101 protein-coding genes (2 of these 101 running past the window's edge) are annotated in these 113,025 nt (G+C 64.4%); 40 read left to right on the top strand and 61 right to left on the bottom strand.

Features of this window, described 5'->3' with window-relative positions; all coding sequences use genetic code 11:
• Positions 1–601, bottom strand: the 5' portion of a protein-coding gene (locus AC1D13_RS16205) for an MFS transporter (RefSeq protein ID WP_477689908.1). 647 nt of this gene lie to the left of the window's left edge; 601 of the gene's 1,248 nt are visible here — the first part of the coding sequence; its start codon is at positions 599–601; its stop codon lies off the left edge, out of view.
• Between the two features lie 78 nt (positions 602–679).
• Between AC1D13_RS16205 and AC1D13_RS16200 the strand changes: the two genes are divergently transcribed.
• Entirely contained in the window at positions 680–1,681 is a 1,002-nt protein-coding gene (locus AC1D13_RS16200) for an AraC family transcriptional regulator (RefSeq protein ID WP_477667403.1), read from the top strand.
• Between the two features lie 138 nt (positions 1,682–1,819).
• Here the strand turns inward: AC1D13_RS16200 and AC1D13_RS16195 are convergent, their stop codons facing one another.
• Complete coding sequence (locus tag AC1D13_RS16195) at positions 1,820–2,239, bottom strand: cupin domain-containing protein (RefSeq protein ID WP_477689945.1); 420 nt, start codon at positions 2,237–2,239, stop codon at positions 1,820–1,822.
• Between the two features lie 44 nt (positions 2,240–2,283).
• Entirely contained in the window at positions 2,284–2,682 is a 399-nt protein-coding gene (locus AC1D13_RS16190; RefSeq protein WP_477667405.1) for a tautomerase family protein, read from the bottom strand.
• 107 nt (positions 2,683–2,789) lie between these two features.
• On the opposite strand from AC1D13_RS16190, the gene AC1D13_RS16185 reads away from it, so the two are divergent.
• Positions 2,790–3,710, top strand: coding sequence for a LysR family transcriptional regulator (locus AC1D13_RS16185; protein ID WP_477689907.1), 921 nt, complete (start codon positions 2,790–2,792; stop codon positions 3,708–3,710).
• Positions 3,711–3,926: 216 nt separating this feature from the next.
• On the opposite strand, the gene AC1D13_RS16180 is transcribed toward AC1D13_RS16185, so the two are convergent.
• The gene (locus tag AC1D13_RS16180; protein ID WP_477689906.1) at positions 3,927–9,971 is read right to left on the bottom strand and encodes a YDG domain-containing protein; all 6,045 of its coding nucleotides are present in this window, start codon (positions 9,969–9,971) and stop codon (positions 3,927–3,929) included.
• Positions 9,972–10,076: 105 nt separating this feature from the next.
• A complete protein-coding gene (locus tag AC1D13_RS16175) occupies positions 10,077–11,822 on the bottom strand; it encodes a ShlB/FhaC/HecB family hemolysin secretion/activation protein (RefSeq protein ID WP_477689905.1) in 1,746 nt (581 codons plus the stop codon).
• A 145-nt stretch (positions 11,823–11,967) separates the two neighbouring features.
• On the opposite strand from AC1D13_RS16175, the gene AC1D13_RS16170 reads away from it, so the two are divergent.
• The gene (locus AC1D13_RS16170; protein ID WP_477669996.1) at positions 11,968–12,612 is read left to right on the top strand and encodes a response regulator; all 645 of its coding nucleotides are present in this window, start codon (positions 11,968–11,970) and stop codon (positions 12,610–12,612) included.
• Positions 12,613–14,478: a sensor histidine kinase gene (locus AC1D13_RS16165; protein ID WP_477689904.1), complete on the top strand. Its 1,866-nt coding sequence runs from the start codon at positions 12,613–12,615 to the stop codon at positions 14,476–14,478.
• 59 nt (positions 14,479–14,537) lie between these two features.
• Here AC1D13_RS16165 and AC1D13_RS16160 read toward each other — a convergent pair whose 3' ends face one another.
• Genes AC1D13_RS16160 through AC1D13_RS16140 form a run of 5 tightly spaced genes read right to left on the bottom strand, consistent with a single transcriptional unit; the run spans position 14,538 to position 19,848 of the window.
• On the bottom strand, positions 14,538–15,914 hold the full coding sequence (locus AC1D13_RS16160) for a class-II fumarase/aspartase family protein (RefSeq protein ID WP_477689903.1): 1,377 nt from the start codon (positions 15,912–15,914) through the stop codon (positions 14,538–14,540).
• 34 nt (positions 15,915–15,948) lie between these two features.
• Entirely contained in the window at positions 15,949–16,782 is an 834-nt protein-coding gene (locus tag AC1D13_RS16155) for an HpcH/HpaI aldolase/citrate lyase family protein (RefSeq protein WP_457282518.1), read from the bottom strand.
• Entirely contained in the window at positions 16,779–17,960 is a 1,182-nt protein-coding gene (locus AC1D13_RS16150; protein ID WP_477689902.1) for a CaiB/BaiF CoA transferase family protein, read from the bottom strand. The genes AC1D13_RS16155 and AC1D13_RS16150 overlap by 4 nt, the downstream gene beginning before the upstream one ends.
• A gap of 9 nt (positions 17,961–17,969) precedes the next feature.
• A complete protein-coding gene (locus AC1D13_RS16145; RefSeq protein ID WP_457282516.1) occupies positions 17,970–18,818 on the bottom strand; it encodes an HTD2 family dehydratase in 849 nt (282 codons plus the stop codon).
• 34 nt (positions 18,819–18,852) lie between these two features.
• Positions 18,853–19,848 (bottom strand): Bug family tripartite tricarboxylate transporter substrate binding protein, encoded by a 996-nt coding sequence (locus tag AC1D13_RS16140; protein ID WP_457282515.1) that lies wholly within the window; start codon positions 19,846–19,848, stop codon positions 18,853–18,855.
• An 86-nt stretch (positions 19,849–19,934) separates the two neighbouring features.
• Between AC1D13_RS16140 and AC1D13_RS16135 the strand changes: the two genes are divergently transcribed.
• Both AC1D13_RS16135 and AC1D13_RS16130 read left to right on the top strand, forming a co-directional pair.
• Positions 19,935–20,837 (top strand): LysR substrate-binding domain-containing protein, encoded by a 903-nt coding sequence (locus AC1D13_RS16135; protein ID WP_477689901.1) that lies wholly within the window; start codon positions 19,935–19,937, stop codon positions 20,835–20,837.
• 271 nt (positions 20,838–21,108) lie between these two features.
• Positions 21,109–22,815, top strand: coding sequence for an acyl-CoA dehydrogenase family protein (locus tag AC1D13_RS16130; protein ID WP_477689900.1), 1,707 nt, complete (start codon positions 21,109–21,111; stop codon positions 22,813–22,815).
• Between the two features lie 67 nt (positions 22,816–22,882).
• Here AC1D13_RS16130 and AC1D13_RS16125 read toward each other — a convergent pair whose 3' ends face one another.
• The 6 genes from AC1D13_RS16125 to AC1D13_RS16100 all read right to left on the bottom strand — a co-directional run bounded on the left by AC1D13_RS16125 (position 22,883) and on the right by AC1D13_RS16100 (position 30,777).
• Positions 22,883–23,593 carry an enoyl-CoA hydratase/isomerase family protein gene (locus AC1D13_RS16125; RefSeq protein WP_477689899.1) on the bottom strand — a complete coding sequence of 237 codons (711 nt, stop codon included), beginning with the start codon at positions 23,591–23,593 and terminating at the stop codon, positions 22,883–22,885.
• Positions 23,594–23,799: 206 nt separating this feature from the next.
• Complete coding sequence (locus tag AC1D13_RS16120; RefSeq protein ID WP_477689898.1) at positions 23,800–25,251, bottom strand: NAD-dependent succinate-semialdehyde dehydrogenase; 1,452 nt, start codon at positions 25,249–25,251, stop codon at positions 23,800–23,802.
• Positions 25,252–25,355: 104 nt separating this feature from the next.
• Complete coding sequence (locus AC1D13_RS16115; RefSeq protein WP_477689897.1) at positions 25,356–27,194, bottom strand: ABC transporter ATP-binding protein; 1,839 nt, start codon at positions 27,192–27,194, stop codon at positions 25,356–25,358.
• The gene (locus AC1D13_RS16110; RefSeq protein WP_477689896.1) at positions 27,194–28,063 is read right to left on the bottom strand and encodes an ABC transporter permease; all 870 of its coding nucleotides are present in this window, start codon (positions 28,061–28,063) and stop codon (positions 27,194–27,196) included. The genes AC1D13_RS16115 and AC1D13_RS16110 overlap by 1 nt, the downstream gene beginning before the upstream one ends.
• 31 nt (positions 28,064–28,094) lie before the next feature.
• Positions 28,095–29,051 carry an ABC transporter permease gene (locus AC1D13_RS16105; protein ID WP_457282508.1) on the bottom strand — a complete coding sequence of 319 codons (957 nt, stop codon included), beginning with the start codon at positions 29,049–29,051 and terminating at the stop codon, positions 28,095–28,097.
• Positions 29,052–29,151: 100 nt separating this feature from the next.
• Complete coding sequence (locus tag AC1D13_RS16100) at positions 29,152–30,777, bottom strand: ABC transporter substrate-binding protein (protein WP_457282507.1); 1,626 nt, start codon at positions 30,775–30,777, stop codon at positions 29,152–29,154.
• A gap of 565 nt (positions 30,778–31,342) precedes the next feature.
• Between AC1D13_RS16100 and AC1D13_RS16095 the strand changes: the two genes are divergently transcribed.
• From AC1D13_RS16095 to AC1D13_RS16070, 6 genes are all read left to right on the top strand, one after another.
• Complete coding sequence (locus AC1D13_RS16095; protein ID WP_477689895.1) at positions 31,343–32,815, top strand: aldehyde dehydrogenase family protein; 1,473 nt, start codon at positions 31,343–31,345, stop codon at positions 32,813–32,815.
• 53 nt (positions 32,816–32,868) lie between these two features.
• Positions 32,869–34,194 (top strand): NAD(P)/FAD-dependent oxidoreductase, encoded by a 1,326-nt coding sequence (locus tag AC1D13_RS16090; protein WP_477667415.1) that lies wholly within the window; start codon positions 32,869–32,871, stop codon positions 34,192–34,194.
• 144 nt (positions 34,195–34,338) lie between these two features.
• Entirely contained in the window at positions 34,339–35,004 is a 666-nt protein-coding gene (locus AC1D13_RS16085) for a haloacid dehalogenase type II (RefSeq protein WP_477689894.1), read from the top strand.
• Entirely contained in the window at positions 35,001–36,053 is a 1,053-nt protein-coding gene (locus AC1D13_RS16080) for a phosphotransferase (protein WP_477689893.1), read from the top strand. The genes AC1D13_RS16085 and AC1D13_RS16080 overlap by 4 nt, the downstream gene beginning before the upstream one ends.
• Positions 36,050–37,402, top strand: coding sequence for an aspartate aminotransferase family protein (locus tag AC1D13_RS16075; protein ID WP_477689892.1), 1,353 nt, complete (start codon positions 36,050–36,052; stop codon positions 37,400–37,402). The genes AC1D13_RS16080 and AC1D13_RS16075 overlap by 4 nt, the downstream gene beginning before the upstream one ends.
• A 32-nt stretch (positions 37,403–37,434) precedes the next feature.
• Positions 37,435–37,935: an Lrp/AsnC family transcriptional regulator gene (locus AC1D13_RS16070; protein ID WP_477647631.1), complete on the top strand. Its 501-nt coding sequence runs from the start codon at positions 37,435–37,437 to the stop codon at positions 37,933–37,935.
• A 22-nt stretch (positions 37,936–37,957) separates the two neighbouring features.
• Here AC1D13_RS16070 and AC1D13_RS16065 read toward each other — a convergent pair whose 3' ends face one another.
• The 5 genes from AC1D13_RS16065 to AC1D13_RS16045 form a co-directional block, all read right to left on the bottom strand.
• A complete protein-coding gene (locus AC1D13_RS16065) occupies positions 37,958–39,235 on the bottom strand; it encodes an NAD(P)/FAD-dependent oxidoreductase (protein WP_477647632.1) in 1,278 nt (425 codons plus the stop codon).
• A gap of 70 nt (positions 39,236–39,305) precedes the next feature.
• The gene (locus AC1D13_RS16060; protein WP_477647633.1) at positions 39,306–39,662 is read right to left on the bottom strand and encodes a cupin domain-containing protein; all 357 of its coding nucleotides are present in this window, start codon (positions 39,660–39,662) and stop codon (positions 39,306–39,308) included.
• 17 nt (positions 39,663–39,679) lie between these two features.
• Entirely contained in the window at positions 39,680–40,039 is a 360-nt protein-coding gene (locus AC1D13_RS16055) for a cupin domain-containing protein (protein WP_477647634.1), read from the bottom strand.
• 61 nt (positions 40,040–40,100) lie between these two features.
• Complete coding sequence (locus AC1D13_RS16050) at positions 40,101–40,769, bottom strand: haloacid dehalogenase type II (protein WP_431095011.1); 669 nt, start codon at positions 40,767–40,769, stop codon at positions 40,101–40,103.
• A gap of 68 nt (positions 40,770–40,837) precedes the next feature.
• Positions 40,838–41,035: a hypothetical protein gene (locus AC1D13_RS16045; protein ID WP_457282498.1), complete on the bottom strand. Its 198-nt coding sequence runs from the start codon at positions 41,033–41,035 to the stop codon at positions 40,838–40,840.
• On the opposite strand from AC1D13_RS16045, the gene AC1D13_RS16040 reads away from it, so the two are divergent.
• From AC1D13_RS16040 to AC1D13_RS16015, 6 genes are all read left to right on the top strand, one after another.
• Positions 41,034–41,933, top strand: coding sequence for a GNAT family N-acetyltransferase (locus tag AC1D13_RS16040; RefSeq protein WP_477689891.1), 900 nt, complete (start codon positions 41,034–41,036; stop codon positions 41,931–41,933). The genes AC1D13_RS16045 and AC1D13_RS16040 overlap by 2 nt on opposite strands.
• Before the next feature lie 151 nt (positions 41,934–42,084).
• Positions 42,085–43,011: a 2-hydroxyacid dehydrogenase gene (locus AC1D13_RS16035; protein ID WP_477667420.1), complete on the top strand. Its 927-nt coding sequence runs from the start codon at positions 42,085–42,087 to the stop codon at positions 43,009–43,011.
• Between the two features lie 159 nt (positions 43,012–43,170).
• Complete coding sequence (locus tag AC1D13_RS16030) at positions 43,171–44,568, top strand: aminotransferase class III-fold pyridoxal phosphate-dependent enzyme (RefSeq protein ID WP_477689890.1); 1,398 nt, start codon at positions 43,171–43,173, stop codon at positions 44,566–44,568.
• A gap of 42 nt (positions 44,569–44,610) precedes the next feature.
• Positions 44,611–45,114: an Lrp/AsnC family transcriptional regulator gene (locus AC1D13_RS16025; RefSeq protein WP_477667422.1), complete on the top strand. Its 504-nt coding sequence runs from the start codon at positions 44,611–44,613 to the stop codon at positions 45,112–45,114.
• A 131-nt stretch (positions 45,115–45,245) separates the two neighbouring features.
• Positions 45,246–45,617, top strand: a complete 372-nt coding sequence (locus AC1D13_RS16020) for a helix-turn-helix domain-containing protein (RefSeq protein WP_477667423.1) — start codon at positions 45,246–45,248, stop codon at positions 45,615–45,617.
• Positions 45,611–46,789, top strand: coding sequence for a M20 aminoacylase family protein (locus AC1D13_RS16015; protein WP_477667424.1), 1,179 nt, complete (start codon positions 45,611–45,613; stop codon positions 46,787–46,789). Before AC1D13_RS16020 ends, AC1D13_RS16015 begins: the two co-directional genes overlap by 7 nt.
• A 69-nt stretch (positions 46,790–46,858) precedes the next feature.
• On the opposite strand, the gene glmS is transcribed toward AC1D13_RS16015, so the two are convergent.
• Entirely contained in the window at positions 46,859–48,709 is a 1,851-nt protein-coding gene (glmS, locus tag AC1D13_RS16010; protein ID WP_477689889.1) for a glutamine--fructose-6-phosphate transaminase (isomerizing), read from the bottom strand.
• Positions 48,710–48,842: 133 nt separating this feature from the next.
• Between glmS and AC1D13_RS16005 the strand changes: the two genes are divergently transcribed.
• Positions 48,843–49,328: an Lrp/AsnC family transcriptional regulator gene (locus AC1D13_RS16005; protein WP_477689888.1), complete on the top strand. Its 486-nt coding sequence runs from the start codon at positions 48,843–48,845 to the stop codon at positions 49,326–49,328.
• A gap of 74 nt (positions 49,329–49,402) precedes the next feature.
• On the opposite strand, the gene AC1D13_RS16000 is transcribed toward AC1D13_RS16005, so the two are convergent.
• The 3 genes from AC1D13_RS16000 to AC1D13_RS15990 form a co-directional block, all read right to left on the bottom strand.
• Positions 49,403–50,866 (bottom strand): DUF3999 domain-containing protein, encoded by a 1,464-nt coding sequence (locus tag AC1D13_RS16000; protein WP_477689887.1) that lies wholly within the window; start codon positions 50,864–50,866, stop codon positions 49,403–49,405.
• Positions 50,863–53,859 (bottom strand): DUF2339 domain-containing protein, encoded by a 2,997-nt coding sequence (locus AC1D13_RS15995; RefSeq protein WP_477689886.1) that lies wholly within the window; start codon positions 53,857–53,859, stop codon positions 50,863–50,865. The genes AC1D13_RS16000 and AC1D13_RS15995 overlap by 4 nt, the downstream gene beginning before the upstream one ends.
• 218 nt (positions 53,860–54,077) lie before the next feature.
• Positions 54,078–54,950 carry a LysR family transcriptional regulator gene (locus AC1D13_RS15990; protein WP_477667428.1) on the bottom strand — a complete coding sequence of 291 codons (873 nt, stop codon included), beginning with the start codon at positions 54,948–54,950 and terminating at the stop codon, positions 54,078–54,080.
• Between the two features lie 131 nt (positions 54,951–55,081).
• On the opposite strand from AC1D13_RS15990, the gene AC1D13_RS15985 reads away from it, so the two are divergent.
• Positions 55,082–56,047: a DMT family transporter gene (locus AC1D13_RS15985; RefSeq protein ID WP_477689885.1), complete on the top strand. Its 966-nt coding sequence runs from the start codon at positions 55,082–55,084 to the stop codon at positions 56,045–56,047.
• A gap of 137 nt (positions 56,048–56,184) precedes the next feature.
• Here the strand turns inward: AC1D13_RS15985 and glmU are convergent, their stop codons facing one another.
• Positions 56,185–57,645, bottom strand: coding sequence for a bifunctional UDP-N-acetylglucosamine diphosphorylase/glucosamine-1-phosphate N-acetyltransferase GlmU (gene glmU / locus AC1D13_RS15980; protein ID WP_477689884.1), 1,461 nt, complete (start codon positions 57,643–57,645; stop codon positions 56,185–56,187).
• A 91-nt stretch (positions 57,646–57,736) separates the two neighbouring features.
• Here glmU and AC1D13_RS15975 point away from each other — a divergent pair, with 91 nt between their 5' ends.
• Complete coding sequence (locus tag AC1D13_RS15975; RefSeq protein WP_477689883.1) at positions 57,737–58,585, top strand: DUF6279 family lipoprotein; 849 nt, start codon at positions 57,737–57,739, stop codon at positions 58,583–58,585.
• Positions 58,586–58,613: 28 nt separating this feature from the next.
• On the opposite strand, the gene AC1D13_RS15970 is transcribed toward AC1D13_RS15975, so the two are convergent.
• Positions 58,614–58,931 carry a hypothetical protein gene (locus AC1D13_RS15970; protein ID WP_457282481.1) on the bottom strand — a complete coding sequence of 106 codons (318 nt, stop codon included), beginning with the start codon at positions 58,929–58,931 and terminating at the stop codon, positions 58,614–58,616.
• A gap of 195 nt (positions 58,932–59,126) precedes the next feature.
• On the bottom strand, positions 59,127–59,885 hold the full coding sequence (locus tag AC1D13_RS15965; protein WP_477667433.1) for a Crp/Fnr family transcriptional regulator: 759 nt from the start codon (positions 59,883–59,885) through the stop codon (positions 59,127–59,129).
• A 78-nt stretch (positions 59,886–59,963) separates the two neighbouring features.
• Here AC1D13_RS15965 and AC1D13_RS15960 point away from each other — a divergent pair, with 78 nt between their 5' ends.
• Complete coding sequence (locus tag AC1D13_RS15960; protein WP_457282479.1) at positions 59,964–60,371, top strand: BLUF domain-containing protein; 408 nt, start codon at positions 59,964–59,966, stop codon at positions 60,369–60,371.
• A gap of 12 nt (positions 60,372–60,383) precedes the next feature.
• Here the strand turns inward: AC1D13_RS15960 and AC1D13_RS15955 are convergent, their stop codons facing one another.
• The gene (locus AC1D13_RS15955; protein ID WP_477689882.1) at positions 60,384–61,373 is read right to left on the bottom strand and encodes an MBL fold metallo-hydrolase; all 990 of its coding nucleotides are present in this window, start codon (positions 61,371–61,373) and stop codon (positions 60,384–60,386) included.
• A 233-nt stretch (positions 61,374–61,606) separates the two neighbouring features.
• Positions 61,607–62,161 (bottom strand): gluconokinase, encoded by a 555-nt coding sequence (locus AC1D13_RS15950; RefSeq protein WP_477689881.1) that lies wholly within the window; start codon positions 62,159–62,161, stop codon positions 61,607–61,609.
• A 141-nt stretch (positions 62,162–62,302) separates the two neighbouring features.
• On the opposite strand from AC1D13_RS15950, the gene AC1D13_RS15945 reads away from it, so the two are divergent.
• Positions 62,303–62,764: a TfoX/Sxy family protein gene (locus tag AC1D13_RS15945; RefSeq protein ID WP_457282476.1), complete on the top strand. Its 462-nt coding sequence runs from the start codon at positions 62,303–62,305 to the stop codon at positions 62,762–62,764.
• 68 nt (positions 62,765–62,832) lie between these two features.
• On the opposite strand, the gene AC1D13_RS15940 is transcribed toward AC1D13_RS15945, so the two are convergent.
• Positions 62,833–63,462, bottom strand: a complete 630-nt coding sequence (locus AC1D13_RS15940; protein ID WP_457282475.1) for a DUF2917 domain-containing protein — start codon at positions 63,460–63,462, stop codon at positions 62,833–62,835.
• A 161-nt stretch (positions 63,463–63,623) separates the two neighbouring features.
• Between AC1D13_RS15940 and AC1D13_RS15935 the strand changes: the two genes are divergently transcribed.
• Positions 63,624–64,607 (top strand): LysR substrate-binding domain-containing protein, encoded by a 984-nt coding sequence (locus AC1D13_RS15935; protein ID WP_457282474.1) that lies wholly within the window; start codon positions 63,624–63,626, stop codon positions 64,605–64,607.
• Positions 64,608–64,845: 238 nt separating this feature from the next.
• Here AC1D13_RS15935 and AC1D13_RS15930 read toward each other — a convergent pair whose 3' ends face one another.
• From AC1D13_RS15930 to AC1D13_RS15895, 8 genes are all read right to left on the bottom strand, one after another.
• Complete coding sequence (locus AC1D13_RS15930; protein WP_477689880.1) at positions 64,846–66,315, bottom strand: N-acyl-D-amino-acid deacylase family protein; 1,470 nt, start codon at positions 66,313–66,315, stop codon at positions 64,846–64,848.
• Positions 66,312–67,223, bottom strand: coding sequence for a MurR/RpiR family transcriptional regulator (locus AC1D13_RS15925; protein ID WP_477689879.1), 912 nt, complete (start codon positions 67,221–67,223; stop codon positions 66,312–66,314). Before AC1D13_RS15925 ends, AC1D13_RS15930 begins: the two co-directional genes overlap by 4 nt.
• The gene (locus AC1D13_RS15920) at positions 67,224–68,522 is read right to left on the bottom strand and encodes an amino acid deaminase (RefSeq protein WP_477689878.1); all 1,299 of its coding nucleotides are present in this window, start codon (positions 68,520–68,522) and stop codon (positions 67,224–67,226) included.
• Entirely contained in the window at positions 68,519–69,496 is a 978-nt protein-coding gene (locus AC1D13_RS15915; protein WP_457282618.1) for an ABC transporter ATP-binding protein, read from the bottom strand. Before AC1D13_RS15915 ends, AC1D13_RS15920 begins: the two co-directional genes overlap by 4 nt.
• Positions 69,497–69,504: 8 nt before the next feature.
• Positions 69,505–70,536, bottom strand: coding sequence for an ABC transporter ATP-binding protein (locus tag AC1D13_RS15910; protein WP_457282470.1), 1,032 nt, complete (start codon positions 70,534–70,536; stop codon positions 69,505–69,507).
• Positions 70,533–71,372 (bottom strand): ABC transporter permease, encoded by an 840-nt coding sequence (locus tag AC1D13_RS15905; RefSeq protein ID WP_457282469.1) that lies wholly within the window; start codon positions 71,370–71,372, stop codon positions 70,533–70,535. The genes AC1D13_RS15910 and AC1D13_RS15905 overlap by 4 nt, the downstream gene beginning before the upstream one ends.
• Before the next feature lies 1 nt (position 71,373).
• Positions 71,374–72,315 carry an ABC transporter permease gene (locus AC1D13_RS15900; RefSeq protein ID WP_457282468.1) on the bottom strand — a complete coding sequence of 314 codons (942 nt, stop codon included), beginning with the start codon at positions 72,313–72,315 and terminating at the stop codon, positions 71,374–71,376.
• Between the two features lie 200 nt (positions 72,316–72,515).
• Positions 72,516–74,072: an ABC transporter substrate-binding protein gene (locus AC1D13_RS15895; protein ID WP_457282467.1), complete on the bottom strand. Its 1,557-nt coding sequence runs from the start codon at positions 74,070–74,072 to the stop codon at positions 72,516–72,518.
• A 148-nt stretch (positions 74,073–74,220) separates the two neighbouring features.
• Here AC1D13_RS15895 and AC1D13_RS15890 point away from each other — a divergent pair, with 148 nt between their 5' ends.
• Positions 74,221–74,610, top strand: a complete 390-nt coding sequence (locus AC1D13_RS15890; RefSeq protein ID WP_477667449.1) for a RidA family protein — start codon at positions 74,221–74,223, stop codon at positions 74,608–74,610.
• A 717-nt stretch (positions 74,611–75,327) separates the two neighbouring features.
• Here the strand turns inward: AC1D13_RS15890 and AC1D13_RS15885 are convergent.
• Together AC1D13_RS15885 and AC1D13_RS15880 are read right to left on the bottom strand one after the other, a co-directional pair.
• Complete coding sequence (locus AC1D13_RS15885; protein WP_477689877.1) at positions 75,328–77,196, bottom strand: M48 family metallopeptidase; 1,869 nt, start codon at positions 77,194–77,196, stop codon at positions 75,328–75,330.
• Positions 77,197–77,298: 102 nt separating this feature from the next.
• Positions 77,299–77,937, bottom strand: a complete 639-nt coding sequence (locus tag AC1D13_RS15880; RefSeq protein WP_457282464.1) for a 5-formyltetrahydrofolate cyclo-ligase — start codon at positions 77,935–77,937, stop codon at positions 77,299–77,301.
• A 9-nt stretch (positions 77,938–77,946) separates the two neighbouring features.
• Between AC1D13_RS15880 and AC1D13_RS15875 the strand changes: the two genes are divergently transcribed.
• Positions 77,947–80,076, top strand: coding sequence for a lytic transglycosylase domain-containing protein (locus AC1D13_RS15875; protein ID WP_457282463.1), 2,130 nt, complete (start codon positions 77,947–77,949; stop codon positions 80,074–80,076).
• A gap of 705 nt (positions 80,077–80,781) precedes the next feature.
• Here AC1D13_RS15875 and AC1D13_RS15870 read toward each other — a convergent pair.
• Positions 80,782–81,918, bottom strand: a complete 1,137-nt coding sequence (locus AC1D13_RS15870) for an anhydro-N-acetylmuramic acid kinase (RefSeq protein ID WP_477689876.1) — start codon at positions 81,916–81,918, stop codon at positions 80,782–80,784.
• A gap of 198 nt (positions 81,919–82,116) precedes the next feature.
• On the bottom strand, positions 82,117–83,481 hold the full coding sequence (locus AC1D13_RS15865) for a M23 family metallopeptidase (protein WP_457282919.1): 1,365 nt from the start codon (positions 83,479–83,481) through the stop codon (positions 82,117–82,119).
• Between the two features lie 225 nt (positions 83,482–83,706).
• Here AC1D13_RS15865 and tyrS point away from each other — a divergent pair, with 225 nt between their 5' ends.
• Positions 83,707–84,939 carry a tyrosine--tRNA ligase gene (gene tyrS / locus AC1D13_RS15860; RefSeq protein WP_457282918.1) on the top strand — a complete coding sequence of 411 codons (1,233 nt, stop codon included), beginning with the start codon at positions 83,707–83,709 and terminating at the stop codon, positions 84,937–84,939.
• Positions 84,940–85,059: 120 nt separating this feature from the next.
• Here the strand turns inward: tyrS and AC1D13_RS15855 are convergent, their stop codons facing one another.
• On the bottom strand, positions 85,060–85,671 hold the full coding sequence (locus tag AC1D13_RS15855; protein ID WP_477689875.1) for an OmpA family protein: 612 nt from the start codon (positions 85,669–85,671) through the stop codon (positions 85,060–85,062).
• The gene (locus AC1D13_RS15850; RefSeq protein WP_457282916.1) at positions 85,668–86,225 is read right to left on the bottom strand and encodes a FecR family protein; all 558 of its coding nucleotides are present in this window, start codon (positions 86,223–86,225) and stop codon (positions 85,668–85,670) included. The genes AC1D13_RS15855 and AC1D13_RS15850 overlap by 4 nt, the downstream gene beginning before the upstream one ends.
• A 121-nt stretch (positions 86,226–86,346) precedes the next feature.
• Between AC1D13_RS15850 and AC1D13_RS15845 the strand changes: the two genes are divergently transcribed.
• From AC1D13_RS15845 to dtd, 3 genes are all read left to right on the top strand, one after another.
• Positions 86,347–87,261 carry a cation diffusion facilitator family transporter gene (locus tag AC1D13_RS15845; RefSeq protein WP_477689874.1) on the top strand — a complete coding sequence of 305 codons (915 nt, stop codon included), beginning with the start codon at positions 86,347–86,349 and terminating at the stop codon, positions 87,259–87,261.
• A gap of 76 nt (positions 87,262–87,337) precedes the next feature.
• Entirely contained in the window at positions 87,338–88,096 is a 759-nt protein-coding gene (locus AC1D13_RS15840; protein ID WP_457282914.1) for a substrate-binding domain-containing protein, read from the top strand.
• Entirely contained in the window at positions 88,096–88,545 is a 450-nt protein-coding gene (gene dtd, locus AC1D13_RS15835) for a D-aminoacyl-tRNA deacylase (protein ID WP_477689873.1), read from the top strand. Before AC1D13_RS15840 ends, dtd begins: the two co-directional genes overlap by 1 nt.
• Before the next feature lie 68 nt (positions 88,546–88,613).
• Here the strand turns inward: dtd and ybeY are convergent, their stop codons facing one another.
• Together ybeY and AC1D13_RS15825 are read right to left on the bottom strand one after the other, a co-directional pair.
• Positions 88,614–89,069, bottom strand: coding sequence for an rRNA maturation RNase YbeY (gene ybeY / locus AC1D13_RS15830; protein ID WP_477689872.1), 456 nt, complete (start codon positions 89,067–89,069; stop codon positions 88,614–88,616).
• Positions 89,059–90,075 carry a PhoH family protein gene (locus AC1D13_RS15825; RefSeq protein ID WP_457282911.1) on the bottom strand — a complete coding sequence of 339 codons (1,017 nt, stop codon included), beginning with the start codon at positions 90,073–90,075 and terminating at the stop codon, positions 89,059–89,061. Before AC1D13_RS15825 ends, ybeY begins: the two co-directional genes overlap by 11 nt.
• Positions 90,076–90,168: 93 nt before the next feature.
• Between AC1D13_RS15825 and ruvA the strand changes: the two genes are divergently transcribed.
• The 4 genes from ruvA to AC1D13_RS15805 are packed head-to-tail and all read left to right on the top strand — an operon-like array spanning position 90,169 to position 94,109.
• Entirely contained in the window at positions 90,169–90,741 is a 573-nt protein-coding gene (gene ruvA, locus AC1D13_RS15820; protein ID WP_457282910.1) for a Holliday junction branch migration protein RuvA, read from the top strand.
• Between the two features lie 15 nt (positions 90,742–90,756).
• Positions 90,757–91,824 carry a Holliday junction branch migration DNA helicase RuvB gene (gene ruvB / locus AC1D13_RS15815; RefSeq protein WP_457282909.1) on the top strand — a complete coding sequence of 356 codons (1,068 nt, stop codon included), beginning with the start codon at positions 90,757–90,759 and terminating at the stop codon, positions 91,822–91,824.
• Positions 91,825–91,878: 54 nt separating this feature from the next.
• Positions 91,879–93,612 carry a rhomboid family intramembrane serine protease gene (locus AC1D13_RS15810; protein ID WP_477689871.1) on the top strand — a complete coding sequence of 578 codons (1,734 nt, stop codon included), beginning with the start codon at positions 91,879–91,881 and terminating at the stop codon, positions 93,610–93,612.
• A gap of 11 nt (positions 93,613–93,623) precedes the next feature.
• Positions 93,624–94,109: an energy transducer TonB gene (locus AC1D13_RS15805; RefSeq protein ID WP_477689870.1), complete on the top strand. Its 486-nt coding sequence runs from the start codon at positions 93,624–93,626 to the stop codon at positions 94,107–94,109.
• Positions 94,110–94,134: 25 nt separating this feature from the next.
• Here the strand turns inward: AC1D13_RS15805 and AC1D13_RS15800 are convergent, their stop codons facing one another.
• From AC1D13_RS15800 to AC1D13_RS15775, 6 genes are read right to left on the bottom strand one after another with little or no spacing between them, the layout of a single operon-like run.
• A complete protein-coding gene (locus AC1D13_RS15800; RefSeq protein WP_457282906.1) occupies positions 94,135–95,322 on the bottom strand; it encodes a DSD1 family PLP-dependent enzyme in 1,188 nt (395 codons plus the stop codon).
• Between the two features lie 25 nt (positions 95,323–95,347).
• Positions 95,348–96,022 (bottom strand): histidine phosphatase family protein, encoded by a 675-nt coding sequence (locus AC1D13_RS15795; RefSeq protein WP_457282905.1) that lies wholly within the window; start codon positions 96,020–96,022, stop codon positions 95,348–95,350.
• Between the two features lie 2 nt (positions 96,023–96,024).
• Positions 96,025–96,645 (bottom strand): DUF4136 domain-containing protein, encoded by a 621-nt coding sequence (locus AC1D13_RS15790; protein ID WP_457282904.1) that lies wholly within the window; start codon positions 96,643–96,645, stop codon positions 96,025–96,027.
• Between the two features lie 49 nt (positions 96,646–96,694).
• A complete protein-coding gene (gene ttcA, locus AC1D13_RS15785) occupies positions 96,695–97,645 on the bottom strand; it encodes a tRNA 2-thiocytidine(32) synthetase TtcA (protein ID WP_457282903.1) in 951 nt (316 codons plus the stop codon).
• Positions 97,646–97,665: 20 nt separating this feature from the next.
• Positions 97,666–98,037, bottom strand: coding sequence for a dihydroneopterin aldolase (locus AC1D13_RS15780; RefSeq protein ID WP_431094939.1), 372 nt, complete (start codon positions 98,035–98,037; stop codon positions 97,666–97,668).
• 54 nt (positions 98,038–98,091) lie between these two features.
• A complete protein-coding gene (locus AC1D13_RS15775; RefSeq protein ID WP_457282902.1) occupies positions 98,092–98,865 on the bottom strand; it encodes an SDR family oxidoreductase in 774 nt (257 codons plus the stop codon).
• A gap of 63 nt (positions 98,866–98,928) precedes the next feature.
• On the opposite strand from AC1D13_RS15775, the gene AC1D13_RS15770 reads away from it, so the two are divergent.
• The 3 genes from AC1D13_RS15770 (at position 98,929) to AC1D13_RS15760 (ending at position 101,380) form a co-directional block, all read left to right on the top strand.
• Positions 98,929–100,047: a class I SAM-dependent methyltransferase gene (locus AC1D13_RS15770; protein ID WP_477666784.1), complete on the top strand. Its 1,119-nt coding sequence runs from the start codon at positions 98,929–98,931 to the stop codon at positions 100,045–100,047.
• Between the two features lie 37 nt (positions 100,048–100,084).
• Positions 100,085–100,279 (top strand): DUF2905 domain-containing protein, encoded by a 195-nt coding sequence (locus tag AC1D13_RS15765; RefSeq protein ID WP_457282900.1) that lies wholly within the window; start codon positions 100,085–100,087, stop codon positions 100,277–100,279.
• A 144-nt stretch (positions 100,280–100,423) separates the two neighbouring features.
• Positions 100,424–101,380 carry an ROK family protein gene (locus tag AC1D13_RS15760; RefSeq protein ID WP_457282921.1) on the top strand — a complete coding sequence of 319 codons (957 nt, stop codon included), beginning with the start codon at positions 100,424–100,426 and terminating at the stop codon, positions 101,378–101,380.
• 21 nt (positions 101,381–101,401) lie between these two features.
• Here the strand turns inward: AC1D13_RS15760 and mdtD are convergent, their stop codons facing one another.
• The 6 genes from mdtD to rplM form a co-directional block, all read right to left on the bottom strand.
• The gene (gene mdtD / locus AC1D13_RS15755) at positions 101,402–102,823 is read right to left on the bottom strand and encodes a multidrug transporter subunit MdtD (RefSeq protein WP_457282899.1); all 1,422 of its coding nucleotides are present in this window, start codon (positions 102,821–102,823) and stop codon (positions 101,402–101,404) included.
• A gap of 124 nt (positions 102,824–102,947) precedes the next feature.
• Entirely contained in the window at positions 102,948–103,313 is a 366-nt protein-coding gene (erpA, locus tag AC1D13_RS15750; RefSeq protein ID WP_122955163.1) for an iron-sulfur cluster insertion protein ErpA, read from the bottom strand.
• Positions 103,314–103,481: 168 nt separating this feature from the next.
• Positions 103,482–103,883: a bactofilin family protein gene (locus AC1D13_RS15745; RefSeq protein ID WP_477666785.1), complete on the bottom strand. Its 402-nt coding sequence runs from the start codon at positions 103,881–103,883 to the stop codon at positions 103,482–103,484.
• A gap of 52 nt (positions 103,884–103,935) precedes the next feature.
• Positions 103,936–104,643, bottom strand: a complete 708-nt coding sequence (locus AC1D13_RS15740) for a DUF6776 family protein (RefSeq protein WP_477666786.1) — start codon at positions 104,641–104,643, stop codon at positions 103,936–103,938.
• Positions 104,644–104,862: 219 nt separating this feature from the next.
• Positions 104,863–105,255: a 30S ribosomal protein S9 gene (rpsI, locus tag AC1D13_RS15735; RefSeq protein ID WP_007867568.1), complete on the bottom strand. Its 393-nt coding sequence runs from the start codon at positions 105,253–105,255 to the stop codon at positions 104,863–104,865.
• A gap of 10 nt (positions 105,256–105,265) precedes the next feature.
• Positions 105,266–105,694 (bottom strand): 50S ribosomal protein L13, encoded by a 429-nt coding sequence (gene rplM, locus AC1D13_RS15730; RefSeq protein ID WP_007867557.1) that lies wholly within the window; start codon positions 105,692–105,694, stop codon positions 105,266–105,268.
• Positions 105,695–105,899: 205 nt separating this feature from the next.
• On the opposite strand from rplM, the gene AC1D13_RS15725 reads away from it, so the two are divergent.
• The 3 genes from AC1D13_RS15725 (at position 105,900) to AC1D13_RS15715 (ending at position 111,292) form a co-directional block, all read left to right on the top strand.
• On the top strand, positions 105,900–106,898 hold the full coding sequence (locus AC1D13_RS15725) for a 23S rRNA (adenine(2030)-N(6))-methyltransferase RlmJ (protein WP_477689869.1): 999 nt from the start codon (positions 105,900–105,902) through the stop codon (positions 106,896–106,898).
• A gap of 390 nt (positions 106,899–107,288) precedes the next feature.
• A complete protein-coding gene (locus tag AC1D13_RS15720) occupies positions 107,289–109,223 on the top strand; it encodes a sensor histidine kinase (RefSeq protein ID WP_477689868.1) in 1,935 nt (644 codons plus the stop codon).
• Entirely contained in the window at positions 109,220–111,292 is a 2,073-nt protein-coding gene (locus AC1D13_RS15715; RefSeq protein ID WP_457282894.1) for a protein kinase domain-containing protein, read from the top strand. Before AC1D13_RS15720 ends, AC1D13_RS15715 begins: the two co-directional genes overlap by 4 nt.
• A 299-nt stretch (positions 111,293–111,591) precedes the next feature.
• Here AC1D13_RS15715 and AC1D13_RS15710 read toward each other — a convergent pair whose 3' ends face one another.
• Together AC1D13_RS15710 and AC1D13_RS15705 are read right to left on the bottom strand one after the other, a co-directional pair.
• The gene (locus tag AC1D13_RS15710; RefSeq protein WP_477689867.1) at positions 111,592–112,623 is read right to left on the bottom strand and encodes a cytochrome d ubiquinol oxidase subunit II; all 1,032 of its coding nucleotides are present in this window, start codon (positions 112,621–112,623) and stop codon (positions 111,592–111,594) included.
• Positions 112,616–113,025, bottom strand: partial view of a cytochrome ubiquinol oxidase subunit I gene (locus AC1D13_RS15705; RefSeq protein ID WP_477689866.1) — the 3' end only. It continues 1,093 nt past the right edge of the window; the window shows 410 of its 1,503 coding nt (coding positions 1,094–1,503); its start codon lies beyond the right edge, outside the window; it ends in the stop codon at positions 112,616–112,618. The genes AC1D13_RS15710 and AC1D13_RS15705 overlap by 8 nt, the downstream gene beginning before the upstream one ends.

The following is a 113,025-nucleotide window of genomic DNA, read 5'->3' as shown; positions in this document are numbered from 1 at the left end:
CGAAAGCCAGCAGGCCGACGACACCTGCCGCGACAAAAGCACTGCGCCATCCCCAAAGACTACCCATCCACGCGCCGACGGGCGCCGCGCAGACGGTGGCAATGGACACGCCCGTCAACACGAGCGACATTGCGCGCGGGAAAAGCCGTTCCGGCACCAGGCGCATGGCCAGTGCCGCCGCCATCGACCAAAACCCTCCCAGCGCGATGCCGAGCACCACGCGCGCGACCAGCAGCACCGAGAGCGAGGCGGCTGTCGCCGCCAACAGGTTGGATACGAACAAAAGGGCTGTGAGCGTCAGCAGCACCCGCTTGCGGTCAAAGCGTGCCGTCAGCAAGGGGATGGTCGGCGCGGCCACCGCGCCGACAAGCGCGGTGGCCGTGACGGCCTGGCCCGCAGCGCCTGCCGTGACGTGCAGGTCAGCCGCCATGGCGGTCAGCAGGCTGGCCGGCAGGAATTCCGCCGTGACCAGGCCGAACACGCCCAGGGACAGTGAGGCGACCGCCGCCCAGAGCGCGGCGGCCTCACCGGGCGGATCATTGACAGGAGTTACACCGGCGGCCAGCGGATCGAGACAGGCAGAACAGGAAGTTGATGACATGAAATATGAAGCCTTGTTGAGGACAGGGTTGCCAGCTTAGGCCTAGCATCGACACCTTTCCATGGCGAAAGAGCCGAAATGCTTGACGATTCCTCCAGAACTTTCACGCCCGTCGTTCAGCCTCCTCAAGAAGACGGGGGCCTGCCTGCCGCAGGGCCCGATTCCCTCACCAAAGTCCTGCTGGGCCTGCGCCTGGAAGGCGTTGAGTACGGCCGCTGCCTCATGCATGCGCCGTGGGCGATTTCCTTTGCCGCGCAACCGGCCGCACGTTTTCACTTCGTCGCCAGCGGAGACGCCTGGATGCACACGCCGCAGTCCGGGTGGATGGAACTGAAGGCCGGTGACGCGGTGCTGCTGCCGCGCGGCACGGCCCACACCTTGGCCAGTTCGCCCGAAGTGCCGCCGGTAGACCTCGCGACCTTTGATCGCGAGCGGGTCGCGGACGACATCTACCTGCTGCGGGACGGAGCTTCTGTGGCGCAAGTACCCTCCCACGTCATGTTCTGCGGCAGCATGACCTTCAACCTCGACCCGCTGCACCCCTTGCTGGCCATGATGCCGGAGGTGATCCGCGCCGGCGACCTGGCCCAACGCGATCCGGGCGTGCCCATGCTGCTTGACGCGATGGAACGTGAAGCCTCGCTCAACCGCATCGGCGCCTGCGGCATCCTGGCCCGCATGGCCGACGTGCTCGCCGCGAGCATCATCCGCGCCTGGGTGGAATGCGCTTGCAGCAACTCGACAGGCTGGATCGCAGCGCTGCGCTCGCCCGGTGTGGGCAAGGTGCTTGCAGCCATTCACGCGACGCCGGAGCAGGACTGGAGCGTGCCGGAGATGGCGAACATCATGGGCGCATCGCGATCACGTTTTGCCCAGGCCTTCAAGGAATCGGTGGGCGAAAGCCCGGCCAGGTACGTGGCCCGCATTCGCATGTTCCAGGCCCGCAACTGGATCGCGCAGGACGGCATGCGTGTCACAGTGGCCGCTGACCGGCTGGGTTACGACTCGGAGGCCTCGTTCAGCCGGGCGTTCAAGCGTGTTATCGGCCACCCGCCCAGCAAGGCCCGCAGTTCCATGTGACCAAGGCGTGCTGTGGCGCTGGACTGCTCAGTTGGGCTTTGGTGCGCATTTGCAATACGCCCGGCGCACAGAGCAATGAGCGCCGGCAAGGCCCGGGTGAAGCAGGACATGGCTATCGGCAATTCGTGAATCGCCCAGCTAGTCCAGCACGCGAGGCTGCACGCCGACTACTGCGCAATGCCGGTGGTAGTCCGAGATCCGGTCGGCGGCAGTTATCCGCTGCAGTACGCTGTGGTGCGCTCCGAGGTATTCGACACTGCCCTTGACGACGACGTGCACCAGGAGTTCCTCGTCCCCTACAGCTTCCCACCAGTCCACATTGCCGGCAGGCTCATGAATGTAGTCCCCGACGCCCACCATGCGACCGTCGTTCAAGCGACGCTCGCCAACCAAGGTCAGGGCGTGAACCTCGCCAGTGTGTCGGTGTAAACCCAGCCGTGTGCCCGGCTTGAGCCGCATCAATTCGACCCAGCCTGAACCATCTGGCAGGAACTGGATCGGAAGTGACCATTTCCCTTCCCCTTCCGGGATCCAGGTGCTGAGTCCGGCCCGGCGCATAGCCGCGGCGACGATAGTGTTTGCTAGTTCCATGGCTCTGCCTCTTACTGGTCTGGATGTTGATGGCGGTATTCCTGGGTGCGCCCGCCATAGCCGTACGCGCTGCCGCGCACGTCTTGCACGTACACATAGCTTTCTGGGTGCAGGTCTCCTAGGATGCGCCCGAACGCTTCAAATGATTCGGCGACAAACCGGGCCTTTTCGGCCTTGGTGTTGGTTTCGTCCACCACCTTGATGTCGAAGTAGAAGCTGGTCATCTTCAGTTCGGCCAGCGATTTTCCGGCGACAAACCAGTCGCGCGGATCGACATAGTCGATCACCACTGCGGTGAGGTCACGTCGCTTTCCGAGCAAGCGGCTGGAAAGGTCCAGCAGCGTGTCGGTGACGAGTTGCGAGAGTTCTGGCGTACGGTTCGCCGAGATCTTGACATTGAGGATAGGCATGGTTGTTTCCTTTTTTGGGTTGGTGTCGCCACTTTAGGGCGAGCCACTACAGCCGGAAACCACCATCCCGCATAATCGGTTTTGCTCGAAACGCAAAGGCAACCCCGATGAAACACTTCCTGCCGGACCCTGCGGACTTGCGGTGGCTGGTTCGCTCACTCGACCTCAATTCGTTCTCTGCGGCCGCCCGAGAGCTGGACGTGGCAGTCTCTGTCGTTACCCGGGGAGTCAACCGGCTCGAAACGGGGTATGGGGTCACTTTGTTGCGCCGGTCCACACATGGGCTGTCGGCAACCGCCGAAGGCTTTGAGCTGGCGCAGGAAGCGCGTGAACTGCTGGCGCGGATGGAGGACATCTCTGCCGCGGTGTCGAAACAGCGAAATCGCGTGGCCGGTGCGCTGCGGCTGGCATCAAGCCAGGAGATTTGCGAGGAACTGGTTGTGCCGCAGCTGGGCGCGCTGCGCGCGCGATACCCGGAGTTGCGCATCGAGGTGGTGGCCGATGACCGGGTTGCCGATCTCGTGACGGACGGGATCGATGTGGCCCTGCGCACCACAGTAGGCAATAGCGAGGCTGTGGTCGCCCGTACCCTTGGCTCCTTTGAACGCCGCCTGTACGCCTCGCCTGAATATTTGCGCCAACATGGAGAACCTGCCAGCCCGGAGGAGCTGGGCAGGCATCAGACGGTAACCCATACCGCGCAGGGGCCCGTTGTGACATGGGCGTTCCGCAAGGCCGGACGGAAGGTCGAAGCCACTGTCAGGTCACAGCTCGCCATGAATACCACGGCCCTGGTGCATCACGCCCTGGTGGCCGGGGCGGGCATCGGCATGCTGTCGGTTCCATTGGCGGCGGGGGACGTGGCCAAGGGCCTTTTGAAGGAGGTCTTGTCGCCTTACGCTTCCGGTGTTACCCACACGATGTTCGCAGTGTCCCTGCCCAACCTGCGCAACGCGGCGCGCGTACGGGCTGTGATCGACTTCCTTCAGGCGGCCGCCCGCAGGCAGTGGACCATGACTTGCACCTAGCGGGGGCCGGCCTTGAATTCCAGCACCAGGAATGCTGCGCTTAAGGTTTGTTTTGATTCCCCATAACCTGCCCAAGAAGGGATGCAGACAAATGGACTATCAGGAGGTAGTTCACGTATTCGTGCCAAGACAGGATTCGAGCGGTCGAGCTCTACACCAAGTCCGGAAAACCCGTGAGCCAATCATCCGTCAGCTGGGTTGCATGAATAAAGTCCTTCAGTTGGTGCTTTGAGCAAGCGCCGGCATGCGCATGCCCTCATCCACAATCGTTAGCGGCAGTTCACCGGCACAGTTGCCACGACCCGCCAGCGGGATACACGCAGAAAGCGGCCTGAACTCGGGCGCTGGCAGCGGCGTTTGCGCTTTTGCCTGCTGGTAGGGGGTGCTGCCGGTCGACCCTGCAGCCTGACCAGGCAGCAGTCCGGCCGTGATCAACAAGCTGCCGGGCGTGTAGTTGATCGTGTAGTTGCCATTGGCTGCCAGCAAACCCTGGTTGATCGCGTAATTGCCGGGCTGCTCGCCCGCCACGCGCTGCAACACACCGCTCAGTACAGAGGCCGCGCTGTCGCCGGTGGCAAACGGTCCGGTGCTGTATGTCAGCAAAGGGTCGGGTGTATAGACCTGTTTGGCCTGGTTATCGGCAATCACCGACAGTGACGCTGGCGTAATGACGCCGCTGTTGTTGCCGACATAGCTGACGCTGTAGTTGTTGCCGCCATTGCCGTCGTTCATTACCAGTCCGGCGGCAGTCAGTGTTTTTCCGCTTCCGGCATTTTTATTATCGAAAGTTTGCGTGGCGGCGCTGGCGACTGTGTCGTATAGCGCGCCGGTGATCACGGACGCCGCCGCCGACGCAGTTGTGCCGTCGTAGACGCGGCTGTCGGCCTGCGCAGTCACGTTCAGCGCAGCCGGGGTGATGCTGGCTGTGGCCGCTGCTTGACTGGTGATGGTGTAGTTGCCCACATCGGCGCCTGTGTAGCTGCTGCTGAGGGCGACGGATTTCCCGCTGCCCACATGTTTGTCTGCGAAAGCGCCTGTGGCGGTTACCGCGAGATCGTCGTTGGTGATCAGGCCGGCGTAGCTTGCGCTGCTGATGTTGACGGTAGCGGTGTTGTTGCCGTCATAGACTTTGTCGCTGGCCGTGATGCCGCTGACCGTCAATGCTTTCGGTGTAATGTTCGCCGTCGTCGTAGCCTGGCCGGTGATGGTGTAGTTGCCGACGTCGGCGCCCGTGTAGCTGCTGGCGAGCGTGACGGTCTTGCCGTTGGCCACGTTTTTGCCGCCGAAGCTGCCAGTGGCAGTGACCGCGAGATCGTCGTTGGTGATCAAGCCGGCATAGCTTGCGCCAGCCACGTTGACGGTGGCGGTGTTGTTGCCGTCATAGACCTTGTCGCTGGCCGTGATGCCGCTGACCGTCAAGGCCTTGGGTGTGATGTTGGCGGTGGTGGTGGCCTGATCCGTGATGGTGTAGTTACTGACGTCGGCACCGGTGTAGCTGCTGGCCAGCGTCACCGTTTTGCCGTTGCCTACGTTTTTATTGCCGAAGGTGCCAGTGGCGTTGACTTCGAGTACATCGCCGCTCACCAATCCCGCGTAGCTTGCGCTGCTGATGTTGACGGTAGCGGTGTTGTTGCCGTCGTAGACCTTGTCGCTGGCCGTGATGCCGCTGACCGTCAGTGCCTTGGGTGTGATGTCGGCCACCAGCCCAGCCGGATTGCTGACGCTGTAGTTTCCGGCATCGGCGCCCCCCAGCAGGCCGGTACCGTTCAAGGTCACCGCCTTCGCATTGCCCACCATCTTGTCGACGAAACTGCCGGTGACGCCATTCAGGTTCACCGTCACAGACTCAAGGCCGATCACCCCTGACAACGCCGCCGCACCGGTGTTCAGTGTGGCGATGTTGTTGCCGTCGTACACCTTGTTGTCTGCAGTAAGGCCACTGACCGTCAAGGCTTTAGGCGTAATGCTGGCGATTACTGCAGTCGGGCTGCTCACGCTGTAGTTGCCCGCATCAGTGCCAGACAACAAGCCCACCCCGCTTACTGTTACTGCTTTGGCATTGCCTACATTTTTATCGGCAAAGTTGCCGGTAGCGCTGCTCAAATTGACGGCAACGTTATCGCTGCCCAGCACGCCAGACAGCGTAGCCGCGCCGGTATTCAACGCGGCGATAGTGTTGCCGTCGTAGACCTTGTCGCTGGCCGTCACGCCGCTCACGGTGAGCGCGGCCGGCGTAATAGTCAGCAGGCCGCCCACGATGTCCAGCCCCTGCTGATCGGAAAACGCGGTGTAGGTGCCGACGTTGCGGCCACTGGCGGCAGTGCCGGTGCGCGTGCCCGAGGGCGCCGCCACGCTGCCGGCCTGCGTCGCCGCGTTGTAAACCGTGTTCACATTGGCCACGTTTTGCGCCACCAAAAAGTTGCGCAGCAGCGGGCTGGTCATGCCTTCGTAGATGCGCCAAACGGTGGACGTGCCGCCTGTGGCACCCACGTCCCATCCGGCAAAGGTGGCCTGCTGGCGCATCTGCGCGGTCGTGCGGCCGGTGCCGGCAGCGCTGGCGGCCTGCCCGCTCGTGGCGGTGTCCCAGTAGCTGTTGATGACCGTGCCGGAGGCCGAGCCGGCCAGCCCGCCCAGGGCGCTGGTGCCGCTGACGGCGCCGGTGGCGTAGGTCTTGTCCACCGTGCCGGCCACCACATCGCCGATCAAGCCGCCGACCTGGCTGCCACCGCTCACGCTGCCGCTCGCATAGGCGTCGCTGAGCGCGCCGCTGTTGCTGCCGATCAGGCCGCCCACCGCGGTGCCGGTGCCGGTGACGGCCCCCGACGCGTAGGCGCCGCGAATCACGCTGGCAGCGTCGGTGACCCCGACCAGGCCGCCCACGCCGCCGGCACCGACCACCTCTCCCGTGGCATAGACGTTCGAGGTGGGAACACCCCCGGTGTTGACGCTATGCCCTATCAGGCCGCCCACCCGGCTGCCGGCACCCTCCACCCGGCCGGTGGCGTAGGCATTGCTGAGCGTCGCCTCAGCCGATCCGATCAGGCCGCCGACATCGCTGTTGCCCGTGTCGGTCGCCCGCACGGAGCCTTCGGCGTGCACGTTGCTGATGACGCCCATGGTTTGCCCGAGCAGTCCGCCGACGTTCGTGAGGCCTTGCACGTTGCCGGTCGCCACCGCGTTGGAAAGCTGTGCGTCGGCGTTGCCGATCAGGCCCCCGACCGACCTGCGGCCCGTGACGTTGCCGGTGGCCCGGACGTCGGAGACCGTGCCGCCGGCGTACCCCGCCAGGCCGCCGACGTTCGCGCCGGAGACGAGGCTGTCGCCCGCGACCGCGCCGGTCGACCTCGACCGCGTCAGCGAGGTCCCCTCGAAGTTGCCGACCAGGCCGCCAACAAATGAATAGCCGCTCACGTCACCCGTCGCTTCCCCCTGGTCGATCGTCCCGCCGGCGACCCGCCCCACCAGGCCGCCGACGTTCGCGCCGGCATTGCCCACGGCGTTGCCTGTGTTGGTGACGGAGCCGGTGGCTGTGACGTTGCTGAGGTCGGCTCCCGTCGATCTGCCGATCAGCCCGCCGCTGTACTGCCGCTGGCTGGTGACGTTCGCGGTGGCGCGGGCGTTCTGGATGGCGCCGCCGCTGTGGTCGCCGATCAGTCCGCCGGTGTAATTGCCGGGTCCCTGCACGGTCACGGCGTCGGAGCGCGCGTCCGTCACCGCACCGGTGTTGCGTCCCACCAGGCCGCCCGTGTAGTCGCCGGTGGCGCTCACGTTGCCGGTCGCATAGACGTCAGCCAGCGCGCCAGTACTGTGCCCGACCAGCCCGCCGACGTACTGCGTGACGCCGGTGAGTCCCGTGGCCGTGACGGAGCCGGTGGCATACGAATTGGTGATGTCCCCCGAGTAGTTCTGGCCGACGAGGCCGCCAACCCCGGTATAGGTGGTGGTCGCGCCGCCGTCGGCCACCACCGCTCCGGTCGCGCTCGCCTGGGAGATGTTGCCGAAATTCCAGCCCACGAGGCCACCCACGTTGCGGGCCGCTCCGTTCACGCCCTGGCCGCCGAGCCTGCCGATGCCGTTGACGGTGCCGCTGGCGCTGACGTTGGTCAGGGTGGTGCCCGCGGTGAGCGCGTCGGCGTTGCCGTTCGCGCCCAGCAGCCCGCCCACGTGGGCGCGGCCCGTGACCGCGCCCGAAGCCCGCGCATTCTGCACGGTGGCGCCGCCGCTGAGGCGGCCCACCAGCCCGCCCACATAGTCGTAGTTGTTGCCCCCGTTGACCGCGCCGGAGGCCGACACGTCACGCAGCGTGGCCCCGTTGATGGCCTCGCCCACCAGGCCGCCAATCACCATGTCACCGCTGCTGGTCATGTTGATGGCCACCTGGGCGTGCGCATCCTGCAAGGTTCCGCCACTCATGAAGCCCACCAGTCCACCGACGCTGGAGCCAGGACCTGCCAGCGTGCCCGATGCACGCAGGTTGTGCAGCGTGGCATTGTTGGCGTCGCTGGCCAGTGCGCCTGCACCCGTAAAAGCATTGCCCGTCACGTTGACGAGGTCCAGGTTCCTGACCGTTCCGCCGATCACCGAGAACAAGCCCGTCATGCTCGTCGGCACCCAGAGCTTCAGGTTGCTGATGGCGTGGCCCAGGCCGTCCATCACGCCGCCCAGCCCCGTCAGCGGCGAGGCACCCTTGTTGCCGTTCCAGCCCGCGGTCGCGCTGGCGTCGATGTCTGCGCCCAGCGCGTAGCGCAGGCCGCCGTCGAGGTTGATGGACTGCAGGCCCGTGGTGGAGCCTTCGGTGCCAAGGGTGTTGATGACGATGTAGCCCTCGCCGTTGATGGTGAGAAAACCCGTGCCCGCCCGGTCGAAGTTCACGCGGCCGGCGAATCCTGTGAGCGGGTCCACCGGCACCTTGACCTTGCCTCCGGCCACACCTGCATCGGCGCCGTTGGCCGTGCCGGTGTTCATCGCCAGGGCCGACGTGCCGGTGGCGTTCATCACCGCCCGGATGTTGATGTCGCGCGCAGCGGTCAGCGTCAGCGTGTTGGCGCTCCAGTTCACGTTGTCATTGACGTTGATGTCGCCATTACCCGCCGCGTTGCTGCCGCTGCTGGACAGGATGGTGACGTCACTGCTTGCAAGATTGGCAGACAGCGTGGCGCCGCTGATGTCGCCGCCGCTGGCGGCGATGGTGAAGTCGGCCGGGTCTATCAACCAGGTGCCAGTTTTTCCTTGCGGTGCGTGCGTGCTGACGCGAGTGCCTTCGGTCACCTTGACATGCGCGCCCGAGGTGTCGATAAAGCCGCCGTTGCCGCCGCTGGGTGCAGACGCATCGAGCGTGCCGCCCACCTGCACCGTGCCACCGTCAAAGCCGCCCAGCAGTTTGATGACGCCACCGCGGTTTTCGAGTGTGCGCGCCTGAATGACGCCGGTGTTATTGACCACGGTGCCGGCCAGCGCGTCGGCCGCTTTCGCGGTGAGCAAGGCCGTGCCGCCGTCTGCCTGTATCAGACCGCCGTTGTGCGCCAGCGCATTGACCGCGCCTTCGTCCACCGCGAGTTTAAGCAGGCCGTCACCTGCGAAGTCGAGCGTGACTTGCTTGCCGGCAGCCAGCGCCACCGTGCCGAGGTTGGCCACCAGCGTGCCGGTGTTGCTGACCTGGCCGCCAATCAGCGCGATGCTGCCGCCGTCGGCCGCGCGTATCGTGCCCTCGTTGCGCACGCTGCCGCCGCCACTGCCGTTGGCACGCAGCACATACCGCCCAGCCATGAAGTCGGTATCGCTCATGCCCAGGGTCGAGGCCACCAACCCACCGACGCTGACCTGCGCGCTTTGGCCAAACAACACGCCGTTCGGGTTGAGCAAAAACACCTGGCCATTCGCATTGAGCCGGCCCAGGATCTGGCTGGCCTCGGTGCCCAGCACCCGGTTCAGCGCGATGGCGCTGGCGCCGGGCTGCAAGAAGTTGACGGTTTCGTTGCCGGCGATGCCGAAGCTCTGCCAGTTGATGGCGAGTTTGGGTGTGGTCTGGGTAATGGTGGTGGTGGTGCCACTTTGCGTAATGCCACCCTGACCCGCGCTGACCTGGCCACCCGTGGGAGCGGCCAGTGCCTGCGCCGCTGCCAGGCCGGCGGCAAGGGCCAACGCGCGGAGCTTGCGTTCACGCTTGCCCAGGCTGCGTTTGCCCTTGCCGCTGGCCGTTTCGGCCACGGCTTCAAAGCAGGCGCCGGCTTCGTTCCAGATGACGCGGTAGGTGTGGTTCATGGCGGTTTTTCCTTCGGTTGTGAATAAAATCGGGCTGCAGCCCTTTCAGAACGTGCGCAAGCAGCTATCAAATATGTAGCGTGAAACAGGCGGTGCGTTGGCCACTCAAAAACTCCTGGACACCTGCAGCCACAGCCGGCTGCTGCGATCCGGCTCGGCGGTGGCCGGGCCGCCGTGCAGCTTGCGTGCGTAAAAGAAGCGTGCGCTCCAGCCGTCGGCATGCGCCCAGTTCAGGCCCAGACCGGCACCCGACAGGCTTCGCCGGTTTGACGCGCCAACGCCGGGCAACGGCTGCTCATTGCCGTAGCCAACGGCCGCGTCGTAAAAGCCGACCAGCTGCCAGCCGGCGCCCAGCGGGTATTGCAGTTCCAGCGTCAGCAGGCTGGCGCGGTCTGACGGCGCTTCGCCCTGCGGGTAGGCGCGCACGGCGCCAGCGCCGCCAAGCGGCAGCTTTTCGGACGAGTCCAGGTTCTTGCTGGGCCACTGGCCGGTATAGGAGACCAGCAAGTTGGCCTTGCCGACGCTTTGCTGGCGCATGGCCAGCAGGCCCAGCTTGCCGAAGCTGCCGGCGCTGCGCACGGTAGCCTCGTCGATGGCCAATGCGTCGGCACTGTTAATGGCCAGCTGGCCGCGCGTATAAGTGGCCGAAAACCCCCAGACGCCACCGCCACCCCAGCCGTCGCGTGCGTCACCGGAAAGGCCAAGATTGAGCAGGTTCAGATGCTTGTCATCGGCCGAGCCGACGAGGTCGATGCGGTCACGCAGGCGCTTGTGCTCGGCACTGACTTGCGCGTTCAGGTTGTGCAGGCGTGAGCGCAGCACCGGGTGCGCGGCGAACAGGGTGACTATGGAGGCGTCGCCGTGTGCGTCCAGGTTTGCAAACTCCCCGCCTAGGCGGTACCTCATCACCGAGACGGCAGCGCCCGCGCGCGTGCCGTTGCCGCCCACCGGTAACTGCCACCCCAGGCGCGCGTAGTTCATATCGCTCCCGGCGGTCAATGCGCGCAGGGACACCAGGTCGCCCAGGCCGGCCGGGTTGTTGAAGTACAGGCTGGCGCCTGCCCGTTCGCGGCCGGTGGCGCGGCTGCCGAAATTGTCGGCCTCCAGCAAGCCAGTGACAGCCGGCCCCCGCTCAACGTCCACCACCAGTTCGCTGGTGCCCACCGACGCGCCGGGCTGCAGGGTCGAGCGCACCGCGATGCCGGGCACGTCGGCTGCCAGCAGCAGCGAACGCTCCAGCGCTGCGTCGCTTACCAGCTCACCCGGCACCAGTGCGGCCAGCGGCAGCGGCGCGGGCAATTCGCCCTGCGGCTTCACGGTGATGGCGCTGTAACGGCCCTCCACAATGGCGATTTTCACCACACCATCCTGGATGTCCTGCTGGGGCAGGTAGGCGCGCGCCACCGTATAGCCGTGCTGGCGATAAAAGCGGCTCAGGCGCACCGCCAGTTCCTCGAGCCCGGCGAAGTCAAGCTCACGGCCGATGGCGTCCTGCACCACCGTGAGCAGGTCTGCTTCAGAAAAAGCGGTGGCACCCGAAATTTTTATCTGCGCCACCCGCACCTGGAGTGCAGCATCCCCCGGTGATGCCTGTGGCATCGGGGATGCCACGGCCGGTGCTGCAGGCAGAGCAGCCGGTGCATCTTCGCGAGGCACGGGAGCCGCAGGCCTGAGTTGCTGCAACACATTGCCGGCATCGGGAGGGCTGGCCGCCGCTGCCGGCTCCAGCCCGGTCAGGCACACGGCTCCGCACAACAGCGCCGCGGCGCGGCGCACGGGCCATGAAGAGGCGTAAAAGCCCTGACGCAGCGGCAGCGAAGCGCCTGTCGTGGATCGGGTAGTGGTTTGCATGCCGCGTATGGTGTCGGGCCGGGAAGGCAATCGCCTCCCCTGATTCGGGGAGACGGACCGAATTTTTTTGCGGTCAAATAGGCACACCCACTAAGATTCACGGCGGGCTCCGCCGACCCAACAACCGAAGGAATCAAGCGCATCCATGTCCATCCTGACCGTGACCCTGGTGGAAGACGACACACCAATTCGTGAGGAATTCGCGCGCATGGTGCGTGAAGATGTTGGCCTCAGGCTGCTGGAGGCGGTGGGTTCCTGCGCTGAGGCACGGCGCAGCTTTTCATTTGCGCAGCCAGACGTTGCGCTGATTGACCTGGGCCTGCCAGACGGCGACGGCACAGAACTCATCGCCGACCTGGCCCGCCGCTCGCGCCACACCAGCATCCTGGTGGTGACCATCTTCGGTGACGAGGCCCATGTGGTGCGCGCCCTGCAGGCGGGCGCCCACGGCTACCTGCTCAAAGACACGCCGACCGCGGAATTCGGCCGTGCGATCCGCGCCGTGAGCGAAGGCGCTGCCCCGCTTTCGCCGCAGGTGGCGCGCTATCTCCTGCGCAGCTTCGCCGCGCCGCGGACAGAGGCACAGCGCTGGCTGATGGAGCCGCTGACGCCTCGCGAAAAAGACGTGCTGACGGCCGTCTCGCAAGGCCTTTCGGTTCCCGAAACAGCGCGGCACCTCGACGTCGCGCCGTCTACCGTGGCCGCCCATATCAAGAGCATTTACGGCAAGCTGGCCGTGCACTCACGCGTCGAAGCCGTGAACCAGGCGCGCGCCCGGGGACTCATCTGAATGCGATTGCAGGGCATATGGGCCGCGCTATGCGCCTGCACCACGCTGATGCTGGCGGCGCCGTCCTGGAGCGCCGCGGCGGCCACCCTGGAACAGGCGGTGGTCGCCACTAAAGACGCAGGGCGCCCCGCCGAAGTCGATTTCAGCAAGGCTTCGCCCGTCACGCTGCCCGACAACTGGCGCCGCAGCCGCCCTGGTTTTGACGGCGTCGCCTGGTATTCGATCGCGCTCGACGCCCCTCTGAAGGCCACCGGCGCTACCGGCCCGGAGCATGAACTTGTGCTCGTCGTGCCGCGGGTGGCTGACCTGGGCGAGTTCTGGCTCAACGGCGAACGGCTGGACCTTGGCACGGGCAACGGATTTACCCGCAACCGCGCGCTGTGGGTGCCCCTCGGAGGCCACGTACTCAAGCCCTCGGGCAACCTGCTGCAGGTGCGCGTCAGCGGCAGCGCCGACACCCGCGGCGGACTTTCGCGCATGAGCCTGGGAACCACTGCGGCCGTGGGGCCGGCCTTCCAGGTGCGGCGTTTCCTGCAAAGCATTGCCCCCACAATGCTGATGTTCGCGGTGCCGATCTGCCTGTTCGGCGCCATCCCGCTGTGGTTCAAGACGCGCCGCTACATCCACCTGCTGTTCGTGCTGCTGTGCGTGAGCTGGATGCCGCGGGCACTGGTGATGCTCGCGCCTGAAGCCGGGCCGCCCGGCCCCGAATCCCTGCTGTTCGCGCTGGCCAGCACCCTGGTGTCCAACACACTCATGATCATGCTGCTGCTGGAATACAGCCACTGGACCAGCCCGCCCTGGAAGCGCTACCTCAAAGTGCTCTACGGCGTCATCGCGGTGTCTTTTGCGGCCGGCGTCGTGGCCTATCTGCAGGGGAACATGCGGCCCAATGTCGTGGCTGTGCTGCACTGCCCGTATTTCGCCCTGACCATCGCCGTGGTGCTGGCCCAGGTTCACAGGGCCTGGCGCACACGGCGGCGCAACGAAGTGTTTCTGGCCGTGACACTGGTCCTCTGGTGGGCCGCAGTGCTGCAGGACCTGGCCATTCCCGCCGACCTGAACGCCTTCGACAGCTTCTTCATGGCCCCGGTAGCCGCACTGCTGGTGCTGGCCACCTTGGTCGCGCGCACGCTCGAGGGCCTGGCGCTGCACAGGGCCAGCGCCGAAGAAGAGATCAACCTTGCGGTCGCCGGCGTCAGCACAGCGCACGGGCAGGCCCTGGAAGAAATGCGCGCAGAATTCGACCGCAGCAAGGCCGAGGAGCGCCAGGCCGTGATCGCCGCCGAGCGTACCCGGCTGCTGCACGACCTGCACGACGGCATGGGCAGCCAGCTGATCACCGCGCTGCGGATGACCCGCCGCGACGAAGTGCCGCGAGAGGAAGTCGCGCGCGTGATCGAAGACTCTCTGGAAGACATGCGGCTCATCATCGATTCGCTGGACCTTGAGGAAAGCGACCTGCTGCCCCTGCTGGCCAACTTGCGTTATCGGTTGGAGCCGCGGCTCAACGCCATCGGGGTTGGTTTGCAGTGGCAAGTGGGGCCGTTGCCGGAGATGGACTACCTGACACCCGAGACAGGTCTTTCCATCCTGCGCACGCTCCAGGAGGCCATCAACAATGCAGTGCGCCATGGCGCGGCCAGGACCATCACAGTTCGCGCGCGTGATACCGCCAGCACACTGGAACTGTCCGTCACAGATGACGGCTGCGGCTTCGACACGCACGCCGTTCCCGCCCCCGGCAAGACCCAACGCGGCCTGGCCGCGATGCGAATGCGCGCACAAAAATTGGGGGGCCAGGTCCGCATTTCCAGTGGCACACATGGAACCTGCGTGACGCTGGAGCTTCCGTTAAGACGTTGAGACGGTACCCTTCAACCGCATACACAAAACTTTGGTCCGAAGCTTGAGCCGCCCTCTTCTTATGACACTCTTGTGGGCTGCGAGTCCGGCGCCTTGACCGACGCGAGCACGCGGTCGACCATCACGCCTGCCTGGCCCAGGTTATTCATCGGATCGCAGAACGAGGCCAGCTGCTCCCGTGTCACGTGCTTCTTGATTTCGGGATGCTCCGCCAGCAAATCGATCAGCGGCCGCTTTTGCTGGAGCGCGTCGCGGCAGATGTCGTAGACAAGGTCATGAGCGTATTCACGCCCGATGTAGGGGCCCAGGCCCATCATCACGGCCTCCGACATCACGAGGCCGTGGGTCATGTCGATGTTGCGGCGCATCTGCGCGGCATCGACTTCCAGACCCGCGAGGATGAACTTCGTCTGCTTGAGCGCGCCCGAGATCAGGCAGAAAATCTCGGGCATCGCCACCCATTCGATTTCCCACGGGCCGGTGGAGCGTTCATGGTCGGCGACCATCGCGTCCATCAGCGACGCGGCCAGCTGGCGTACCACGGAGATGTTGGCATGGATGTAGAGGCAGGAGATCGGGTTGCGCTTTTGCGGCATGGTTGACGAGGAGCCGCGCCCGGGCGCGAAAGGCTCGAACACTTCCGCGACTTCGGTCTGCATCAACAGCTTCACATCCATCGCGATCTTTCCGAGAGATCCACCGACGATGCCGAGGAAGGCGCCAACTTCGGCGAAGTTGTCGCGCACGGTGTGCCACGAAATCAGGGGCTGCCAGAGGCCGAGTTCCTTCATGAGGCCAGCCTGGGTTTCCATCGCACCTTTTTCAAGCGAGGACAGGGTGCCCGACGCGCCGCCGAACTCGCCAACCAGCACCCGCGGCTTGAGCTGCGTGAGGCGCTCGCGGTGGCGCTCGATGCCCGCGAGGATACTGGCCATCTTGTAGCCGAAGGTGATGGGCGTCGCCTGCTGCAGGTTGCTGCGGCCGATGATCGGCGTATCGCGGTGGTCGCGCGCGAGCTTGGCGAGCGAGGCCGAGATGTCCGCGAGGTCAGCCTCGACCAGCGCGAGGCCCTCGCGTATCTGCAGCACGGCGGCCGTGTCGGTGATGTCCTGCGTGGTGGCGCCCCAGTGGCAGTATTCGCCCAGGCCATCCTTGCAATGCGCGTTGATCTGGTTGACCACGGCGATGATCGGGTAGCCGATCTGCTCGGTCTTGGCCTTGAGCTTGACCCAGTCGATCTGGCTGGGCTCGCAGTTCTTCACGATCTCTTTAGCCGCCTCTTTGGGAATGATGCCGAGGGCGCCCTGAACCTTGGCGAGCGCACGCTCGATGTCCAGGTATTTGGCGGTGCGATTCTCGTCCGACCAGACATGCCGCATGGCGGCATCGCTGAACATGTCGCCGAAAATTTTTGAGTCGATGATGGTTGCGGACATAGGTTCTCCGTTGGGTTATGTATCTTGTGAAAAATCAGGGAGTGCGTGCAGCCAGGGCCACGATGCGCTCGGCTTTGAGGACAACCGGGCGATCGACCATCTTCCCGTCGAGCTGGATGGCGCCGCCGCCGGCTGCGCGCGAGGCGCTCAGGATGCGTTGCGCCCAAGCCAGCTCTTCGGCGTCAGGCCGCAGCGCACGATGCACCGCGGCGACCTGCACGGGATGAATGCACATCTTGGCGCCAAAGCCAAGGCAGCGTGCCTGCGCCATGTCGGCGGCAACCCGGTCCGCATCGACGTCGGGCGTGACGCCAGCCACGGGCGAGGGCAAACCCGCGGCGCGTGAGGCAATGGCAAGCTGGATCGCGGCGTGCTGCAACGACGGGCTGTCGGCGGGAATGTCAAGGTCGGCCATGTAGTCGAGCGAACCGAAGGCCAGGCGTGCGATGCCGGGTGCAGTGGCAAGGTCGAAGGCGGCCAGCAGGCCACGCGCTGTTTCGACCAGCGGCAACACGGTGGTACCCGCATCGAGCGAACCAAGAACGTCAGCCACCTGCCGTCTGCTTTCGCATTTCGGAAGCATGACGCAGGCTGCCCGAACCCGCCGCAGGAGCTGCAGATCGTCTGCGTACCAGTCCGTGCTCGCGTCGTTGATACGGATCAACAGCTTGCCGCGAATCTCCTCGTTGGCGGAGGGCATCCACGCCGCGATGGCTTCGCGCGCGGCAGCCTTGTCAGAGGGCGAGACCGCGTCTTCCAGGTCGATGATGACGCGGTCCGCGCCCGAGGCCAGCGCCTTCGCGAATCGCTCGGGCCGGTGGCCCGGCACGAACAGGTAGCTCAGCGGCACGGCGGGCGGCCTACTCATACCGCACCTTCCGCGCGCAACTGGGCAATCTGTTCGACGCCATAGCCAAAGTGGCTCAGGATCGCGTCGGTGTGTTGGCCCAGCGCGGGCACGGCGCCCATGCGCGGGGCGCCATGTTGCCAGGAACCGGGCGGCAGCATGGCGGGCACGGCGCCGGCCGGGGTATCGATTTCACGCCAGCGCGCGCGCGCTTCGAGTTGCGGATGTTTCCACAGCTCACTCATGGTGTTGACTTGCGCGTTAGCCACACCAGCGGTTTCCAGCCGCTCGACGACTTGGGCGGCGGTCAAGGTGCTGAAGGCTTCAACGATGATTGACCAGAGTTCGCTCCGGGCGGCGCTGCGCTGTGCGTTGCCGGCGAAACGCGGGTCGCTGGCAAGCGCGGGCTGCAGCAGCACTTTTTCGCAAAACACCTTCCACTCGCGTTCGTTCTGCAGGCCCATCATCACGGTCTTGCCGTCACCGGCCAGAAACGGGCCGTATGGATAGATGGTCGCGTGGCTGGCACCCGTGCGCTGGGGCGGCGCCGCGCCTTCGAAGGCGTAGTAGAGCGGGTAGCTCATCCACTCCGACAGCGATTCGAGCATCGAGATGTCGATGCGCTGACCCTCACCGGTCTGCCGACGGTGCATGAGCGCGCCCAGGATGTTGGTGTACGCATACATGCCGGCAGCGATGTCGGCGATGGATGGACCGGCCTTGGACGGTGTGTCGGGCGTACCGGTTACCGAGACGAAGCCAGCCTCGCTCTGGATCAGCAGGTCATAGGCTTTTTTGTCGCGGTAAGGACCGTCACCGCCGTACCCCGAGATGTCGCACACGATGATGCCGGGCTTGCGCTTGGCCAACGCTTCGTACGACAGGCCGAGCCGTGCTGCAGCGCCCGGCGCGAGGTTTTGCACCACGACGTCGGCCTCTTCAATGATCAGGCGCATGAGGATTTTCTGCGCCTCCTCGTGCTTGACGTCCAGCGTCAGGCTTTCCTTGGAGCGGTTGGTCCAGACGAAATGCGATGCAAGGCCCCGCACGCGACTGTCGTAGGCCCGTGCGAAATCGCCCACACCGGGGCGTTCAACCTTGATGACCCGCGCACCCATGTCGGCCAGCTGCCGTGTGGCGAAAGGCGCCGCGATGGCGTGTTCGAGCGTGACGACGGTGATTCCCTTGAGTGGCTGCATGGCGTCTCCTCAGCCCAGCGTGGCGATGGCGTCCATCGTGAGCCAGCCTTCATGGTCACGCCCCCACAGCCGCACGCTCTTGCCGTCGGCCGAAGGCTGCCCGTGGATCGAGAACGGGTTGACGTCGAACGTGGGCCGGACCGCCTTGAACTCAAATTTGCGCACCATGGCCTCAGGCATATGCCGACGCAACAGGTCCATGAGCAGCGTGGCGATCAAGGGGCCGTGCACGATGAGGCCGGGGTAACCCTCGACCTCCGTGACGTACTTGCGGTCGTAGTGAATGCGGTGCCCGTTGAACGTGAGGGCCGAGTAGCGGAACAGCAGCACGTCGTCGGCGACGATGCGGCGCACCCACGCGAATTCGGCGGGCGCTGCCAGCGGCGGAGGGGTCACGTCGCCGGGCGTCGGCGCCGCACGGTAGACGATGTTGTGGTGCTCGGTCAACGCCACGCCTGCAGAACCGTTGCGGCGCAGTTCATGGCGCACCTTCACGAAAACCAGGCTGCCGGTGCGGCCGCTCTTTTCCGTCACATCGACGATGGTTGAGGTGCGCGAGAGCGCGTCGCCGACACACAGCGGCTCGTGGAACTCGAAATCGCTGCCGGCCCACATGCGGCGCGGCAGGGGAACGGGCGGCAGGAAGCCGCCTCGCCGCGCATGGCCGTCCGGGCCGATCTCCGATTGCGCGTGGATCGGCAGGAAATACAGCCAGTGCCAGAGGCAGGGCAACGGCGTGCCGGGCGCGGGACGCGAGGTGTCGGCGCGGTCGAGCGTGGCCGACAACGCTGCGTACGGCGTGGCAGTGGCGGTGTCCTCCACTGTTTCGCTGCGGCCTGTCCAGTCTTGCAAGTTCATGCGCGTACCCTCCTTTCAGTGAAACTTGCGCGACTCAGTCGAGCTTGATTTTTGCGGTCGCCACAACGCCCTTCCAGCGCGTGACTTCCTTTTGCACCAGGGTTTTGAGTTGCGCAGGCGTGCTGGTTTCAACCTCGGCCCCCTGGTCTTCAATGAATTTCTGTACGGTTTTTTCGGCCAATACGCGGTTGATCTCCTGGTTCAACCGGTCAACCACCACCTTGGGGGTTTTAGCGGGGGCGAACATGGCGTACCACTGCGACATGCTGACGTTGGGAATTCCCTGCTCGGCCAGCGTCGGAACGTCCGGCAAGACGGGAGATCGCTTGTCACCGGCGATGCCGAGCGCCTTGAGCTTGCCGCCCTTGATTTGCGGGTACGCGGTAAACAAGCTGGGAAACATGTATTGCGTAATGCCGGAGATGGTGCTCATCACGGCGGGCGCTGAGCCTTTGTGGGGAATTCCAATCACGTCCACCCCCGCGGACAGCTTGAACAGCTCGCCTGCGATATGCGGTGCGGTGCCGTTCCCCGCCGTCGCGAAGCTGAAGCTGTCGGGTTTGGCCTTGATGAGCTGCACCAGTTCTTTGGCGGTCTTGGCCGGCACTTCCGGGCTGACGACCAGCACCGTCGGAGATGCCGCCACCATGCCGATGGGTTCAAAATCGGCGACCGGGTCGTAGCGCAGCTTTTGCAAGGCCGGGTTGATGCCGTGGGTAGCGATGTAGCCGAACATCAAGGTGTAGCCGTCCGGCGCGGCGCGGGCCACGAACTCACTGGCAATCGCGCCGTTCGCCCCGGCCCGGTTGTCCACGATGACCGGTTTGCCAAGCCGTGCGCTGAGTCCCTGCGCCAGGACGCGCGCCATCGCGTCATTGGCGCCGCCGGCGGAGGTCGGCACCACGATGGTGATCGCTTTTTCGGGCCAGTTCTTGGGCGTCGCCGGACTGGTCGCCGCCATGGAGAAACCAGCCGCCAGTGGCAGCAAGCTCAGCATCAGCAAAGTCCGGACGTGGTGTTTCGGCAGCATGGTTTGTCTCCTGTGGATGTTCTGGTTGCCGGATCTTCGGCGAATGCAGGGAATCCGTGAAGTGCAACTTTTGTTAGTATTGGTGCATGGCGCGCATCAATTTCGATTTGCAGCAACTCGAAGCCTTCGTGGCGGTGGCCGAGCGCGGGAGCTTTCGCGCAGCAGCCGACCACATCCATCTTTCGCCACCCGCTTTAAGCCGGCGCATCGACAAGCTCGAGACCATCCTGGGTGCGCGGCTTTTCAACCGCACCACACGAGAGGTCGAACTGACGGCCCTCGGGCACGTTTTTCTTGATCGCGCACGCGCCGCGCTGGACGACCTTGAGTCCGCCATGCTCGGCATCACCGACATCGCCGGCAGCCGGACCGGCCGGGTCACGGTGGCCTGCGTGCCTTCCGCGGCCATCCATTTCCTGCCTACGGTCGTGAGCTCGTTCTCGGAACGCTACCCACTGATCCGCGTCCGTGTGATTGACGAAGCCGCCGGCGCGGTGATGGCCAGCGTGGTGTCGGGCGAGTCGGACTTCGGCATCAGCTTCATGGGCAACCAGGTACCCGGCGTGGACTTCGAGCCGATCCATACCGATCCCTTTGTGGTGGCCATGCCGCGCCGCCATGCACTCGCCGGGCGCAAGACGCTGTCCTGGAAGAACCTGGAAACCGAGCGCCTGATCGCGGTATCGCGTACCAGCGGAAACCGGCAATTACTGGACGACGCGCTGGCCAAGGCTGGCATCAACCCCTCATACCGCCTCGAGGTGAGCCACATCGCGACGCTGCTCGGCATGGTCGAAGCGGGGCTCGGGCTTGGGGCCGTACCGCGCCTGGCCTTGCCGAAACTGCATCCGTCGATCATTGGCGTTGCGCTCGTGGCGCCGGCGGTGTCGCGTGTACTGGGCCTCACCACCTTGCGTGGCACGACGCTGCGCGCACCGGCAAAGATGTTCTACGACTACCTGCACACGGCGCTGAAAGAACGTCGCTAAGGGAAATGCCAAAGGTCGGCACCGGTGCAAGCCAGGCACCAATGCGTGGCGGTGTTTTCCCTGTTCGGTCGTGATGAAACTTCGAGCGCCCGAACGATGGGTAGTGGAGCAACCACCGCGACCACCTCTGCCTTCCACCCGGACCAGAGGCAGCCCAGCCCTGACGGACGCGCGCCGAAAGGATCGGCTGCGCCTGTTGCCATTCGCGCGCCGATTTGATTATTATTGATAACTATTCTTGTGGCTCCGTGACAACCAGTAGAAAGGGCGTATGACCTATCAACCCGCTGTGCAAGATTCGCAATTCATTCTTTTCGACGTGCTGGACGCGGGCGGCCAGTTGCGGCCGCTCGAGCGCTTCGCCGATGCCGACGGCGACCTGCAGCGGCAGGTTCTGGAGGAAGCGGCAAAGTTCGTCGCCGAGGTTGTGGCGCCGCTGAATGCGGCGGGTGACAACCCCGGCTGCCGCTTCGATGCGGGCGTGGTCACAACGCCTCCGGGATTCGCATCGGCCTACAAGGCCTTCTGGCGGGCGGGCTGGCCCGCGCTTTCCTGCGCGCCTGAACACGGCGGGCAAGGCCTGCCCTGGGTGCTGGAAGGTGCGCTATACGAATGGCTGAGTGCCGCCAACCATGGCTGGACTATGGCGCCCGGCCTCCTGCATGGAGCTTACGAGTGCCTGGCCTATCACGGCAGCGACGAACTGAAAGCGGCCTACCTGGGGAAACTGGCCTCCGGCGAATGGCTGGCCACAATGTGCCTTACCGAAGCGCAGGCCGGCAGCGATCTCGGACTGGTGCGCACCCGCGCAACGCCGAAGCCGGACGGCAGCTACCGTGTTAACGGCAGCAAGCTCTTCATTTCCGGTGGTGATCACGATCTCACCAGCAACATCCTGCATCTCGTCCTCGCGCGCCTGCCGGATGCACCTGCCGGCCCCAAAGGCCTGTCGCTGTTGCTCGCCCCCAAGCTGCTGGCGGACGGCAGCCGCAACCATGTCTACTGCGACCGCATCGAAGAAAAGATGGGCCTGCACGGCAGCCCCACCTGCGCCATGCGCTTCGATGATGCGACAGCCTGGCTGATCGGCCAGCCGGGCGAGGGCCTGAACGCTATGTTCGTGATGATGAATGCGGCGCGTTTGCACGTGGCGCTGCAGGGCATCGGCCTGCTCGACGCCGCATGGCAAAAGGCCGATGCCTATGCGCGCGAGCGCAGGCAGATGCGCGTGCCCGGACCACGCACCAGCACCGAGCCTGCCGACTTCATCATCGGCCACCCGGCGATGCGCCGCCTGCTGGACACCCAGCGGGCCTGGATCGACGGAGGGCGCGTGCTGGCTTACCAGACAGGGCTCGAGCTCGACATCGCCAGGCACCACCCCGACCCCGCCCGTCGTGAAAGGGCACAGCAGTGGTGCAGCCTGCTCACACCCGTGTTGAAAGCTGCCTTCACCGATCAGGCTTTCCACGGCGCCAGCGAATGCCTGCAGGTTTTCGGTGGCCATGGCTACATCCGCGAATGGGGAATCGAGCAGACTGTGCGCGATTCACGCGTGACCATGATCTATGAGGGCACCAACGAGATCCAGGCCATCGACTTGCTGGTCCGCAAGGTGATACCGGACGGCGGCAAGACGTTGCGGCAGATGTTCCAGGTCCTGCAGGAGGGCCTGGACGACGGGCGCGCGAACGAGAAGGCTGTATTGAGCTGTTTCGCCCGCCTGGAGATGACGACCGCAGCATTGATCAAGGCCGCGGGTGCGGCGCCCCAGTTGCCCTATTGGGTCGCTAGCGACTACCTGCGCGCGGTGGCGCTGGCGCTGCTCGGTTGGGCTTGGGTGCGAATCTGCAACACGCCTGACGCGCAGGGCCATGAGCGCTGGCAAGGCCCAGGTGAAGCGTTACGGCGCTGGGTGATGCCAGAGTTCGATATGCGGCTGGGCATCATCGAAGATGAAATCGGACGGCAGGATTGACCCGCTTTTCATGTGAACGGGACGGCACTGAATCGACAGTCAACCCCAGCAAGCCGTGGCATGCCTTCTAGCTTTGAACTCCGCGACTGCCCAAGGCTCGCTGCGCGTCGTTTTCAAGCGCGATGGCCTCGTCGAAATGGCGAAGACCGATGTCGTTGAGGACCCGTTTGAAGCTGGCTGCCACCACCGGCTGAAGCGACGCCAGCCTGGCGCCGATTTGCCGGGAAGCCGATTCGAGTTCCTGGTCGGGGACCACTTTCCAGACAAAACCCCAGGCCATCGCCTGCGCGGGTGAGAACTCCTCGCCCAGTAGCATCAGCGCCTTGGCGCGCGCCACGCCTGCATAGGCAGATAAGGTGGCGGTCAATCCACCCGTCACAAAAACCCCGAGGGAGGCCTCCGGCAACTTGAAGCGGGTGCTTTCCCCCGCGACCACAATGTCCGCATTGAGCATCCACTCGAAGCCGGCGCCGACAGTCCAGCCATGGACCGAAGCAACCACCGGCTTGGACAGAGACAGGAGCGCCTTGGCCACAGCCTGCACCAATACCAGATCGTCTTCCGTGGGTGGGCTGCTGACGTCCCTCCCCGCACAGAATGCCCGGCCATTGCCGCGCAAAAGGAGCACCCGGACGGCATCGTCGCGCGAAGCCAGCTCTATAGCAGCAAGAAGTGCACGCGCAAGCTCGTTGTCAATGGCGTTGAGTTTGTCGGGCCGGTTCAGGGACACGGTCATGATGCCGTCCACGGACTCGATCAGCAGCTTGGGAGTTGTCATGGGTGTGATTCTGAACCGGGAAGCCATCAGCGAACGTATAAATTTCCGGTCCAATGTTTTTTTTTGATCAGACTGTACGCATATCACCCCGAGGGAGCGGCGGCTTCGCTGCCTGGCTTGCACTTGTATCTCGACGCCAACACCAAAGGACAACTAGGAGTAGGCCGTCGTGGTGCCGATGACGCCGGCACCGAGGACCAGCACCTTCATGCAAGGTTGCCTTGACAGAGGTACTTGGTGTGCAAGTACTCGTCCAGGCCCCAGTGTGAGCCTTCGCGGCCGTAGCCCGATTCCTTGACGCCGCCGAAGGGTGCGGCCTGCGCCGCAATGGCGCCCTCGTTGATGCCGACCAGGCCGGTCTCGAGTGCGGAGGCCACACGCCAGACGCGCTTGATGTTGTTGGAGAAGAAGTAGCCGGCCAGGCCGAAAGGCGTGTCGTTCGCCTGTGCGATCACCTCGTCTTCAGTGCTGAAGCGGAATATGGGCACCACCGGGCCGAAGGTTTCCTCGCAGGACAGCTCCATGTCGGACGTCGCGCCGGTCAGCACCGTGGGCGCGTAGTAGTTCGGGCCATTGGCGACTTCCGTGCGCACGCGGCTTCCGCCCACGACCGCTTTCGCGCCTTTGGCCACGGCGTCGTTCACGTGGCGCTCGATCTTGTCGACCGCCCGTGCGTTGATCATCGGGCCGATCTCGGCCTCCGCCCAACTGGCCGGGCCGACCCGCAGGGCGCCCACGCGGGCCGCCAGCTTGTCGACGAAGCGGTCATGCACGGCCTCGTGCGCGAACACGCGGTTGGGGCTCACGCAGGTCTGGCCGCCGTTGCGAAACTTGGCGGCCATCAGGCCTTCGACAGCGGCGTCCAGGTCGGCATCCTCAAACACGATAAAGGGCGCATTGCCGCCAAGCTCGAGCGAAAGCTTCTTGACGGTGCCGGCCGACTCGCGCGCCAGCACCTTGCCCACGGCCGTGCTGCCGGTGAAGCTGACCTTGCGCACGCGGCCGTCGCGCAGCCACTCGCCCACCACCTCCGGCGTGCGCTCGCGCGAGGCAGGCACGATGTTCAGCACACCGGGGGGCACACCCGCTTCCTCGGCCAGCTTCACGAGGGCCAGGGACGTGAGAGGCGTGTCTTCAGCGGGCTTGGCCACCACCGTGCAACCCGCCGCCAGCGCGGGAGCAATCTTGCGTGCGATCATCGCCGCGGGAAAATTCCAGGGCGTGACCACGGCGACGACGCCGACGGCTTCCCTCAGCACCAGATAGCGCTTGCTCGACACCGGCGCGGCGATGATCTCGCCGTGGGCGCGCACGCCCTCTTCGGCAAACCACTCCACATAGCCCGCGCTGTAGGCGATTTCGCCGCGTGACTCCGCGAGCGGCTTGCCCTGCTCGCGCGAAATCAGTTCAGCCAGCGGCTCCACGTCGCGCTCGATCAGCGCCTGCCATTTCTTGAGGATCAAGCAGCGATCACGCGGCGAGCGTGCCTTCCAGGCGGGCAGCGCTTCTGCCGCCGCGTCGGCGGCAAGCCGCGCGTCCGCCGCACCGCCGTCGGCCGCCAGGGTGATCAGGCTGTCGTCGGCGGGATTGCGCACCTCGAATTGGCGGCCGTCCTGGGCTGCCTGCCAGCGGCCTGCGATGTAGTTCAGTGTTTGCATGTCAGTTCAATCTGTTCAGTTCAGTTCAACGAAAAAATTCCCGATGGCACCCAAGGACGCCGATCTCGATATGCACGCGGCGCTCTCAAGGTCGGCAGTGCGGATCAGGCCGTGCATTCACGCGGCAGCGCCTGGGTCTGCTGCAGTTGCAGCAATTCGTCGGCGCTGCGGTGGCAGAAGACCTCCACGCCGCCTTCGAGTTCGTGCCGCGGCGGCGTCTTGCTGTCGCACACGCCGGCCACGCGCAGGGGGCAACGGTCCAGGAAGCTGCAGATGCCCGCGCGGTCGACAGGCGCCTGCACCAGCGGCAGGGCCGCGCGCTGCGCCGCTCCGACTTCATCGAGCCATCCCGGGCGCAACTCAGGGACGGAATTGGCCAGCAAATGGAAATACGGATGACGCGGCGCATGCGCGAAAGCCGACCGGGTCAGCGACTCCACCTTTTGGCCGGCGTACAGCACCACGATCTCGTCGCACACCGCGCGCACGGTGTTCATGTCGTGGCTGATGAACATGTACGAGACCCCGAGCTCCTTGCGCAGCTGAGCCAGCAGGTCCAGGATGGCGGCGCCCACGACCGTGTCCAGCGCCGAGGTGACTTCGTCGCACAAGATCAGGTCGGGGTCGGCGGCCAGCGCGCGCGCCAGGTTGACGCGCTGCTTCTGCCCACCGGAAAGCCCGGCAGGCAGGCGCCGGGCACAGGCCTGCGGCAGCTGCACGAGGTCGAGCAACTGCGCGATGCGCTTGTTCAGGGCCTCGCCTTTCAAGCCGCGGTACAGCTGCAGCGGCCGCGCGAGGATGTCAGAAATGGTGTGCGCAGGATTGAGCGCCGTATCCGCCATCTGGAACACGATCTGGATGCGGCGCAGCTCCTCGGGCGAGCGCTGCGACACCAGGCGCGGCAGCGGCTTGCCGTCGAACATGATCTGGCCGCCGGCGGGGCCGATCAGGCCGGCGACGGCGCGGGCCAGCGTGGTCTTGCCGGAGCCGGACTCGCCGATGACGCCGATCGCCTGGCCGCGGTACAGGGTCAGGCTCACATCGTCGAGCACCGGCGAGGCGGGCCGGCCGTGCTTGTCCAGGGGCCCATAGCCGGCGACCAGGTTGCGCACCTGAAGCAGCGGCGTGGCGCCCTCGGCCACTGTCTCGCCGCTGCGCGCCTTGGGATTGGCCGCGGCGATCAGGCTGCGTGTGTAGTCGTCTTTCGGCGTGTTGATGATCTGCGCCGTGGTGCCGAGCTCGCGCTCGGCGCCGTCGCGCAGCACCAGGATGCGGCCGGCCATCTGGGCCACCACCGCCAGGTCGTGCGTGACGTAGACCGCCGTGGTCTGGCGCTCGCGCACCACGCGGCGGAAGGCGTGCAACACCTCGATCTGGGTGGTGACGTCCAGCGCCGTGGTGGGCTCGTCGAAAATCACGAGGTCCGGATCGCTCATCAGCGCCATCGCGGCCATCAGGCGCTGCAGTTGCCCGCCCGAGACCTGGTGCGGGTAACGCTGGCCGATGGTGTCAGGCTGCGGCAGCGCCAGCTCGCGGAACAGCGTCACGGCTTTTTTCTCGGCCTCGGAGCGCGGCATCAGGGAATGGATGTGGGCGGTTTCGACCACCTGGTCCATGATGGTGCGCGACGGATTGAAGGAAGCGGCCGCGCTCTGCGCGATGTAAGAGACACGGCGGCCGCGCAGGCGGCGCCGTTCTGATTCAGACAGGCCCAGCACATCGGTATCGCCGATACGCACGCTGCCTCCGGAGATGCGGCAGCCGTGCCGCGCATAGCCCATGAGCGCCAGGCCTATGGTGGTCTTGCCCGAGCCGGACTCACCGATCAGCGCCAGCACCTCGCCGGGCTCGATGCTGAAGGAAACGCCTTTGACGATCTCTGTATCGCCGCCGGCGGCTTGCGCCACGACGCGCAAGTCATTCACGAGGACAGTGGCACCCATTAATGTTTCTCCCGGTCAGCGTCGGTATGGCCCGGCAGGTTGTCGATCACCAGGTTGACCGCGATGGTCAGCGCGGCGATCGCGAAGGCTGGGGCGAGCACGGACACGCCACCCAGCGGCAAGGCACCGAGGTTCTCGCGCACCAGGGAGCCCCAGTCAGCCATCGGCGGCTGCACGCCCAGGCCCAGGAAGCTCAGGCTCGCCAGCAAGCGCAGGGCGTAGACAAAGCGCAGGCCCATGTCGGCCAGCAACGGGCCGGTGATGTTGGGCAGGATCTCGCGGCGCATGATGTAGGCCCGGCGTTCGCCGCGGGCACGCGCCACCAGCACGTAGTCCATGGCGTTGATGTTCACGGCCAGCGAACGGATGATGCGGTAGGCGCCCGGCGCGTAGACGACGGCCGTCACCGCAATCAGCAGCGGAACCGAAGAGCCGAAACCGGCGATCACCACCAGCGCGAACATCTTGCTCGGGATGGACACCAGCGTGTCCAGCACGCGGCTGAGCACAGCATCGACCGCGCCACCCGCCACGGCGGCCAGCAGCCCGAGAACCGCGCCCACGCCGCAGGCAATCAGCGTTGCGACAAAGGCCACACCGATGGTGTACGGTGTGCCGACAACGATGCGCGTGAGCATGTCGCGGCCCAGGTAGTCAGTGCCGAGCCAATGCTGCGCGCTCATGTCCTGGAACACGCCGGCGTCGGACATCTCGCCAAGCGCGCTGTCAGGCACGAAGCAGGCGAAGATCCCCACGGCCACCCAGAAGGCCAGTACGGCCAGCCCGAGTTTGCCGGCGCGCGACCAGCCTGCGAGCCAGGCGCGGCGCCGGATAACGGCCGTCGAAGAAGCAAGTGTTGCAATAGTCATAGGAAAACCTCCGCGCGGCGCGTTGCGGTGTTCATTGATGCCTCAATCGGGGATTGGCGACGATGCCGCACACGTCGGCGAGCATCACCAGGACAAGGTAGGCCGAGCAGAAGATCATGGCGCAGGCCTGCACCAGTGGCATGTCCCGCTGCGCGACGGCGTCCACCATGAGTTTGGCGATGCCCGGGTAATTGAAGATCACCTCGACGATGATCACCCCGCCAAGCAGGTAAGAAAGGCTCAGCGCCACAGCGTTGGCGATGGGGCCGATGGCATTGGGCAGCGCGTGGAACAGCACGGTGCGCGCGGCGCTGGCGCCTTTGAGCCGCACCATCTCGATATAGGCCGCGGCCAGCTGGTCGATGACGGCCGCGCGCGTCATGCGCAGCATCTGGGCCACGATCACGCTGCCCAGGCTGAGCACCGGCAACGCGAAAGAGCGCAGCATCTCGCCAGGCGACGAAACGTCGACCGCGTACGAGAGCGCGGGCAGCCATTTGAGCTGCACCGCGAACACCAGCACGGCCAGCGTGGCCACCAGGAATTCCGGCACCGACACGACGGCCACTGTCGCCATGCTGGTAAAACGGTCGAAAGCCGAGCCGCGCCGCAAGGCGCACAGAATGCCCAGGCCGAGGGCAAGCGGGACGGAAAACACCGTCGTCACCGCGGCCAGCTGCAGCGAAGCGGGCAGGCGGCTGGCGATGGCCTCACCCACCGGCATGCCGGTGACCACGGACTTGCCCGCGTCGCCCTTGGCCATGCCGCCCAGCCAGTCGAAGTAGCGCAGCACCGGGCTTCGGTCCAGGCCCATCTCGGTGCGCAAGGCCTTCACCGCCTCGGGCGTAGCGTCCTGCCCCAGCTTCTCTTCGGCCGCGTCGCCCGGCAGCACGGAGGTGATGGCGAACACCACCACCGACACCGCCAGCAGTGAGCCGAGCCCGGCGAGTATGCGGCCGCCGACCAGTTTCAGGATAGTGAGATTCATACGAGGCTCTTCCATTCAAGTGCCGGCGCGGAACCGGCTTTGCCGGGCCGCAGAGGGCGCCCCCCTAGGGGGGAGGCGCCGAAGGCGCTTCGGGGGGGAGTCATCCTTCCAGCCACACGTGTTCGGCAAAGCCGTAGCCCATCATCCCACCCAGCGGGTTCACCTGCAGGCCCTTGAGCTTCTTGTTGTGGCCGTCCAGGCTGGAGAGGAACATCGGGATACCGATGCCGCCGTCCTGGTTGATCAGCGTCTGCATGTCGGCGTACATCTGGGTCCGCTTGGCCGTGTCGGTTTCGGCGCGCGCGCCCACCAGCAGCTGGTCAAACTTCTCGCTCTTCCAGCCCGCTTCGTTCCAGGGCGCATCGGACTTGAAGAACAGCGTCAGGGCCAGGTCGGCCGTGGGGCGCGTATTGACGTTGCCGAAATTGATCGGGTGTTTCATCCAGTGCTGCGACCAATAACCGTCGGCCGGCATATTGCGCACATCCAGGTTCAGGCCGGCTTGCCGCGCCGCATGCTGCAGCACCAGCGCCATCTCCACCGAGCTGGTGGCCGCGGACGAGGCCACCATCGGGATGGCGGCGCTGCCCAGGTTGGCCTTCTTCAGGTGCCACTTGGCCTTGTCGGCGTCGTAGGGGCGCTGCGGCAGGCCCTTGAAGAAGAAGCGGTTGCCCGGCGCGATGGGCTGGTCGTTGGCCACAACGCCGCGGCCCAGCTGGATGGACTTGAGCATCTGTTCGCGGTTGAACAGCAGCTTCATGGCCATCACGAAGTCCGGGTTGGCGCCCGGGCCGCTGTCGCGCCGCATGATCAGGTCGGTATACGAAACGCCCTTGGTCTCGAAGATGGCGGCCTTGCCGCTGGCGTTGACGCGGTCGATCGAGCGCGGGTTGACCGTGCCGATCAGGTCCAGCTCACCCGCCAGCAGCGCGTTGACGCGCGCCGACTCGTCGCTGATGCCCACGTACTCGATCTCGTCCAGGTAGGGGCGGCCGGGCTTCCAGTAGCTCTCGTTGCGCACGCCGATGGAACGCACGCCGGGCTTGAACTCCTTGACCTTGTAGGGGCCCGTGCCGATACCGGCGTTGAAGTCGGTCGTGCCGTCCTTGATGATGTGGAAGTGGTAGGTGCCCAGGATGGCCGGCAGGTCGGCGTTGGGGGCCACCAGGCGGATGGTGACTTCATTGGGGCCGGAGGCCGTCACGTCTTCGATCTGGTCGGCCAGCACCTTGGCTTTGGAGCCGGTGGCCGGGTTCTTGTGGCGCATCATGGAGAACACCACGTCGGCCGGCGCGAGCGGTTTGCCGTCGTGGAAGGTCACGCCCTTGCGCAGCTTGAAGATCCAGGTCTTGGCATCCTTGGTGGTGAACTCCTCGGCCAGCGAGGGCTGGGGCGTGAGGCTGCTGTCCAGCCAGGTCAGCCCGTTGTAGAAAGTGAAGCCGCGGGCGTAGTCGGCCTGGTTGGCCTGCTTGGCCGGGTCCAGCGTGTCGCTCACGGAGGAGACCGCGCCCGCCACCTTGATGCGGCCGCCCTTGCGCGGCGTTGGCGTTTGCGCCTGTGCATTCGCGGCAAGGCCCGCAATGCTGCCGGCCAGGGCCGCCTGCATGCCGCCGGCCGTCAACATGGCCAATACATCGCGCCGGCTCGCGCCGCGCTGCAACGCACCCAGGATGCGTGTGCTCTCTTCGGGGCCGATGAGGCCGTTCAGCTGCTTGTTATCTGCCATGGTTTTCTCCTGGTTTCTCGTGGGTGGGGTAAAGGCATTGGAGCACCTGCCGACCGGGGATATACCTCGATCACGCCGGGGCGCTTGGTTAAAACTGCGGTTTTGCGGATAGCCGGCGGCATGGTGTGCGGCGCGCCCCCGATGGCTTGCTGTCCGGCTCAGGCAGCCCGCCCTTGCGATGCCGCGGCGCGTGCGGGCTACCCGGCGCATGGCAAAACCAGTCAGCGTGCCGCGGCAATCGAAGCCGGTGGACTTGGGACGAGAGCTCATGAAAGCGTCCTCCTGGAGGGGGTGGTGCAAAGCCTGTGCCGGTTCGCCGGCGCCATGCAATGAATGCTATTGAAGCACCGCCGCAGATGCTGCGGTTGTGCGCCGCTTGCGCACCGTTCATGCCGAATGCCCACGCTTAAACGGCAGATCAATTCCGGTCAAGGGCGTACCATGACTTCGATTCTTTTGAGAGGGAAAGCATGGAATATGACGACACAATGCGGGGGTTCCGCAAGGGCAATTTCCCCGCGGTGCAGCGCGGAATCAACCGCGCCGCGGCAAAGGATATGCGCCCATGAACGTCTCCCTTGTTGAGCAGCTCAAAGCCGCCGGCCGGCTGGATCGCCTGTTCATAGACGGCGAGTGGGTCCTGCCCGCAGGGCAAGCCCGGGCTAGCGTCATCAACCCGTCGACCGAGGAGCCCATCGCACAGATCGCCTTGGGAACCTCTGAAGACGTCGCGACGGCTGTGGCCGCTGCCCGCAGCGCCTTCGCCAGCTGGTCCGTCAGTTCCACCGAAAGCCGGGCCTTGCTGCTCGGCCGCGTCCACGCCCTGATCCTTGAGCGGGCGGAACTGCTCGCCCAGGCGATCTCACTGGAGATGGGCGCCGCCATCGGCTTTGCGCGCAGCACACAGGTGCCGGTCGCAGCCGAGCACATCCGCGTGGCCCGTGACAACCTGGCCAGCTATCCCTTCCTCTCCCACCGGGAGGGCGTGACTATCCAGCGCGAGGCCATTGGCGTGTGCGGCCTGATCACGCCCTGGAACTGGCCGCTCTACCAGATCACCGCCAAGGTCGGCCCCGCCCTGGCCGCCGGATGCACCGTGGTCCTCAAACCCAGCGAGCTGTCGCCGCTGAGCGCCTTGCTGTTTGCCGAGGTGGTGCACGACGCCGGCATCCCGCCGGGTGTGTTCAACCTGGTGAGCGGCAATGGGCCCGAGGTCGGCGCCGCGCTGTCGGCGCATCCAGACGTGGACATGATCTCGATCACCGGCTCGACCCGGGCCGGCGTGCTGGTGGCCCAGGCGGCGGCCCCGACGGTCAAACGTGTGGCCCAGGAGCTCGGCGGCAAATCGCCCAACGTGATCCTGCCGGACGCGGACCTGGCTCGCGCCGTACCGGCGGGCGTGGCGGCCGCCTTTCGCAACGTCGGCCAGTCTTGCAGCGCGCCGACCCGCATGATCGTGCCACGCGAGCGCCTGCAGGAGGTTGAGCGGATCGTGCTCGAAGCGGCCTTGAGCTTTGTCGTGGGCGATCCGCTCTCGCCGCAGACCACGCACGGCCCGGTGGCCAACCGCGCGCAGTTCAACCGGGTGCAGGAAATGATTGCCACCGGGATTGCCGAGGGTGCGCGCCTCATTTGCGGCGGCCCCGGCCGGCCTGAGGGCCTGGAACGCGGCTTCTATTGCCGCCCGACCATCTTCTCCGGCGTGAACTCCCAAATGCAGATCGCGCAGGAAGAAATCTTCGGGCCGGTGCTTGTGATCATCGCCTACGACAGCGTGGATGAGGCGGTAGAGATCGCCAACGACACGGTCTACGGCCTGGGCGCGCACGTGCAGGGCCAGGACCTCCCCGCGGCGCGTGCGGTTGCGGCGCGCATCCGCTCGGGGCAGGTGCACATCAACTACCCGGCCTGGAGCCCCCATGCCCCCTTTGGCGGCTACAAGCGCTCGGGCAATGGCCGCGAATACGGCATCGAAGGCCTTGAGGAGTACCTGGAAACCAAGGCAATTCTTGGTTTCGGGCAGGAGCAGCCGGCATGAGCGCGGCCTTGGTGCAAAAAATGCAGACATCCAACAACGACCAGAATCCATCCATGTCCCAGCCCCTGCGCCTCCTCGAGACTTCCAGCACCCCGCCAGCCAGCGCCGATGTCGTCGTGATCGGCGGCGGGATCATCGGTGTCTTTACCGCCTACTACCTGGCCAAGCGCGGCATGTCGGTCGCACTGGTCGAAAAAGGCCACATCGGCGCCGAACAATCGAGCCGCAACTGGGGCTGGTGCCGCCAGCAGAACCGCGATGCGCGCGAGCTGCCCATGGCCACCAAAAGCCTCGAACTCTGGGACCAGTTTGCCGCCGACAGCGGCGAAGACACCGGCTTCACGCGCTGCGGCTTGTTGTACCTCAGCGATGACGAAGCCCAGATTGCAGGCTGGGCCAAGTGGCGCGAATTCGCCACGACCGCCGGCGTGACCACACACATGCTGAGCGGCCGCGAAGCTTCGGAGCGGGGCCAGGCGACCGGCCGCGCGTGGAAGGGCGGCGTCTTCTCACCCAGCGACGGGACGGCCGACCCGGCCAAGGCGGCGCCTGCCGTGGCGGCCGCGCTCATGAAGCTCGGCGGCACCGTCCACCAGAACTGCGCCGCGCGCGGCATCGAGATGGAGGGCGGCCGGCTCAGCGGCGTCGTCACCGAAGCAGGGACCATCAAGACCCGCACCGCGGTTCTCGCGGGCGGTGCGTGGGCGTCTTCGTTCTGCAACCAGCTCGGCGTGCAGTTTCCGCTCGCCACGATACGCCAGTCCATCGTGCGCCTGTCGCCGGTGGCGCAGCAACTGCCGGCAGCGCTGACCAGCCCGCGCGTCGCCATCACCCGGCGCCCCGACGGCCATTACGTGCTGGCCATCAGCGGCCGTGGGCGCGCCGACCCCACGCCGCAGCTGCTGCGCTTCGCGCCGCAGTTCATCCCGATGTTCGCCAAGCGCTGGCGCAACGTGTTTCCCGGCGGCCTGGAAGGCATACGCTGGGGCCACGAAACCCGCGCGCGATGGAAGCTGGACGCCCCCACCCCCATGGAACGGGCGCGCATCCTCAACCCCAAGCCCGACCCCGCGGGTGTCCGCGAAATCCACCGCCGTGCCGTCGACTTGCTGCCCGCGCTGCGCGAAGCCCGCATCGCCAACACCTGGGCGGGCTATATCGACAGCACGCCCGACGGCGTGCCGGGTATCGGGGAACTGCCGCAGGTGCCCGGCCTCATCCTGGCCGCGGGTTTTTCGGGACACGGTTTCGGCATTGGCCCCGGCGCCGGCCACCTGATTGCCGACATCGTGTCGGGGGCCGAGCCGATCTTCGATCCGAAACCTTTCGACCCCGCCCGGTTCAAGGAGTCGATGTGGGGCAAGGTGGCCGATTTCTAAAGGGCATTTGCAAACCGGGGCCAAGCAAAATTCCGGCAAGCCCCCGGATTGAAACGGATTCCACTTGCACCGCATGTGAATGCGGCATTTCGGAAGGCGGGGAATTCATAGACTTATATCCATCCCAACAGCGTGGATCCTTCTATGACATTCAAACCCAAATTCATCAGCTTCGACTGCTACGGCACGCTCATCAACTTCGAGATGGGCCCGACCGCCAAAAGCCTGTTCAAAGACCGCGTTCCGGCCGGCCGGATGCCGGCCTTCCTGGACAGCTTTCGGGCCTATCGCCTCGATGAGGTCCTGGGCGAGTGGAAGCCCTTCCTCGAGGTTGTGGAGAATTCGATCCGCCGTGCCTGCAAGGCCCACGGCATAGCCTGCCAGCCGTCGGATGCCGTGGCGCTGTACGACGCCATTCCCACCTGGCAACCGCATCCGAACGTCGTCGAGGTTCTGGAAGCGATCGCGCCGCACGTGCCCCTGGTGATCCTCTCCAACTCGATGGTCGATTTGATCCCGGCCAGCGTCGCCCACCTGAAGGCGAAGTTCCACGCGGTCTACACCGCTGAGGAAGCGCGCGCCTACAAGCCGCGCTTCCAGGCCTTCGAATACATGTTCGACCAGCTCGGATGTGCGCCTGACCAGATGATGCACGTCTCGTCGAGCTTTCGCTACGACCTGATGACGGCTTCCGACCTGGGCTTCATGGCCAAGGCTTTCATCGACCGCGGGCATGAACCGACTTCCGACGCCTATGGTGTCAGCCGTTTGACCGACGTCCGCCAGCTTCCCGGCCTGCTCGGCCTATGACCGAACTGAACACCACCGCGCCCGACCTCTCGCCTGCGGCAGTGGAGGCCCTGGTCCGCCGCCTCTATGGCATCGAGGGTTCCACCCGGCCATTGGCGGGCGAGCGCGACCAGAACTGCCTGGTGGAGGCGGCCGATGGCTCTCGCTACGTCCTCAAGATCAGCAATCCGTCGGAGTCCCCCGCGGTCGTCGACTTCCAGATCGCGGCGCTCGACCACATCGCCCGCACGTCACCGGAGCAGCCGGTGCCACGCGTCGTGCGGACGCTGGAAGGACACACGCACGACACGGTCGCGCTCGACGGAGGCGTGCAGACACGCGTGCGCATGCTGAGCTACCTGGACGGCATCCAGATCCGCGAGACCGTGCGCACCGCCGCACAGCGGCGCGCCATGGGAACCGGGCTCGCCGGCTTGAACCGCGCACTGCAGGGCTTCGCGCATCCGGGCGCGGCGCATGACCTGCTGTGGAACGTCGCCACGGCGCATCGGCTGGGCGAACAGCTGGGTAGCCTCGTGGACGGCAAGCAGCGCGCACTGGCCCAGGCCTTCATGACGCGATTCACGACGCACGTGCTGCCGCACCTGGCATCGCTGCGGTCCCAGGTGATCCATAACGACTACCACTTCTACAACGTGCTGGTCGCCCCCGACGACCCCGCGCGCATCGTGGGCATCATCGACTTCGGCGACATGGTGCATGCACCGCTGGTCGGCGAGGTGGCGACAGCCGCCGCCTTCCACATGGCCGGCAACGCCGATCCTTTCGAGGGACCGGCCCAGTTCATGGCCGCCTATCACGCGGTGCTGCCGCTGACCGGCGCCGAACAGGAGGTCCTTGCCGATCTGCTGGCTACGCGCCACCTCATCACGGCGCTGATTTCGGAATGGCGCGCCGCGCGTTATCCCGAGAACCGCGCCTACATCATGCGGCACAACCCCGCGGCGTGGGAAGGCCTGGCCCAGATGGCCGACCTTTCCCGCGACACCGCACGCGACCGGCTGCTGGCCGGCGTACACGTACACGTAAAAACAGGAACCTCTCAATGAAAAGCACCACCGACCTGAACATGGTCAATGCCTATATCCCCGGCCGCGCCGACGTGGACCCGGCCACCGCGAAAATGATCGCGCGCCGCGATGCCCTGCTCGGCCCGGCCTACCGCCTGATGTATGAACGGCCGCTGCACATCGTGCGCGGCGAAGGCGCCTGGCTGATCGACCCCGAGGGACGACGCTACCTCGACGCCTACAACAACGTTACGTCGCTCGGACATTGCCACCCGGCGGTGACCGAGGCGATCTGCAAGCAGGTGCAGACGCTGGCGACCAACACGCGCTATCTGCACGACACGATTCTCGAACTGGCCGAGCGCCTGCTCGCGAGCGTGCCGGGCACCGACCTGGCCCACCTGATGCTGACCTGCACGGGCAGCGAGGCCAACGACCTCGCCTATCGCATCGCGAAGGTCCGCACCGGTGGCACCGGCATGATCGTGACCGACACCGCCTACCACGGCATCACCGACGCGGTGGCCAAGTTCTCGCCCTCGCTGGGCATGAGCGTCAATCTCGGCGAGCATGTGCGCCTGGTGCCGGCGCCGCGCCAGTACCACGCCGGGGGCGCCGACCTGTCCGAACGCTTCACCCGCGACGTCGAGGCGGCCATCGCCGACCTGCGGCGCCACGGCATCCAGCCGGCCGCGCTGATTGTCGATTCGCTGTTTACCAGCGACGGCATCCTCCCCGGGCCGCAAGGCTTCCTGAAGGGCGCGGTCGACGCGATCAAGCGGACGGGCGGCATCTTCATTGCCGACGAAGTGCAGCCCGGTTTCGGCCGGACCGGCGAACATCTTTGGGGCTTCCAGCGCCATGGGGTGGTGCCCGACATCGTCACCATGGGCAAGCCGATGGGCAACGGCCAACCGATTGCGGGACTGCTGGCGACCGCCGACGTGCTCGCCGAATTCGGCAAGAGTTCGCGCTACTTCAACACCTTCGCGGGCAATACCGTTTCCTGCGCGGCGGCACTGGCGGTACTGGACACGATTGAGCGGGACGGGCTGGTGCAGCATGCCGCCAAGGTGGGAAAAATCCTGCATGACGGCATCGCCGCCCTGGCGGCCCGCCACGAGGCCATCGGTGACGTGCGCGGTGCCGGCCTGTTTGTCGGGGTCGAGCTCGTCTCCGACCGGGCATCGCGCGCGCCGGACCGCGAGCTGACAAGCCAGGTGGTCAACCGGATGCGCGACAAGGGCGTGCTGATCAGCGCCTGCGCGATGGGGCACAACGTGCTCAAGATCCGTCCGCCGCTGGTGCTGTCGGCGGACCAGGCCGGTCTCGTCATCCAGGCGCTCGACGAATCCCTGGCTGAAGCGCGGGTGGCCGGTACTCACTAGCCGCATTCGGTATCCGGCGCTACCATCCGGCCATGACTCCCGCAACGTCTCTCGACCGCTTCGACCTCAAGATCCTCGCGCACCTCGAGCGCGAGGGTCGCTGCTCGAACGTCGAGCTGGCCGACGCCGTCGGCCTGAGCCAGAGCCCGTGCCTGGTGCGGACAAAGCGGCTGCAGGAAATCGGCGTGATTCGCGGTTATGGCGCCCACATCGCGCTGGAGAAGCTGGGCAATTGTGTGGTGGTGTTTTCCGAGGTGACGATCAGCAGCCATCGGCCTCCGGACTTCCGCAAGTTCGAGCAGGCCGTGGATCGCCACGGCGAAATCGTGGAGTGGTACAACCTCAGCGGCGGTTACGACTACCTGCTGAAAATCGTGGCGCCGAACGTCACCCATTTCCAGGCGCTGATGGAGAGCCTGCTGCAGGAAGATATCGGCATCGGGAAGTTCACAAGCCGGATTGTTTTGCGCCAGTCATCGGGCAAGCGGACGCACCCGCTCCATCTCATCGCGGCGCAGCTGGACCGGGCCTGAAGGCCACGATCCTCAACGGTCTTCAGGACAGCTTGTCCTTGAGGCGGTAGTAGGCGCCGACCAGCGGCAGGAACCAGGGAGGGCCGAAGTGGCCCGGGATGGCCGGCCAGGTGAAGTCTTTCCAGGGGTTCAGGTCGGTGCGCCCATCCATGACCTCCGCCATGATGCTTCCCATCAGCGTTGACATCTGGGTACCGTGGCCGCTGTACCCCATGGAATAGTAAATACCGTTGCGCTCGCCGGCGCGTGGCAGCCGGTCACGCGTCATGTCGACCATGCCGCCCCAGCAATAGTCGATGCGCGCATCGCGGAGTTCGGGAAACACCTCGTGCAGTGCAGTGCGCAGGATGGCGCCGCTTTTTTCGTCCGAGGCCGGATCGGACACGGCGAAGCGGGCGCGTCCGCCGAAGAGCAGGCGGTTATCGGGTGTGGTGCGGAAGTAGTTGACCAGGTTCTTGGTATCGACCGCCATCCTGCGTTTTGGCAGCAGCCGGTCCAGCGTCTCTTTCGGTAGGGGTTCGGTGACGATGAGGAAGGCGCCGACCGGCACGATCCTGCGCCGGATCCATCCCAGTGGCCCGGTCTGCGAGGTTCCGCTCGCCAGGAAAACCTGCTTGGCATGGAGTCGGCCCGTTGGCGTTTCGACGATGTGGCCGCCGCCAGGCGCAGGCCGCAGGGCCGTCATCGGCGAGTGCTCGTGGATTTCGGCGCCGCGCCGCGCCGCCGCTTCCGCCAGGCCGCGCACAAAGCGCCCCACATGCATGCCAGCACCCTTGCGGTAGACCAGCCCACCGTAGTAGCGGTCCGAACCGACTTCACCTGCCAGATCCGCGCGGCTCACCATATGCGTATCGGGATCCACCGTGGCGGCCAGCAACTCCTGGCTGCGCATCAGCTTGTCGTAGTGCTCGGGCTTGGCCGCCAGCTTGATCTTGCCTACGCGCGCGAAGCTGCAGTCGATGTTCTCTTCGGCCACCAGGCGCTCGACCAAATCGACCCCGGCATCAAAAGCCCGGTAGAGCCGGTTCGCGACGTCCTTGCCGAGTTTGGCCGACATCATGCCGTAGTCCTGGGCGAAGCCGTTGTTGCACATGCCGCCGTTGCGGCCGGACGCCGCGTTGCCTATCGTGTCCGCTTCCAGCAGCACCACGCGAGCGCCCTTCCTGGCAAGCGCCAGGGAGGCCGAAGCACCGGTGAGGCCGCCACCGATTACCGCCACGTCGCAGCTGCCCTGCACCGGCCCCGGGGTGGCGCCCTTGAAGGGCTCCGATGTGTCCAGCCAATAGGATGTCAGTTTCATATCACCTCCGGGGTCATTGTTGTCTGCTTGAATAAGGACTGGTTCGCGAGCCCGAACATGGCTGACTCAATCATGCCGTGACCCAGACCTTGCGCACGGTTTCAAGCGTGCGCCATGTGCCGATGTAGCCGGGCTTCATGATGAAACAATCGCCGGCCCGGTAGGTCATCGGGGCCTGCCCGTCCTCGGTGATCTCCGCCACGCCGGACAGGATCAGGCAGAACTCCCAGGTGTCGCCTTTGATGGAGCGGTTGACGCCCGGGGTCGATTCGAAGACGCCGGCGCGGACCTTGCCGTCCTTGGCGCTGTCGACGTCCCAGCTGCGGCACACGATGTCGCCTTCGATGACACGATCAGCGGGCGGCCGGTATTCGCGCGGTTCGCCAAGTTGGTCGAGCTTGAAGGTGACAAGGAGATTGTTGGGCATGGAAGTTGGGGCCGCGCTCATGCGTTGCCGTAGATGATCCAGATCTTGCGCGTGGTCTCGATGCATCGCCACTTGCCGACGTAGTCCGGCTTCATAACGAAGTTGTCCCCGGCCTGGATCCGGATGGGTTCCTTGCCGTCTTCGATCAATTCAGACACGCCGGAGAGGATGTGGCAGTACTCCCAGACACCGCCTTTGATCGAGCGGATGGTGCCGGGCGTGATTTCCCACACACCGGTGCGCAGCTTGCCGTCGGCCGTCTGTTCCACGTCCCAGTTCGCGAAGCGTGGATTGCCCTCGAGCAGGCGCTCGGGCAAGGGGCCGCTCTCGCGGCCGGGACCCAGGTTGTCGAGTTTGAAGAAAGTGAGGTTGCTCATGGGTATCGGGTACTTTGCGATTGAATGAAGACGGCAGGCTGAAAGTCAGGCGCGTGCCGGATTACAGGCCGACCAGCGCCGGCAGCCCGTTGATGTCGCGGATCTCCACATGGCTGTAGAACTCGCTGGGCTTGGGCTCGTGGCCGCGGTTGACGAACACCTTGTTTTTGATGCCCATGTCGTGGGCCGACATCAGGTCGTAGCGTGGGCTGGAGGACACGTGCAGGATGTCGTCCGGCGAGCAGCCCAGCTGGTCGAACATGTACTCGAAGGCCTGCAGGCGCGGCTTGTAGGCGCCAGCATCCTGCGCGGTGTACACCTTGTGGAAGGGCGCTTCGAGCTTGCGGACGTTGGCGTCGATCTGCTCGTTCATGGCGTTGGACAGGATCACCAGCGGGATCTTGTTGCCCACGCGGGTGAGCGAAAACGGCACGTCGGTGTGCGGGCCCCAGGTGGGCACCGCGTCGTAGAACTTCTGGCCGTCCTCGTCGCGGTAAGCGACCCCGTGGCGCTTGCAGGTACGCGCCCATGCCGACTTGAGCACCTGGTCGTAAGGCTTCCAGTCGCCCATGGCCTCATCCAGCCGCAGGGCGCTGAAGTCCTTGATGAACTGCTGCATGCGCTCGGGCGGAAGCTGGTCTCCCACAATGCCGTAGGCCACCTCGTGCATGCGAAAGTAGATGAGCGTGCCGTAGCAATCGAAGGAGATGTACTTGGGTCGGAAAATCATGGTTGGCCTCGTGGATGGTGGGATGGAGAAATAATTCAGGCGGTGCGGTGGTTCGGCTAGGAGCAATCCTAGGCAGCATCCGCCGCAGTTGTTGCGGTTCTGCGCGGCGCGAACGCAGCATTCCTTCGCAGTACCGCGGCCTCCAGGCGCTTTGTGCCGTTCTTCCAGCGGCCGCGGCCGGCGCCAAGATCGTACAAGCCGCCGGCCCTTGCGCCGAGCATCATCTTCCCCAAACCGCCCTTGACGTTTTTGAAGGAAAGCCCCATGCCCGACCACGTTTCCATTCCACAGGCCGCGCTTGCGGCAGTGGGCCGTCCATTGCCCGACGGCGTAACGCTTCGCCGGCTGAAGGAGGACGACCTGGAGGCGGCGCAGGGGCTGTCACGCGAGTTCGGGTGGCCGCATCGCCTGGAAGACTGGCGCTTCAGCCTGGCGCATGGCGAGGGCGTGGCGGCGTTGCGCGACGGTGAACTGATAGGTACCGCGCTGCATTGGCCCTGGGGCAAACAGCACGCGACGGTAGGCCACGTGATGGTGTCGCCGCGCATGCAGGGCCAGCGTGTGGGCCAGCATCTCATGCATGCGGTGATGTCGGGCCTGCAAGACCGCACGGTGCTGCTGCACGCCACGGCCGAAGGTCGCGGCCTGTATGAACGCATGGGCTTCGAGATCACAGGCGAAATCCGGCAGCACCAGGGTTCGGCCGCGCCGGCGCAACTGGTGGCCCTTGCGCCCGGCGAGCGGCTGCGCCCGCTGGGCCGCAACGACGCAAAGACACTCGTTGCCCTGGATGCCATTGCCGCCGGCATGCCGCGCGATGCGATGCTGCGCCAGCTGCTGGGCGACGGCGAGACGGTGGTGCTGGCACGCGGCGGTGAAGCCGTGGGTTTTTCCGTCGTGCGGCGCTTCGGGCGCGGCCATGCCATCGGTCCCGTCGTGGCACCCGACCTCACCAGCGCGCAGGCGCTCATCGGCCACTGGTGCAGCCGCTTTGCCGGCAAGTTCCTGCGCATCGACGTGGACGCCGCCAGCGGCCTGCCCGAATGGCTTGAAGCGCAGGGCCTGCCCCGGGTAGACACGGTCACAACCATGGTGCGCAACGGCCCGCTGGCACGAGGCCCGGCCGTCGGCGGCTGGGCGCTGGTTACCCAGGCTATGGGGTGAGCCCCCCGAAGCGCCTTCGGCGCCTCCCCCCTCAGGGGGGCGCACTCTGCGGCCCGGCAAAGCCGGTTCCGCGCGTGCACTGGTATCAGGCACTGGCCACTAGCCATGGCTATAACGTATCGCGGGCCGTATGCGGCTTCCTGGAGAAGAGATGACTTTCCTTTATAAAGGCCCCGCGCAGCGCGGGGCCGTGTGGGCTGAGCAGTTCGCGCGCAGGATGCCGCAGTTGCCGTTCCAGACCTGGCCCGAGATTGGGGATCCGGCGCAGGTGCGCTTTCTTGCGGCCTGGGAGCCGCCGCCGCGCATCGCCGAAGCCTTACCCAACCTGGAGGTGTTGTTCTCGGTGGGGGCCGGCGTGGACCAGTTTGATTTCGCGTCGCTGCCACCCGGGCTTACCGTGGTCAGGATGGTGGAGCCGGGACTGACGGCCTGCATGTGTGAATACGTCAGCTGGGCCGTGTTGTCGCTGCATCGGGAGATGCCGATGTACCTGCGGCAGCAAAGCCTGGGCCAATGGAAGGAGCACCCTGTGCGGCCCGCCTCCACGCGGCGCGTAGGCGTGATGGGCATGGGCATGCTGGGGCGCGCGGCGCTTGTGCAGCTGCGGCTGCTCGGCTTTGACTGCACGGGCTGGAACCGCTCGCGGCGCGACGAGCCGGGCGTGCGCTGCTATAGCGGTGAAGCGGAGCTGGACGAGTTCCTGGCCCGCGCCGACATCCTGGTATGCATGCTGCCGCTCACCCCCGAAACACGCGGCATTTTCGGCCGGCGCGTGTTTGACGCGCTGCCGGAAGGCGCCTGCGTGGTCAACGCGGCGCGCGGCGGCCATCTGGTGGAAGCGGACCTGCTCGCCGCGCTGGAAAGCGGGCGGCTCTCGGCCGCGGTTTTGGATGTCTGCGAGCCGGAGCCGCCCGCGCAGGGACACCCGTTCTGGAGCCATCCGCGCATCTGGCTGACACCCCACATCGCGAGCGCCACCCAGGCTGGAACCGCGGGCGAAGCGCTGCTGGACAACCTGCGGCGATATGAGGCCGGCCTGCCGCTTGAAGGCGTGGTGGACCGCTCGCGCGGGTACTGAGCCCGCCATCCCAGGCCTGGCCGGGGCCGCGAATCACGCGAATCACCCAGCCTGACCGCAGAATCTTCTACCGTACGCGTACGAACAACAGCATGGTCGTGCGCGCGCAAGGGGGGAAGCCGCAGCACCCGCTGCGCACTCGCGCCTAAGCTTGTAACCATGATGTCCACCAAAACCCTTTCCCTCGATTCGCTTGTGGCGCTTGACCGCGCGCACCTGATCCACCCTGTGGCCAACTGGCGCGGCCATGAGCGGCGCGGCGCCACGGTGTTGCGCTCCGGCAAGGGCGCCTGGCTGCGCGACGCCGACGGCCGCGAACTGCTGGATGCTTTCGCCGGCCTGTGGTGCGTCAATATCGGCTACGGCCACGAAAGCGTCGTGGAAGCCGCCGCGCACCAGATGCGCGAGCTGCCCTACGCCACGGGTTATTTCAGCTACGCCAGCGAACCGGCCATCCGCCTGGCCGCCAAGCTTGTGGAGATTTCTCCGCCCGGGCTGGAGCACGTCTACTTGACGCTGGGCGGCTCGGAAGCGATTGATGCGGCCGTGCGCCTCATCGTGCAGTACTACAACGCCACGGGCCGGCCGAGCAAGAAGCATTTCATCGCGCTGCAGCGCGGCTACCACGGCTCTTCTTCCACCGGCGCCGGCCTGACGGCCCTGCCCGCCTTCCACCGCGGCTTCGACCTGCCGCGCCCCGACCAACACTACATTCCCTCGCCTTATCCCTACCGCAGCCCCGTGGGCGGCGATGCGCAAGCGGTGATCGCGGCTTCTGTGGCCGCGCTGCGCGAGAAGGTCAACGCGCTGGGCGCGGAGAACGTCGCAGCCTTCTTCTGCGAACCAATCCAGGGCTCGGGCGGCGTGATCGTGCCGCCCGCGGGCTGGCTCAAGGCCATGCACCAGGCCTGCCATGAGCTGGACATCCTGTTCGTGACCGACGAGGTGATCACCGGCTTCGGCCGCACCGGCCCGATGTTCGCCTGCGACGCCGAGGGCGTGTCGCCGGACCTGATGACGGTCGCCAAGGGGCTGACCTCAGGCTATGCGCCCATGGGTGCGCTGCTGATGTCCAAACGTGTGTACGCCGGCATTGCCGACGGCACGCCGGCCGGCGCCCTGGTGGGCCATGGCGCGACCTACTCGGCGCACCCGGTGAGCGCCGCCGTGGCGCTGGAAGTGATACGGCTTTACGAAGAGGGCGGCATCCTCGCCAACGGCCAGCGCGTCGCGCCCCACTTCGAGGCGGGATTGCGCTCCATGCTGCGCCATCCGCTGGTGGGCGACGCGCGTTCACGCGGGCTGCTGGGCGCGCTGGAACTGGTGAGCGACAAATACACCAAAGCCAGCTTCGACCCCGCGCTGCAGCTGCCCGACCGCATCGCCAAAGCGGCCTACGAGAACGGCCTCATCTTCCGCGCTTTCGGTGACGGTATCCTGGGCTTCGCGCCGGCTTTGTGCTTCACACCCTCGGAGTTCGAGCAGATGTTCGAGCGGCTGAACCGCACGCTGGACAGCGTGCTCGACCAGCCCGACGTGCGGCGTGCGCTGGCTTGACCTGATTGACTTGGGCTTGGAACTTGCTTAAAAGGATTAACGATGAACACCTCCACCGGCAATCCCAAGCTAGACCGCCTCGACCTGCGAATCCTGTGCCATCTGCAAAAAAACGGGCGTGCCTCTAACGTCGAGATCGCCGATGCCGTCGGCCTGTCCCCCAGCCCCTGCCTGGTGCGTGTGAAGCGGCTGGAACAAGCCGGCTATATCGGTGGCTACGGCGCGCAGATCCGCCTGGAGAAGCTGGGTGACACGCTGCTGGTGTTCACGGAGGTTACGCTGCAGGACCACAAGCGCGAGGACTTCGTCAAGTTCGAGATGAGCATCCGGCCGATCGACGAGATCGTCGAGTGCCACCTGGTCAGCGGCGGCTACGATTACCTGCTGAAGTTCGTCACACGCGGCGTGAACCACTACCAGGAGATCGTCGAAGGCTTGCTGGAGGCCAACATCGGCATCGAAAAATACTTCAGCTACATCGTGATCAAGACGCCCTTCGTCAAGAACTACTACCCGATCGAGCAGCTGATGCAATCCCACGTTTAAGCGGCGCTTAGAACGTGTTCACGGTCTAAGGGCCGCAGCTTTTGCTGCAGCCCGACCCGATTCAACATTTGCTGCTGCCCCGGCGCCCGTATGCGGTGCCATCTCCGGCGGGGCTGGCCTACGCTAACAGCATGAACCCTCCTCCCCGCATTCCGGCGCCTGCCCGCTCGGCCGCAGCGATCCAGCGTGTGCAGCGGCACATCAACGAGAACCTCAATCAGGCGCTGTCGTTGTCGGAACTGGCCGATCTCGCTGGGCTCAGCATCTGGCGTTTCGCCACCGTGTTTCGCCAGCAGGTGGGGGTTTCGCCGCATCGCTACATCTGCCGGCTCCGCCTGGCACGCGCCCAAGCCCTGATCCGGCAGGGGATGCCGGTCGCCAGTGCGGCCAGCGAGGCGGGCTTTTATGACCAAAGCCATCTCTCGCGGCATTTCAAGAACGTGTTCGGCATGACACCGGGGCAGTACCTGACGACCGCCGGCCAGCCGCGAACGGCATGCTGAGCCCCACCATGACGCAGGAAATCGCGGACCTGGTGCCCGACCTGGTCTTGCTGCGGCGCGACCTGCATGCGCACCCCGAGCTTGCCTTCAAGGAACACCGCACGGCCGGCATCGTCGCCAAGGCCTTGCTCGACCTGGGGCTGGAGGTGCATGAAGGTATCGGCGGCACGGGTGTCGTCGGTGTGCTCCGCTCCGGCAGCGGACAGCGCAGCGTGGGACTGCGTGCCGACATGGACGCGCTGCCCATTCTTGAACAAGGCGAACGGCCCTACGTCAGCCGGTTCCCCGGCGTGCACCACGGCTGCGGGCACGACGGGCACACCGCCATGCTGCTGGGCGCGGCACGCCAGCTGGCTCGCACGCGCCGCTTCGACGGCACCGTCAACTTCATCTTCCAGCCCGCCGAAGAAGGCCGGGGCGGCGCACGCGTGATGGTCCAGGAAGGGCTTTTTGAGCGCTTCCCCTGCGACACGGTCTACGCCCTGCACAACTGGCCGGAGCTGCCCGCCGGCACCGCCCAGACGCGGCAGGGCGCCATCATGGCGGCGGCGGATCGCTTTGACATCGTGGTACGGGGCCGGGGCGGCCACGCGGCCCAGCCGCATCGCACGCCCGACGCGGTGCTTGCCGCGAGCGAGCTGGTCAGCCAGCTGCACACCATCACGTCGCGCCGCATTCCGCCCACCGAGAATGCGGTGCTCTCGGTCACGCGCATCAGCGGCGGCCAGTCGCACAACGTGCTGCCCTCCGCGGTCGAGCTGACGGGTACGGTGCGCAGCTTCGACGCCGGCGTCCAGGACACCATCGAAGCGGCCATCCGGCAGATCGCGCAGGGCGTGGCCCAGGCCACGGGCACCACGATCGAAGTGGAGTACGTGCGCTACTACCCGGCCACCATCAACACGCCGCAAGAGGCATCGCTGGCCCTGCGCGCCGCAGAAGCCGCGGGCCTGCGGGCTTCGGTGGCGCCCTCGGCGGCGTTCACGTCAGAGGATTTCGCATTCATGCTGAAAGCCAGGCCCGGCGCCTACCTGTGGCTGGGCCAGGGCGCCGGCCCAGGGCGCGAAGACACCCCCTCATTGCACCATCCCAGCTACGACTTCAACGACGAGGTATTGCCATTGGGCGTCAGCTGGTTTGTTCAGGTGGCGAGCCTCGTGCTCGCAGGCTGACTCGGTGTTGAGTTGCGTTGCTACTTGACCCAATGTAATGGCGATTAGCGCTCACAAGCACTGTGACTGTCATTCGACGGTCACGCTCTTTGCAAGATTTCGAGGTTTATCAACATCCGTCCCGCGCGCCACAGCCGTGTGATACGCCAGCAACTGCAGCGGCACCACGTGCAGCAGTGGGCTCAACGCGCCGTAGTGTTCGGGCATGCGGATGACGTGCAGGCCTTCGCCGCTTTCGATGTGGCTGTCTGCGTCTGCCAGTACATAAAGGACGCCGCCGCGGGCGCGGACTTCCTGCATGTTGCTTTTGAGTTTTTCGAGCAGCGCATCGTTGGGCGCGACGCAGACGACGGGCATCTCGCTGGTGACCAAAGCCAGGGGGCCGTGTTTGAGTTCGCCTGCGGGGTAGGCCTCTGCGTGGATGTAGCTGATCTCTTTGAGCTTGAGGGCGCCTTCGAGTGCGATGGGGTAATGCAGGCCACGGCCGAGGAAGAGTGCGTTTTCCATTTTTGCGAAATCTTCGGCCCAGCTGATGACTTGCGGCTCGAGCGCCAGCACGGCTTGCAGGGCGGCGGGCAGGTGGCGCATGGCTTTGAGATGGCCGGCTTCTTCTTCCTCGCTGAGCTTGCCTTTGCTTTGGGCCAGGGCCAGCGTGAGCAGAAAGAGGCCTGCCAGTTGCGTGGTGAAGGCCTTGGTGGAGGCGACGCCGATCTCGACGCCGGCGCGCGTGATGTAGGCGAGCTTGCATTCGCGCACCATGGCCGACGTTGACACATTGCAGATGGTCAGGGTCTGCGTCATGCCCAGGCTTTGGGCGTGGCGCAGTGCGGCCAGCGTGTCGGCTGTTTCGCCGCTCTGGGTGATGGTGACGACGAGTGATTTCGGGTTGGGTACCGATGTGCGGTAGCGGTATTCGCTGGCCACTTCGACTTGCGTAGGGATGCCGGCTATCGACTCGAGCCAGTACTTGGCCGCGCAGCCGCTGTAGTAGCTGGTGCCGCACGCCAGGATGAGGACCGAGTCGATGTCCTTGAACACGCGGTAAGCCTCGTCGCCGAACAGCTCAGGCACGATGCCTTCCACACCTTCGAGCGTGTCGGCAATGGCGCGCGGCTGCTCAAAAATTTCTTTTTGCATGTAGTGGCGATACGGGCCCAGCTCTGCGGCACCGCTGTGGGCGTGCACGGTTTTGACTTCGCGCTGGACCGCCTTGCCTTCTTTGTTGAGCACCCAGTATTTGCCGAGCTGGATGTCGACCATGTCGCCTTCTTCGAGGTAGACGATCTGGTCCGTCACGCCGGCCAGGGCCATGGCGTCGCTGGCCAGGAAGTTTTCGGTCTTGTCCTTGCCCACGCCCAGGATCAGCGGCGAGCCGGCGCGCGCGCCGACGACGCGGTGCGGCTCGTCCTTGCAGAAGGCCGCAATCGCATACGCGCCGTGCAGTTGCGCGACGGTGGCCTTGAGGGCTTCGAACAAATCGCCGTCGTACAGGCTGTCCATCAAATGCACGATGACTTCGGTGTCGGTCTGGCTGTCGAAGACATAGCCCTTGGCCTTGAGGCCGGTGCGCAGCTCTTCGTAGTTTTCGATGATGCCGTTGTGCACCAACGCGACCTTGCCTGCGCGCGCCGTGGCGCCCGCGCCGCTGCCGTGGCTGAAATGGGGGTGGGCGTTGTGCACTGCGGGCGCGCCGTGGGTGGCCCAGCGGGTGTGCGCAATGCCGGTGCCACCTTCGAGTTTGTCAGCGCTCACCTGCTCCTGCAACTCGGCCACACGCGAGGTGCTGCGAGCGCGCTTCAGGCCGCCGGCGTACACGGCGACGCCGCAGGAGTCATAACCGCGGTATTCGAGGCGCTGCAAACCCTGCACCAGGATGGGAACGATATTTCGGGTCGAAACGGAAGCAACAATGCCGCACATGAAGGTCTCCTGAAGGTTAATGCGGTGATGCTACGTACTTACAGTTTTCTAATGTGATCTATTTTTCAAACTAAATGGAATTTAATTTCACCATTTGCATTAAGTTAAATTAAATTTCATTTATATTTCATTAATGGAACAAATAATCATTGATGACACCGACTTAAAACTGCTGGACAGCCTGCAAACCGATGCGTCGCTGAGCAACCAGGCGCTGGCCGAACGCGTCCATATCTCGCCGCCGACCTGCTTGCGCCGCGTGAAACGCCTGCGCGATGCCGGGCTGGTGGAGCGTGAAATCGCGCTGCTCAGCCCCGACAAGCTGGCCGCCCTCTCCGGCCACGGGCTGACGGCCCTGGTCGAAATCACGCTGGATCGTCAGAGCGCCGAGCAGCAGGAGGCGTTTGAGGCGCGGGTGGTGCAGGACGAAGCAGTGCAGCAGTGCTACCGCGTCTCACCGGGGCCGGACTTCATGCTGGTGGTGCATGTGGCCGACATGCCGCGCTACCTGGCGCTGGCGCAGCGGCTTTTTACCAGCGATGCAAATGTGCGCAACGTGAAGGCGTTTTTCAGCACCAAACGCGCAAAATTTGAACCAAAAGTGCTCCTAGCCCAATAAGAACCGGCGCGAGCAGCTATCAAAACAATAGCGTATCAGCAGCCCCGCCAGCACCCGCCACCAGCCGGAAGACCTTATGGGGCCGGTCCGGGGCCTTGCCGGGTTTGCCTGAGCAGCACCCACGCCATCAGCCCCAGCGCCAGGGCACCCGCCAGCAAGACGCCCCACAGCACCAGGCTGCGTGTCGGCATGCCCTGGCTGGGGGGCTGCGCCGCCACCAGCGGGCCGGCCACAGCGGCACTGCCACCGGTGACGTCTGCTTTGGACACGTCGGCCTGGGCGACAGGCAGCGAGTTTTCCTGTTGCGCCTTGTAGCCGGGAATCAGGCTGGCCATGGGCAGAAAAGCGCCTGCTGCCCCCGTTGCGCTGGCCAGGCCCGCTGCCAGGGTGAAAGGGCCCTGCCCGCTGGCCAGAAAGATGAGCTGCGCCGGTTCGAACTGCAGGACGATTTCAGGCGCGGCGGCAAACCCCGGCGTTTTGAGGTCGGCCTCGATCTTCATTTCGCGCACCGATGAGCCCTGCAATTCGACCGGCCCGCTGGTTTGTTCTTTACCTGCGGTTGTCATCCGGTAGACCACGGCGCTGGCCAGCAAAGCCCAGGGCTGGTTGCGGTCATTACGGCCCAGCACGCGGATGGGCACCAGCACATTGCTGCCTTGCGGCGTGATCTTTAAAGCGGCAACAGGCGTGGCAAAGGGCAACGCAAAAGTCAGCTCATGGGGATTCGTCAGCACCGGCGTGGTCATGGTGGCGCCCACACGCTGGCGCAGGGCCGTGCTGCGGGACGTGACCAGCGTGGCGCCGCGCAGGGTGACGGCGGCGTCGCCCCAGGTGATGCGCAGGTACTGGTCTTTCAAATCCGCCATGGAAAGCGCAAGGCTGTTGTCGCCCAGGCTCGCGGCTTTGGCAGAAGCATCGGCGCGGTACAGCACGGTGTCGGCCAGGGGCCGCCAGTTCTTCAGGTCCTTGCTGGCCTGCACATTAAAGCTGACGGGCTGGCCGACCGGCAGGTCGGCGTCCAGCGTCATGCGGGCGGCAGGCGCATTGACGCTGCGTGTGTCGAGCAGCGCGCCCAGCACTTTTTGCGATGAAGCTGCACCCGCGGTGTTTGCGCCGCTGCCCGTGTTGAGCTGCACCACGCGCCGGCCCTGCCGCTCTTCAATGCGCAGCGACAGGCCTTCCAGCCCGGCAGCGCCTGCGGCACCCAGAATGGGGTACGCCGTGAGCTTGACCTGCTGCTCCTGCGTCGCCGTTTCCGCGGCAACATTGGCCAGCGCCATGGGCACCGGCTGACCCGCCGCGTTGAAGAGGCGTATGTCGGCATAACCGGCGCTTTGCAGCCGCACCAGGGCTTCGGCGGGCACCACCAGCCGCTGCAGTGGCGCGTCAGGCGCCAGCGTGACGGGTATGCGAACGGCATACGATTTGGCGCTGCCGGCATCCGCGGCGTCGGCGGCCTGCACCAGCAGCGGGGCTGCCAATGCGGTGAAGAGCGCCAGAGTTAGCGCCAGGGTTAAAAAGCGTTGGTTGATTTTCATGACTGGGTTTCTTTCAGGTCACCCGCATCCCCGGGCAAAACATCTTGCGCAGTGGCGGTGACGGCGGCCTTGGGCGGCAGCGGCGCAAAGTAGCCCACCACCAGCATCAGCACACCCACCACGATGAACGCGATGATGCGCTCTGCACCGCCGGCGTTCGACAGGTCAATCAACAGCAGCTTGACGACCACCAGGCCCAGCAAGCCTGCTCCCACCAGCCACAGCGGCCGCTGCACGCGCCGGTGCGCCAGCACCATCAGGCTCAGGGCCAGCAGCGTCCACAAAATGGCGTAACCGGTTTGCACCACGAAGCTGCCGAACAGCGCGTCGGCGTCCCAGCGCACGCCGAAGAAATGGTGGGCGATACGCAGCCACACAGTATTGACCGCCACAAACACCAGTAGGGCCAAAGCCACCAGCGCATTGCGGCCGGTCACCCAGCCCGCATTGCCCGGCGGCGGCGCGGCCGTCACCAGCACGCGGCGCCAGAACACCAGAGCGCCCAGCGCAAGCGCCAGTGTCAAATCGGTCGGATTGAGCAGCGGGATATAGGGCAGCGGCGCGGTGCGGCCCGAGGAAGTGACGGCGGCGGCGAGAGCCCCCCAGAACACCAGCACCGCCAGCGGCAAGGCGGCATACCAGTAGTAAGCCTGGGCATGCGGATTGAGCGGCCACTTCGCGCCCTGTCGCAGGGCCGCGCTGTTGGCCCGCCCGGCCCACACCGCCAGCAGCATCAGCACCGCGATGGCGCTGACCAGCAGGACCACGCCGGCCCAGGAAGTTCGCCAGAGCTCGGCCTTGCCGATACCCGACCACAGGCAATCCGCAAGGAGGAAGGTCACCAGCCACGCGCTTGCGGCGTGCAGGAAACCATAGGGCGACTGAGAGGCGCCCGTGGACGTAGCCTGCGCCAACGCCTGGCGGTCCGTCTGCCGCAGCATCCAGTAATGCAGCACCAGCACCGCCGGCCACACAGCCCACGCCGGCGTAGCGAGCACGCGGTAGCCTTGACCTGCCTGCGCCACATAACCCAGCGCCAGCACACCCACGGTGATGCGCGCGGGCCAGGTCGCCACCGCCCACTGCTTCTTCAGGCCGAGCACCATCGACAAGGCCGCACTGGCCACCACCGCCAGCATCATCAGCAGGCCGGTGGTGCGGTCGCTAAAGGCCTGCTGAGGAAAGGCATCTGCTTCCAGCGCGGGCACACGGCGGTTGATTTCCAGCAACCAGGCCAGGCACCAGAAGAAAAAGCCGTAGAGGTAAACAGGAATGCTGAGCTGCGACTCCACGCCGGCATAGGCCTTGGCCCACGAAGACTCGCTGTGCGGCAGGGGCCGGCGCAGCCACCACGCCAGCTGCAGCGCCGGCAGCGCGATCAACATGGCGCCGATAAAGGCCGGGTTGCCGAAAGGAATGGCCGAGACAGGGTTGCCCAGTGCGCCCGCGTCATCAAGCCCGCCCAAAAACGCCATGGCGGCCACGCCCTGCAGCAGCAAGCCGAAAGCGCGCGGCATCCAGCGCGCCTGCCGCATGCCGACCCAGAACGCGCCCGCACCTTCGAGCGCCCAGACAGCCGAGGTCCACTTTGCATCGAGTGCCAGCGGCACCGCCAGCGTGGCAAAACCCACACCCACGGCAATAAAGCATTCAATCAGCAGGCGGTAGCTGGACAGCGCCCGGCGCACCAGCACCATCGCCGTCACCAGGTACAGCGCGGCAAAGCCCAGCGCCGAAAAGGCCGTGCCCAGTTCCATGGTGCGCACCAGCCCGGCCTGAAGGCCGAAGCCCACCAGCGGTGTGCCGAACACCAGCATGGTGTCGACGGCGTTGCCGAGCTTCGTGGGTGTGTTGCGCGCATAGAGGATGGCGGCAAAAAGATAGATCAGTACAAAGCCGATGAGGAAGGGCTGGGTGCTGGCGTAATGCTCTGGCGTGTACTTGAGAACACCCCAGGCAGTGGCCACGCCGAAGGTAGCGATAAAACCCACCACGTTCAGGATGCGCCATGAGCGCTTCCAGGCAATGAACAGAATGGCCAGGTTCAGCACTGAGTAATAGCTGAAGAGGCCGACGTGGCTACCCTGCCCTGTCGACAGCAGAATCGGCACGGCAAAACCACCGGCGAAGGCCGCCACCGCCAGCGCACGCGAGTTCTGCAGCAATGCCAGCGCGCAGCTGAGCGCGCACACCACAATCATCAAACCAAAGGCCGGCAGCGGCTCCAGCAAGCCGTACATGCGGAAGGCCGCAAACACCGTGAGGTACATCACCGCCACGCCGGCGCCCTGCAGAGCGAGTGCAAAGCCGGGCTTTTCCGTGCGCTTGCGAAAACCCACGGCCAGCAGCGCGATCGCCGCGGCAGCGATGGCCGTCAGGCGAAACTCCACCGGGAAGAGCCCGGCCGATGCCGCGTAGCGCGCCAGGAACGACAGGCCAATAAACAGAATGACCAGCCCGACTCGCACGATGGTGTTGCCGCCCAGGAACCAGTTCTTGCCGGCAATCAGCGCCAGCTCGATGGCATTGGGCTCGGCCGGCTTGTAAGCAGGCCGAGCGGCGGGCGCAGCCTGAGCGCGCGGCAAGCCGTTCGGGGCCAGGTCTTCTTGCGAAGATGCCTCTTCGTTGCTGACGGCGCTGAGCGCACTGGCAGCCGCCGGTGCCATGGTTTGCAGCGCAGCAGGTGCGGGCTGTGCGGGCAATGATGCAACAGGCAAGGGAGAGGTGTTCTCAAAGTCCTTGAAGCCGTCGTCATCCTCCGTGGCCTGGATGCTGCCACCCGGTGCGGCAGGCGGATGTTGTGCTCGTGCTGTCGCCGCCTTGACCTGCGCCGCATGCTTTTTGTGCGCGGCCTCGACTTCAGCGCGCACGGCCCAGCGCAAGGAAAGGCCGGCGAACAAACCGAGGAAGCCTCCCAGAAAAACACCGAAATCGCCATAGCCCGGCCAGAACCAGCCCAGCACGGCACCCCAAACAATGCTCCAGATAATCATGACCCCGGCCTCCCTGTTGTTTTCCGTGCTGCGATGTCGCGCGCCAGCCTGCGGAATGGGCTGATGGTACTTGATGGGCCCACTCGTGAGCACCGGCGGCGCGGTGCCGGGCAAGCCGGCAGAAAAGCCCCTATGCAACCCTCATTGATTTAGAAAGAAACCGGCTGAAATCCAATCAGGACAAGCGCAAGCAGCTATCAAATAAGTAGCAAACTGACTCAGTGCACCCTGGCCCCTTCACGGGCGGTGTTCCAGAAGGCGCGTGCCAGCGGCGAGAGTTTGGCCACATCCAGGCAGGCCAGGCCGACCGTGCGCGGCTGCGGCGGTGACAGGGGCCGGTACACCACGCCCCTGGGTGCGTCGGGCAGCGCGAGGCGGGCAGCTACCGATACCGCCAAACCCTGTTGCACAAATTGCAGGATGGAAATGATCTGCGTGAAGTGATACAGCACCTTGGGCAGCGCGATGTTTTTCTGCAGGATGGGCACAATGACCGGGCCGCAGCCGGCCTCCGTCAGCACAAAGTCCAGCCCCGTCAGAGCGGTAACCGGCACGGCCTTGTGTCTGGCCAGTGGGTGTTTGGCCGGCAGGATGGCGACAAACTCGTCCTGCACCAGCGGCAGCACCTCAAAGCGCTCGTCGGGCACGACGACAAATCCAAGCTCCACCCGCTTTTGCAGCAGCCAGTCGTCCACCACTTCGTCGCTTTCCTCTTCAATGCGCACCTGCGCGCCCGGATGGCGCTTTTTAAAGGCAGCCAGCAATGGCGGCAACAGGTTGACGGTGGACGTGGGCCCAAACGAGCCGATGCGCAGCGTGCCGGTTTTCAGCTCACGGGCGTCGCCGAGCTCCTGCGTCATGGTGGCGGCCAGGGCGGTCATTTCGCGGGCGCGCAACAGCAGGCGCTCACCGGCATCCGTCATGGCCACGCCGGAAGCGTCGCGTTGCGCGAGCTTGACGCCGAACTGCGTTTCGAGCGCGCGCAGCGCATGGCTGACGGCCGATTGCGTCGTGCCCAGCCGCATGGCCGCGCGTGAAAAGCTGCGGCATTCATCGAGGGTGATCAGGACTTCAAGTTGGGCGAGTGTCATGGCCGGTTCAAAAAAAGTTAAGGCTGCATGCAGGCGATGATGAGCAAACACTCATTTGATGGTGAGCCAAATTGCAGTTAATCTCATGCATCAATCTAACTGATGCCAGCCTTTTTTCCAACAAAAACCGCATGACCGCTACAGCCACCGCCGCATCCTCCACCGCAGCCCCCTTGCCCGGCATCGCTCCTACGACTCCACCGGCTGGTAAAAGCCTTCTGGGCCTGTACCTGCGCCTGACCTGCGTGCCCTTTCTCTGGGGCGGCACCTTCATTGCCGGGCGCGTCATCTCCGCCCACCTGCCGCCCGCCACGGCAGGTTTCATACGCTTTGTGTTTGCCACGCTGGCCCTGCTGGTGGCGCTGCATTTCACCGAAGGCCTGCGCGCACTCACGACGCTGTCGCGCCGCCAGCTGCTGGGCACAATGGCGCTGGGCGCCACCGGTATCTTTATTTACAACCTGTTGTTCTTCACGGCGCTTTCCGTGCTGCCGGCAGGCCGCACCTCACTCATCATTGCCCTGAACCCGGTGGTCACACTGCTGCTGGCCGCCGCATTCCTGGGCGACCGGCTTTCGCCAGTGCGCTGGCTGGGCGTGGCCCTGGCCTTGCTGGGCGTGTGGATCGTCGTCACACGCGGCGACCTTTCGCAAATCGCGCAGTCGCTCGGCAAAGGTGAGCTGTCGATGTTTGGCGCGGTGTGCGCCTGGGCGGTGTACACCCTGCTGGGCCGCAAGCTGTTGCAGGGCCTGTCACCCGTGCTGGCCACGCTCTGGGCCGCCATCTGGGGCACGCTGTTCCTGGGCCTGCTGGCCCTGCGCGACATCGCCAGCGTACATGCCGAATCATTCACCCCTGAGGTGTGGACCGGCCTGGCGTTTCTCGGCGTGCTCGGCACCGCGGTGGCTTTTGTCTGGTACTACGAAGGCATACGCCAACTGGGCGCGGCACGCACCGTGGTGTTCAACAACCTGGTGCCGGTGTTTGGCGTGCTGCTCGGTTGGCTGATTCTGGGGGAACCCTTGAGTGTCAGTTTGCTGGCCGGTGGGGCGTTGGCGATTTTTGGGGTGTTTTTGGTGAATCGGGTGAAGGGGTGAGTTTGTGTTGATTTGATGGCCGCGCTTTTTGCTGAGGGTAGCTGGCCGGGGGTTGCCCGGCCAGCTACCCTCAGACGAAAGCGCCTAACCCTGAGCAAGAACAGCCAAGACAAGGCTCTGCCCGGATAAGCAAAGACCTACCCCTTAACCACCTTCACCGGCCTCTTCCAGTTAGGCAAACTGACCTGCTTGCCCCGCGCCACACTCAACGAATCCGGCGGTGTGCTCTTGGTAATGGTCGACCCTCCGCCCACCGTGCCGCCCGCGCCTATGGTGACGGGTGCCACCAGGACGCAGTTGCTGCCGATGTGCACGTCGGCTTCAATGACCGTGCGGTGCTTGTTGGCGCCGTCGTAGTTGGCGGTGATGCTGCCGGCGCCGTAGTTCACGCGCTCGCCCACCGTCGCGTCGCCCAGGTAAGCCAGGTGGTTGGCTTTGGCGCCCTTGGCCAGGGTGGCGTTTTTGACTTCCACAAAATTGCCGATGTGCACCTCGGCGCCCAGCTGCGCGCCGGGCCGCAGTCGGGCAAAGGGCCCGATCAGTGCACCCTCGCCAATCTCTACACCCAGCTTCTCGCCGTCGATATGGGTGAAGGGATGGATCACGGCGCCGGCGGCAATGGTGCAGTTGGCAATCACGCAGTTGGCGCCTATGCGCACACCATCGCCCAGCGTGACCTGGCCTTCGAACACGCAATTCACGTCGACTTCCACATCCTGGCCGCAGCGAAGCGTGCCGCGCACATCGAGCCGCGCCGGATCCGCCAGCCGCACGCCTTGCTCCATCAGAGCCATTGCCAGGCGGCTTTGGTACACGCGTTCCAGTTCGGCCAGTTGCACCGGGCTGTTCACGCCGGCCACCTGGGCCGCGTCGGTGATCTGCTGCGCCACAACGGCCACGCCGTCCGCCACCGCAAACTTGACGATGTCGGTGAGGTAATACTCGCCTTGGGCATTTTGATTGTCCAGCCGGGAAAGCCAGGCACGCAGCAGGCGCGTGGGGACGGCCATGATGCCGCTGTAGATTTCACGGATCTCGCGCTGGGCAGGTGTCGCATCTTTATGCTCGACGATGGCGCGTACCTGGGCCGAGGCTTCGGTGCCGGCCCGCAAGGGCTCGGAGGCGTGCGCTTGCGCGCGCACGATACGGCCATAACCCGTGGGGTCGGCCATGCTGAGCGTGAGCAGCGCCAGCCGCTGGCCGTCGCACTGCGCCAGCAGGGCCTGCAGGGTGGCGGCCTGGGTCAGCGGCACATCGCCCGACAGCACCAGGGTGACGCCATCGTCTGCCAGCAGGGGAATTGCCTGCTGCACCGCATGGCCCGTGCCGAGCTGTGGCTCCTGCCGCGCAAATTGCAGGCTGACCTTCGAATCCGGGCCCACTTCCTGCTGCGCAAAGCCCCGGCAGGCGGCCTCAACAGCCTCCGCGCCGTGGCCGGTAATGACGACCGCCTTGCGCGCTGACAAAGACGCAGCGCATTCGATGACATGCTGCAGCAAAGCCTTCCCGCCCAATCGGTGCAAAACCTTGGGTAAGCTGCTTTTCATCCGCGTGCCTTTGCCCGCGGCCATGATGACGACATCAACTGGGGTTGCCATGAAGTTTCCTCTGGATTTTCGAAGGACAGGATTTGAAAAGCGTGCCACCCCCGCCGGGGCAGGGCTGGTACGCAGCTTACGGATTATCGGTGTGCTTGCCGCCGCGCTGCTGGGTGCGGCGCTGCCCGGTTGCAACGTGATGATGAAACTGGCCTACAACCAGGCGCCTGAGCTGGTGTATTGGCATCTGGACGGTCATTTTGACTTCACCGACACGCAAAGCGTGCAGGTCAGGGCCGACCTGGACAGGCTGCATGCCTGGCACCGGCAAACCCAGCTGCCGGGCTATATCGACACGCTGCAAAAACTGCAGCACCAGATGCCGCAGGATATGGATACGGCAAAGGCTTGTGCGGTCTATACCGACCTCCGCCGAAAGCTGCTGGTGGTGTCGAACGAGGCTGAGCCCCTCATGACGAAGCTGGCGGGCACGCTCCACGTCAGCCAGATGAAGAAGCTGCAGCAGCGTTTTGAAAAAGGCAATGCCGACTACCGCGAGGACTTTCTGGAGTCATCCAAAACGAGCCGCAAAAAACGCTACAAAGAGGCGGTGAATCGGGCCGAAATGCTTTACGGGCGGCTGGAAGAAAAACAGCTGGACATCATTGGCCGTCGGATCGATGCGTCCCACTTTGACGCCGCCGTGTCCTACCGGGAAAGGCTGCGGCGCCAGCAGGATGCCCTGCAAACCCTGCGCCCGCTGGCTGACGGCCACAGCACACCCGAGAAAACGCAGGCCGCCGTGAACGGACTGTTTGAACGCACGCTGAACTCACCAGACATCGCTTATCGGGACTACCTCGAACGCCTGACCCAGGACATTTGCCAGGGCTTTGCAGAACTGCACAACAGCACGACGCCCGCCCAGCGCTTAAAAGCAGTGGAAAACCTTCACCGCTATGAGCGGGATTTCAAAGCCCTGCACAGCCAAAAGTCCTGACACCGGAACCTGCCCCGCGCAACCCGGCTTATTTGCCGGGCGCTTTGGAATGGGACAAACCTTCCTGTTCAGCTTTCTTCAGTTCTGCCGCCTGCTGGGGTGAATCGGGTTTCGCCGCCTTCGCATCGGCAGCGACATCTGCATCCTTGAGATAGGACTTGATGTTCTTCTGGTAGTCGCGGGTGGCTTCATAGCTCCCTTCGCCCATCTGACCGGCCGGGGCATCGCCCGGCTTTGACTGGCGCGGCTGGAACTCGCGTGAGCCGCTGCTTTGCTGTTGCTGGCGGTCGGAAACACGGCGCGGCTGCTGCTGCAGGCGTGCGCCGGGTGCTTGTGCGTGGTTCATGAACGTCTCCTGGGTGGTTGTTGGTGCGCCGTCGTCACGGCCTTCCCTTCGCTGGAAAAGGGGGGACAAATCGCGGGCAAGGGGAGTCACCTTAAAGCCGGATGCGGGCCGCATTTGTCATCCGCCCCATGGCCTTGTTGTCAGCGACCGCCTACACGCCTGAACCAAGCTGGAATCAGATGAAATCAGATGAAATCAGAGTAAAGGAACCTGCGCAGGCGGCGTGTCGTAATAGTCGGCAATGCGCTCCAGCGCGCGGGTATTGAGCAACCGGAGCTGCCCATTTTCAATCTCATGCAGGCCCAGCTGGCGCAACCGCCTGAGCGTCTTGTTGGTATGCACCAGCGACAGTCCCAGCGCGTCGGCAATATGCTGCTGGTTGATGGGAAACCCTATCCAGCCTTTTTCAGCCATGCCCACGCGTTCCAGCCTGCGGTACAGGTGCATCAACAGCATCGCCACGCGTTCGGTGGCGTTGCGCCGGCCGGCCGTCAGCAGATGGTCATCGACCATACCTTCCTCGCGCGCGCCCATCCACGTGATGTCGTAGCCCAGGCTGGGGTGGTTGCGAAACAGTTCCCACAGACCGTCCCGCGGAAACACACAGAGGCTTACATCCGTCACGGCCTCGATGCCGTGCATGGCGCCGTCCGCGAACTTTTGCTGCAGGCCGATGAAGTCGCCGGGCAACAGGAAATTGAGGATTTGCCGGCGGCCGTCGCTCAGGGTTTTGTAGCGGAAGGCCCATCCCGAATACAGCGTGAAGAGCTTGCCGTTGGGTTTTTGTTCATACAGGATGGTGCCGCCCGCCCGCACTGCAGAGGTGCCGGTGCGAAAGGCTTCGATGAACGCCAGTTCCCCATCGCTGACAGGCATGAAGGCCCCGGTCCTGCGCAGCCCGCAGGCATTGCAGTGAGGCGGACAAATCGATGACGTTGGCGCTGGAATGTTCATAAAAGGAGCATCTTAGGTGCATTTGGCTGTGTCTTTTGACATTGTGAAAAGCCGGACCGCCCGCTACATTCTGCCGCCATGACGCCAAAAAGCCCCACGTTGTATGAAGTTCTTTATGTCAGTACCCTGGCGCCCGAAGCGCCGCTCAGCGTCGTGGCGAACATCGCCGTCAAGGCCCGCCAGGCCAACGCGGAGCAGGACATCACCGGGCTGCTGATTTTTGACGGCATGCGCTTTTGCCAACAACTGGAGGGCGGCCAGAAACAGGTGCTGACGTTGCTGGAACGCATCCGCCAGGACACCCGCCACATCAACATGCAGGTTCTGCACCATGGCGAACTGGCCGCCCGGCGATTCCGGCGCTTCAGCCTGGGCTACTGCCTGGTCGAGGATGAGGACGTGCTGGAGCGCATGGAAACCCTGGACGACCAAGCCGCGCTCGATGCCTTTGTGGGATTGCTTTCCAGGCTGGACCTGGATTCCTGAACGCGCCGGGCTTCAGCCCTGCAGCGCCTGCCACATTTCCTGGTCGCGTTGGGCTGTCCAGATACGCGGGTTCTTGATGCCGCTGGCTTCGTCAAACGCCCGGCTGACGTCAAACGGCAGGCAGTGCTCGTAAATAAACACATGGCCGAAGATCGGGTCCATGCTTTTGCGGGTGTGGTCCATGGCGGCTTTGAGGTCCATGCCGGCGGCGGCGGCTTCTTTGCCCGCCTGGTACAGGGTTTCGACCCAGCGCTTCGTATAGTCCAACGCCTTGTTGACGTTGGCCGCGCCCTTCATGGCCTCGCCGCGGCCGGGCACGATGGCTTCGGCTTTCAGTGCGCGCAGGGCTTCCAGTGTGGCGGGCCATTCCTCCAGCTGGGCGTCGCCGGTGTAGACGCCGGCCTCGTACTCGACCAGGTCGCCTGAGAACAGCACTTTTTCTTCTTCGACCCACGCAATCGTGTCGCCGCGCGTGTGGCCGGGGCCCGGGTGCCAGACTTGCACCTTGACACCGCCCAGGTCCAGCACCAGCTTGCCGGGCACTTCGCCCTTCACCGGATTGCCGCCTTCGATGACCAAAGTCGGCCAGGTCAGGCCGGGCACGCTTTCGGCGTTGCGAAAGAGACGCGGAAAGCGCTCCATCTCGCTTTGCATGTCCTGCGCGCCGCGCTCGACGATGAGTTCGTACGTGCCCTGGCTGGCGATCACTTCCGTGGCGCCTTCCGCAAGGTAGGCACTGGCGCCCAGCACCCGGACCGCGTGATAGTGCGTCAGCAGCACATATTTGATGGGCTTGTCGCTCACGGTGCGGATGCGGGCGATCAGGTCCTGTGCCATGGCCGGGGTGGCGGTGGCGTCGCTCACCATGATGAATTTGTCGCCAATGATCACGCCGGAATTGGGGTCACCCTCGGCGGTATAAGCCCAGCAATGTGCGCTGAGCTGCTCAAAGGTGATGACCTTGTCGGTGAGATCGGACTGCGAGGCGAAGGCTTTGGACATGCGGTTCCTGTGTTTGGGACGCTGCGCCGGCGGTTCAGTGAACCCGGCGCCAGTTTTGGGTCATTTTACTTAAACGTAATGCATTACGGATAGTTAAACCAATACCCTGCCCGGCAAAAACGATTTTCAAGATTGCTACTTATTTGATAGCTGCTCGCGCTCGTCCTGATTGGCCTGCGAGGCAATTTGATGCCAGAAAACGGGGCCTGCAGGCGAGGCCTGGCGGCAGGGCTCTACCCGCGGATTTCCAGCCAGGCAACTGCGCTGTCGGCCAGGGCTTCCAGGGAAGCATTTCCGGCCAGGGTCAACACACCCGGCTCGGCCGAAGGATCCTGCAGCGCCTCAAACTGGCTGGCGACCAGGCTGGGCGGGTAAAAGTGGCCCGGGCGCGCGGAGACGCGCCGCAGGGATTCAGCCTGGCTGATGGCCAGGTGCACAAACTGCAGCCCGGGCACGGCGCCGCGCAGGCTATCGCGGTAAGCGGCCTTGAGGGCCGAGCAGGTCAGCACGACACCGGCGGGGTGGCGTGCCAGTTCCACACCCAGCTGGCGCAGCCAGTCAACGCGGTCTTCGTCCGTGAGGGGAATGCCTTGCTGCATCTTCTGGATGTTGCCGGGGGGATGGAAATCATCCCCTTCGATCAGCGGCAACACGAGCTGGTCGGCCATCAGACGCCCGACCGCCGACTTGCCGCAGCCGGCCACCCCCATGACCACCACATGGACCGGCGGCCCGGCGTGGCGCACACCGGGCGCGGAGAAGGAGTGGGTCTGGGAAGCTGGAGCCATGCCCAAATTATCGCGGCCCGCCGCGTCTTTGCGCGTCGCGCCTGCGATATCTGCCAGACGTCGGTTTTTTGAACAAAGCGACAGCCACGGCGCGCTGCGCTCGCCGCAACACAATTGCGCCGGGTTTGGTATGGTTGCGCGATGGCCTCTTCCAGGAATGATTTTGCGACCTACTGCTGCGAGCTTTTGTCAGGCGTCGGGCCCTGCACGGCCAGGCGCATGTTTGGCGGGTTTGGCATCAGCACCTCGGGACTGACGCTGGCCCTGGTGGCCGACCTGGGCGGCGGCGAGAAGCTGTGGCTCAAGGCGGATGCGGAGACCCGCAGCCTGTATGAAGCCCATGGCTGTGAGCGGTTCACCTATGAAATGACACGCAATGGCGTCAGTGCGCCGCACAGTCTCAACTACTACGCGGCACCCGAAGAGGCGATGGAGTCGCCCGCCGTGATGCTGGAGTGGGCGCGTGTAGCGCTGGAGTGTGCGTTGAAGGCGCGTGCGGCCAAGGCGACCAAAGCGCCCAAGACAGCGAAGGCGAGGAAAACGCCAAAGGCGCCGGCAACCAGGACCGCCAAAACGGCCAAGCCCCGAACCAGGCGCCCATAAAAAAACCCGCAGCCTTGCGACTGCGGGTTAAACGGTTTTCCCGGAGTAAAACTGTTGGCTATCTGCGCTTAGACCAGGTTGGACATGGCCAGCACGTTGTAGTTGCGCGGCTGGAGCTGATTGTCCCTGTAGGCGTCAAAGTCGTGGCCGGTGACGTGAGGCCGGGCGCGGGCAGTGACGAACACCAGGGCAACGGGGGTCAGCACCGCTTCAACAGCGGCGACAGCACCCATCGCCAGCCCGCGGACCAGGCGGCCGAGGGCGCTGGTGGCCAGGCCGAAGGCGGCACGCAAGTCACCCAAAGGCTGCATCACGCCGGCGCGCCAGCCGGAAGTCTCTTTCATCTCGGGCACTTTGGCGCAGGCCGTTGCCGGCTCCCAGCTGAAATAAGCGGAAGCAGCGTGACCAGCGCTGAAGGACTCCATCACCAGCGACTCACCCGCCCGCAGCGAAAGGCTTTCGCCCCGGCTGAGGAAATGGTCGCCGGCACGGACCTGGATGTCCTGGCTGGCGGAGTCGAAGGTGGCCCAGACCCGGCCATGCGCAATTCGCAACACCCCGGCCTGCGAGGCACGCAGCGTCAGCGCTCGGCCCGCGCCCAGTTTCCAGAAGCCCGCCAGGCCGGCCACATGGCCGTTGGTGGCATCGGAAGCCTGTTGCAAGAAACGATCTCCTGAGAGGTGAGCTGCGTGGTCCATGGTGTTCTCCTAAAAAGGCACAAAGTGAGTGATGAGGGTTGAATCATCTCGCCACGGGCTTGCACAGTCCAATGAAATCGCGGTAAGCTATTGATTCCATAATCGCATCAATCAATTAGGCCCGAATTGCCCTATTTGGCCTTTTTCACCCCCACACTGTCATGCTCCATTCACAAACACACTTGCGCTCCCGGCCGATTTCCGCCGGCCAGTTAAGGGCTTTTGAGGCCGTCGCCCGCCACCTCAACTTCCGCGCTGCCTCGGAAGAGCTGGCCCTCACCCAGTCGGCCGTGAGCCGCCAGATCCAGGGCCTGGAAGAAGACGTGGGCGTGAGCCTTTTTCACCGCCACACGCGCGCCGTGGAGCTCACCACCGCCGGCGGCATCTTGCTGCGGGCCGTCACGCCGTCGCTGGAGCGCATTGACAACGCCGTGCGGCAGATACGCCAGACCGCCGGGCGCAAGAGCGTGTCGCTCACCACCTTTGCCTCGTTTGCCTCGATGTGGCTGATCCCCCGGCTGGAGGGCTTTCAGCGCGACAACCCCGACATCGACATCCGGATTGATGCGTCGGACGTGGCTGTTGACCTGGACATTTCAGACCTGGACCTGGCCCTGCGTTACGCCCCGGCCAGCCACATGCCACCAGGCGCCATACGCCTTTTCGGCGAGCAGATCACGCCGGTGATCAGCCCCTGGTTGCTTAAAAGCGGGCCGCGCCTGAAGAAACCCGACGACCTGGCGCAGTTCACCTTGATTGAGGCGGGCGACGCCCATCAGACGCACCTGGAATGGCTGACCTGGCGCCGCTGGCTGGAAGAGCACGCCAGCCCCAAGCTGGAAGCCAAGCGCTGGCTGTACTTCAACTACGCCTACCAGATGGTCCAGGCGACGCTGACGGGCCAGGGCGTGGTGCTGGCGCGGCTGCCACTGATTGCCGAAAGCCTGGCCTCGGGCGATCTGGTGGAGCCGCTGCCGCAAATGCGCATGGAGTCTCCGATGAGTTATTGGCTGATCATCGGCCCGCGCAATGTGGCCCGGCCCGAAGTGCTGGCGTTTTGCGACTGGCTCAAAAGCCAGGCCGCGCTGACGCGCGAGGCGATCGGCGATGTGCCCGACCCCGACACCGTGGATTCCCTGGACTAGAAACAGGGCCCCCACGCTCCCCCACTTCGTGTGGGTCGCTGCCCCCCGAGGGGGTCGCCCGCCTGTGGCCCGGCAAAGCCGGTTCCACGGCTTATGCTGGGCTTAAGAGTTCATTGAGTACAGCGAGCGGGGCCCCATGCAAGCAGGGGCCGCGGGTCCGGCTTCGCCGGCCTCAGGCGCCGCCCCCTTGAGGGGGGAACAGGCTACACGCAGTGAGCCTGGACGGGGGTGTTTCTTATTACACATGCCGTTTCAACAAGCGCCCGGCGCGCGCCTGCACCCTGACGCTGGCCGCATCAGCAGCGCCGGCAACGTAGGCCAGTTCGCCGTTCACAAAGACTTTTTCAATGCCTTCCGACAGCGCGATGGGGTTTTCGTACGTTGCCACGTCGCGCACACGGACCGGGTCCAGCACCACGACATCGGCGTACCAGCCCGGCTGCAACTGGCCGCGCTGGTGCAGGCGGAAGTTGCGCGCCGACAGACCGGTCATCTTGTAGATCGCGGTCTCCAGCGAAAGCAGCTGCTGCTCGCGCCAGTAGCGCGCCAGCACCCGCGGGAAGGCACCCCACAGGCGCGGGTGCGGATGCTTGTCATGCGGCAGGCCGTCGGATCCGATCATGGAAAGCGGATGCGCAATGACGCGCCGCACATCATCCTCGTGCATCTGGAAATAGCAGGCCCCGCCGGGCTGCAGGCGGCGGCAAACTGTTTTCTGGTCGACGCCCCACTCAGCGGCAATCGACGCCAGGGTGCGACCCATCATTTCCGGGTGCGGGGCCGACCAGCTCACCAGCACGTCAATAATGCCGTCGACCAGGTCTTCGCGCAGCACGGTCGAGCCGGCCACATAGGGATAGACATCCATTGCGATGTCCTGGCGCTGCGCCAGCGTGTCGATCAGCGGCAGTGTCTCCTGCGTGCGGCCCCAGTTGGCCGGGCCGGCGCATTTGTGATGCGAGATCACCAGCGGCACACCTGCCTCGAAGGCGCAGCCGGCGGCCTCGTGCATGGCCTCCAGGATGTCGGCCATCTCCGAGCGCATGTGGGTGGCGTAAATGCCGCCGTACCGCGCGACGACGCGCGCCAGCGCTGTCACCTCGGCGGCCGGTGCCGGCATGGCTTCGGCGTAAAAGAGGCCCGACGACAGTCCGATCGCGCCCTGGGCCATGCATTGCTCCAGCAGGGTGCACATGGCGGCCACTTCGTCGGCGGTGGCTGGCCGGTTGAGGTCGTCCACGCAGGCATAGCGCAGCGTGGTGTGGCCGATCAGCGGCGCTACATTGACGGCCGGCTGCGCTTCGGCTACGGCCTGTGCGTAGGCCTCCGCCGAAGGGTATTTAAACGAATTTCCGAGCAGGGTGAGGGCGCCCTGCGGCTCCTTCACCACGAAGGGCGCGACCGACAGGCCGCAGTTGCCGGTGACCACCGTGGTGATGCCCTGCGACAGCTTGGGAAACATGCCGGGCGCGTTCAGCACGATAGCGTCGTCGTGGGTGTGCACGTCGACGAAGCCGGGCGCAATCACCAGGCCGCTGCAGTCGTACACCTGGACATCGGACAGAGACAGGCCATCCGGCAGGCCGCGGCGCAAGTCCGGGCCCATGGCCACAATCCGGTCGCCCGCCAGCAGAAGGTCACCTGGTCGTCCAGCCGCGCTGGTGCCGTCCACCAGCAAGCCGTTTTCCAGCAAGGTGGCGCGCGTCATCGTACTTTTCCCATGGTGAGCTTGACGCCTTCGTCCCAGTCCAGCCGGGGATGGTGGTGCATGTCCACGCCGCGGGTTTCCAGCGTGCGCTGGATGTTGGCCAGCCGGTTCACGGCCTTGTCGCCCAGGCGCTGTGCCACCAGCACGGTGAGGATCTCGATCACCGTCAGGTGCGCCAGGTAAGCCTCGGGGCCCACCGGCATCACCGGGTCGGGCGCCACTTCCACGCCCAGCACGATGTCGGCCAGCGCCGCGAGCTGCGAGCCGGGCTGCGTCAGCGCGATGATGGTGGCGCCCTGCGAGCGTGCCACGTCCACCGCCTCCAGCAGCGAAGGCATGCCGCCGACGTGGGTGATGGCCATCACCACGCCGCGCGGGCCGATGGTGGCGGCCGAGATCAGCTGCAGGTGCGGGTCCAGGTAGCTGTTGGAGGCCACGCCCATGCGGTACAGCCGCGCCTGCAAGTCGGAAGCCATGAAGTTGGAGGTGACGCCGACGCCGTAGCAGTCCACCCGGGCGCCGTCGACGATGGCGTCGGCCGCCGCCTGCACTGCCTCGACATTGAGCTGAGCCTGCACGCTGTTGATCACCGTGGTGGCGCCGCGCGTCACCTTGGCGATGACCTGTCGGGTGTCGTCATCGATGCGCACGCGCCGGTTCAGTGGCGAGCCGCCCACCGCCAGCTCTTGCGCCAGCGCCAGCTTGAACTCGCGCAGTCCAGGGTAGCCCAGGTCGCGGCAGGTGCGCATGATGGTGGGGACCGAGCTGTTGGCGCGCTGGGCCAGGGTCTCGAAGGTTTCGTCCAGCACGCGCTGCGGGTCTTCCAGGATCAGGGCCAGCACGGTGCGCCGCGCGGCGGGCGCGCGGTCCATGATCTCGGCAATTTTTTCAAGAACGCGTGGGGTCATTTAAAAGCAGGTGACGATGGCGTCACACACGTTGTTTTGTTCGTCCACCACCGGCATCCAGCGCCATTTATCAAAGGTGGTGCAGGGGTGGGAGATGCCCAGCGCGACCAGGTCGCCCACGCGCAGGGCCTGGTGTTCCGGGCCGCTGCCGGCCGGGGTCGCGTGGCGGAGGTAGGCGTGCTGGTCGTTCAGGCCGGCGATTTTCCAGTCGGCCGGCGCCGGCGTCATGGCGGTCTCGCCTGCCCGGCACACGCCCAGGGGCACGGGAAGCTCCAGGTCGTAGGAGATGTCGCGCTTGCCCACCGCGAGAATGGCCAGGCCCGGCTCGGGGCAGGATTGCACCGCCGCCCACACCTGCATCGCCGCGTGCAAGCCATGGCCGCAGCCCATGCGCGCGGCGACTGTATTCATGAAGCGGTGGTAGGTGCCATGGTCGTGCGTCACATAGCAGCCCGAACGCAGCAGGCCTTGCACGGGCCGCGAGAGTTTCATCTTCAGGTGTTCGGCCACCAGATCGAAGATGGCGGAGCCGCCGGCCGTGAGGAGGATTTCATCCGTTTCGAACAACTGCTGCTCGTCGCAGGCTTGGGCGATGTCGCGCACACGTTGCATCAGCGCATTGGCGTAGGCCTTGTCGGCGTCCGACTGGCCGGTGGCGCCCAGACCCTCGTAGCATTCGATGCCGACCAGCCGCGTGGCCGTGCCGCTGCGCAGGCGCTTGGCCAATGCGAGCGCCTGCTCTTGGCTGCGGCAACCGGTGCGGCCGCCGTCCACGCCGATCTCCAGCAGCACGTCGAAAGGCTCAGCGTGTGCATTCACCGCATGCCAGGCTTCAATGAGTTCTGCCTGCGCCAGGGAATCCACCAGAAAAGCCACGCTCAGCCCGGCATTGGCACGCTTGAGGTCGGCTATGCCCTGCAGGTCCACCGACTGGAACACCTGGTTGGCGATCAGGCAGCGCTTCGCACCGGCCGTCACGCCCGCGCGCAGCTGCGTCACGGTGGCGAAGGTCAGGCCCCAGGCGCCGGCATCGAGCTGGCGCCGGAACAGCTGCGGCGACATGGTGGTCTTGCCGTGCGGAGCCAGGCCCACGCCGTGGCTGCCGGCGAAACCCTGCATCCATTGCAGGTTGCCGGCCAGGGCGTCCCGACGGATCACGGCCAGCGGCAACGGCAGGTCGCCGCGCAGCACGTTCCAGCCCTGGGTGCCGACGGCCGAGCGGCGCAGCGGCGGGCTGTGGTGCGGAAAGCCCTTCCAGGAGGCGTCGAGCAAAGGGTCGAGAATATCTTGCAGTGTCATGGTGTCGTCAATGATTCGATGTCGTCTCGGATACAGGCTTTGAGGCGGCCGCCGCCCATGTCGCGCGGCTCCGGCCGCGTCTCGGCACAGGCGTCAATGGCATGCGGGCAGCGTGTGCGAAACACGCAGCCCGAAGGCGGGTTGAGCGGGCTGGGCATGTCGCCTTTCAAGGGCACATGCACCATCTTCAGCGCCGGGTCGGGCTTGGGCGAAGCGGCCAGCAGGGCCTGGGTATAGGGATGCAGCGGCCGCGCGAACAGCTGCGCCGTCGGCGCCACTTCCATCACCCGGCCCAGGTACAGCACAACCACCCGGTCGCACAGGTATTCCACCACATCCAGGTCATGCGAGATGAACAGCATGGTCAGCTTCAGGCTGTCGCGCAGGTCGCACAGCAGGTTGACCACCTGCGCCTGGATGGACACGTCCAGTGCAGAGAGCGGCTCGTCGGCCACGATGAATTCGGGCTGCACCGAGAGGGCCCGCGCCACGCCGATACGCTGGCGCTGGCCGCCGGAAAACTCGTGCGGGTAACGCGCCGCGTGCTCGGGCGGTAGCCCCACCAGCTGCAACAGCTCGGCGATACGCTGCGCAGTCGCCTCCTTGCCTTTGGCCAGGCCGTGCACCTGCAACGCCTCGCCCAGGATGTCGCGTACCCGCATCTTGGGGTTCAGGCTGGCGTACGGGTCCTGGAAGATCATCTGCAGCTTGCTGCGCAGCGCGCGCATGCGGCCGCTCGATGCTGCGCCCAGGTCCTCGCCGCGGTAGCTCACTGTGCCGCCGGTGCTGTCGACCAGGCGCAGCAGGGCGCGGCCAATGGTGCTCTTGCCCGAGCCCGATTCGCCCACAAGACCCAGTGTCTCGCCGGGATGGATCACGAAGGACACATCGTCCACCGCGCGTACCGGCCGCACGGAGGAACCGAAGAATTTCTGCAGGTTGCGCACCTCGATCAGAGGTGTGACGGCGGGCATCTGTGTGCTCATGCGGCCTCCGGCACCAGGATGCAGCGGGCGCTGCCGCCGGCTTCGTCGTTGCGCAACGCCGGCATGGCGTCGCGGCAGGCCGCGATGGCCTTGTCACAGCGCGGCTCGAAGGCGCAGCCCGGTGGCGGCGCCAGCGGGCTGGAGACCTGGCCGCGGATGGCGTAGAGCCGGCGCTTGCCTCCCGCCGCATGCGGGCCCTCGCCGTCCCCTGCCGGCGCCCGCCCGCGCTGCTGCGCCGGCAGGCAGGCCAGCAGGCCCTGCGTGTAAGGATGCTGTGGCCGTGCGAACAGGTCGTTGACGGGCGCGGCCTCCACGATGCGGCCGGCGTACATCACAGCCACGTCGTCGGCATGGTGGGCCACCACGCCCAGGTTGTGGGTGATGAACAGGATGCTCATGCCGGTCTCAGCCTGCAGCCTGCGCATCAGCGCCAGGATCTGAGCCTGGATGGTCACGTCCAACGCGGTGGTGGGCTCGTCGGCGATCAGCAGCGTCGGGTCGCAGGCCATGGCCAGCGCGATCATCACCCGCTGGCGCATGCCGCCGGAGAGTTGGTGCGGGTATTCATGCAGGCGCTGGGCAGCCGCCGGGATCTCTACCAGCTCCAGCATGCGCAGGGCCTGGGCCAGGGCGGCCGCATGGCCCAGGCCCTTGTGCAGGCGGAGCGTCTCGGCCACCTGCTCGCCCACGGTGAAAACCGGGTTCAGGCTGGTCATCGGCTCCTGAAAAATCATGGCCACCTCGTTGCCGCGGATGGCGCGCATGCGCGGCTCGGGCAGCGTCAACAGGTCCAGTGTCTCGCCGGCGCGGTTGACGAACAGGGCCTGGCCGCTGACCTGCGTCGATGCGGTTCGCGGCAGCAGGCGCATCAGCGTCAGGCTGGTGACCGATTTGCCCGAGCCCGATTCGCCGACGAGGGCCGTGGTCTTGCCGGCACGGATGTTGAAGCTCACGTCGGCGACGGAGCGGATCAGGCCTTCGTCGGTGTCGAAGAAGGTGGAAAGGTGGCGTACTTCAAGACGGTTCACATCGATTTCCGCAGGCGCGGATCCAGCAGGTCGCGGATGCCGTCGCCCAGCAATTGGAGCGACAGCGCGGTAAGGATGATGGCCAGGCCCGGGAACAACACGATCCACAGCGCCTGGTGGGCGTATTGCTGGCTGCCGGCGACCATGGTGCCCCAGGTCGGGATTTCGGGCGGCACACCCACCCCCAGGAAAGACAGCGCGGCTTCCGCCAGGATGGCATAGGCGAAGATGAAGGAAGCCTGCACCAGGATCGGCGACATCAGGTTGGGCAGCACATGGCGCCAGAGGATGCGCACGGTGGAGACCCCGACGGCGCGCGCCGCTTCCACAAACAGCAGCTCGCGCACCACCAGCGTCGAGGCGCGCACCACCCGCGCCACGCGAGGCGTGTAGACCAGCACCAGGGCCAGCACCACGTTCAGCATCGAGGGGCCGAGAATGCCGACCAGGGCGATTGCCAGCAGGATGTCGGGAAACGACATCATCGCGTCCACCACCCGCATGACGGGCGCGTCAAGCCGTCGAAAGAAGCCTGCGACCAGGCCAAACAAGGTGCCGGCCACCACCGAACCCAGCGCCGTCAGCAGCGCGATGGTCAGGGAATATCGGCCGCCGAAGGCGATGCGGGCAAACAGGTCGCGGCCCAGTTCGTCGGTGCCGAACAGGTGGCTGGAAGAGGGTTGCGCGAGGCGCTGGCTCACGGCGGTCTCGTTCGGGTCCAGCCCGCTCAGGGGGCCGGCGAAGAGTGACACCAGCACCACCACGACCAGCGCGATGGCCGCCGCCAGCACGATGCGGCGGCGAAACAGCTTGCGCAGAATAAGAGGAAACTGCATGTCAATACTTCACACGAGGGTCAACGACCGTGTAGAGCAGGTCGATGGCGAAATTGATCACCACGTAGATCACAGCCACCACCAGCAGCGCACCCTGGATCACCGGGTAGTCGCGCCGGATCACCGCGCTCACCACCAGGTTGCCCACGCCGGGTAAGCCGAACACCGTCTCGGTGACCACCGCGCCGCCTATCATCAGCGCCACTGTCAGGCCGAGCACGGTAACGATAGGCACCAGCGCATTGCGCAGCGCATGCTTGAGCACCACCACGTTTTCCGAAAGTCCTTTGGCCCGGGCAGTGCGCACGTAGTCCTCGCCCAGCACATCCAGCATGGAGGCGCGGGTGAAGCGGATGATCAGCGCCGAATTGAGCACGCCCAGCACCGTGGCCGGCAGCACCAGGCAGTGGATGCGGGCCGCCAGCGAGGCGCCCGGCTCGCCATAGCCCGAGACCGGAAACCAGCCCAGCGAGACTGCGAAGATCTGCATCAGCACCAGGCCGAACCAGAAGCTGGGGATGCTGGCGCCCAGCATGGCAAAACCGGTGAAGGCCTGGTCGACGGCCCTGCCGCGATACACGGCCGAGACGATGCCGCAGGGCACGCCGATCAGCGCGGCAATGGCAATCGCCATCAGCGAGAGCAGGGTCGTGGGCTCGGCCCGCTCCCACAGCGCCTGGGTTACCGGCCGTTGCAGGAAGATCGATTCACCCAGGTTGCCGCGCGCCAGCTCGCGGACCCACAGGCCGAACTGCACCGGCAGGGGCTTGTCCAGGCCATAGACCTTCTGCACGCGCGCGATGTCCTCGGCCGTGGCCTGGTCGCCCAGCAGCACGGCGATCGGGTCACCCGGGGCGGCGCGCGTGAGAATAAAAACCAGCACTGCCACGATGGCCATGACCACCAGCATGCCGCCCAGCCGGGACAGGAGGTACCGTGTCATGACATTGCTCTATTCATAAAGGGGGAAATCTCTTTATCCATCCAAGGGCGTCCTGTCAGCAGCACTAAACCCGGTCCGAGACGAAACGAAACAAGCCAGTCAAGTCGCGGAACCGGCTTTGCCGGACCGCAGGCGGGCGGCCCCCATACGTGAGGAAAGGGGCAGCGCGCCGCAGGCTCGCAGTGGGGGAGCGTGGGGGCTCAACTCTTTAGGCTGGTATTCCAGAAGAACGGATAGGTGTAGGGGGTGTAGCCCTGCAGCGCAGGGGCACGCGCCGACAGGCTGGCGAACTTGCCCACCTGGATGTAAGGCACCTCGTCATACACCACCTGCTGCACCTTGCCCCACAGCGCGCCGCGCTTGGCAGGGTTCGACTCCTGGTTCAGCGCGGTCAACGCCTCGGCCTTGGCGGGCGAGCTCCACCAGCCCGGCGCGCCGTCGCCCAGTTGCGGCGGCGAAAGCATGGGTTCGGGAAACAGGCCCGAATGGGTGATGTAGATGTCCCACAGCTTGGGGTCGGCGCGGCGCTGCAGCAGCGTTGCCCACTCGACCACGTTGAGCTCGGCCTTGAAGCCGGCACGCTTGAGCTGCTCGGCCATGATCAATGCCATGTTGTAGTGAAAGTCATACTGCCGGCTGGTCAGGATACGCACCGGCTCGCCCTTGTAGCCGGCCTGCTCGGCCTGGCTCTTGGCCTTCTTGGCATCGCGTTCGTTATAGGCTGCGGTGCCGGCGGTGGAATAGAAAGGCGTGCCTTTGGGGAAGTGGTTGCCTTCGGCGATGAAAAAGCGCGTGTCGCCAAAGCCCGCTGCCAGCATCTCGCCCTCACCCAGCGCGGTCTGCACCGCCTTGCGTACAGGCTGCCGTGCCAGCGAGCCTTCCTTGGTATTGAACACCAGGTAAGGAAAGCCGAACGAGGGCGTCATGATGGGCACGACCTTGCCGCCGGCTTTTTCCAGCCGCGGCAGCGCCTCAATCGGCAGCAGATCGGCGTAGTGGAACTGGCCGGCCAGCGCACCCTCCACCCGCGTGTTGGCATTGGGCACCGGTACGAAGCGCAGTTCCTCCACCACGGCCACCCGCTTGCCGCCGTAGCCGCTGGCAGCTTCATTGCGCGCGGTGTAGCCATCGAAGCGGGTGAGCAGCACATACTGGTCGGGCTTGCGCTCCTTGAACTTGTAGGGCCCCGTGCCCACGTATTCGCGCAGCGGTTGGGCCAGCGATTCCTTGGCCATGATGGCCGCCATGCCCGAGGCCATCGCCAGCTGCGAGAGCAGCGGCGCATAGGCGTTCTTCAGGCTGATCTCCACACCGTGCGGGCCCTTGGCCGACAGGTCGGCCACCTGCACCGCCACCGACTTGCCACGCGGCGAGACTTCCATCCAGCGTTTCAGGCTGGCCACCACATCGTCGGCATGAAGCTCGCGCCCGCTGTGCAGCATCACGCCCTTGCGCAGTGCGATGCTGTAGAGCTTGCCGTCCGCCGATATCTTGGGCATCGCCTCGGCCAGCATCGGCACCAGGGCCGCCTTGGCGTCGAAGGTGAACAACGGCTCGTAGACGTGCTGCATGATGATGCAGACCAGGTCGGCCGGGGTCGACTGGATGTCCAGCGTCGGCGGCTCAGCCACCATGGCCAGGTTCAGGGCTGACTTCCCCGTCTGCGCGGCGGCCGGACCGAAGCCGGCGCCGGCCGCACCCAGGGCCAACAGGGAAGACAAGGCAGTGCGGCGGTGCATGCGAATTCCACGGATCATGACAACTCCTGATTGAAGTTAAATTTCAAAAGTGAAGATTAATTGATCTGAAGATGATCATTTTCAGGATAAACCCGAGTATTTGCGCATAATTATGAAAATATATTTCAGAATTTGCCACAAAAGAGACTAGAAAAAGGAGTTCTTCATGCCTCTCGAACATTTCGGAAATCCTCCGCTGGCCTCCGACCGCCAGCCCCGCCCGTTCTCACCCGCTGTGCGCGCCGGTGACTTCATCTATGTCTCCGGCCAGGTGCCGGCCAATGAAAACGGCGAGATCGTGACCGGCGGGATAGAGGTGCAGACCCACCAGGTGATGAAGAACCTGCAGGCGGTGCTGGCCCTGGCCGGTTGCACGCTGGACGACGTCTGCAAGAGCACTGTTTGGCTGCAGGACGCGCGCGACTTCGGCAGTTTCAACCGCATCTACATGGGCTATTTCGGTGATAAGAAGCCAGCCCGTTCGACGACCGAGGCGCGGTTGATGGTGGATGCGCGGCTGGAGATTGATGTTGTGGCTTACAAGCCCAAGGGCTAGGCCCGGTTTGCTCCGGCGGGGCGCCCTCCTCTGAATCCTGCTGGCCGGGGGTTGCCCGGCATGCAACTCACTTTCTTTTGCTTCGCCAAAAGAAAGTAAGCAAAGAAAAGGCGACCCTGGTTCCTGCGTCCCCTGCGCTTCGCTCCGGGGCAACCTGCGGTGCTCGGTCCAGCCGGGGTCAAAAACAACTCGCTTCGCTCAAACAAGTTTTTGCCCTGATCCGTCTGGACCTCCGCTCCTCGGCGCATCCACAAGGGGTGGGAGAGGAATACCGAACAGCCAACAACCGAATACCAGAACCCGAACACCTGAAGAAACAAGGACACGCCATGGCGTGTCCTTGTCGGTATTGGAGTTGGTATTTGTCTTTGGTCCCCGCTTCCGATTACCCCTTCTGTCTGCGCCGAGGAGCGCAGGTTCAGGCGGATCAGGGATCGCGATTGTCTGAGCGAAGTGCAACGTAGCGAGTTCGAGCGAGACCCCGCCTGAACCGAGCACCGCAGGTTGCCCGTAGCGAAGCGTAGGGACGCAGACAGCAGGGTCGCCTTTTGGTATTCGCATAACTTCGCTTTGCGAAGTGAGCGAATCCCCACTACGTGACCTTTGGTGACTTTCTTTTGGCGACGCAAAAGAAAGTTACTTGCCGCCGGGCAACCCCCGGCCAGCAACTCTTAGACGAGCGCGCAAAGGCCGGAGCAAGAACCGGCCGATAAAAGCCTACCCCGCCAGCTGCTTCCGCATCACCTCATGCCGGTGCCGGTAAGTCCCCAGCACCTCTTTGAACTGCTCCCGCTGCGCACTGATGCCGGGCAGCTTTACCTTGGTCGTCTTGGCACCCAACAGGCCTTTTTCAGTCAAGGTAACAGTGAGAACATCGCCACCAAAACCATTTTCATAGCCAAGATTCTGGATGTCATCCCACGAAAGTTCATCGGGCTTGCCGGGCAGCTGCAGTCCGCTGTATGTCACACCGACAGAGAGAGTGCCCTTGAGCTGAAACAGCACAGGAGGAAAGTAGCGCAGCACCAGCGCCTGCTCCATGTCATTGTCCGGCCCATAGCGGTAAGCGAGGGTACGTTCATGGTCAGCGGCAAAACCCTGCTCGTAGGCCGACCACAGTCGTTGCTCAATCTGCGGCGCGGTCTGTATGTCGTCAGCCCAGTTGCGCGATGGTGGATCAGTCACGATGGCGCCGAAGGCGTCGGGCTTGACCAGGTGACGCACGTTTTTCATGCGATCCAGCATGGCCGGATGCGAATCAAACGGATGAGGCACGCTGGCTGTTCCCATGGCCTTCACGAATTTGGTAGAGGCGGCGTAGGGTGCCAGGCCCGAGGCCACAAACTGCGCAATGCCGAGTTGCTGGCCGTGCTGCCGGTCGTGCTCGAACAGTTCACGCTCGATTTCCGACCGGTAGCTCGCGTAGGCGGTAATCTTGATCAGCGATTCCACAATGGCCTGCGGCGAAACCAGCTTCGCGGCGGCGCGGTCGGCCTTGAATTCGCGCTCGCGGCTGTCACGCATCAGCGCGAACTCAAAGATCACCCGGTACAGGTACATCAGGTGATAGACCGCCACCGTCAGGCCGCCGCCACGCATCAGGCCGAGGTAGTGGTCGTACTGCACAAGCTTGGGCCCAAGCCGGGCGCTGCTGGCGGCATCGCCACCGCGAAAATGCGCGAGCTCATGGCCCAGCACGGCATCGGCCTGGGCGCGATCCAGCAGCCGCAGCAGCGGAAGGCTGACAAACAGCGTGCGGCCGGTGAGCGCCTGGCCGGCCACGGTGAGCGGCGCTTCGGTGACAAAAAAATTGGTGTCGATGCCCGCCACGATCTGTTTGGGCGGTGCGGTCTTCAGGCGTGCGGCCAGGGCGCGGGTGTTGGCCCACAGGCCCGGCGCGTCGCCATCGCTGACCAGTTCCCCGTCAATGGTGTTTGCCATGGCGGGGCGCCGCAGCAGTCCGGCAATGGCAAAGAACACCGCGACAGCCACCACAAAGCCGATCAGCGCGATCAGCTTGATGTAATACACGTGAAAGAAGAATGCCGTCACCCAAAAGGACAGCCAGACAAGCATGGTGCCCTGCACCAGCATTTGCGCCGCGCTGGCCAGGCTCAGCAGGCGCCAGCCGGTCACAAAACTCAGGTATTGGGCCTTCCGGTTCCAGAAAGCCACGGCGCCCAGCAGTAGTTCCACCAGCAAGATGGCCACACCGCCGGCAATCGTCCATTTGGCGATGACATGCGCTGCGTAAAACTGCCAGACTTCGGAGAACGGCTCGCAGAACATGTCCCTGTCCTGCACGAGGTCGGCGTTGGTGTCGGCGCATATACGGGAGACCGGGTTGTCACGGTAAAACTTCTTGGTTTGCGCCTTGCTTTCGGCGGACATGCTCGAGTCCTGGTCGACCTGCCGCTCTATCGACTGGATGATGGTGCGGTCGAGTTGCTGCTGTGCATGCCTGGCAAACAACAGGGTTGAACCCGGAACCAGAAACAGCGTCACCAGCGCGAGGGCCAGAACTTTCAGCAGGTCCTTCCTGATCCTGCTGCTGACCGTATTGCTGTCTTCTCCACTGCCTGCCATGCTCCGCTCCCTGTTTTTTTAGTCATTAACCGCTTTGCTCGAGTGGCTAATATACCGGCCCTTCTCACCCGCGAAGCCGGGAGGCTGTCGGGCGCCTGACGGTCACACCGGCCAGACCACGCCCTTGTCGTTCAGGATGGCATCGAGCGGAATGTCGTGCGGCTCGGGCTCCATGTCGGGCAGCCAGCCCTGGGTATAGCCCAGGCCCACTGTGAAGGGCCGTGGCTGCAGCGTGGCCAGCGTGCGGTCGTAAAAGCCCCCGCCATAGCCCAGCCGATAGCCCCCGGGCCCGTAACCTACGCAGGGCACGAACAGCAGGGTGGGAATAATCACCTCTGTATCTTTTGGTTTCGGAATGCCGTAGGCGTCTTCTTCCATGGGGCAGCCCGGGTACCAGGCATGGAAAGTCAATGTCTTGTGCAGCTTGTTGACCACCGGCAGACCGATCTTGCGCGGCGATCGCGCCGCTATGCTTTCAGTAGCTAGTTGCGCACGTTCCACTTGGTCCAGCGCCGGATTTGATGACGAATCCTGGCTCAAAATGGCATCTTCCTGCCAGCGGTACAGCGCAGGCAGCGGATCGAACTCGCCCTTGATGGGCCAATACGCGCCAATCACCTCGTGCGTGGAACCTACCAGCCAGATGCGCATCACACGCTGCAGCAGGTCAGCCCGCACCAGGCGGTCAGGCATGTTCAGTCGCGCTTCCACCAGCGCCTTGCGTGTGCTTAATTTGTCCATAATGTCCCGATGCTATACAAATTTCTTAACGGCCCGGTACGTGCGGCCGCCCTGCCTGCCATTTTTTCCGCAATTGCCTCCCTGACGCTGCTCGTCCCTGCAACCGCCCAAACCACCCTTCCCGCAAGCGCCAGTGCAGCTGACAACGTGATTGTGGAGATGAACAAGGCTTTCAAACGCGGCGACAAGGGCCGGCTGGCACAACTGCTGCCCCAGGCCCGGGGCCATGCGCTCGAACCCTGGGCCGCCTACTGGGAGCTCAAAGCCCGCCTGGGCGAAGCCAGCGCACAAGAGATGCAGGACTTTTTCGGACGCTACGCCGGCACCTACCAGGAAGACCGCCTGCGCAATGACTGGCTGCTGCTGCTGGGCCAGCGCCGCGACTGGGCCGGCTTTGCCGCTGAATACCCTAACTACCGTATGAACGACGACAAGGAGGTGCGTTGCTACGCGCTGCTGGTCGAACACCTCAAAAATCCGGCGGCTGATGCGCGCCTGGCCGACGAGGTGAAGAAGAACTGGTACGCACAACGCGAGGCAGACGACGGTTGCAACTCGGCCGCCGAGCGGCTGGTCGGCACCAAAAACCTCACACCGCAGGACGCGTGGATCAAGGCCCGCCTGGCCACTGAAGCCAACCGGCCCCGGGCAGCGACAGGCGCCGTGCAGATCGTTGCCCCCGATGCCGTTGGCATGGTCAATGAACTGAACGCCAGCCCCATCAGGTTCCTGGCGGGCAAACACCTCGCGCTCAGCAAGGCGCGGCGCGAAATCGTCACGCTGGCGCTGATCAAGATGGCGATCAGCGACACGGACGGAGCGGCATCCCAGATGGAAAACAAATGGGGCATGCAGCTGAACACGGAAGAGCGCAACTGGGTCTGGGGCGTGATCGGCAGGCAGGCCGCCACACGCCTGGGCGCCACACCGGCCGGTGACGCACTGCAATACTTTGCCAAGGTCACCAAGGACACCGACCTCACCGACGACATGCTGGGCTGGAAAGTCCGGGCCGCATTGCGCGCGGGCACACAGCCCAACTGGACGCTGGTGCTGGCAGCGGTCAACGCCATGAGCGACGACGCGCGCAAGGACCCCACCTGGAGCTACTGGAAAGCGCGTGCGCTGCTGGCCACCGCGCCGCCCGACGTGGCGCCCAAAGGCCCGATCGTCGTCGCGACCACACCCGGCGTGACGCAAACCATCAGCACCGGCATCACCATTGCGCCGCAGCGGGCCGAGGCCCTGGCCTTGCTGCAGTCCTTTGCATCGGCCCGTGGTTTTTACGAGCAGCTCGCGCTGGAAGAGCTGGACCAGAAGATCACGGTGCCGGCCAGGCCAGCGCCGCTGACGGCCGAGGAAAAAGAAACTGCACGGCTGAACCCGGGCTTGAACCGCGCCGCTTATGCCATCGCCATCGGCCTGCGCCCCGAAGGCACGCGCGAATGGAACTACAGCACCAACCTGCACAAGCGCGGCGGCATGGCTGACCGCGACCTGCTGGCAGCCGCCCAGTTCGCCTGCGACCGGCAGATCTGGGACCGCTGCATCAACACCAGTGAGCGCACCAAAGGCGAGATCGATTTCGAGCAACGCTTCCCGATGCCGTTTCGCGAAACGGTGACCAAACGCAGCCAGTCCATCAACCTGGACCCGGCCTATGTGTATGGCCTGATCCGCCAGGAAAGCCGCTTCATCATGGACGCCCGCTCCGGCGTGGGCGCTTCGGGCCTGATGCAGGTCATGCCGGCGACGGCACGCTGGACCGCCAAAAAAATCGGTCTGGAAGGTTTCACGCAAGAGCAGCTCAACGACCGCGACACCAACATCGCGATCGGCACGGCCTACCTCAAGTTCGCACTGGACGACTTCAACGGCTCCATGCCCATGGCCGCGGCCGCCTACAACGCCGGGCCCGGCCGTCCGCGCACCTGGCGCAACGGCCCGGTGCTGGACGCGGCGATCTGGGCCGAAAGCATTCCTTTCAGCGAGACGCGCGACTACGTGAAAAAAGTGCTGTCCAACACCACCAACTACGCGGCCATCCTGACGGGGCGGCCGCAGTCGCTGAAAGCCCGGCTTAGCACCGTGGGGCCGAGGGATGCGGCGCAGCCGGAACCTTATAAAGATTTGCCTTGAAGTCCTTTAGGGATGGGCGCGAACAGCTATTGAATTAATAGCGGTTTTTAGGATCGTCATTGATTTGACGGCGCGCTCTTTGCTGAGTGTTGCTGGCCGGGGGTTGCCCGGCATGCAAGTAACTTTCTTTTGCTTCGCCAAAAGAAAGTCACCAAAGAAAAGGCGACCCTGGTTCCTGCGTCCCTCCGCTTCGCTGCGGGCAACCTGCGGTGCTCGGCCCAGCCGGGGTCAAAAACAACTCGCTTCGCTCAAACAAGTTTTTGCCCTGATCCGTCTGGACCTGCGCTCCTCGGCGCATCCACAAGGGCCAATCGGGAACGGGGACCGAATACCAAAGACAAATACCAACAAGGACTCGCCACGGCGAGTCCTTGTTTCTTCAGGCATTCGGATTCCTGTCTTCGGCTGTTGGGTATTCCTTCTCCCCATCCCTTCTGTCTGCGCCGAGGAGCGCAGGTTCAGGCGGATCAGGGATCGCGATTGTCTGAGCGAAGCGAGTTCGAGCGAGACCCCGCCTGGACCGAGCACCGCAGGTTGCCCGTAGCGAAGCGCAGGGACGCAGACAGCAGGGTCGCCTTTTCTTTTGCTTACTTTTCTTTTGGCGAAGCAAAAGAAAAGTGAGTAGCTGCCGGGCTACCCCCGGCCATCTACCCTTAGACGAGAACATCCAACCCGGAGCAAGAACCGACCACTATCCTGCCCAGCCTAAGCAGGATAGACCGCCCCCAGCACCCGCAACCCCTTCGCCCCCGTCACGCTTGGCAAATTACCGGGCCTGCGCAACACCGCCTGCTGTGCCAGCCACGCAAAGGCCGCCGCCTCCACCTGCAAAGGTGGCAAACCATGCTGGCCGGAAGTCTCAACCTTTAGCTGCGGCAACCCGGCCTGCAGGCGCCCAAGAAGATGGGTATTGAACGCGCCGCCGCCGCAGACGATCAGCAGGCTGCTGGATTTTCCATGGCTGTTGACGTCCGCCGCGCAGGCGCTGGCCGTGAATTCAGCGAGGGTGTTCTGGACATCTTGCGGCCGCGCCGCAGAAAAGGGCGCGAGTTTGCCGGCCAGCCAGGTCATGCTGAAAAGATCGCGGCCGGTGCTTTTGGGAATCGGTTGCGCAAAGTATGGTTCGTCCAGCAGGCTGGCCAGCAGGTCCGGCAACAGCTTGCCCGTGGCCGCCCAGGCGCCGCCGGCGTCATAAGACTGACCGGTGTGTTGCAGGCACCATGCATCCATCAGGGCGTTGCCCGGTCCGCAGTCAAAACCCAGCACGGGTGACGACGCGCCAGGCGGCAGCACGCTGAGGTTGGAAATGCCACCCAAATTCAGCACCGACACCGTGGCGTCGGCATGGCCGAAAACGCCCTGATGAAATGCCGGCACCAGAGGTGCGCCCTGGCCACCGGCCGCCACATCGCGGCTGCGAAGATCAGCCACCACATCGATGCCCGTGAGCTCTGCCAGCAAAGCCGGATTGTTGAGCTGGAGCGTGTAGCCTGCGCCCGCCGGGTCGGGGGATGTTCTGTGCGGCTGGTGCCGCACGGTTTGGCCATGCGCGCCAATGGCGCGAACCTGCGAGGCGACGATCCCCTGTGCAGCAGCCTGGACAAGCAGCGCAGCGACGACTTTGGCATACGCCGCCGCGATGTGATTGGCAGCAACGGCGGCCCGGTGCAGTTCGTTGTCCGTGGGCGAATTCAGCGCCAGCAGCTCCGCGCGAAACACACCATCAAAGGATTCCGTCGCCGCGGCAAGGACGCGCAGCTTTCCACCGGAAAGATCGACCAGCACACCATCGGCACCGTCGAGCGAAGTGCCTGACATCAGGCCAATGTAGTAATCGGACATTTGCCTATTCTGCCGCAAGGCTCCCATCTAGCGGAGCTGCAGACACGGCAACCTTCAAGAGGCAGGAGCTACACGCAGTGGGCAAAGGATTCCGGTTTTTGCCAGCCGGGGCCGCGGGACTGGCTTTGCCAGACCGCAGGCGCAGCGCCCCTCGGGGGGCAGAGAGCTACACGCAGTGAGCGAACGTGGGGGCTCTAGCTACTCAGCGCGGGTCTGGGTGATGGTCGAGGCTGCCAGAAGCTGAGTCTTCACGCCCGCTGAGAGCTCCCTGAATGCCGGCATGGCAGCCGTAGACACGGGAATGGTCTCGCTCTGCTTGGCGATCGTCATCGGGTCCTGCTGGGTACCGTTGACGCGGAACTCGAAATGCAGGTGTGGGCCGGTGGCCCAGCCGGTGGAGCCGACGAGACCGATGGTCTGGCCCTGGCTGACGTTCTGGCCGCGCTGCACCATGATTTTGCTCAGGTGGGCATAAACAGTTTCATGGCCGTTGCGGTGGCGAACGAACACCACGTTGCCATACCCGTTTTGGACACCCGAGAACTCCACCACGCCATCGCCGACGGTACGTGCAGGTGTTCCCGTAGCCGCTGCGAAGTCGGTGCCCAGGTGGGCGCGCCATTTTTGCAGGATGGGGTGAAAGCGCATTGAAAAGCCGCTGCTGATGCGCGAGAACTCGACGGGCGAGCTCAGGTAGGCGCGGCGCAGGCTCCGGCCGTCGAGCGTGTAATAGCCGCCCCTGTTGGCAGCGCCCGTGGCGTCCACGCCCGGAGGCTGGAACCACATGGCCTGGTAGGCCTTGCCGGCGTTGACAAACTCGGCCGACAGCACGCGACCGGTGCGCAGCGGCTCGCCGTCGGCTTCCAGGCTTTCATAGACCACGTTGAAGCGGTCGCCCTTGCGCAGTGCGCGGCGAAAATCAATGTCACTGGAGAAAATTTCGGCGATCTGCACCGCCACGCCGTCGGGGATGCGGGCGTCGTCGGTGGCGGCGAACAGCGAGGTCTGGATGCTGCCGCTGGACAGGCGCGCAGTAGCCACGTACGGGGCGGTTTCAATGCGCGAGCTGAAACCGGCGGCGCCGCGCTCGACCACCAGGCGCTTGAACATCGTTTCGTCGTCAGTGGGCCAACGCATGCTGAGCTTGAGCAGTTGCTGGCTGTCGCTGGCTTCGGCGGTTACGTTCTTTCCGGCACGGCCCGACAGCAGCAGGCGCGCATTGGCGTCGCTGCGCAAAAAGGCGGCTGCGGCGCTGTCGTCGATGTTCAGGCGCTTGAGCAGGGTGTCGGCGGTATCGCTGCTGCGGGTGCTTTCCGTGCGGAACAGCTTGAAACGGAAATCGGTGAGGGAATCGGTCTGTATCTGCGTGGGCAAAGGCTCGACCGCTTCGAGTATCTGGCGGACCGGCAGGTTGGCCGCATCGGGTGCCAGGGGCGCAACGCCGAATGCGGTGACACCTGTGCCCAGCAGCAGCGCTGCAAGGCTGGCGGTGACCCGTTTGGGATGGCGACGGAGGCTGTCGGCGATCGGCAGCAGTATCTGGGAGGGAGATGGCAGTGGCAAAGCAGTATTCCCAACAAAAGTGCATCGGGCGCTGCGCGAGCACCGGACTGCTGTATAAAAGGTGGAGAGCTTTGGCGGCCAGCCCTGGATGCAGGGGTGGGGCCGGAGCCATCCGGTTATGAGTTTCCTGATCAGCAAATTGCAGGCCAACTAAAATGGCTCCGCCGCTGCAGGAGAGCCGCCAGTATATCTGTCGGACAATTCCCCGACATGTGAAAAACCCTTATGAATCAAGAGCTTGTTACAAAATTCCCCGTCACCGACCGCGTCAGGGAGGCCCTGGCTGTGTCCCTGCGCGGCTGCGATGAGCTGATCCCGGAAAACGATTGGATACAAAAACTGGCCAAATCGGAGGCCACGGGCGTCCCGCTGCGCATCAAACTGGGGCTGGACCCGACGGCGCCTGACATTCATGTCGGACATACCGTGGTGCTGAACAAAATGCGTCAGCTCCAGGATCTGGGCCATACAGTCATTTTTCTTATAGGCGACTTCACCAGCCTGATCGGCGACCCGTCCGGGCGCAACACCACACGACCCCCGCTCACGCCCGAGCAGATCAAGGTCAACGCCGAAACCTACCGCGCCCAGGCCGACAAGATCCTGGACCCCGCCAAAACCGAGCTGCGCTACAACAGCGAATGGAGCGAACCGCTGGGCGCCACCGGCATGATCAAGCTGGCTTCGCATTACACCGTGGCCCGCATGATGGAGCGCAACGACTTCAACGACCGCTTCAAGGCCGGCACCCCTATTAGCGTGCACGAGTTTTTGTACCCGCTGATGCAGGGCTACGACTCGGTCGCGCTCAGGAGCGACCTGGAACTCGGCGGCACCGACCAGAAGTTCAACCTGCTGATGGGCCGGCACCTGCAGCAGGAATACGGCCAGGAGCCGCAGTGCATTTTGACCATGCCGCTGCTCGAAGGCCTGGACGGCATCGAGAAGATGTCCAAGAGCAAGAACAACTACATCGGCATCAGCGAAGACGCCAACACCATGTTCGCCAAGGTGCTGTCGATCTCCGATGTGCTGATGTGGAAGTGGTACACGCTGCTGTCGTTCAAAAGTGAAGCCGACATCGCCGCACTGAAGGCCGAAGTGGACGGCGGACGCAACCCCAAGGACGCCAAGGTCGCGCTGGCCAAGGAAATCACGGCACGCTTTCACTCGGCTGCAGCAGCCGACACCGCCGAGCAGGACTTCATCAACCGCAGCAAGGGCGGCGTGCCGGACGAGATTCCCGAGGTGTCGCTGTCCGGTTCGCCGATGGGGATAGGCGCGCTTCTCAAGGCGGCTGGCCTCGCGCCCTCGGGCAGCGAAGCCACGCGCCTGATTGAAGGCGGCGGCGTGCGGATTGACTCCAGCGTGGTGAGCGACAAGGCGCTCAAGCTGAACAGCGGAACGTATGTGGTGCAGGTGGGCAAACGCAAGTTTGCCCGGGTCACGCTGGCCTGAACTGCGGCACGGGGCGCTTTCCGCAGACTCGGGGCGGCGACCGAGCGCTACAGTTTTAATAGCTGCTTGCGCTTACCCCTATTGGTCTACAGGCATTTAGCCTGAACACCAGTCATCTTGTTACCGAACCTCGATGGCCACGCGCCGGTTGCGCGGTTCTTCCACCTCATCGGCGGTAAGCACGGCCAGGTCGCGTTCACCCCGGCCCGCCGCTTCGATGCGCTCCGCCGGAAACTGGCGGTCGATCAATATCTGGCGCACCTGCTGCGCCCGCTGGGCCGACAGCACGTCGTTGCTGGCTCCGGCGCCCACAGTGTCGGTATGGCCGGTGATCACGATGTCGCCGCCACTTCGGGCCAGCGCATCGACGAGCACGTCTTCCATGATTTTCTGCGACTCGCCCGTCAGCACCGTGCCGCCCGCATCAAAGTACACGGTGTAACGCTTGCCCCTGGGCGGCGCCATGTCATACAGCGCAGCGTTATCGGCGCGAACCTTGGCCGGATCAGCCTGGTCCACCCTGGGGGCACCCGTTGAACCCCGCGCTGCCGTGGCACGCTGGAAAGGCACGGACAGCACAGCTTCGCCGCCTGCGCCTTCCCTGGCGCGCACCACCACGGCAGACGGCGTTCCGTCTTCCTGCGGCAGCAGCACAACACGGGTACCGGTGGAACAAGCCGCCAGCAGCGTGCTCAGGAGAATGGCGGAGAGAAGGGGGAAATGGATTCTCATGGCTGTGGGTCCGCCTGCACGATGAAGTCGGTGCCGCGAATGCCGATGAAAGCGGTCTTGGTCTCGATGCGCACAGTCTCGGGGTGGGCCTTGCCCACCAGGCCACTCATCATGCGCAGCGAACCCTGCAGCAGGGAGAGCAGCAGGCCGCCCTCTTGTGTGGTGGCATCAAAGCTGAAACCCTTGATGTCCAGCTGCGAAGCCGGACCCACCACCACCGTGGTGCCGTCGCGCAGGACCAGGCTGGCGGCGGAGTCGGCGCCTGTGACGATGCGGCCGGCGGGCAATACAGGGTCTCCGGCCTTTGCCGGCCGCGCTGCGCCGCCGGCCTCCAGCAGCTTGACGTCACCGCGCAGGGTTTTCAGAAAGCCGGCCTGCCCGGGGGCCAGTGGAGGTGGGGGCAAGGGTACAGAAGCGGTTGGGGCCGATGCCTCGGCTGGCGCGGCTGCCGGCGTGGCCGGAACGGCCGCGGCAGGCTCCGGCTGGGTTTGTGCGGCGGCTTGCACGGCTGCAAGCATCAGTCCGGCCAAGGCTGTCAGGTAGCGATGTTTCATGAAGACCTCTTTGGGCGGATTATCCATTACCTTTGGTTACGATTCGCCGGGCAAGTCCTGCCACCCCGCCACCCTTCTCCGGTTTGTTACCCGGCATACCCCCATACCTCACAATGCACAGATGAATTTTCCCGCCTGGCAGTCCCTGACGCCGCAACGGCTGCTGCGCGCTTCCGTCGCAGTGGCCGCAGTCACCATCGTCCTCAAGACGGCGGCCTGGTACATCACGGATTCGGTGGGCCTGCTGTCTGACGCCATGGAGTCTTTCGTCAACCTGGCCAGCGCCCTCTTTGGCTTGGCCATGGTCACGATTGCGCAGCGCCCTGCCGACGACGACCACCCTTATGGCCACCACAAGGCCGAGTATTTTTCGTCCGGCTTCGAGGGCGCACTGATCGTCGGCGCGGCGCTGGCCATTATCTGGGCTGCCGCGCACCGCATGCTGGACCCGCGGCCGCTGCAGCAGCTTGGCTGGGGCCTGGCGTTGTCGGTGGGCAGCTCGGCGCTCAACGGCTTGCTGGCCTGGGCGATGTTCCGTGCGGCCCGGTTGCACCGGTCCATCGCGCTTGAGGCCGACGCCAGACACCTGGTGACCGACGTCTGGACCTCTGTTGGTGTGGTGGTCGGCATAGGCGCTGTCATGTTGACCGGCTGGCTTTGGCTGGACGCCGTGGTGGCGATCGGCGTGGCCCTGAATATCCTGTGGGAGGGCGGCCGGCTGGTCTGGCGCTCGTCACAGGGCCTGATGGACGAGGCGGTGGAGCCCGAAGTGCTGGCCGAGATCCAGAAAACGCTCGCAGGCTTCAGCCACCCCACCATCCGCTTTGACCACCTGAGCACGCGCCGCGCCGGCCAGCGGCGCTTTGTCGACCTGCACATGCACATGCCGGCCAGCTGGTCACTGGGCCGCGCGGCGGCCGTGCGCACCAGCGTTGAGCAGGCCCTGATGAGCGCCGTGCCCGGCCTGCGCGCCAGCATCCAGCTGCTGCCCAGCGATGTGGAAGCCCATTTCGACGACGAGGCCGACCTGATCTGACGGCCTGCCGCCCTCTTCCGGCCACCGATAATTTCCCCGACCTTCCGACCTTCTATCCATGAGTCCAGGAGCCTTGATGAAACGAACCCCTCTTACGTTTGCCGCCCGCGTCCTTGCCTGCGCACTGCTCAGCGCCGCCGCGCAGGCGGCGGAGCTCCAGGTGCTGAGCGCCGGTGCCATCGAGCCCGGCCTCAAGGCGGCCGCGGCCGCTTTTGAAAAGCAGACCGGCCACACCGCCAAAATCACCTTCAATACCGCACCCGAGCTGAAAAAGCGCATGGACAGCAATCCGGCGTTTGACGTGGTGATCGCGCCGCCCGCCGTCATTGGGGAATTTGCCGCGGCGAGCAAGCTGGCGGAAACGCGCGCCAACGTCGGCCGTGTCGGCATGGGTGTGGCGGTGCGCGAAGGCGCGCCTGTGCCCGACATCGCCAATGCCGAGGCACTTAAACGCTCGGTGCTGGCCGCCGACTCGCTGGTGTTCAACCGCGCATCCACCGGCTTGTACCTGGAAGGCCTGCTCAAGAAGATGGATGTGTATGCGCAGGTGGAAAGCAAAACCACGCGTTACCCCGACGGCGCCTCGGTGATGGAGCACGTGCTCAAGGGCAAGGGGCGCGAGATCGGCTTCGGTGCGATGACCGAGATTCTTCTGTACAAGGACAAGGGCCTGAAGTTCGTCGGGCCGGTGCCGGCCGAAGTGCAGAACTACACGTCGTACACCGCCGCGCCGCTGGCTTCCGGCAAACAGCAGGATGTGGCCCAGCAGTTCGTCAGTTTCCTTTCCGGCCCCGTCGGCAAGCCGCTGTTTGTGGCTGCTGGTGTGACTGACTGATGAAGGCCGTGCTGCAGCGCGTGGCCGAGGCCAGCGTGGTGATTGCCGGCGAGACCGTCGGCGAAATAGGCGCCGGGCTGCTGGTTCTGGTGTGCGCCGAGCGTGGTGACACGGAGGCACAGGCTGACAAGTTGCTGGCCAAAATACTCAAGCTGCGGATTTTTTCAGACAGCGCGGGGAAGATGAATCTGAGCGTGCAGGACGTCAAAGGCGGCCTGCTTGTGGTGAGCCAGTTCACCTTGGCGGCGGACGCATCGGGCGGCAACCGGCCCAGCTTCACCGGTGCGGCTGCGCCGGACGAAGGTCGCAGGCTCTACGACTACTTCGTGGCCCAGGCCCGCGGCCTGCATCCGCAAGTCGAAACCGGGCAATTCGCAGCCGACATGCAGGTGCACCTGATCAACGACGGGCCGGTGACGATTCCCCTGCAGGTCGTACCGGGCACATGAATTTGCTATCAATTCAATAGCTGTTTGCGCTCGTCCCTATTTGGTTACAGCCCAATAATCCTTGAACCTCAGCGGTAAGGATTTTGGATGCCCAGGTCGGCCAGGATCTCGATTTCACGCGCTTCCATGGCTTCGGCATCGGCTTCGCCGGTCTCGTGGTCCCAACCCTGCGCGTGCAGCGTGCCGTGCACCAGCAGATGGGCGTAGTGGGCCTGCAGCGTTTTTTTGTTCTCTTTCGCCTCTTTGGCCACCACCGGTGCGCACAGCACCAGGTCGGCGGTCACCACGGGCTCTTGCGTGTAATCAAAGGTCAGCACGTTGGTGGCGTAGTCGCGCTGGCGGTAGTCGCGGTTCAACGCCCGGCCTTCTTCGGCGTCGACGATGCGCACGGTGATCTCACCGTCGTGCGTCAGCGCGTGGCGAATCCATCGGGCCACGCTGTGGCGCGGAAGGGCGGCGCGGTGGCGGGCGGCGTCCTTCAGGTCGCCAAACTGCAGCGACAGGCTGAGCTGCTTAAGAGCCATTGCGGCTCCGGGCGCTGGCGCGGCGGGCTGGGGCGGCAACGGGTTCCGCGTCGGCTTCGCCGGCGGGCCCGGCGGCGCCCGGCGATTTGTCATACGCATCCACAATGCGCGCAACCAACGGGTGGCGCACCACGTCGGCACTCGTCAGGCGGGTGATCGCAATGCCCTTGACGCGCTTGAGCACGCGCTCCGCGTCTACCAGGCCGCTGAGCTGCGTGCGCGGCAAGTCCACCTGGCTGATATCGCCCGTCACCACAGCCTTGCTGCCAAAGCCGATGCGGGTCAAAAACATCTTCATCTGCTCGGGCGTGGTGTTTTGCGCTTCGTCGAGGATGACGAAGGCGTGGTTCAGCGTGCGGCCGCGCATGAAGGCCAGCGGCGCGATCTCGATCTGCTGGCGCTCAAAGGCCTTTTGCACGCGCTCGAAGCCCATCAGCTCATGCAGCGCGTCATACAGCGGACGCAGGTAAGGGTCCACCTTCTGGCTCAGGTCGCCCGGCAAAAAGCCCAGGCGCTCGCCGGCCTCGACCGCCGGGCGGGTCAGCACGATGCGCTGCACCGTGCTGCGCTCCAGTGCATCGACGGCGCAGGCCACGGCCAGATAGGTTTTGCCGGTGCCGGCCGGGCCGATACCGAAAGTGATGTCGTGGGTGGCGATGTTTTCCAGGTAGGTGCCCTGGTTGGTGGTGCGGGCGCGCAGGTCGGCGCGGCGGGTCGACAGCGCCATGGCGCCGTCGGGTGCGATGCTGAGCGCGGTGTCGCCGGCCAGCATCAGCTGCACGGTTTCGGGCTCTATGGGGCGCTGGGCGATTTCGTACAGGGCCTGGAGCACTTCCAGCGCCTGGTTGGCCTTCACCTTGGTGCCGTCGATCTTGAACTGCTCGAAGCGGTGGGCAATCGTGACATCCAGCGCCACTTCGATGGTGCGGATGTGGCTGTCCATGGGTCCGCACAGGTGGCCCATGCGGGTGTTGTTCGGCGGCGTAAAGGTGTGGCGAAGAATCAAGGCGATGGTTTTCCTGAAAAGGAGGCTGATAACGGCCTAAAACACAATTGTCCGCCCAAACAGCCGCCTGCGTCTGACTGATAAGATTTGGCCATGATAGGAAGACTCTCTGGCCAGCTGGCCGAAAAAAATCCCCCGGAAATCCTGGTGGACTGCAACGGCGTCGGCTATGAAGTGCTGGTACCCATGAGCACCTTCTACAACCTGCCCGGCCTGGGCGAAAAAGTCAGCCTGTTGACGCATTTTGTGGTGCGCGAAGACGCACAAATCCTCTACGGTTTCGGCAGCGCCACCGAACGCGCAGCCTTTCGCCAGCTCATCAAGATCTCCGGCGTGGGCCCGCGCACCGCGCTCAGCGTGCTCAGCGGCATGAGTGTTGAAGAGCTTGCCCAAGCCGTCACCCAGCAGGAAGCCGGCCGCATCATCAAGGTGCCCGGCATCGGCAAAAAGACCGCCGAACGCCTGTTGCTGGAACTCAAGGGCAAACTGGGCGCCGACATCGGTATCCAGGTCAGCGTCGCCAACGATGCCCAGTCAGACATCCTGCAGGCCTTGGTGGCGCTGGGCTACAGCGACCGCGATGCGGCGCTGGCACTGAAGGCACTGCCCAAGGACATTGGCGTGAGCGACGGCATCAAGCTGGCATTGAAGGCCTTGGCTAAATAGCCGAAGTAGTCCAGCATGACCATTCAGACTGACGACTTCTCTCCGGGTGATTTTCCGCCCACCAAGCGCGTGATGTCGGCCGCGCCGGCCTCACCCGGTGAGGAGGCGATCGAGCGCGCCTTGCGCCCCAAGCTGTTTGACGAGTACGTCGGCCAGACCAAGGTGCGCGACCAGCTGGAAATTTTCATTGGCGCGGCCAAAAAGCGCAGCGAGGCGCTGGACCACGTGCTGCTGTTCGGCCCGCCCGGCCTGGGCAAGACCACGCTGTCCCACATCATTGCGCACGAACTCGGCGTGAACCTGCGGCAAACATCGGGCCCGGTGCTGGAAAAGCCCAAGGACCTGGCCGCACTGCTGACCAACCTTGAAAAGAACGACGTTCTCTTCATCGACGAAATCCACCGCCTGAGCCCGGTGGTCGAAGAAATCCTCTACCCCGCGCTGGAGGACTACCAGATCGACATCATGATCGGCGAAGGCCCGGCGGCACGCAGCATCAAGCTCGATCTGCAGCCCTTCACGCTGGTGGGCGCCACCACGCGCGCCGGCATGCTGACCAACCCGCTGCGCGACCGCTTCGGCATCGTCGCGAGGCTGGAGTTTTATACGCCCGACGAACTCGCGCGCATCGTGCGGCGCAGCGCCAAGCTGCTCAATGCGCCCATGGATGAAGAAGGCGGTTTTGAAATTGCCCGCCGGTCACGCGGCACACCGCGCATCGCCAACCGCCTGCTGCGCCGTGTGCGCGACTATGCCGACGTGAAGGGCACCGGCCACATCTCGCTGGACATCGCCAACAAGGCGCTTGCCATGCTCGACGTGGACCCGCAGGGCTTTGACGTGATGGACAGAAAGCTGCTGGAGGCTGTCATCCACCGCTTCGACGGCGGCCCGGTGGGGCTGGACAACATCGCCGCCAGCATCGGCGAGGAGCGCGACACGATCGAAGACGTGATCGAACCCTATTTGATCCAGCAGGGCTATCTGCAGCGCACGCCGCGCGGGCGCATCGCCACGCTGGCCGCCTACCGCCACCTGGGCGTGGCGCCGCCGCAGCAGGGACAGGACTTTTTCGGCGCGTAACACCTTTGAAAAACAGGCCCGCTCACCGGGGTGGCAAGGGCAGGAGGGGGAATAATGGAATTTCCGGATACCGTTCCGTCGGCAGAGCTGAATGGCGATGTAGCTGCCGGCGCCACTCTCGATGCTTATGTGCGTGAGTTTTCCCCATCGTGGCGCAGCACGACGGGTACCTTGACGATCCTCTTTTTGTTCCTCGCGGCCATTCCGGCCTTGATGCTCGTGTTTGTCCCGTTCACCGGCTTTCCGGGGTGGCGGGTGTTCTCCCTGGGTGGCCTGCTGTGGCTTGCCTGGCTTCTCGGGCGGCAGCTTGTCAGCAAGCGTCCCGCGCTTCGCGTGGGTCCGGAAGGCATCAGCGCCGCCGTATTGAAAAACAGGTGCATCGCGTGGTCCGAGGTTTCCGACATTGAGTCGCAGACTGTGCAAGGCAACACGTCGATCATCGTGTCGCTCGCGCCGCACGTGAACGAAAAATGGTGGTGGGGCAGCCGTAAAAAGCGCCTCGGTGTTCCATTGAGCAGCATCAAGACCAAAGACCACACCCAGGCGATAGCGGCTGTGACGCAGGCCTTTGCCGCTTACGGCGGGCGCGGCTTCATGCAGGCCATGGCACAACGAACGGCAGAACTCAAGGCGGCCGAGGACTTTGAGGCCCGGCTCAAACAGCTCACGCCCGTGACGTGGGCGCTTTACCTGGTCGTGTGCCTGAATGTTGCCGTTTGGCTGGCCAATCTGGGTTCCGGATTGAACGCATTGAAGCCCTTGCCGTCGGATCTTCTGGCCTGGGGCGCCAATTCGGCGGCCTCGGTAGTGGAAGACCGGCAATACTGGCGCCTGCTGACGGCCGCTTTCCTGCATGGCGGTTTTTTGCATCTCGCGCTGAACATGCTGGGCCTGTGGGAGGCCGGCAGGCAACTCAACCGGCTTCACGGCAATTTCCAGTTCCTGCTGATTTATCTGGCCAGCGCACTCACCGGTAGTGCGCTCAGCCTGCACTTTTCCGCCCAGCAATCGGTTTCAGTGGGCGCTTCCGGCGCGGTGTTCGGTGTCCTGGGGGCCTTGCTGGTCGCGATGCACCAGCACCGCGGGCAGATACCCGGTCTCACCACCAAGAAGGTGATGACCAGCCAGGGGGTTTTTCTGGCCTATGCCCTTGTCCAGGGTTTCAGCCAGCAGGGCATCGACAATGCCGCTCACGTGGGTGGCCTCGTTGCGGGATGTGTACTGGCCTGGCTGCTGACAGAGAAGATCGCTGATGCGGTCACGCCGGCGCGGCGGCTTTCAACGGCAACCATCGGTGCGCTGGTGTCGGCCATGGCGGTGGCCGCACTGGTAGTCACAACACCCACCCCTTCCGTGCACCATCGGCAGCTGTTTGAATTCCAGGCCGGGTTGACCCGCATTTTGCCCGCGATGCAAGCCGCGGAGAAAGCCTTTCAGGCCGACGTCAAAGCTTTTCGGGAAGGCAAGATGCCGGAGCCTGAATTTGTCCAGGCGATAGAAGCACGGCACCTGCCGGGTTACCAGGCCGTCCAGCGCGCCCTGGCCCCGCTGGACATTCCCGCCAATGACAAAATCGGCGCCGGCATGCGCGACGTCAAGCGCGCCAACAATCTGATGGTGGAACTGATGCAAATCCAGCTGGCCACTGCACGTGCCGTGCAGGGCGATGTCACCGCCGCAGCCGGCCAGGCCCGCGTACGGGTGATCAGCGCGGAGCTCAAGGCCATTGATGCGCGGATTTCCGAGCGTGTGAGTGCCGCCAAGCCCAAATCCAAATCCAACCCCTGAGAAAAATAGCCATGTCTCGCCGTTCCCTGATTTCGCCGGGCCTGATGTTTTGTTGGGCAATGGCGGTCGGGGGCTGCGCGGTCCCGGCACCGGGACCGCGCACGCCCAATCCAGCCGTGCCTCTCGCTTCCACGTCCAGCCTGCCGGAATTCCCCGAGCTGTTCCGGCAGATGGGAAAACTCTACGCTGATCATCCGCAGGCGCCACAGGTGCAGGACGGCGACGGTATGGGGCAAAAAATTTCCATCGCGCGCGTGCGCAAGCCCGGCGCGCTCGACGCCTTGCAGGCTTACCGTGCGCAGGGCATCCATGGCCGCGTCGTCGTGATCACACTGCTGGACGCCGAGGGCAAGCTGCTTGATGCACGGGTGCTGTCGTCCACGCATGCCGAGCTCAATGGGGTCGTGCTGCAGTCGGCACGCGAAGCGGTGTACCGCGGCGGGCGCATCAATGGCGCGCCCTCGCCGATGTATGCAGTCTACGGCGTGAACTTCTAGGCGCGCTGTTTTACGCGCAGGGGAGTCAGGTCAGCGCGCCGCGGGCGTCGACCTGGTAAATGCGCTGCACCGTACCGTGGCGCAGGCCACCGGCCACGCCGATCATGGCGTCGTGCAAATTCACGGTAGGGTCGCAGTGGCCGGGAATCAGCCACAGCATGCTACCCAGGCCCGGCAGGCGCTTGCTGTCGCCCGCGGGCCGCAAGATACCGTGCTCGTCGCCGCCATTGAAATAGGCCAGCTCGCTTTCGCTGTCAAAGGCATGCACCAGCGGCAGGCCGGAATCAATGGCGTGGCTTTTGTGGCCGGCGTCGCACACCGCATGGCTGCCGTGCGTGCTGATCACCTGGGTTTTGACGAACAGTGCGTGTTCGAACTGCGGCTGCGACGGGTCCCGTTCGTTTTGGGCGTAGTCGGCGTCCATGAACATGAAAGAGCCGGCCTGCAGTTCGCCGTAGACGCCGCTGGCGGCCTCCAGCATCAGGCTACCGGTGCCCGCACCCGTAACCAGGTCTACCGTGATGCCCTGGGCTTCTACCAGTTTGCGCGTCAGGAGCACGGCCTCCACCGCCCTGGCAATGGCGTCGCGCCTTTCCTGGGCGCTGCGCATGTGCTGGGCCTTGCCGTGGTAGGCCTGCAAGCCGGCAAAACGCAGCGCAGGGTGTTTGCGGATTTCCAGCACCAGCGTGACGGCGGCGGCGCCGGGCTCGACACCGCAGCGCCCCTGGCCGACGTCGATTTCCACAAACACGTCGATCACGGTGGCACCCGCATTCTTGTTGTTGATGCGGGCCTCCGTCATGGCCTGCGCCAGACGGATCACACCCTCGGTGCTGTCCACCGCAATAGCAAGGTGGCCGCCTTGGGCCGCGACTTTTTGGGTGAGCGCCGCCACACGGGCCAGCTTGGCCGGGGCGATGACCTCATTGCTGATGTAGACGTTGTACACACCGCCAGCCACCATAATTTCGGCTTCGGACGTTTTTTGCACGCACACGCCAATGGCGCCGGCCCGCATCTGCGCCTTGGCCAGCGCGACGCTTTTGTGCAGCTTGGCATGGGGACGCCAGCGGACATTGTGCTTCTTGGCAAATTCAGCCATGCGCGCAAGGTTGCGCTTCATTGCGTCCAGGTCGATGACCAGGGCGGGCGTGTCGATGTCGTTGACCGGTTTCCCGATCAGTTCGGCCAGGCGGGGCGGCTGTGTGCTCATGAGTGCGTTGATGTTTATTCTGCGCTTATTGTGCGCTGAGACGGGCGCCGGCATCGCCGCCGGAAAATCCGTTGTCGTCCAGTGCGTCGTTTTCCAGGTGCTGCGTGTCGGCCCAGCCCACCAGGGAAAAGCCCTGGGGCGTCCAGAGCAGGCGGTTGATGGCCGTGTTGCCCAGCGCCCAGGTGCGCGGGGCCTGGATGTCCAGCCGCGTGGCGGCGCGGTAAAGCACATCCATCACCCCTCCGTGGCCGACCATGGCGATCAGCTCGCCCGGGTGCGCGGCCGCCAGACGCTCGGCGGTGGCCACCACCCGGCTGCGCAAATCCAGCAGCGACTCGCCGCCGGCAGGCGCAAACTCCGGATCCCGCTTGCGCCATCGCATCGACTGCTCGGGCAGCAGGGCCTCGATCTCCGAAAAGGTTTTCCCTTCAAAGTCGCCGAAGCCGCGCTCCCGCAGGCCTTCCTCACGCGTCACCTCGATGCCCAGCACACGGCCCAGGTACTCCGCGGTTTCCCAGGCGCGTGTCAGGTCGCTGGCGTAGATGGCAGTGATCGGTTCGTCGGCCAGCGCGAGCGCCATGCGTTCGGCCTGCCGGCGGCCGGTGTCGTTGAGGGGGATGTCCAGGTGGCCCTGAATGCGGGTATCCACATTCCAGGTGGTTTCACCGTGACGTATGGCAATGACGCGCGTTGATTCCATTGTTATCGGGGAATCTCGACATTGATGCGGCGCGTACCCGGCGGCGGCTGCGGGAAGCCGCGCAGAGCCGAGTCCAGCATGGCGGGCAGCACAGCCGGGGTATCCGACCAGACGCCGTCGTGCAGCGCCCGTGTTTCATAGGCGACCTGGTTGGTGCGAAGGTCGCGCATCACGATGCTCAGCTCGCGCTTGAAATAGGTCGGCTCCGAGATTCCGCCGCCGATTGGGAACGACAGGCCGACCCCGACGCCGCGGCTGCCGCCGCCCATGAACACACCGCTTCCAAACCCAAAACCGCCGTAGGGGCTGTAGCCATAGGGGCCGCGGTCGATGATCTGGGTGGTGGCCACAATCTGCACGCTGTAGCGTGCGACGGGCGGGTTGAGCTCCATTCCCACCTTGGCCAGGGCGCTGCGTGCCATGCCTTCAACGGCATCCTGCGGCGAGCCGGCGGCCTGCTGGGAAGGCAGGCGCTCAAAGCGATACGGTGTGCCAGGCGCAGGCGGCGGGCCGTTCCAGTTGTAGAAGGCAGTGACATCACTGTCGACCAGGCGCACGGTGGAACAACCCGCCATGACAAGGGCCATGGCTGCCATGAAGAAAATCGCCAGTGCACGTCTCATGGGGCCTCCAGGGTAATGCGTTGAAAACGAAGAACGTTGAAAAAGTCAATCAGCCCGAATGCACGCCGATCACGGACAATCCCGGAGGCACCGGCTCCCGGAACTCTTCTGCGTCAAAAGCCTTGTCGCCTTCCGGGTCGGCAATGCCCGTTGTCTTGATGCCCCTGAAATCGTGGCGCTTGTTGTCCATCAGGTGCGACGGCACGATGTTTTGCAGCGAGGCGAACATGTTCTCCAGCCGTCCGGGGAATTTTTTCTCCCATTCGCGCAGCATGTTGCCGACCTGCTTGCGCTGCAGGTTTTCCTGGCTGCCGCACAGCGTGCACGGGATGATGGGAAATTCGCGCACCTGCGCCCAGCGCGTCAGGTCTTTCTCGGTCACGTAGGCCATGGGGCGGATAACGATGTTCTTGCCGTCGTCGCTCACCAGCTTGGGCGGCATGCCCTTGAGCTTGGCCGCAAAAAACATGTTGAGGAAAAACGTCTGCAGCATGTCGTCGCGGTGATGGCCCAGCGCAACCTTGGTACAGCCCAATTCGCCCGCCACGCGGTACAAAATGCCGCGGCGCAGGCGCGAGCACAGCGAGCACAGTGTTTTGCCTTCAGGGATCACGCGCTTGACGATGCTGTAGGTGTCCTGGTTTTCGATGTGAAAGGGTACGCCCAGCTTGCCGAGATAGTCCGGCAGGATGTGCTCCGGGAAACCGGGCTGTTTCTGGTCGAGATTGACGGCCACCAGTTCGAAGTTGATGGGCGCTCGCTTTTGCAGCTTCAGCAAAATGTCGAGCATGGCGTAGCTGTCTTTGCCGCCCGAGACGCACACCATGACCTTGTCGCCTTCTTCAATCATGTTGAAGTCGACAATGGCGCGGCCGACTTCGCGGCACAGGCGTTTTTCAAGCTTGTGGTCTTCGCGCTCGATCTTCATGCTGTTTTGCACGCGCGCGGAGCTTTCCTGCTGCTCGTGTTCCGCGACAGCATCTTCCCAAACAGCACTCATATCATTCACTCCCATATCGTTCACCACTGTCCCGTCTCGATGCGAATGGCTACTTCGCAGTCGTCAAAAATTTCAAGTTTGGCGATCTTCACCCGCACGCCCAGCACGCCGGGCAACTTCATCAGCCGGTGCGCCAGCTTGCCGATCAGGCTTTCCAGCAAGTTGACGTGTTCCGAGGTGCATTCGGTGATGATGATCTGCCGCACCTTGCGGTAATCCAGCACATGGTGGATGTCGTCGTCATGGGGCAGCAGCGGCTGTGTGCCCAGGTTCAGTTCGGCATCGACCTGGATCGGTTGCGGCGCGGTTTTTTCGTGATCCAGAATGCCCAGGTTGGCGTCAAAGCGCAAACCGGTGAGGTTCAGGATCTGGGTGCCCCGGGAATTGAACATGGTGCCAGTCTGTAGTGGGTCAGTTGTGGTGATGTGTAAGCCGTTGCCGATGGCTTACATCAGCGAAAAATCGCGCTCGAACTTCATCAGGTGCTGGCCGCCATCCACCAGCAGCGTGGTGCCGGTGATGGAGCTGTTCTCCAGTGCAAACTTCACCGCGGCCGCCACGTCGGCGGGGGTGGACGACCGGCCCAGCGGCGACAGTTTGTGACGGGCCTCGAATTGTTCGTCGGTGAGCAGGTGGCTGGTCAGCGTCAGCCCCGGCGCAACGCCGACCACACGAACCTGCGGCGCCAGCGCCAGCGCCAGCATGGTGCCGGCCGCTTCCAGCGCGGCCTTGGAAAGCGTGTAGCTGAAAAAGTCGGGGTTCTGGTTCCAGAGCTTCTGGTCCAGCAGGTTGACGACGGCCCCCCTGGCACCGCGCGAGGCCACATGCGCATGCAGGGCCTGGGCCAGCACGATGGCGGCGCCGGTGTTGCTGTGCAGATGCCGGTCCATGGCGGCGAAACCGAAGCTGGCGGCACTGTCTTGCTCAAAGGTCGAGGCGTTGTTCACCACGGCATCGACCTGGCCCATGCGCTCCACCACGGCCGGCAACAGGCCGCGCACCGCCGTTTCGTCGTTTAAATCTGCATGAAAAGCGGCTGCAGCGCCCGACAGTTGTGCGCAAGCAGCTACTGTTTTAATAGCATCTTCTTCGGAGCTGCGGTAATGCACCGCCACCTGCCAGCCGCCGGCCGCGAGCGCCAGCGCGATGTCGCGGCCCAGCCGCCTGGCGGCGCCGGTCACGAGGACAACGGGTCGGGATGATGGCGGGGTTGGGGTCATGGGTGGTTAGGGTTGGCAAAAAGGTCAGGGACGTATCGCCGACAATTGCAGGCGGTGACAAACATGACCCAGACGACCAATCCCCCCATTTTACCGACCAGCCTTGCCGACCACATCGCCAAGGCCATTGACGCTGCCGGCGGCTGGATCGGGTTTGACCGTTTCATGGACATGGCGCTTTACACGCCCGGCTGGGGTTATTACGCCAATACCTCGCGCAAATTCGGCCTGATGCCGCAGTCGGGCAGCGATTTTGCGACGGCCCCAGAGATGTCCGCCCACTTTGGCCGCGCGCTGTCCCGGCAGGTGAAAGAAGCCCTGGCGGCAACCGGCACCACGGAAATCTGGGAATTCGGCGCCGGCTCGGGCGCCCTGGCGCACCAGTTGCTGGATGCGCTGGGCGACTCGGTCACGCAGTACCGCATCGTCGATTTGTCGGGCAGCCTGCGCGAGCGCCAGCAGGAACGGTTGCAGGCTTTTGCCGGCAAGGTGGACTGGGTAGCGGAGCTCCCGGCGCAGATGCGGGGCGTGGTGGTGGGCAACGAAGTGCTGGACGCCATGCCGGTGAAGCTGCTCGCGCGGCTCAACAACATCTGGCACGAGCGCGGCGTGGCCCGCCTTGAGGGAGGATTTGTCCATGCCGACAGCCCGACCGATCTCCGGCCTCCCATTGAAGTGGAAGGCGAACACGATTACGTCACAGAAATCCATCCGCAGGCGGAAGGCTTCATGCGGACACTGGCCGACCGGCTGGACGCCGGCGCCGTGTTCCTGCTCGACTACGGCTTCCCCGAACACGAGTACTACCATCCGCAACGCAGCATGGGCACGCTGATGTGCCACCGCGGCCACCTGGCCGATGCCGATACGCTGGCGGATGTGGGCAACAAGGACATCACGGCGCATGTCAACTTCACCGGCGTTGCCCTGGCAGGGCAGGAAGCCGGCCTGCAGGTGCTGGGCTATACCAGCCAGGGGCGGTTTTTGCTCAATTGCGGCTTGCTGGACGGCATGGAAAACGCCAGCCTGCAGGACCGGGCGATGCTGCAAAAGCTGGTGAACGAACATGAAATGGGTGAGCTGTTCAAGGTGATCGGGTTTGCGGTGGATTCTCCGGACGCTCCTTATTCAGGATGGGAAGCATCGGGGTTTTCTCAGGGCGACAGAAGCCACACCCTGTAGAGCCCCACGCCACAATGCCCCACATGAAAGCACCTCCATGATTCGCTGGATGATCGTGATTTTCCTGGTCCTGGTAGTCATCAGCGGCCTCACGCCCTGGCTGCACAAGCTGGGCTTCGGCAGGCTGCCTGGCGATTTCCGCTTCAGGCTGTTTGGCCGGGAATGGTTTATTCCATTGGCGACCACGGTGTTGCTGAGCCTGATCGCCACGCTGGTTGCCAAACTCATATGAAACAAATCACGCCAAAAGACTACGCGCACCCCCTCTGATGACAGATAGCATCTATCCTCAATGCGCATTGACTGATCCATCCATCGGCCCACCTCTGGAGACCCGGCCTTGAACGCAAACTCCCCCTTCCCGACACCCGTTCAGATTCCCGTGCTGCCCAAAGGCTCCGCACCCTTGCTGTGCGTTGACGTAGGCGGAACCAAGGTGGCCGTCAGCGTGGCCGATGAGCACGGCGTGCGGGGCCGGGTGACCGAAGCCACCGTCAAACAGGGCAGCCGCGACGCACTGGGCCAGCAGGTTCTGGTGTTGATGGCACGCAGCTGCGCCGAGGCGGGCATCGATCCCTCAGCCGTTTCGGCAGTGGGCGTCGCATCGTGCGGACCGTTTGCGCTGCACGACGGTCTGATCGAGCTGACAACCCCAAACATCTGCGGCGGCATGGCCGGCAAGGCGCGTGGCCTGCCCAACGACTGGCTCAGCGTGCCGCTGGAAGCACCGCTGCGCCAGGCCTTTCCCAACGTACGCGTAGAAAACGACGGCATCGCCGCACTCGAGGCCGAGCGCCGCTGGGGCGCCCTGCAGGGTCTGGAGCACTGCGCCTATGTGACCTGGAGCACCGGCGTCGGCGTTGGCCTGTGTGTTGATGGCCGGGTGCTGCACGGCAAGCACGGCAATGCGGGCCACGCCGGCCACATGTTTGTGAGCGACAGCCATGACGCGCTGTGCGGCTGCGGCAATATCGGCGACCTGGAAGCCTTGGTGGCCGGCAATGCGATAGAGCGGCGGTTTGCCGGCGCGGGCCACGCCGGCGCGATCAACCTCTTTGCCGCCGCGCGCGCGGGCGATGCCAGCGCAACGGTGATGGTCGACGAGCTTTGCCGGGTGATGGGTCGCGCCCTTTACAACCTTGTGGTCACGCTGGATCTCCAGCGCATCAGCCTCGGAGGGAGCGTGTTCCTGAATCACCACGACTATCTTTTGCCGCGCCTTCGGGCCCAGATACAGGGCAAGCTGCCCGCCCTGACGGATGGCGTTGAACTGGTGACGGCCGGGCTGGGCGAACGGGTCGGGGACTTTGCAGCCTTGGCACTGGTGAGTTGACGCGGCTGCCGGCAGATAAAACTAGCCCTGCCCCGAAGCCTCGGTCGCTTCAGCCTTCTTCACCACCCTCACCTGCGGCGACAGCTGCCAGAAAATCCCCGCCGACGCCAGCGTGATCAGCCCCATCGCGGCGAACGTTGCCTGGAAGGAATGCAGCGTCTGCACAGCCTCGCCCGCGCCGAAGAAGCCGGTGAAAGCGGCCAGCACCGCGCCCGCGGCGGCCACGCCCATGCTCATCGCCAGCATCTGCACCATCGACAGCAAACTGTTGCCGCTGCTGGCCATGCTGCTGTCCAGGTCACGCAGGGTCACGGTGTTCATCGCCGTGAATTGCATCGAGTTGACCGCGCCAAAACACGCCAGCTGGAGGATGTGCAGCCACAGCGGCTGCGCCGGCGTCACGAAAGCAAAACTCGCCATCGTCAGGCCCACCAGCGCGGTGTTGCTCACCAACACCCTGCGATAGCCGTAGCGCGTGATCAGCGGTGTGGTGACGCGCTTGACCAGCATGCTCGCCACGGCAACCGGCACCATCATCATCCCCGCCTGCAACGGCGAATAGTCCAGGCTGACCTGCAGCAGGAGTGGCACCAGGAAAGGCATGCACGAGCTGCCCAGGCGTGAGAACAAATTGCCCAGCAGTCCGATGCTGAGTGTGGGAATCGAGAACAGCCGCGGCGAAAACAACGGGTCAGGCCGTTTGGCGGCATGCAGCCAGTACGCGGTAAGGCTGGCCATGCCAAACACCAGCAGCACCAGCACGCTGGCCTGTTTCAGGCCCAGGCCCGACAGCCCATCCACCGCCAGCGACACGGCCACCATGCCGAAGGCCAGCAAAAGGTAGCCCGGCAAGTCGAAACGCGGCATTTGAAGCCGTGGGTTGTCCTCCATGTAGAAAAGCGTCGCCACGCAGCCCAGTACCCCCACCGGAATGTTGATGAGGAACACCCAGTGCCAGGAAGCCACCTGGACCAGCCAGCCGCCCAGCGTGGGCCCGATCAGCGGGCCAACCAGGCCCGGAATGGCAATGAAGCTCATGGCCTGTAAAAAGCGCTCACGCGGAAAGGCGCGCAGCACCGCCAGCCGGCCCACCGGCAGCAGCAGCGCCCCGCCCATCCCCTGCACCACCCGCGCCGCCACCAGCTGCATCAGGTTGCCGGACAGCGCGCAGGCGATGGAGCCAATGACGAACAGCGAGATCGCCCCCACATACACCCGCCGCGTGCCAAAGCGGTCGGCGATCCAGCCGGACGCGGGGATCAGCATGGCCATGGTGAGGGAATAGGCCACCACCACCGACTGCATGCGCAAAGGGCTTTCGCCAAAGCTGCGGGCCATGGCCGGCAAGGTGGTGTTGACGATGGTAGCGTCCAGCGTCTGCATGAAAAAGCCGATGGCTACGAGCCAAAGCAGCATGCGCAATGATTTTTCTTCTGCCTGCATGGATGAGAGATGCGAAAGGGCGAACTTGGTTCACCGCATGGGGAATCAAGAAGACAAGAGGATGGCCGGACAGCAAAAAGCCGCCTCGAAGGCGGCTTTTAAAGCGAAGGCGTTGAGTTCCGCCTCAGGCCGAGAAGCTGGATCCGCAACCGCAGGTGCTGGTGGCGTTGGGGTTCTTGATGACGAATTGCGCGCCTTCAAGGTCGTCCTTGTAGTCGATTTCGGCGCCCACCAGATACTGGTAGCTCATGGCGTCGATCAGCAGGGACACGCCATTTTTGGTCATGGTGGTGTCGTCTTCGTTGGTGATTTCATCGAAGGTGAAACCGTACTGGAAACCGGAGCAGCCCCCGCCCTGCACAAAGACGCGCAGCTTCAGATCCGGGTTGCCTTCTTCGGCAATCAGCTCAGCCACTTTGGACGCGGCGCTGTCGGTGAAGACAAAGGGCGCGGGCATTTCGGTCTGGATATTTTCGGCAACGGCACTCATGGGGACTCCAATACATAAAGCGAATCAGGGTTCGCGATTCGAGGCGTTCAGGCCTCTGGCGACACTTATGGGCAAATAGTACAGCAATTCAATCAACCATAACGCCCATGCGTGTTAGGCCGTGCGGTCTATTTGTGAGCGCTTACTCGCTCAATTAACCCCAATCAATCAGATGTTGTTGGCGGCCAGTTTGAGCGTGGGTTTTTCTTCCAGCTCCGCGTGGCTTGTAGCGCGCAACTGTCCAAAGATGACGGCACCCTGGTGCATTTCAAGCGCCTTGTAAGACACATCGCCCTCGATTTTGGCTTTGGGCTGCAATTCAAGCAGCTCGGATGCGTGGACAGGGCCCATCACCCGGCCATTGATGATCACATGGTCGGCATGAATATGGCCAGTCACGATGGCGGACTCGCTGATCACCAGAATGCTGGAGCTGCCTTCGGCGGCGCGGATGTCGCCGATCACTTCACCGTCGATCCGCAGGCCGTCGGTGAATTTCAGGTTGCCCTCAATGCAGCTGCCTTGGGCGATCAGGCTTTTGATGGGCGGCTGCTTCTTTTTTCCAAACATACAAAGGTTCCTGTGCTGGGGGTGGCGGTGGAAGGGAAATCGGGGGGAATTCTCAAAGCTTGAAGGTCTGGGCAGATCTGACCGCTGTCCCCTCAATGACTTTAGCTGTAACTGTTTGTACCATGGCTTGGGGGGGCAAGTCGAGGACACCTTCCACACGAAGGTACTGTTTGAACTGTAAAGTTTGCGGTCCGCCGGGCAAAGTCATCGTCCAGGGTTTTCCGTCCTGCGTGCCATGAACCGTCAGATCAAGTTTCCCGTTGAAATTAGGTGCACCCTTGACGGGCTGGATCACCAGGACCTGCCATTTGAGCTGGGTTCCCGACAATACCTCGGCCTGCAGGCTGCGGATGGCGACAACCTCGGCGCTACCAGCCGGCAAAAGCTTCTGAAAGAATCCCAGGTCGTCACGCAGGCTGCGGTTGTCGCTCTCCAGCTGCCGGATCTGGCTCATCATCTTTTCCTGCACCGCTTTTTCGGCCGTGAGCAGGCTGCCTGAAGTATTGGCAATCGATTGCGCCCTGTCGCGGTCTGCACGCAAAGTGACCACTTCCTGACGCAACACGCTGATCTCTTCCCTGGCATCGGTATCCACGCCCGCAATCCCCTTGCCGAACTCGAAGGCCCAGAGGGCGACCGCTGCGGAAAAACCCAGCATCAGGGCACCGGCGATCCACCGCAAGGGCCAGGGGAGCGAGCTGCGCACCGACATGCGCGGGGAGCTGATCGTCAGCCGGCGGCGAAACAGGCGAAATTTCAAATCGGGGGCCCTGCAGTTTTCGGTTCGAGGAGCTGCATTGTGCACGCAGACATCCGCTGAACCGCCCGATTCAGCCGTAAAGCCGGGTAAGGCTTTGCATCAGGAAAACTAAACGCTTACAAAGCATTGACAGGGCGTTGCGGGCGCCACACAAATGCTTCGGCCATGAAAAAAGCCGCCAGGTGAACCAGGCGGCTTTTGGGGAACAGCGAGAGCGGATTAGCGCTTGCTGAACTGCTTGCGGCGGCGAGCTGAGCGGAAACCGACTTTTTTACGTTCGACTTCACGTGCATCGCGGGTCACAAAGCCAGCCTGGCTCAGGGCCGGCTTGAGCGTTGCGTCGTAATCGATCAGGGCACGGGTGATACCGTGGCGCACTGCGCCGGCCTGGCCGGACTCGCCGCCGCCGTGGACGTTGACCATGATGTCAAACGTCTCGACGTGGTTCGTCAGAAACAGGGGCTGGCGGCAGATCATGATCGAGGTTTCACGACCGAAGAACACCTGGATGTCACGGTCATTGATCGTGATCTTGCCGGTGCCTTTTTTGATAAACACACGGGCGACGCTGGATTTGCGACGGCCGGTGCCATTGTTCCATTCACCAATCATCAATGGCTCCTTAGATGTCCAGCACTTTAGGCTGTTGGGCGGTATGCGGGTGCTCTGCACCACCGTACACCTTGAGTTTCTTGATCATGGCGTAGCCGAGCGGGCCCTTGGGCAGCATGCCCTTGACGGCTTTTTCCAAAGCGCGGCCGGGGTGCTTGGCTTGCATGTCGCGGAAATTGGTGGCAGTGATGCCGCCTGGATAACCGGAATGGCGATAGTAGATCTTGTCAGTCGACTTGGCGCCGGTGACGCGCAGCTGGGCTGCATTGATGATGACGATGAAGTCACCGGTATCGACGTGAGGCGTATAAATGGCCTTGTGTTTGCCGCGCAAACGGAGAGCAACTTCGCTGGCTACTCGTCCGAGGACCTTGTCGGTCGCGTCAATCACAAACCACTCGTGCGTCACGTCAGCGGGTTTTGCGCTGAACGTTTTCATGAGTTTTCTTTCGAAAAAATGGTTTGTCGGGTTCTTTTCTGCGGTCGGTGTTCTTCTGATGAGAACCTCTTAGGCAGTATTTCAAGCTCTGCCGCGGAACCACTAGGCGCTGCAGAGCCCACGATTATATGAAAAATCAAGGACTTGCGTCAATATTCAGCCGGGTATGAGGCATTTCCCCCATGCAAGAAGGTAGGATAGACCCATGTTTTCCTATCGCCACGCCTTCCACGCAGGCAACCACGCCGACGTGCTCAAGCACACCACGCTGATCGCGTTGATGAAGTATTTGACCCAGAAAGACACGGCGCTGACCGTGATCGACACACATGCAGGCGCGGGCCTGTACCGGCTTGACGGAGATTACACCGAAACCAGCGGGGAAGCTCAAGAAGGCATTTTCAGACTGCTTTCCCAACCTGTTTCCCAGACAAAGCCGGCTCCAGCCCAAGTACAGCGTGCGCAAGCAGCTCCTAAAACCATAGCAAAACCCGCCACCGCCAAACCAGCCGCAGGCGGCTGGGCGCCCGCACTGCAGGACTACATCGACCTGCTGCGCGGCCTGAACCCGCAATTCGCCGAAAGCGGCGACATCGCGCACCTGAAGATCTATCCGGGCTCCCCTTTCATCGAGCAGCAATTCCTGAGCGGGCGCGACAAGCTCAAATTGTTTGAATTGCATCCCACCGATTTCAAGTCGCTTTCCGGCAACATTGAACAGTTGGGTGTCGGCCGCCAGGTGGCGGTTTCGCGCGAAGACGGCTTTGAAGCGCTGAAAACCTTTTTGCCGCCACCCGCCCGCCGGGCGATGGTGCTGTGTGACCCCAGCTATGAAATGAAAAGCGACTATGCGCGTGTGTCGGCCTGCATGGCAGACGCCGTCAAGCGCTTCGCCACTGGCACCTATGTCGTCTGGTACCCCATCATTCCGCGGCCGGAAGCCCATGACTTGCCCCGCAAGCTCAAGACGCTGGCCGTGAAAGCCAGCCGAAGCTGGCTGAATGCCGCTTTAACGGTGAAATCGAGCAAATTAACAACAGATACCGCCGGTGACGTGGTGCGGCCAGGCCTTCCTGCCAGCGGCATGTTTGTCATCAACCCGCCCCACACCCTCAAGGCAGAGCTGCAAGCGGCCTTGCCGCAAATGGTGGCCCTGCTGGGGCAAGACCGCAATGCCGGCTTCACGCTGGAGCATGGCGGCTAGGGCTTTCAGGACGACGCCCTGCAAGGGGAGCATGGCAGCCGGCACCGCCAGCCGGTTATGCCAGGTTGGCTGTGTTGTGCGCCCAGACTTTCCTGTCTTTACCGCCGCAGTGAGTTGTGGCAAGGTTGCCCCGTAAACTTTCCCAAAGTCTGCGCCTCCATTGTCCCGCTGTGTTTCCCCTGCTTCCTGTGTCCTGATTTCCGCTTTCTTTTCTTCCTTTCCTCTTGGCTCTCCCCGCTCCCTCGGTGCTCCACCACTAACATGCCCGTCCAGGCTCAAGCTCTCCCATCCGCCGCCCCGGATACGCCGGGCCGTGGACCGCGCGTGCGTGGGAAAACGGCCAGACCGGCGGAAAAGGGAGTCAACGCCGACTCAGCAAGCGGGATGGCGATGGGCACGCCAGAGGACATGGAGCATGAAATCGAGCGCCGGGTGGCGCTTCGCACCCAGGAGCTTCGTGCATCGCTGGCGCGCTACCAGACCATGGTGGACCTCGCGACCGAAAACATCTGCGTCGGGCAGGAAGGCCTGCTCCGTTTTGCCAATCCGCCATGCCTGGCCTTGCTGGGTACAGAGGCTGGCACCATGGCCGACCGGCCCATGATCGAGTTCATCCATCCGGAAGACCGCAACTTTGTTTCCGGCAAGCACAAGCTGCGCGCCGCCGGCAACGTCGTCCCGGCTTTTGAGGCGAGATTCCAGCGCGACGACGGCACGATTTCCTGGGTGGAAATCAATGGCGTGCTGGTGGACTGGGAAGGTGCGCCGGCGGACCTTTTTTTCCTGAAAGATGTCACCGAGCGCAAAAGACTCGAGGCCCTGACCCGATCAGCCGCCGAGCGCTACCGGGCGGTCGTGGAAAACGTCAACGACGTGATCCTGGTGGTGCAAAAAGGCATCGTGCGCTTTTCCAATACCAGCGCCCAGGCCATGTTCGGCCTGACGCTCACCGGGCTGCCGTCCATGCACCTGATCCATCCCGACGACCGCGGCATGGTGCAACGCCAGCGCGAGCTCATGCAGTCAGGCACCATGGTCAGCGCCTACGAGGCCCGCTTCATCACGCCACCGCGCGAGACCATGGCGCCGGACCTGCGCACCGGATGGGCCAGCATCTACGGCACGCGCATTGAATGGGACGGCGAACCTGCCCTGCTCGTGCTCATGTCCGACATCAGCGAGCGCCGCCGGCTGGACGAAGAACTCAAGACCGCGCTGACGCAGCGCGAAGCCATCCTCGAAACCACCGCCGTCGGCGTCACCTTCCTCAAAAGCCGGCGCCACCAGTGGCTGAACCGCACGCTGGCGGCCATGCTCGGCTACAGCCCCGCCGAACTGCTGGGCCAGGAAACGCGCGTTCACTATCCCAGTGACGAGGACTTCGAACGTACCGGCGAACTCGCCTACGCGCAGATCGCGCAAACCGGATCGTTCTCGCTGGAAACGCGCATGCGCCGCAAAAGCGGTGAGCTGATCTGGGTTCAGCTTGACGGCTCGGCGCTCGACCGCAACCGCCCGCAGGAAGGCTCGGTGTGGACTTACGTGGACATCACCCGGCGCAAGGTAGCCGACGAAGAAGCCCGGCGGGCCCTGGCGCGCGAACGCGAGCTGGGTGAGCTGAAAACGCGCTTTGTGTCGATGGCCTCGCATGAATTCCGAACGCCGCTTGCCACGATCCTGTCGTCCGCAGAGTTGATCGAACACTACGGCGAAAAAATCACGCACCGCGAGCGCCAGGACATCATGGCCGACCTGGTGATCGCGGTCAAACGCATGCAGGGCATGCTTGAAGACATGCTCACCGTCGGGCAGGCCGACGCCGGCAAACTCAAGCTCAACCTGAAACCGCTGGATATCGCGGCGCTGTGCCGCAAGCTCGTGACCGAAATGCACACCAGCGACGCCGGCCAGCATGCGATTGAATTTGAAGCCCCTATCGGCCACGACGCTTTTTCACAGCTGGTCATGCTCGACGAACGGCTGGTCCGGCACATTGCCAGCAACCTGCTGGCCAACGCCTGCAAATATTCGCCCGCCGGCAGTGTGGTGGTGCTCACGCTGGACCGCCGGCAGGACGAGTCCGGGGACCACCTGATCCTGCGCGTCAGTGACGAAGGCATCGGCATTCCGCCCTCGGACCTGCCGCGCCTGTTCGAGAGCTTTCACCGCGGCTCCAATGTAGGCAACCGCCAGGGTTCCGGACTGGGCCTGGCCATTGTCAAACACGCCGTTGACCTGCATCACGGCAAAATCGAGGTGGCAAGCATGCCGGGAACGGGCACACAGTTCACGATCAGCCTGCCCATTTCTCAAGGAACCCCATGACCCTGATCCTGATCGTTGAGGACGACGACGCCATCCGCAGCAACATCGTGCGGCTGCTCAAGCTTGAAGGTTTTGAAACGGCCGCGGCCGCAGACGGCCGGCAAGGCCTGGAGCAGGCCCGCGCAAGCCGCCCCGACCTGATCGTCTCCGACGTCGGCATGCCCGGCATGAACGGCTTTGAACTGCTGGCAGCCGTGCGCGCCGACCCGCTGCTGGTCAACACCCCCTTCATGTTGCTGACCGCGCTGGACGACCGCGAGAGCATGCGCCGCGGCATGACGGCCGGCGCCGACGATTATTTGTCAAAACCCTTCAGCCGCGCAGAACTGCTCGACGCCGTCAATGCACAGCTGAAGAAAAAAGCACGGGTGCGTGAAGCCATCGACTCGGGTGTTGCCGCCGGCGAAGAACGCCTGCGTGCAGCTTTTGCCAGCCGCATCAGCGGCAGCCGTCCCGACAGCGTACCGGTTGATATTCCGGCCAGCGCGCAAACCGAAGAACTGGCCAATGCCACTGTGCTGGTGGCCAGCATCCGCAATTTCACCTCGCTGGCTGAAAAACTCAATGCTGCGGAAGTGTCGCAACTGCTCACCGAATATTTTGAACGTATCTCCGAACCGGTACTGAAAAACAGTGGTCGGCACATCAAGTTTGTCGGCGATGGGCTGATGGCGGTGTTTGTCGACACCCTCACCGGTTCGCCGCTGCCGGCCCCGCGCCGCGCTATTTCTGCGGCCCTTGCCATGGCACTGGCCACGCACGAATTCCGCGACTGGCTGGAGCAGCGCTTCGGCGGCCGCGCGCTGCCGCCGTTTGCCATGGGCATCGGCATCCACAGCGGCGCCGTCACGCTGTGCCAGCTCGGCACGCAGCAGACCAAGGAACTCACGCCCGTGGGCGAAACCGTAACCCTGGCCTCGCGGCTGGAAGACGCCACCGAAGAAAAGGGCTGGACAGTGATGGCCAGCGAGCAGACGCTCGGCGAAGCCGGCACCGGCATCCAGACCGGCATCCACACCTCGCTCTCGCTGCCCGGGCGCAACCTCGCCATCGATGTGGCCGAGGTCACAGGCCTCATCACCACCATGGACGACAAGATCCATGGCATGGCCAGCCTGACCGAGCGCGCCAGCGAGATCAGCGACGCCGTGCGCGCCAATTCGGACATCACCGCACGCGCGGTCAAGGGCGCGCTGGACGCCAAGCTCTCGGCGCTGAAAGACCTGCGCTTTGACGCCAGCAGCGAGGCGGTACGCCTCAAAGGCTACCGCATCACGCGCAAGATCGGCGCCGGCGGCATGACCGAGGTCTACCTGAGCGAACGTGAATCCGACGGCCTGCCGATCGTGCTCAAAGTGCTGGACTCTCGGGGCAAGGAAGCCTCGGAACACCTGGTGCGCTTCATCCAGGAATACGCCCTGCTCTGCAAGATCGACCATCCGCACGTGATCAAGATCTACGACCAGGGATTCACCGACGAGCACGCCTACATCGCGATGGAGTACTTCGAACGCGGTGACCTGCGCAGCCTGTTCGGGCCCGACCTGGCCCGCTCGCAGGCGCTGACGGTGGCGCGCGAGGTCGCCCAGGCGCTGTCGGCCATCCACGCGCACGGCATTGTTCACCGCGACATCAAGCCTGAAAACGTCATGCTGCGCGCCGACGGCAGCGTGGCGCTGGCCGACTTCGGCATCGCCAAATCCATGCTGCAGGCCCCCAGCATGGGCCTGACCCAAACCCACCACGGCGACGTCGTGGGAACGCCCTACTACATGAGCCCCGAGCAGGCCACCGGTCGCAAAGTGACGGCGCAGTCCGACCTCTACAGCCTGGGTGTGATGCTGTTCGAAATGCTGGCCAACCGTCGGCCCTACGTTGCCGAATCGCTCGAGCTGCTGCTGGCCAAACACCTGAATGCCGATACCCCCGCACTTCCCGAAGTGCATGCGGAATTGCAAGGCGTCGTCAACAAGCTGATGGCCAAAAGCCCCGAGCACCGCTACGAATCAGCCGAAGCCTTTCTGCTCGAACTGGAAAGTATTGCGCCCGCACCTGAAATCAGCCTGTGAAAAAAGGCCCACCCCCCGTCCAGGCTCACTTCGTGTGGCCTGTTCCCCCTTCCAGGGGGCGGCGCCTGGGGCCGGCAAAGCCGGACCCTCGGCCCCCACTGGTAATGCCCAAAGAACTCTTTAACTCAGCAGGGGCCGCGGAACCGGCTTTGCCGGGCCGCAGGCACTGTCCCCTGCAAGGGGAAAAGGGCTACACGCAGTGAGCCCGATAGGGGTGTGCCCATTTTTCGGCTTTGCCGGGCCGCAGGCGCAGCGGCCCCTTGGGGGCAGGGAGCTACACGCAGTGAGCGACCGTGGGGCTAATACTTCAATGCAGTGCTCTTGCCCCAGAACACACGGTAAGCGAACACGGTGTAGCCGATGATCATCGGCAGCACCACCGCTGCACCGACCAGGATCACGCCCATGGCCTCGGGCGCGCTGGCCGACTGCCAGATCGTCAGCTTGTCGATCACCAGCCACGGGAAGAGGCTGTAAGCCAGGCCGTAGAAGGCCAGCAAAAACACGCCCACCGTCGCACCAAAAGGTACCCATGCGCCGTATTCATTGCCTTGTGCCAGCCGCACCGGCAGGCGCTGCAGGCTGCGGAAAATCACGCCAAACAGCACCGCCGTGGCCGCCGGGATTGGCAGCAGCAGCACGATGTTCGGAAACGAAAACCATTTGTCGAAAATGCTCCGGCTCACCAGCGGTGTGGCCACCGAGATGGCGCCGATGCCGATCACAGTGAACAGGAGGCTGCGCCTGGCCCAGCGCACGGCTTGCAGTTGCAATTCGCCTTCGGATTTGATGATGAGCCAGCCGGCGCCGAGCAGGCAATACGCCGCGACCAGCGCCGCGCCGATGACCGCGTTGAAGACGATGGTCCACCAGGTCGCCGCAAAACCGGTGATCAGCGAGCCCAGCATGTAACCCTGTGACCAGCTTGCCAGCAGCGAGCCGGTGTAGAACATGCGGTTCCACAGCGGCTTGTGGCTGGCGCGCGCCTTTACGCGGAAGTCAAAGGCCACACCGCGCAGCGTGAGGCCGATGAGCATGAACGCCACAGGCAAATACAGCGCACCCAGGATGACGCCATGCGCCAACGGAAACACCGTGAGCAAGATGCCTACGCCCAGCACCAGCCAGGTTTCGTTGGCATCCCAGAAGGGGCCGATGCTGGCGATCATGGTGTCCTTGTCGTCATCGCCGGCGGTGCGCATCAACACGCCCACGCCCAGGTCGTAGCCGTCAAGAATCACATAGGCCAGCATGGCCAGGCCCATCACCACCAGGAAGACGATGGGCATCCAGCCGGCGGCTTGCGTCAGGTCAGGGGCAAGGTCAAGCATGGGGAGCTCCTTCTTTTTCGGGGTAGTTCACGACGTTGAGTTCCTTCTCGGTCGCGCCGGCGGTGCTGTCATCGCCGAACGGTTTGTCCGCATGTTTCCTGTGCCGCGCGAGGTAGAAAACCACCGACACATAAGACACCAGCAGCACCGCATACAGCGCGAGGTAGAGCGTCAGCGTCAACGCAATGCGTGGCGCCGGCACTTTTGAGGCGGCATCGGCTGCCGTCAGCACGCCCGTCACCAGCCAGGGTTGCCGGCCGATTTCGGTCACATACCAGCCGGCGACCAGCGCGATCCAGCCGGAAAAGGTCATGGCCACCAGCACGCGGGCATGCCACACCGTGAGCGTGCGCGCCGGGGACACGGCCGCCAGCGCCGGGCCGCCCCAAGCAAGGCCAGCCC

This window comes from Polaromonas sp. P1_E12 (assembly GCF_056405975.1).
The sequence above is the reverse complement of the archived record's forward strand: the minus strand, read 5'-3'. Positions and strand labels throughout refer to the sequence as shown.

Excerpts from the sequence above, each read along its gene's own strand:
- AC1D13_RS16135 (WP_477689901.1), top strand. The coding sequence starts at position 19,935 with ATGGCGCGCATCAATTTCGATTTGCAGCAACTCGAAGCCTTCGTGGCG.
- AC1D13_RS16045 (WP_457282498.1), bottom strand. The coding sequence starts at position 41,035 with ATGGGGCTTTCCTTCAAAAACGTCAAGGGCGGTTTGGGGAAGATGATG.
- AC1D13_RS15745 (WP_477666785.1), bottom strand. The coding sequence starts at position 103,883 with ATGTTTGGAAAAAAGAAGCAGCCGCCCATCAAAAGCCTGATCGCCCAA.
- AC1D13_RS16030 (WP_477689890.1), top strand. The coding sequence starts at position 43,171 with ATGATGTCCACCAAAACCCTTTCCCTCGATTCGCTTGTGGCGCTTGAC.
- AC1D13_RS16200 (WP_477667403.1), top strand. The coding sequence starts at position 680 with ATGCTTGACGATTCCTCCAGAACTTTCACGCCCGTCGTTCAGCCTCCT.
- erpA (WP_122955163.1), bottom strand. The coding sequence starts at position 103,313 with ATGAGTGCCGTTGCCGAAAATATCCAGACCGAAATGCCCGCGCCCTTT.
- AC1D13_RS15800 (WP_457282906.1), bottom strand. The coding sequence starts at position 95,322 with ATGAGCACACAGCCGCCCCGCCTGGCCGAACTGATCGGGAAACCGGTC.
- AC1D13_RS16195 (WP_477689945.1), bottom strand. The coding sequence starts at position 2,239 with ATGCGCCGGGCCGGACTCAGCACCTGGATCCCGGAAGGGGAAGGGAAA.
- AC1D13_RS16005 (WP_477689888.1), top strand. The coding sequence starts at position 48,843 with ATGGAACAAATAATCATTGATGACACCGACTTAAAACTGCTGGACAGC.
- AC1D13_RS15960 (WP_457282479.1), top strand. The coding sequence starts at position 59,964 with ATGACGCCAAAAAGCCCCACGTTGTATGAAGTTCTTTATGTCAGTACC.
- ybeY (WP_477689872.1), bottom strand. The coding sequence starts at position 89,069 with ATGGCTCTTAAGCAGCTCAGCCTGTCGCTGCAGTTTGGCGACCTGAAG.
- AC1D13_RS15890 (WP_477667449.1), top strand. The coding sequence starts at position 74,221 with ATGCCTCTCGAACATTTCGGAAATCCTCCGCTGGCCTCCGACCGCCAG.
- AC1D13_RS15715 (WP_457282894.1), top strand. The coding sequence starts at position 109,220 with ATGACCCTGATCCTGATCGTTGAGGACGACGACGCCATCCGCAGCAAC.
- AC1D13_RS15805 (WP_477689870.1), top strand. The coding sequence starts at position 93,624 with ATGTCTCGCCGTTCCCTGATTTCGCCGGGCCTGATGTTTTGTTGGGCA.
- AC1D13_RS16050 (WP_431095011.1), bottom strand. The coding sequence starts at position 40,769 with ATGATTTTCCGACCCAAGTACATCTCCTTCGATTGCTACGGCACGCTC.
- dtd (WP_477689873.1), top strand. The coding sequence starts at position 88,096 with ATGAAGGCCGTGCTGCAGCGCGTGGCCGAGGCCAGCGTGGTGATTGCC.
- ruvA (WP_457282910.1), top strand. The coding sequence starts at position 90,169 with ATGATAGGAAGACTCTCTGGCCAGCTGGCCGAAAAAAATCCCCCGGAA.
- AC1D13_RS16140 (WP_457282515.1), bottom strand. The coding sequence starts at position 19,848 with ATGCTGCCGAAACACCACGTCCGGACTTTGCTGATGCTGAGCTTGCTG.
- AC1D13_RS16130 (WP_477689900.1), top strand. The coding sequence starts at position 21,109 with ATGACCTATCAACCCGCTGTGCAAGATTCGCAATTCATTCTTTTCGAC.
- AC1D13_RS15885 (WP_477689877.1), bottom strand. The coding sequence starts at position 77,196 with ATGGCAGGCAGTGGAGAAGACAGCAATACGGTCAGCAGCAGGATCAGG.
- AC1D13_RS15950 (WP_477689881.1), bottom strand. The coding sequence starts at position 62,161 with ATGGCTCCAGCTTCCCAGACCCACTCCTTCTCCGCGCCCGGTGTGCGC.
- AC1D13_RS15995 (WP_477689886.1), bottom strand. The coding sequence starts at position 53,859 with ATGATTATCTGGAGCATTGTTTGGGGTGCCGTGCTGGGCTGGTTCTGG.
- AC1D13_RS16150 (WP_477689902.1), bottom strand. The coding sequence starts at position 17,960 with ATGCAGCCACTCAAGGGAATCACCGTCGTCACGCTCGAACACGCCATC.
- rpsI (WP_007867568.1), bottom strand. The coding sequence starts at position 105,255 with ATGATTGGTGAATGGAACAATGGCACCGGCCGTCGCAAATCCAGCGTC.
- tyrS (WP_457282918.1), top strand. The coding sequence starts at position 83,707 with ATGAATCAAGAGCTTGTTACAAAATTCCCCGTCACCGACCGCGTCAGG.
- AC1D13_RS15725 (WP_477689869.1), top strand. The coding sequence starts at position 105,900 with ATGTTTTCCTATCGCCACGCCTTCCACGCAGGCAACCACGCCGACGTG.
- AC1D13_RS15795 (WP_457282905.1), bottom strand. The coding sequence starts at position 96,022 with ATGGAATCAACGCGCGTCATTGCCATACGTCACGGTGAAACCACCTGG.
- AC1D13_RS16180 (WP_477689906.1), bottom strand. The coding sequence starts at position 9,971 with ATGAACCACACCTACCGCGTCATCTGGAACGAAGCCGGCGCCTGCTTT.
- AC1D13_RS16060 (WP_477647633.1), bottom strand. The coding sequence starts at position 39,662 with ATGCCCAACAATCTCCTTGTCACCTTCAAGCTCGACCAACTTGGCGAA.
- AC1D13_RS15880 (WP_457282464.1), bottom strand. The coding sequence starts at position 77,937 with ATGGACAAATTAAGCACACGCAAGGCGCTGGTGGAAGCGCGACTGAAC.
- AC1D13_RS16165 (WP_477689904.1), top strand. The coding sequence starts at position 12,613 with ATGCGATTGCAGGGCATATGGGCCGCGCTATGCGCCTGCACCACGCTG.
- AC1D13_RS16055 (WP_477647634.1), bottom strand. The coding sequence starts at position 40,039 with ATGAGCAACCTCACTTTCTTCAAACTCGACAACCTGGGTCCCGGCCGC.
- AC1D13_RS15965 (WP_477667433.1), bottom strand. The coding sequence starts at position 59,885 with ATGAACATTCCAGCGCCAACGTCATCGATTTGTCCGCCTCACTGCAAT.
- AC1D13_RS16190 (WP_477667405.1), bottom strand. The coding sequence starts at position 2,682 with ATGCCTATCCTCAATGTCAAGATCTCGGCGAACCGTACGCCAGAACTC.
- AC1D13_RS16145 (WP_457282516.1), bottom strand. The coding sequence starts at position 18,818 with ATGAACTTGCAAGACTGGACAGGCCGCAGCGAAACAGTGGAGGACACC.
- AC1D13_RS16170 (WP_477669996.1), top strand. The coding sequence starts at position 11,968 with ATGTCCATCCTGACCGTGACCCTGGTGGAAGACGACACACCAATTCGT.
- AC1D13_RS15765 (WP_457282900.1), top strand. The coding sequence starts at position 100,085 with ATGATTCGCTGGATGATCGTGATTTTCCTGGTCCTGGTAGTCATCAGC.
- AC1D13_RS16000 (WP_477689887.1), bottom strand. The coding sequence starts at position 50,866 with ATGAAAATCAACCAACGCTTTTTAACCCTGGCGCTAACTCTGGCGCTC.
- AC1D13_RS15905 (WP_457282469.1), bottom strand. The coding sequence starts at position 71,372 with ATGCAGTTTCCTCTTATTCTGCGCAAGCTGTTTCGCCGCCGCATCGTG.
- AC1D13_RS16080 (WP_477689893.1), top strand. The coding sequence starts at position 35,001 with ATGACCGAACTGAACACCACCGCGCCCGACCTCTCGCCTGCGGCAGTG.
- AC1D13_RS15710 (WP_477689867.1), bottom strand. The coding sequence starts at position 112,623 with ATGCTTGACCTTGCCCCTGACCTGACGCAAGCCGCCGGCTGGATGCCC.
- ruvB (WP_457282909.1), top strand. The coding sequence starts at position 90,757 with ATGACCATTCAGACTGACGACTTCTCTCCGGGTGATTTTCCGCCCACC.
- AC1D13_RS16085 (WP_477689894.1), top strand. The coding sequence starts at position 34,339 with ATGACATTCAAACCCAAATTCATCAGCTTCGACTGCTACGGCACGCTC.
- AC1D13_RS15810 (WP_477689871.1), top strand. The coding sequence starts at position 91,879 with ATGGAATTTCCGGATACCGTTCCGTCGGCAGAGCTGAATGGCGATGTA.
- glmU (WP_477689884.1), bottom strand. The coding sequence starts at position 57,645 with ATGGCAACCCCAGTTGATGTCGTCATCATGGCCGCGGGCAAAGGCACG.
- AC1D13_RS16065 (WP_477647632.1), bottom strand. The coding sequence starts at position 39,235 with ATGAAACTGACATCCTATTGGCTGGACACATCGGAGCCCTTCAAGGGC.
- AC1D13_RS15990 (WP_477667428.1), bottom strand. The coding sequence starts at position 54,950 with ATGACACTCGCCCAACTTGAAGTCCTGATCACCCTCGATGAATGCCGC.
- AC1D13_RS16115 (WP_477689897.1), bottom strand. The coding sequence starts at position 27,194 with ATGGGTGCCACTGTCCTCGTGAATGACTTGCGCGTCGTGGCGCAAGCC.
- AC1D13_RS15930 (WP_477689880.1), bottom strand. The coding sequence starts at position 66,315 with ATGACGCGCGCCACCTTGCTGGAAAACGGCTTGCTGGTGGACGGCACC.
- AC1D13_RS15970 (WP_457282481.1), bottom strand. The coding sequence starts at position 58,931 with ATGAACCACGCACAAGCACCCGGCGCACGCCTGCAGCAGCAGCCGCGC.
- AC1D13_RS16110 (WP_477689896.1), bottom strand. The coding sequence starts at position 28,063 with ATGACTATTGCAACACTTGCTTCTTCGACGGCCGTTATCCGGCGCCGC.
- ttcA (WP_457282903.1), bottom strand. The coding sequence starts at position 97,645 with ATGAGTGCTGTTTGGGAAGATGCTGTCGCGGAACACGAGCAGCAGGAA.
- AC1D13_RS16155 (WP_457282518.1), bottom strand. The coding sequence starts at position 16,782 with ATGAGTAGGCCGCCCGCCGTGCCGCTGAGCTACCTGTTCGTGCCGGGC.
- AC1D13_RS16025 (WP_477667422.1), top strand. The coding sequence starts at position 44,611 with ATGAACACCTCCACCGGCAATCCCAAGCTAGACCGCCTCGACCTGCGA.
- AC1D13_RS15780 (WP_431094939.1), bottom strand. The coding sequence starts at position 98,037 with ATGTTCAATTCCCGGGGCACCCAGATCCTGAACCTCACCGGTTTGCGC.
- glmS (WP_477689889.1), bottom strand. The coding sequence starts at position 48,709 with ATGTGCGGCATTGTTGCTTCCGTTTCGACCCGAAATATCGTTCCCATC.
- AC1D13_RS15925 (WP_477689879.1), bottom strand. The coding sequence starts at position 67,223 with ATGACCCCACGCGTTCTTGAAAAAATTGCCGAGATCATGGACCGCGCG.
- AC1D13_RS16120 (WP_477689898.1), bottom strand. The coding sequence starts at position 25,251 with ATGCAAACACTGAACTACATCGCAGGCCGCTGGCAGGCAGCCCAGGAC.
- AC1D13_RS15775 (WP_457282902.1), bottom strand. The coding sequence starts at position 98,865 with ATGACCCCAACCCCGCCATCATCCCGACCCGTTGTCCTCGTGACCGGC.
- rplM (WP_007867557.1), bottom strand. The coding sequence starts at position 105,694 with ATGAAAACGTTCAGCGCAAAACCCGCTGACGTGACGCACGAGTGGTTT.
- AC1D13_RS16105 (WP_457282508.1), bottom strand. The coding sequence starts at position 29,051 with ATGAATCTCACTATCCTGAAACTGGTCGGCGGCCGCATACTCGCCGGG.
- AC1D13_RS16040 (WP_477689891.1), top strand. The coding sequence starts at position 41,034 with ATGCCCGACCACGTTTCCATTCCACAGGCCGCGCTTGCGGCAGTGGGC.
- AC1D13_RS15720 (WP_477689868.1), top strand. The coding sequence starts at position 107,289 with ATGGGCACGCCAGAGGACATGGAGCATGAAATCGAGCGCCGGGTGGCG.
- AC1D13_RS16185 (WP_477689907.1), top strand. The coding sequence starts at position 2,790 with ATGAAACACTTCCTGCCGGACCCTGCGGACTTGCGGTGGCTGGTTCGC.
- AC1D13_RS15845 (WP_477689874.1), top strand. The coding sequence starts at position 86,347 with ATGAATTTTCCCGCCTGGCAGTCCCTGACGCCGCAACGGCTGCTGCGC.
- AC1D13_RS15790 (WP_457282904.1), bottom strand. The coding sequence starts at position 96,645 with ATGAGACGTGCACTGGCGATTTTCTTCATGGCAGCCATGGCCCTTGTC.
- AC1D13_RS16160 (WP_477689903.1), bottom strand. The coding sequence starts at position 15,914 with ATGTCCGCAACCATCATCGACTCAAAAATTTTCGGCGACATGTTCAGC.
- AC1D13_RS15855 (WP_477689875.1), bottom strand. The coding sequence starts at position 85,671 with ATGAGAATCCATTTCCCCCTTCTCTCCGCCATTCTCCTGAGCACGCTG.
- AC1D13_RS16125 (WP_477689899.1), bottom strand. The coding sequence starts at position 23,593 with ATGACAACTCCCAAGCTGCTGATCGAGTCCGTGGACGGCATCATGACC.
- AC1D13_RS16095 (WP_477689895.1), top strand. The coding sequence starts at position 31,343 with ATGAACGTCTCCCTTGTTGAGCAGCTCAAAGCCGCCGGCCGGCTGGAT.
- AC1D13_RS15935 (WP_457282474.1), top strand. The coding sequence starts at position 63,624 with ATGCTCCATTCACAAACACACTTGCGCTCCCGGCCGATTTCCGCCGGC.
- AC1D13_RS16100 (WP_457282507.1), bottom strand. The coding sequence starts at position 30,777 with ATGGCAGATAACAAGCAGCTGAACGGCCTCATCGGCCCCGAAGAGAGC.
- AC1D13_RS15870 (WP_477689876.1), bottom strand. The coding sequence starts at position 81,918 with ATGTCCGATTACTACATTGGCCTGATGTCAGGCACTTCGCTCGACGGT.
- AC1D13_RS15915 (WP_457282618.1), bottom strand. The coding sequence starts at position 69,496 with ATGCCCGCCGTCACACCTCTGATCGAGGTGCGCAACCTGCAGAAATTC.
- AC1D13_RS16015 (WP_477667424.1), top strand. The coding sequence starts at position 45,611 with ATGCTGAGCCCCACCATGACGCAGGAAATCGCGGACCTGGTGCCCGAC.
- AC1D13_RS16020 (WP_477667423.1), top strand. The coding sequence starts at position 45,246 with ATGAACCCTCCTCCCCGCATTCCGGCGCCTGCCCGCTCGGCCGCAGCG.
- AC1D13_RS16035 (WP_477667420.1), top strand. The coding sequence starts at position 42,085 with ATGACTTTCCTTTATAAAGGCCCCGCGCAGCGCGGGGCCGTGTGGGCT.
- AC1D13_RS15840 (WP_457282914.1), top strand. The coding sequence starts at position 87,338 with ATGAAACGAACCCCTCTTACGTTTGCCGCCCGCGTCCTTGCCTGCGCA.
- AC1D13_RS15945 (WP_457282476.1), top strand. The coding sequence starts at position 62,303 with ATGGCCTCTTCCAGGAATGATTTTGCGACCTACTGCTGCGAGCTTTTG.
- AC1D13_RS15895 (WP_457282467.1), bottom strand. The coding sequence starts at position 74,072 with ATGATCCGTGGAATTCGCATGCACCGCCGCACTGCCTTGTCTTCCCTG.
- AC1D13_RS15985 (WP_477689885.1), top strand. The coding sequence starts at position 55,082 with ATGACCGCTACAGCCACCGCCGCATCCTCCACCGCAGCCCCCTTGCCC.
- AC1D13_RS15850 (WP_457282916.1), bottom strand. The coding sequence starts at position 86,225 with ATGAAACATCGCTACCTGACAGCCTTGGCCGGACTGATGCTTGCAGCC.
- AC1D13_RS15875 (WP_457282463.1), top strand. The coding sequence starts at position 77,947 with ATGCTATACAAATTTCTTAACGGCCCGGTACGTGCGGCCGCCCTGCCT.
- AC1D13_RS16075 (WP_477689892.1), top strand. The coding sequence starts at position 36,050 with ATGAAAAGCACCACCGACCTGAACATGGTCAATGCCTATATCCCCGGC.
- AC1D13_RS15900 (WP_457282468.1), bottom strand. The coding sequence starts at position 72,315 with ATGACACGGTACCTCCTGTCCCGGCTGGGCGGCATGCTGGTGGTCATG.
- AC1D13_RS16175 (WP_477689905.1), bottom strand. The coding sequence starts at position 11,822 with ATGCAAACCACTACCCGATCCACGACAGGCGCTTCGCTGCCGCTGCGT.
- AC1D13_RS16070 (WP_477647631.1), top strand. The coding sequence starts at position 37,435 with ATGACTCCCGCAACGTCTCTCGACCGCTTCGACCTCAAGATCCTCGCG.
- AC1D13_RS15955 (WP_477689882.1), bottom strand. The coding sequence starts at position 61,373 with ATGTCCAAAGCCTTCGCCTCGCAGTCCGATCTCACCGACAAGGTCATC.
- AC1D13_RS15920 (WP_477689878.1), bottom strand. The coding sequence starts at position 68,522 with ATGACACTGCAAGATATTCTCGACCCTTTGCTCGACGCCTCCTGGAAG.
- mdtD (WP_457282899.1), bottom strand. The coding sequence starts at position 102,823 with ATGCAGGCAGAAGAAAAATCATTGCGCATGCTGCTTTGGCTCGTAGCC.
- AC1D13_RS16090 (WP_477667415.1), top strand. The coding sequence starts at position 32,869 with ATGTCCCAGCCCCTGCGCCTCCTCGAGACTTCCAGCACCCCGCCAGCC.
- AC1D13_RS15770 (WP_477666784.1), top strand. The coding sequence starts at position 98,929 with ATGACCCAGACGACCAATCCCCCCATTTTACCGACCAGCCTTGCCGAC.
- AC1D13_RS15940 (WP_457282475.1), bottom strand. The coding sequence starts at position 63,462 with ATGGACCACGCAGCTCACCTCTCAGGAGATCGTTTCTTGCAACAGGCT.